A 102205-nucleotide genomic window follows, 5' to 3' on the forward strand; every position below is an offset into this window, starting at 1 on the left:
CGCCTGGTCGATGCGCCGGTCGATGAAGCTGAACCTCGTCACCGCCAGCCTGATGCGCGACTGGGGGCTGAGTTCGCCGGACCAGATCGCGACGCCGGACGACCATACGCTCGTCATCACCCTGACGAAGGATCTCGCGCCGTCGATTACGCCTTTCGCCTTTACCAATCACCGCCTGGGCGCGGCGCTCGACGCAGACACGGTGATGGCGCATGAGAAGGACGGCGATCTCGGCGCCGGCTGGCTGAACACCAATGTCGCCTGCTACGGCCCCTACCGCCTGAACACGCTGCGTGCTCAGGAAGTGGTGATCCTGGAAGGCTATCCGAAATTCTGGAGCGGGGCGCCGGCGATGAAGCGGATCATCGTGCGGCATGTGCCGGAGCCGGGCGCGCAGCGGCTGCTGCTCGAGAAGAACGACATCGACTACGCCAAGTCGGTCGAGGCCTCGTCCCTGGCGGCGATGGTCGCCAATCCGGATCTGCGCTTCCAGTTCAAGCCGCGGCTCGACAGCGTCTATCTCGCGCTCAACCAGAAGGACCCGGTCCTCACCAATCCGAAGGTGATCGAGGCCTTCCGCTACCTGATCGACTACCAGGGCCTGAGCGAGACGGTGCAGAAGGGGCGTGCCGAAATCCGTCAGAGCTTCGTGCCCGCCGGCGTGTTCGGGGCGCTGCCGAAAGGCGAGGACCCCTATCGGCTCGATATCGCCAAGGCGAAGGCCCTGCTGGCCGAGGCGGGCTATGGCGACGGGTTCAAGAAGACCATCCTGACGATGACGAACTACCCGTTCCCGGACCTGGCGCAGAACCTGCAGCAGAATGCGGCGAAGGCCGGCGTGACGCTGGAGGTCCGGACCATGGCGACGGCCCAGCTCTACACGCTGATGCGCAGCCGCGACTTCCAGATGCTGATGGCGGTCTATGACTACGACTATCCCGACGCCAACGACATGGCGCTGCGGATGGCCTACAACCCCGACAACAGCGACGCGGCGAAGGCCACCAATTTCCTCGCCTGGCGCGCCGCCTGGGCACCGGGCGCTTGGTTCAAGGAGCAGGTCGAGACCGCCCAGCGCGAGCGCGATCCGGCCAAGCGCACGGCGCTCTATGCCGAGCTGCAGCGCCGCCACATGCAGGAATCGCCGATCATCGGCATCTTCCAGCGGCTGGGCGCGATGGCCCTGCACAAGCGGGTCAAGCGCTTCGACTATAACGGCGCGGAAATCTTCTACGACACGATCCAGAAGGACTGAGTCGTGAGCTCCCTGACCGATCTCGCGCCGCGGCGGCCTGTCCGCGCGCGCCTGCCGCGCCGGGTGCTCCCCATCCTGCGCGGCAGCCTCTCCATCGCGCTCACCCTGCTCGGCCTGCTGGCCCTGACCTTCTTCATCGGCCGCGTGCTGCCCTTCGACCCGATCGCCGCCGTGGTCGGCGAGAAGGCCGATGCCAGCGTCTACGAGACCGTGCGCGCCAGACTGGGTCTCGACCAGCCGCTCTACGTCCAGTTCGGCCTGTTCCTGCGCGACATGCTGAGCGGGAATTTCGGACGAGCGATCTTCACCGGCAATGCCGTCGCCGATGATCTCAGGCACGTCATTCCCGCGACGGTCGAGCTCGCCACCGTCGCCATCATCATCGGCTGCGGGCTTGGCATTCCCTTCGGCGTCGCGGCTGCGGTCTATCGGGGGCGGCCGATCGACCATGCCGTGCGGCTTCTGTCGCTGATCGGGCATTCGGTCCCGATCTTCTGGCTCGGCCTGATGGGGCTGATCGTTTTCTACGCCTGGCTCGGCTGGGTCGGCGGCTCCGGACGGGTCGACATCTTCTATCTCGACGCGGTGCCGCGGCGGACAGGCATGCTGCTGGTCGATTCCCTGCTGGCCGGCGACTGGGACGTCTTCGTCAGCGCGCTCAGGCACATCATCCTGCCGGCGCTCCTGCTCGGCTATTCGTCGATGGCCTATATCAGCCGCATGACCCGCAGCTTCATGCTCGACCAGCTCGGGCAGGAATATGTGACCACGGCACGGGTCAAGGGGCTGTCGCGGCGGCGCGTGGTCTGGGGGCATGCCTTCCGCAACGTGCTGGTCCAGCTCGCGACCATCGTCGCGATCTCCTATGGCGGGTTGCTCGAAGGAGCGGTGCTCACCGAGACGGTCTTCGCCTGGCCCGGCTTCGGCCAGTACCTGACCACCGCGTTGATGATCGGCGACATGAACGCCGTGCTCGCCTGCACCCTGATCGTCGGGTTGGTCTTCATTTGCCTGAACCTGATCACCGATCTCCTCTATCGCTTCCTGGACCCGCGCACCCGATGACGGTTCAATCCTTCGAACGCGACGCCTCGTTGCGAACCTGGCTCCTCGCCGAGGCGCCGGAATCCGGCTTCCAGGCCTGGTCGCAGAGCTTCTACCTCGCCTGGCTGCGCCTGGCCGCGAACCCGCTCGCGGTGATCGGCCTCGTCGTCCTGCTGGCACTCGGGCTGGTCGCCCTGATGGCGCCCTGGATCGCCACCCACTCGCCCTTCGACCAGGTCCTGACTGAGCGGCTCCAGCGCCCGAGTGCGGCGCATTGGCTGGGAACCGACGAGCTCGGCCGGGACGTCTTCAGCCGCATCGTCTACGGCGCCCGGACCACGCTCTACATCGTCGGCCTCGTCGCCGTGATCGTCGGGCCGATCGGCCTGTGCATCGGCGCGACGGCCGGCTATCTCGGCGGCTGGGTCGAAGCGCTGCTGATGCGCATCACCGATATCTTCCTGTCCTTTCCGAGCCTGATCCTGGCGCTGGCGTTCGTCTCTGCGCTGGGGCCCAGCCTCGACAATGCGATCATTGCGATCGCGCTCTCGTCCTGGCCGGGCATCGCCCGCCTCGCACGGGCCGAGACGCTGACGATCCGCTCCAGCGACTATGTCGATGCCGTCCGCGTCATGGGCGCCTCGACGCCGCGGATCATCTTCAAGCATGTCATGCCGATGTGCCTGCCCTCGGTCGTCGTGCGGGTGACGCTGAGCATGGCCAGCGTCGCGCTGACGGCGGCTGGCCTCGGCTTCCTAGGCCTGGGTGCGCAGCCGCCGACGCCGGAATGGGGCGCCATGCTCTCGACCGCCCGGCAATACCTGCTCGAGCACTGGTATCTCGCCGCCATGCCCGGCCTTGCCATCCTGACCGTCAGCCTCGCCTTCAACCTGTTCGGCGACGGGCTGCGCGACATGCTGAACCCGCGCAGCTGAAGGAGATGGCGATGACTTCGAACAGCCCCATCCTCACCGTCGAGGATCTGCGCGTCGGCTTCCCGACGCCGCGCGGCACGGTGGAGGCCGTGCGCGGCATCAGCTTCGCGATCGGCCGCAACAAGGTCGGCATCGTCGGCGAATCCGGCTCCGGCAAGTCGATGACCGGCCGCGCGATCCTCAAGCTTCTGCCGGGCGGAGCGACCTCCAGCGTCAAGTCGATGAAGCTCGGGGACACCGATCTCGCGGGTCTCAGCGAAAGCGAGATGCTGGGCGTGCGCGGCAAGCGCATCTCGATGATCCTGCAGGACCCCAAATACTCGCTCAACCCGGTCATGCGGGTCGGGCATCAGATCGCCGAGGCCTTCCGCGTCCATCATCGTGCTTCCAAGGCTGAAGCGGAGGAGCGGGCACTGGAAATGCTTGCCGCGGTCCGCATCCGCGATCCCAGGCGCGTGTTCTCGCTCTACCCGCACGAGGTTTCCGGCGGCATGGGGCAGCGCATCATGATTGCGATGATGCTGATCCCCGAGCCCGAGCTCATCATCGCGGACGAGCCGACCTCGGCGCTCGACGTCACCGTCCGACTCCAGGTCCTGGCCATTCTGGACGAGCTCGTGACCACGCGCGGCATCGGCCTGATGTTCATCAGCCATGATCTCAACCTGGTTTCGACCTTCTGCGACGAGGTGCTGATCATGTATGCCGGGCGCATCGTCGAGCGCTGCCCCGCCGCGGAGCTGCACCAGGCGAAGCACCCCTATACGCGCGGGCTCCTGGCCTCGCTGCCCCGGCTCGAAGACGGCCATAAGCGCCTGCGGGTGCTGGAGCGCGACCCTTCCTGGCGCGACGAACCCATTCCGGCGGAAGCATGATCGAAGTCAGCCAGCTGCGCGTCGCCTTCGGCGCGGATGAAAACGAGACCATCGCCGTCGACGATGTCTCCTTCACGATCCCGGAGGCGACCGTCTACGGGCTGGTGGGGGAATCCGGCTGCGGCAAGACCACGATCCTGCGCTGCCTGTGCGGCCTCAACCGGCAGTGGTCGGGCTCGATCAGGATCGCCGGCAAGCCGGTCGGACCGGTGCGCGACCTCGCCTTCTACCGGATGGCCCAGATGGTGTTCCAGGACCCTTACGGTTCCCTGCATCCCCGGCACACCGTCAACACCATCCTGTCGGAGCCGCTGCTGGTGCACGGCATCGCCGATATCGGCGCGCGCGTCTCCCGCGTGCTCGCCCAGGTCGGGCTCGGCGAGAGCTTCCGCTTCCGCTATCCGCATCAGCTCTCGGGCGGCCAGCGCCAGCGCGTCGCGATCGCCCGGGCCTTGATCCTCGAGCCGCGCATCCTCTTCCTCGACGAGCCGACCTCGGCGCTCGACGTGTCGGTCCAGGCCGAGGTCCTCAACCTGCTCCGCGACATCCAGGTCGAGCAGGGGCTGACCTGCGTCCTCGTCAGCCATGATCTGGCGGTGGTCGCGAACCTGTGCAACCGGCTTGCCGTGATGAAACAGGGCAGGCTGGTCGAGGAGCTGGGCGTCGCCGATCTGATGTCGGGGCGTGCCCATGGCGGCTACACGCAAAGGCTCATCGCCGCCAGCGCGGGCTATGATCGCGCGCTGGTCAGTCTCGATTCGGACTAACCCGGTTCTGCGGGGGCAGAAGCCGTCCGGGCATCGCCTCCGGACGCAGTCGGGCGCTGCGATCCTGTCGCGCTAGGGGGGAGCCATGGAGGTCAAATGGTTGGAGGATTTCCTCAGCCTGGCGAACACGGCCAGCTTCTCCCGTTCCGCCGCCGAACGCCATGTCACCCAATCCGCCTTCAGCCGTCGCATCAGGCAATTGGAGGATTGGGTCGGGCTGCCCCTGATCGACCGCGCCACCTATCCGGTCCGGCTGACTGCGGCAGGGGAGAGTTTTCGCGGGACGGCGCAGGAGTTGCTGCAGGACCTGCTGCGCGCCAGGGATAATCTGCGGGAGAAGCAGGGCCTGCGCGCCAACACCCTGACTTTTGCAGCGCTCCACACCTTGTCGCTGACCTTCTTCCCGCAATGGCTGCGGCGCATCGAGCCTCGCTTCGGCGGGCTGCGGACGCGGGTGAGCGCCGACAATAACGGGATCGATTCCCTCGTGACCTCGCTGCGGGAAGGCGGCAGCGATTTCCTGTTGATGTATTCGCATAGCGCGGTGCCGGTCTTCATCGGCGACAGCGACATCACCCATCGGCGTCTGGGGGACGAGCGCGTGATCCCTGTTTCCGCCCCCGATGCCAGCGGCCGCCCGCTTCATCGGATCGCGCCGGGAGCAGCGCCGCCGCGGCACCTCGCCTATGGCGCTGGGGCGTTCTTCAGCCATGCGCTGGCCGACCTGTTCGCGAGGCGGCCGCTCGAGCGCATCACGATCCACGAGAACACGATGTCTGAAGGCCTGAAGGCGATGGCGCTGGCCGGTTGGGGACTGGCCTGGATCCCGGAAAGCATCGTACGGCTCGATCTCGCCGGCGGGCAGCTCGTGCGCGCGGCCGATCCCAGCTGGGACCTGACGGTCGACATCAGGCTTTACCGATCCTTGTCGAACTCCCGTCCGGTCGTGGAGCAGTTTTGGCGCATCATCAGCGAGGAGCAGGCCGAGCCGCTCGACGTGAAACCGCAAATGGCGTGCGGTTGAGTGCGTGGCCGGCCTCCTTCGAAAACCATCCTGACGCTTCGCCTTTGCAGAGAAGGCTCGTTGCGCTCGGAACGCGGCATTCCAAGGTGATATGTCCGTCGCCGCTTCCGGGTTTTTGATGCAGCCGCGGATGCCATTGTCGCTCGCAGGCTGCGTCGCCAGGCACCAGGTTTCGGCCAGCGGGATCAGCCCCGAGCGCTGTGGGATATTGGCAGCGAGCGCCTGTCAAAGAGACGCCTTCAGCTGTGCAATGACCGTTTCCAGTTCTCGTCGGTGCTCCCGGCAATCGAGAGCGGCCTCGATCGCCAGACCGCATTCCAGGACGCTTCGTTCGGCATATCTTGGCCCCGCGATCTGGAGGCCGACCGGCGGCCCGGAGCGAGCCAAGCCGTACGGCATCGTGAGGGCAGGCTGACCCGTCAGGTTGAACGGCAAGGTGAACGGCACGCCATCGCGCCAGCGGTCGTAATCGGGCGAGTGGTAGATTGTCTCCACCGGCGGCGCGACATGCGGCACGGTTGGCGTCAGCAGCAGGTCGTAGTCGCGGTGGAAGGCCGCAAACTCCCGGCGCGGCGGGGATCAGGACGGTCAATCCGTCCTCTTTCTTACCGCGTGGGTCAGACACTGATCTCCTTCTCGCCTCCAGAAACGAGCTTGTTCGCCTCATCCTGCAGTGCGCGCACAAAGTTGCGGGCCATTACAGGTATTGCCCGCGTCTTCGAGAACACCACATGGGGCCGTGTTTCGATCTGCGGCCGAAATCTCACGATCCGCAGTTCGGGAAAGCCGCCGGCGAGCTTCGGAAACGCATCGACGAAGGCCACTCCCGCGCCAGCCTGGACCAGCGTATAGGCCGTGCGCGTGTGGTTGACCGTGAAGCTCACCTGGAATGGCGTGCCGCTATCCTCGAATGCAGCGCGCATGTGCCGGCCGGTATAGGTCTCCTCGGAAAATCCGATGATCGGATGTGACACGAGGTCCGCGGGCTTGAGCTGCCGGCGTGCGGCAAGCGGATCGTCGGCACGGACAATGCAGCCGACCTCGGCGCGGCACAGCTCGCTCGCCTCGAGGTCCAGCCCGGTCGGCGCTACGTCGACAACCCCGAGATCGACCTGATGCGTCGCCACGGCATCGATGGCGTGGCGCGTGTTCATCGAGCGGATGTCGAAACGCAGGCCTGGATGCTGCCGGTGGAACTTCGCGACGGCATTGCCGACCAGCGTCGTCGACAAGGTCGTGACGGTGGCGATCGTGATCCTGCCGCTGAACCCGTCCCGGATCTCGTCGGCCAGGTCCTGGATCGCCTGCACATTGCTGAACAGGCGCTCGACCTCGGGCAGCAGGGACTCGGCCTCGGGCGTCAGCTGCAGGCGCCCGTTCGCGCGGAAGAACAGCGGCAGGTCGATACTCGCTTCGAGCAGGCGCACGGATTTGGTGACCGCCGGCTGGGACACATGAAGCATGCGTGCAGCCGCCGAAATCGAGCCTGTCTTCACGACCGCGCGGAAGACGGCGAGGTATCGGACATTGAGCACGGCGCTTCTCCCCATAACTTTGAGTTTCATGAAGCCTAATAGACGATATTGGACGTAATATTTTGTGCGTCATAGGCTCCACGGAGTTCGAGGCCCTGTGAACCTCGAGTTCGGCGGAAGGGACGCCCGTGTCGAGACGAGAAGACATCATCGCGCTGCCGGTGCCGACGGTGGAGGAGCGGATCCGGCAGATCGAGGCGGAACCGCTGCCTGCCAATATCGGTACATTGCTCGAGGAAGCGGCGGCGGAGGTGCCCGGCCGGCTCGCCTGGAACTTCTTCGAGAGCAACGAACGGGTCACTTACCGGGACCTGGTTCGGCGCGTGCACGCATTGGCCAACAGTCTTGCGCAGGTCGGCATAAGACAGGGCGATCATGTCGCGGTCATGCTCCCCAATGTCGAGGCGATGCCGCTCAGCTGGCTCGCACTCACCCTGATGGGCGCGACGATGGTGCCCTGCAACATCGCCTATACCGCGCGTGAAGTGGCCTATGTGGCGGATAACGGCGACGTCTCGTGGATCATCATCGACGCCGAATGCCTGCCGGTGCTGGAGAGCCTCTCGCCGCTGCCGGGCAAGCTGGCGAGCGAGCGCGTCATCGTCGTCGGCGACCGGTCCGCAAAATACCTGCGATGGGAGGAGATCGCGGCATCGGGCGAGGGACGTCACCAGCCGGCAAAGGCCGTGCAGCTCGATAACCTCGCCAACATCCAGTACACCTCGGGCACGACCGGCTTCCCGAAAGGGTGCATGCTGTCGCACCGCTATTGGTTGACGACCAGCAAGGTCAACGCGCGGCGCGACGGGCTGAAGTACCGCAACATCCTCTGCCCGACGCCGTTTTTCTACATGGACCCGCAATGGCTGCTGCTGATGGCGTTCCATCAGCGTGCGACGCTGCATGTCGCGCGGCGCCAGAGCCCGAGCCGGTTCATGCAGTGGGTGCGCGACTACGAGATCAATTTCTGCCTGCTGCCCTATCTGGTGCTGAAGCAGCCGCCGTCGCCCGACGACAAGAAGCACGCACTGATGCGCTGCAATGTCTACGGCATTCCGCAGAACATCCATGCCGAGCTGGAGGAGCGCTTCGATCTGATCGCGCGAGAAGCGTTCGGCATGACCGAGGCGGGGACCTGTCTGTTCATGCCGATCCAGGCGGCGGACATGACCGGCTCCGGCTCCTGCGGCAAGCCCGGGCCCTTCCGCCAGGCGCGCATCGTCGGCGAGGACGGCAAGCCCGTCGCGCAGGGCGAGATCGGCGAGCTGCAAATCCGCGGCCCCGGCATGCTGCAGGGCTATTACAAGAATCCCGAAGCGACCAACGCCGCATTCGACGGGGACTGGTTCCGCACCGGCGATCTGTTCCGCCAGGACGAGCGCGGATACTACTACATCGTCGGACGGGTGAAGGACATGGTGCGGCGCGCCGGCGAGAACATCGCCGCGCGCGAGGTCGAAGCGGTGATCACCGGCCTGCCGCAGGTCGTCGAAGTCGGCGTCATCCCCGTGCCGGACGAGACACGGGGCGAGGAGGTCAAGGCCTGCATCGTGCTGCAGCCGGGCCTGTCGGCCGGCGACGTGCCGCCGCATGTCATCTTCGAGCACTGCACGTCGCGCCTCGCCGCATTCAAGGTGCCGCGCTACCTCGCCTATGTCGACGAGCTGCCGAAGACGCCGTCCGGAAAGGTCGCGAAAGGCACCCTCAAGTCGATGAGCACCGATCCGACGGCCGGAAGCTACGACCGCGTGCAGGAGAAATGGCGATGAGCCGCCCCGCCTATATCGACTATGGCAGCACGCCGCCGGTCCCGACTCTGCGCAAAACGGCGCCGCATCTGTCCAATTATCGCCGGGTCTACCGCGCGAGCGAGCGCGCGGCGCAGCCGGCGGAAGCCGCCAAGCCCGAGACGCTCGAGGACTATCTGGCCGGCTATGAACGCAACAATGCGCGCCATGTCGTGATCAAGGCGCGCGACCTCGAATCCACCTTCGATTTCAAGGTGCGCAACGAGGACGTCGCGCAGTTCTGCAAGGATCACGGACCGCGCTTCATCGGTTTCGCGGGCGTCGATCCCCACAAGGGCATGGAGGCGGTGCGCGAACTCGAACATGCCGTGCGCGAGCTCGGCCTGCGTGGGCTCAATCTTCAGTGCTTCGAGAACAAGCTGCGCTGCAACGACGCCAAGATGTTCCCGCTATACGCCAAGTGTATCGAGCTGGACATTCCGGTGAACATCCATTGCAGCACCAATTTCTCGACAGCGACGCTGATGGACTATGGCCGGCCGATCTATCTCGACGAGGTCATGGTGCATTTCCCGGAGCTGCGCGTCGTGGCCTCGCCGCCGGGCTTTCCCTGGGTGGATGAGCTGATCGCGGTCGCGTGGCGGCATGCGAATGTCAGCATCGGGCTCGTCGCAATGCGCCACAAATACCTGAACGTGCCGAACTCCGGCTACGAGATGCTCCTGCAATACGGCAACAGCGTCCTGCAGGACCAGATCATCTACGGCTCGGCCTATCCGATGATGCCGATCGAGCGCAGCCTGGCCGAAATCGACGAGCTGCCGCTGAAGGACAGCGTGCGCCAGAAATGGCTGCACGACAACGCAGCCCGGCTACTGGGTGTTTAAAACGGCTCACAAGAGCCATTTTCGAGGGGAAACGCCGATGCTTAAACGAGTTCTGGCCGTGCTATGTGCCGCCGGCGCGATGTCCGGTCTGGCTTCCTTGCCCGCGCAGTCCCAGGCGTCGGCCAAGCCCTCCCAGATCGTCGTCAACGACTCAGGTGGCGCGACGCAGCAAGCCAATCGCAAGACGTTCTATAACGCCTTCGAGAAGCAGACGGGCGTGAAGATCGTCAACACCAGCCCCGTCGACCTCGGCAAGCTGAAGGCCATGGTCGCCAGCGGCAACATCGAATGGGCGGTCACCGAGATCGCAGGTCCGGATGCCGTGACTGCCGAGCGGATGGGCTTGCTCGAGCCGCTCGACCATTCCGTGATCGACCTCTCGAAATTCCCGGAGCATCTGCGCAACCGCAAATTCGTGTTTCCGAAGAGCGTCTATTCGACGGTGATCGGCTACCGGAGTGACACCTTCAAGAATGGCGGCCCCAAATCCTGGGCCGATTTCTTCGACGTGCAGAAGTTCCCGGGCCCGCGCACGATGCAGAACAGCCCGATCGAGCAGCTTGAATTCGCGCTGCTCGCCGACGGCGTGCCGATGGACAAGCTCTATCCGCTGGATGTCGACCGCGCGTTCAAGAAACTCGACACGATCAAGAAGCACGTAGCGGTCTGGTGGACGACGGGCGCGCAGTCGGCTCAGATCCTGATCGACAAGGAGGCCGTGATCGGCACCGCCTGGAACGGCCGCTACCATAGCCTGATCAAGGAGGGGGCTCCGATCCAGATCGAGTGGAATCAGGGCGCGATCAAGGAATCGGCCTTCGGCATTCCGAAGGGTGCGAAGGACGCCTATTGGGGCCAGCGCGTGCTCGCGGCCATGGCCGACGCCAAGCTGCAGGGCGAGTATGCGAGCATCATCGGCTATCCCGGCGTCAACCTCGAGGCCACGCAGCATACCGACCCGAAGATGGTGCCGTTCCTGCCGACCAATCCGGAGAATCTGAGCAAGCAGTTCTGGATTGACCTCAACTGGTGGGCCGACAACGGGCAGCAGGTCCAGGAGCGCTGGGCGCGCTGGATGCTCGAGCGGTGACGCCTGCCATGGCAACGCAGGACGCCGGCACATTGGAGGTCGTCGGCGCCACGCGGCGCTTCGGTGCGGTAACCGCGCTCGCCGGCGTCGACCTGACGGTCCGGCGAGGGGAGATGCTGACATTGCTCGGGCCGAGCGGCTCGGGCAAGACCACGCTGCTGAAGATCGTCGCCGGTTTCGAGACGCCCGATGAAGGCGCGGTTCGTGTCGACGGGCGGGACATCACGATGGCCCCGCCCGCCAAGCGCGACATCGGCATGGTGTTTCAGAACTATGCCCTGTTTCCGCACATGACCGTCGCGGAGAACGTGGCGTTCCCGCTCCTGATGCGCCGCATCCCGCGTGCCGAGCGGGAGCGGCGCGTGCAGGAAACGCTCAAGCTGGTCGACCTGCCGACGCATGGCGGTCGGTTGCCGAGGCAATTGTCGGGCGGGCAGCAGCAGCGCGTGGCCCTGGCGCGCGCAGTCGTATTCGATCCGCAGCTGCTTCTGCTCGACGAGCCGTTCGGCGCGCTCGATCGGCAATTGCGCGAGCAGATGCAGCTCGAGGTGCGGCGGTTGCAGCAGAGGCTGGAGCTGACGGCGCTGTTCGTCACCCATGACCAGGAAGAGGCGCTCGTCATGTCCGACCGCATCGCGGTGATGGGACAAGGGCAGATCGCGCAGCTCGGCACGCCAGAGGAGATCTATCGCGCACCCTCGAGCCGCTTCGTTGCCGGCTTCATCGGGGAATCGAACCTGTACCGCGCACGACCGCTGGACGATGCGACGGCCGAGCTCGAGGGCGGCATGCGGGTGCCGCTCCCGCACAAGTGGCCTGGCGGCACGGGGGATCTTGGCCTGATGCTCCGGCCCGAACGCGTGCGCTCGCTAGGCCCGGACGATGCGGCCGACATCGCCTTCGACGGCCTCATCGAGGAGGTGGTCTATCTTGGCGAGACCATCAAATATCGCATCAGGTCCGATGATGGGCGGCTGAGCGTTCTCGCGCGCTGGCCGCTGCACGAGGCCAATCGCATCCTGAGCAGCGGGCACCGCGTCCGCGTCGGCTGGCGCAGCGCGGACATGCATAGTTTCCCATGGTCATGAGCGCATCCGCCACGACCCCGAACGAGCTCCGCGCGGGCGCTCTACGTCGCCGGTGGTGGCGCCGGCACCGTGACGGTTTCGGCTCGCTGGCAGCGGCAGGGCCGGCGCTGCTCTTCCTGCTGGTCCTCTATCTGATCCCGATGGCGATGCTGCTTGCGCAGAGCTTCGAGGGGGCATCGCTCCCGCATTACCAGAAGGCGCTGACCGACGACCTCTATCTCCGTGTGCTGTTCGACACGCTTCTGATCGCGGCCTGCGTCAGCCTGCTTTGCCTGGTCCTGGCTTATCCCGTGGCCTATGCCCTCTCGATTCTGCCGTCGCCCTGGCCGGCCGTGGGGATCGCCTTCATCCTGCTGCCGTTCTGGACCAGCGTGCTGGTCCGGACCTATGGCTGGATGGTGCTGCTGGGCCGCAACGGGCTGATCAACCGCATGCTGTCCGATCTGGGGGTGATCGAGACGCCGCTGCCGCTCCTGAACAACATGACCGGCGTGCTGATCGGCATGACGCATGTTCTGCTGCCTTACATGGTGTTCCCGCTCTATGCCGTGATGCGGCGCATGGACCCGAACCTGGCGCAGGCCGCGCGGGGGCTGGGAGCGTCCGGCTGGGACGTGTTCCGGCGTATCTATCTGCCGTTGACCCTGCCCGGTGTGCTGGCGGGCATGACCCTCGTCTTCGTCCTGTCGATCGGCTTCTTCATAACGCCGGCGCTGCTCGGAGGCGGCAAGGTGCACATGATGGCTGTTCTGATCGAGCAGCAGGTGCGCATGTTCCTGAATTGGGGCTTCGCGGGCGCGCTGTCGGCGGTGCTGCTGGGAGCGACCCTGCTGGTCTACATCGTGCTTCGCCGCCTGCTCCGGGGGAACATGCAATGGAGCTGAGGAGGGGACGCAGGCGAGGCGCAGGGCGCTGGAGCGCGTGGCATTTCGGGCTGTTTGCCTTCACCGCATTGGTGCTGCTGTTCCTGATGGCACCGCTGGTGGTGGTGTTCCCGATGTCGCTCAGCTCCTCGTCCTACCTGCAGTTCCCGCCGCCGGGCTGGTCGCTGCGCTGGTACGAGCAGTACTTCACCGACTCGACCTGGATCGATGCCACGCTGCGCAGCATCAAGGTCGCGCTGGCGACGACGGTCCTGGCGACGGTGCTGGGCACCGCCCTGTCGTTCAGCCTGGTGAGGGGGCGCTACCCCGGCAAGGAGTTCGTGAACCAGATCTCCCTGATGCCGCTGATCGTGCCGGTGATCATCTATTCGATCGCCGTCTATGGCTGGTTCGGCCAGCTCAAGCTCATCGGCCTGTGGCAGGGGATCGTGCTGGGCCACACGGTGCACGCGATCCCATTCGTGGTGATCATCATGACGGCTGCGCTGCGCACCTTCGACATCGCGCAGGAGCATGCCGCCATGAGCCTGGGCGCCAATCGGGCTCAGGCGATCTGGCACGTGACGCTGCCGCCGCTCAGGCCCTCGCTGATCTCGGCAGCCTTCCTTGCCTTTATTTCCTCCTTCGACGAGCTCGTGGTGGCGATGTTCCTCGGCGGGTCGAACATGACGCTGCCGAAGAAGATGTTCGACAACATCGTCAACGAGATCGACCCGACGATCGCAGCGGTGTCGGTGATCCAGGTCGTCCTGGTGACGGTGATCCTGATCCTGGTCTCGAAGCTTGGCTCCGGGGCGGTGCCGACAGAGCGCTAGGGTCTGAAAAGCCGTGCCGGCCGGTCGCGCGCGCAGATTGAATGATCGCTCGAAAGCGGACGTCGGGGAGGGCGGGTCTTTGCGCCCCTAGCGTTCCGCGCGCGGCAGAACACAGGGGCGATCGGATAAATCGATCAAATCGAGAAGCCGCGGGCCACTCTGAAGAATTCCCTGATACTGCGCGTATTCATGCGGCTCTTCAGGCAGGCGACTTTTCCCCAAGGGGAGTCGCCTATCCGAAACCAGTCGGTCGCAGGGGGCGGCAGCGCAACCGGTGGGAGCGACGGGATTGGTCACCGGCCTGTCATGGATGGGACAGTCGGCGCACGTCGGCGGGGCCGATATTGGCAGTCATGAGCCGCTTCCTACGGAGCGGTGGTCTGCGCGTCATGGCTCAGTGCGGACTGCCTGACTTCCGCCGGCGTTTGGCCGTATCGCGCCCGGAACTGCCGATAGAACGTCGACGGCTCGGTAAAACCGGCTTCGAAGACGATGTCTGCGATCCGTCGCAGCACCTGCCTGCGGTCGCAGAGGCAGCCATGGACATAGTCCAACCGCCGCTCCGTGAGATAATCCGAAAAGCTCGTGCCGTCCTCGGCGAAGAGCTGGCGGATATAGCGATCGCTGATTCCGAAGGTTCGCGACAATTGCCCGACGCAGAGGGCCGGATCGAGGAGATTGTGATCGATGTGCTGCTTGAGGCCGGCCAGCCGCGCCGCCCGGATGCCGGGCGAGGGATGGCCGCCGCGCCCGGCCTTGAACGCCTCTGCCAGGATGTCGGCGATATGCCGTGATGCCAGCGGCGCGAGGGCGGCGGGCGTCTCCATCCGGAGCAGCGACGAGAGATAGTCGAAGAGCAGCTGATGCGCCGGCTGGGTCCGGCCGATATGGTCCGGCGCGATATCGTCGAGATGTCCGATCAGCGGCGCCAATAGCGAGCGCTTGAACTGCAGCGCCATGGTCCATTGCGAATCCTCGGCCTGGACCGACCAGCGCCGGTCGAGCGACAGGATCGCGGCCGTACCGGGCTTTGTCTCGAACTCGCCGCGCCCAGGCACGTTGAGCCGGTATCCCCCGCGGTTCCAGGACAGGATGATGTCGTCATTGCCGTCCGCCATCAGCTCCGAGGTGCGTTGCCAGCTCATCGGCGAGACCGCGCCCAGCGTGCACATCATCTCAGGCAGGATCAGCGTCCTGGCGTCGAAGGCGAGCTCGTGATCACGGGTCGGCCTGATCTGCAGGCGCATCTGGATGCGGCCGTAGAAGTCGCGGATGAACTCGTCGCGATGATGCTCCGGAATGTCGCTGGCTGAGAACGAGGCCGTCTGGACGACGCTTTCGGCGGACATGGTCGGCGATTTCCGTGGAGCTTTACGGAAGGTGAGCGAATTCCCGCGCCACCGCAAGCGGCGCAGCGGTGATCGAGTTCCGCCGCTGCGAGCTTCAGCTCCGCCAGCGCCACACATGATCCGGCCAGCTGTGCTAGCAGAAACGTCGACGCTGGCCGTGGTGCCGGTCGCGGAGGCGGCTCATGACGGAGGATGTCGAAGTGGCGACCTCGGCGGCGCCGAATGCCGCGAATCCGGTTCAGTACATTGCGATGGACACGGCCGGCCTCGCGCCCAAGGACGCAGTCGCGCTCTGGCAGGACAGCATCGGCGTCTTCTACGACGCGCGCCCCCATGGCGATCCCGACGGCCGCTTCCACTTCTTCGCCGATGCTTCGCATCTGGGCGAGGCCATCCTGACCCGGTATGCCTGCAAGGTCCATAATCACTACGACCGGTCGCCGGCCCGCATCAGCCGCGACGGGCTCGACCATGTTACGCTGCAGGTCGTGCTCGGCGGCCGGCATGGCCGTCGCGATGCCGCCTCGGGCGAGCATGCGCAGGCCGGAGACCTGATCGTGGCCGATCTCGCGCAGGCCCAGGCGACGGCTGCCTTCGATCTCGACAGCTTCAACCTGACGTTCCCGCGCCGCATGCTCAGCCCCCTCCTCAATGCCCCCGACGAGCACAATATGCGCGTCGTCCCGGGCAGGGCGCCGCTGACAGCACTGCTGCGAAGCCATCTCGAGAGCCTGCACCGGCAGGCGCCGCGCATGCGTCGTGACGAGGTCGAGGCGGTCATCCGCCCGACGCTTGAGCTGGCGGCGGCCGCGCTCAACATGTCGGTGAGCGAGGAGAACGCGGCCTCGGTCAGGCTGGCGCTGACCGGGCAGATCCGCCGTCATATCGACGAAAACATCGCCGACCCGGCGCTGTCCGCCGAGACCGTGGCGGCGGCCTTCGGCATCTCGCAGCGCAAGCTCTACTATCTCTTCGAGCCCTATGGCGGCGTCTTGTCCTACATCACCGCCGGGAGGCTGCGGCGAGCCCGGACGATGCTGGTCGAGTCGCCCTATCTTGCGATGAGCATCGCCGATATCGCCGAAGCGTGCGGGTTCGCCTACCGCACGAATTTCGTCCGCGCCTTTCGCAAGCTGTTCAGCGTGACGCCGCGTGAGGCGCGTGCCCATGCTGCGGAAGGGCGCAGAATCGTGAGCCAATATGCCAGCGGGCCCAATATGTGGCACTGGATTCGCAGGTTGCGCTGAAGCGCAGCTGCCGGCCGCGTCCGGCAGCCGGTTTTGCAGGGACGGATACGAACTCGGCAGCCTGAGATACAATTGAAACGGCGCGGCCCCATTTCCTTGCATGCCCGCCGAACCTCCCCCCAAAAGCGCGAGAGAGAGGCTGAGGGAGCGGTTTCCCGGCTCGGCGTCGTGCGCTCCGCATCAGCCGGGCGCAGGGCGCCCTGCCGGTTGCCCCGAAGCGACGAGATGGCGTTTCGAGGGGCGATTCATGCCGAAGGCGAATTCCGATACCTGGTCCGGCCGGGCTGCGAGGGCAGAGGCCGCTCTTGTCGCGAGGCCGGCGGTCAATCCGCCGTCAAGGGGCAAAGCGCATGGCCGCAGGATCGGTCTGCGCAGCCTGCTCCTGGCGACCACGACCTTCGTCACGCTCGCGCCGGCGCTGCCCTCCGGAGCGGCCGATTGGACCGGCGCCGTTTCCACCGACTGGTTCGATGACGGCAACTGGAATCCGTTTGCCCCGACGATCGGCACGGTCGCGAATATCAACACGGTCGTTCCCGGGCCGAATATCGTTGGCCTGGGCGCGATCGCCGATGAGCTCAATGTCGGCTTTACCGGAGCCGGGGCGCTCACGATCATGGGCGGTGGGTCGCTGCTCACCGCCAACACCTATATCGCCCGCACCACCGAGACCGGCGCGGTTCTCGTAACCGGCAACGGATCGAGCTGGACGAACACGGTCGATCTCAATGTCGGCTATCAGGACCAGGGCACGCTGACGATCGCGGCCGGGGGCTCCGTCATCGTCCATGGCAAGAGCGCCATCGGCTTTTCCGCCTCTGCCCAGGGGCTCGTCAGCGTCTCCGGCCCGGGCTCGAACTGGACGGTGAGCGGCCCCCTCTCCATCGGGAACTTCGGCAGGGGCACGCTCAATATCGGAGCCGGTGGCTCGGTAAGCAGTGCGGATGCCGCGCTCGCCGTCGAGGCTGGCTCGCAGGGCGGGGCAAAGGTCACGGGTGGCTCGTGGACGAGTACGGGCCAGATCGTCGTCGGCGGTGCCGGTGCGGGCACGTTAGAGGTAACGGCCGGCGGCGTGGTCGACAGCAGTTCGGGTGTCGTCGGCAGTGCCGCGTCGGGCACGGGCGAGGCCACCGTCTCGGGCGCCGGATCACAGTGGACGACCACCGGGAGCCTGCTCGTCGGGGCCCAGGGCAACGGCCGGCTCACCATCGCCAATGGCGGCGCCGTGCTCAACAACGATAGCGTCGTCGTCGGTGACGCCGGGATCGGACACGTCACCGTGACCGGGGCGAACTCCAGCTGGACGGTCACGGGCACCAACCTCCTCCTCGGCAATGGCGGCAGCGGCAGCGCGCGCATCGAAGCCGGCGGCGTGGTTCAGACGGGTAATGTGAGGCTCGGCCAGCTCAATGGCGGCGGCAGCGGCAATGTCGAGATCACCGGCGCGAACTCGCGCTGGGAGAGCAGCGGCGAGTTCTCGATCGGCCGCGCCGGCAGCGGCACGATGACCGTGCTCGACGGCGCTAAGGTCACATCCAACGCGCTCGAGATCGGCTACAACCCGACCGGAGCGGGGATGTTGACCGTCGCGGGCATTGGATCGAGCTGGACGAACGCCACGACGCTGAGGGTCGGCAACGCGGGCACGGGGACGATGAACATCACGTCCGGGGCCGTCGTCACCACGCTCGACAGCATGATCGGCCATTTCAACCAGGGCGTCCTCAACGTTGCCGGCAGCGGCTCGAGCCTGGTCAATACCGGGAACATGCTGGTCGGCGGCGAGAATACCGGGGCGCTGTCGATCTCCGGAGGCGGCAAGGCCGGCGCGCAGAGCACGATCGTCGGATACAAGGCCGGTTCGGGGGGGAGTATCTCCGTCAGCGGCGCCGGCTCGCAACTGCTCAGCCCGGCCAATCTCTTCGTCGGACTTGAAGGCAACGGCGTGATGTTCGTCGAGGCCGGCGGCATGGTGCAGTCCGGCACCTCGGCCCTGGGCACGCAGATCGGCAGCATCGGCGAGGCCACCGTCACCGGTTCGGGCTCGACCTGGGTCGGCAGCGCCGATCTCCATGTCGGTGCCGACGGCACCGGCGTCCTCACCGTCGCCGATGGCGGCAAGGTCGAGATCGCCGGCACGGCGCATATCGCCACGGCGGCCGCCTCGACGGGGACGCTGAACATCGGCCGGGCCAAGGGTCTGGCGGCCGCCGCCCCGGGCACGTTTGCGGCAAGCGCGGTCGTCTTCGGATCAGGTAACGGCAAGATCGTCTTCAATCACAGCTCGGACAGCTATCAGTTCGCCGCGGGCATGACCGGAACGGGGACGATCGAGGCGATTGCGGGCACGACCGTCCTGACCGGGAATTCGAGCGGGTTCGCCGGAGCCACGACCGTCAGCGGCGGCACGCTCGCTGTGAATGGCAGCCTCGGCGGCACCGTCGACGTCCTGGCGGGCGCACGCTTGCAGGGCAGCGGCACCGTCGGTGTCCTGACGATCGGGGCGGGAGCCGTCGTCGCCCCCGGAAACTCGATCGGCACGCTGAACGTCGCCGGCAACGCCACCTTCAGCGCCGGCAGCCGCTACGAAGTGGAGGTCGATCCGGCCGGAACCGGAAGCGACCGCGTCCATGCCACGGGCACGGTCACGATCAACGGTGGCGCGGTCAGGCATATCGGCCTGAACGGAGCGTACAGCCCCTCCCGCTCCTATACGATCGTCACGGCGGATGGCGGTGTGAATGGCACGTTCGCGAACGTGATCTCTGACTTCGCCTTCCTCGACCCGACGCTGAGCTACGATCCCAACAACGTCTATCTCAGGCTCGACCGCAACGACGTCTCCTTCTGTTCGGTCGGGCAGACGCCCAACCAGTGCGCGACCGGCGGCGGCGTGCAGAGCCTCGGCTTCGGCAATCCGGTCCATGACGCCGTCGTGACGCTTGGCGAGGCCGGCGCGCGCGCTGCCTTCGACGCGCTGTCCGGCGAGGTGCATGCCTCGGCTAAGAGCGTCCTGATCGACGAGAGCGGCCTGCTGCGCTCGGCGGCGACCGACCGGCTGCGCTCCGCCTTCGGATTGGTCGGCGCGCCGCAGATGCCGGTGCTGAGCTACGGCTTCACTGCGGACAAGGCACTGGCGGCCAAGGGACCGATGCCGGGGCTGGGCTCCGCCGAGCGCTTTGCCGTCTGGGGCCAGGGCTATGGCTCATGGGGGCATACGAACGGCGACGGCAATGCTGCCAGGCTCTCGCGCTCGACCGGTGGGCTGCTGGTCGGCGCCGATGTCGCGGCGTTCGATGCCCTGCGCTTCGGTGCCTTCGCGGGCTACAGCCGCACGCGCTTCGATGTCAGGGACCGCATCTCCTCGGGCGACAGCGACAACTACCATCTCGGCCTCTATGGCGGTGGCCAATGGGGCGCGCTCGGCTTGCGCGCGGGCGCGAGCTACAGCTGGCATGAGGTCTCGACCTCGCGCACCGTCGCGTTCACCGGCTTCAGCGACGCTCTGAAGGCTGACTACAGCGCCGCCACGGCCCAGGTCTTCGGCGAGCTCGGTTACCGCGTCGATCTCGGCCGGGTGGCGCTCGAGCCCTTTGCCGGGCTGGCCTATGTCAACCTGCGCGGCGACGGTTTCGGCGAATGGGGCGGGCCGGCGGCCCTTAGATCGCCGGGCTCGACCACCGCGGCCGGCTTCTCGACGCTGGGCGTGCGGGCCTCGACCAGCCTCGCATTGCAGGGCATGGAGCTGACCTTGCGCGGAACGCTCGCCTGGCGCCATGCCTTCGGTGAGGTGAACCCGCAGGCGATCCTCGCCTTCTCAGGCTCGAGCCCGTTCATCGTCGCCGGCGTTCCGATCGCCAGGGATGCCGCGCTGGTGGAAGCAGGGCTCGACCTCGCCATCGGCCGGAACGCCACGCTCGGAGTGTCCTATACCGGCCAGCTCGCCGAAGACGCTCAGGACCACGCCTTCAAGGGCGTGCTGGCGGTCAAGTTCTGAGGACTGGCGCGGGGGCTGCAAGCGGGCCTGCTCACGGTCCGGCATGGGGCGAGCGCGGCGCGTCACAGCCCGCTCCTCCATCGCAGTCAAGCGAGAGGCTTCTTCATGGAAGGGGCGGCATGGAATGCAAAATCAAGCCGCTCGTAGAACGGTATAGCCTCCTGTCTTGCATCGAGGAAAATGGCCCCCATCCCCCGGACCCGTCCCTCTTTGTCTGCGAAGTCGATCAATGCGCGCCCCGCACCCGTTTTCCGGCAGGTCTTGTCAACGACCAGATCATCAATATGCAGGTGGGGTCCGCGAGCCAGGGTATGGACGGGGCGCACGCCCATTACTCCCACAATGCGCTGTCCGTCGAAGGCGCCAACCAATTCATAACCAGAGAAGGTCTGGCGTTGGACACGCCGCAGGAACTCTTCCTCGGTAAGCTCACGAAGCTGGGAAATGATCGGAAAAGCCGAGCGCCACTCGGTGGGGGCCAGACGCCTGACAGTCAATGCAATCACCGGGTGGTCTCTCGATTTGTCAAAGGCGATGGAACAATAGCACCGGCAGCCTATGCTTCAACGGCGGCCCATGGTCGACCCTGGAAGTCGCGGCGACGCACCGTCAACGTCTGAGTTGGGTCGAGATCGGACCAAACGAAATGGGCTCGATCCACTTTCGGACCGTCGGATGGCTGAGGAGGGCTGATTGAAAGACAAGGGATTTTACGCGTGGATTGCCGGCTTCGCGGTGGTCGTGGGCGTTCTGGTTTGGAGCCTCAGCCCCGGCCCTTCGGAACATCCATCGATCGGAGGGGGCGGTTATGACCTCTCCGGCCCAGTCTACACCCTGGCGCTGCTGGCATTCACGGGCCTCTGGACACTTGCGACACTGCTAACCGGCTTGAATCACAGTGATGCAAGGATCCGTCGTCGCGCGTTCATCCTGGCGGTCATCGGCCTTATCACCTTCTCGCTGTCGGTCATGATCTGGGGCGACAACCTGAGTTGATGGGCACGCGGGCGCGAGGCGCGCTGGCCGGCGTGGTATCCGACCGACGAATTGAAGAGGGGGGCTCCGGAGATATTCCTGCGCTGGGTGACCGGCTTGGCGGACGAGGCAGTTTCAATGTCCGCCATGGGTCGAGAGCGGTCATCCGAACAGCGCCCGACAGATCACGATCGGCAAGGCAATTCAGCGGCTGGAGCCCGAGGTCGGCAACCTCGTACATATGACCCATCTCGCGACGAGCCGCGCCGAAGACATGCTCACCAACCGTGAAGGTAGGCGCATAGTCGTGGCCGAGGTGGACGCGGCCGCAATCCTCTTCGGGATCTGCGATCTCGAGCGACGGGCTTGCGAGTTCAGTACCGCCTAAGGCATTCGCGCAGGTGATCGAAGGCCAGCCCCTGCTGCCCATGTGCTACCCGGCGCAATGCGCTGGGAACAGCTTCCGCCTGGAAGCTCAACAAGTTGTTGAGTTGTAAGGAGAAAATGGCGCGCCCGAAAGGATTCGAACCTCTGACCCTCAGATTCGTAGTCTGATGCTCTATCCAGCTGAGCTACGGGCGCGTCTCAGAGCGTCATGACGCGTTGCGTCTGGCCTGATGAAGGCGGAGATAAAGGCTTCGCTCGGGCTTGGCAACCCAGAAAATCATCACGGCGTCGAATTCTCGCGATCTGTGGATGACGACCGTTTCGAGAGCCTCAGCGCGGCAGGGGAGCGAGCGTGAGTGCCGGTTGCCGTGCCTGCCTGCGCCGCCGCGCGCCGCCGCCCTTCGGCAGCTTCTCGGCGATCCCGTAGAGCCGCTCGCGGCGATCGAGCTCGCCCCAGACCTCGGTGGGCGCAATGTCGAGAGCAGCCCAGAGCACCGTGAGGTTGTAGATCAGGTCCGCGCTTTCGCGGATCGCGGCCTCGCGGTCGCGCTGCAGCGCTTCCAGGCTCAGCTCGATGGCCTCTTCCGCGACCTTCTTGGCTATCTTCGGCAGGCCATCGGCGAAGAGCTTCGCCGTGCGCGACCGGGCCGGGTCGCGGTGGCGCGCATCCAGGACTGCGGCGTGGAGCCGGTGCAGCGAATCGGACATCGCTGCAGGATTCGTCCGTCTGATGAGAGTTTGATGACAGGCGCCCGGCGCCGCCGCGGCAATCGCGCGACGGCGCCGTCAGAATCGTATCAGCGGGAAGCCCGGCGAACCGCGCGCGTGACGGAGGGGCCGCTGATCGCGCCGGCCGCGCCGCCGACCACGGCTCCGACCGGCCCGGCGACGACGGCGCCGGTGCCCGCGCCGACCGCGGCGCCGCCGATGCGCTGCTCGACGGTGTTGCCGCAGCCGGCGAGCGTCAGCGCGGCCGCGAAGAGAGTCAGGATCGATAGGCGCATGCGGTTATCCTCTGTATGGGTGGCCGCGCGATTCCCGGCCGAGCTGCCGTCAAGGCAGGCACAGTCGGGCTTTTGCGTGGCAAAGAGCGTGTTCGGACTTGCGGTCCGCGCAAAAATCCGTATACAGCGGCCATCGCATCAGTCGCGCCATGAAGATGGGCGGGGAGGACCTGTGGGTCCGCGTCGCAGACTGTGGGTTTTTGACCGGTCCGCCCTGTACGGACGGGCCGATGGAGTTGAGACGATGAAGATCCGCAATTCGCTGAAGTCGCTGCGCGCGCGCCATCGCGACAACCAGCTGGTGCGCCGCAAGGGCCGCATCTACATCATCAACAAGGTCCAGAAGCGCTTCAAGGCGCGTCAGGGCTGAGCCTTCGCGCGGCTTCGCCGCGCGAGCCTGTCCGGGACTTCGGGAAAAGCGGGGCGCCTTGCGGCGTGCCCGCTTTTTGCGTGAGCGGGATCGCCGGGCCGTGATTTGACCTCGGGCGCCCCGTGTCTACAGTTGCCGCCATGAACCGGTTCCCGATCGCGACCGCTGCCTTCGCCCTGGTGCTGGCCGCCACCGGCCCCGTCTGCGTGAGCGCGTGGTCGCAGGGCGCCTGGGCCCAGTCCGTCCCGCCGGCGCGCCCCGGCACTGTTCCGCCCTCGGACAAGTCCGACAATCCGGTCACGCCGAATGCCCCGCAGCGCGGGCCGGCAGCGACGCTGGAGCGGCTCTTCCAGCGGCTGCATGACGCGACCACGCAGGAGGAGGCGGAGGGCATCGCCCGGCTGATCCAGCGGCGCTGGGCGCGCTCGGGCTCGGACACGGCCGATCTGCTGATGAGCCGGGCCCAGGAGGCGCTGAAGGACAAGCAGGTCGAGATCGCGATCGAGCTGCTCGACCGTGTCATCAGCCTGCAGCCGGACTGGGCCGAGGCCTGGAACCAGCGCGCCAATGCGCTCTACCTCGCTGGCGATTCGATCCGCTCGATGGTCGACATCAGTGAGACGCTGAAGCGCGAGCCGCGCCATTACGGCGCGATGATGGGGCTCGGGATGATCCTGCGCCAGCAGGGCGACGACAAGGCCGCGATGGTCGCCTTCCGCAAGGCGCTCGAGATCTACCCGCAATTCGACGCGGTGAAGAAGGCCGTGGACGCCCTGAAGAGCGACGTCGACGGCCGCGACGCCTGAGCGTCGGACGTTGCTGCGTCATGCTCGGGCCCGACCCGGGCATCTCATGCGGGAAGGGGGCCTTCCCTTGAAGAGATATCTTTCCTGAAAGCGATTCTCGGGCGTGCGTTGCGCTTCGCCCGAGACTGACGCCCTGCTTTCACGCCTTCGCGACGTGCTCCTGCGCGACGAAGGCGATGCGGACCATGTTGGTCGCGCCGGGCGTCCCGAAGGGCACGCCGGCGACCACGATGATCCGGTCGCCGAGCTTGGCGTAATGCTCGCGGACCGCGAATTTGCAGGCCCGGAACGCCATGTCGTCGGCGTCGCTGGCATCCTTGGTCACGATGGCATGGACGCCCCAGACCAAGGTGAGGCGGCGCGCCGTGGCGCGGTTCGGCGTCAGCGCGATGACGGTCGAGTTCGGGCGCTCGCGGGCGATGCGGAAGGCGGTCGAGCCCGAGGAGGTCCAGGCGCAGATCGCCTTGAGGTTCAGCGTCTCGGCGATCTCGTGGGCAGCCTTGGCGATGGCGTCGGCGCCGGTGGCCTCGGGCTCGGCGCGCTGCGCCTCCAGGATCGAGCGGTAGACCGTCTCGCCCTCGACCTCCTCGGCGATGCGGTTCATCATCGCCACCGCCTCGACCGGATACTGGCCGGCGGCGCTCTCGGCCGATAGCATCACCGCGTCCGCCCCTTCGAACACCGCGGTGGCGACGTCCGAGACCTCGGCGCGGGTCGGCACCGGGCTGGTGATCATGCTCTCCAGCATCTGCGTCGCGACCACCACCGGCTTGCCCTTGCGCCGCGCCATGCGGATCATGCGCTTCTGGGTGCCCGGCACCTTCTCCAGCGGCATCTCGACGCCGAGATCGCCGCGCGCGACCATGATGGCGTCGGAGGCGTCGATGATCTCCTCCAGCCGCGCCACGGCCTGCGGCTTCTCGATCTTGGCCAGCGCCAGCGCCCGGCCGCGCACGATCTTGCGCAGTTCCGCCATGTCCTCCGGGCGCTGCACGAAGGAGAGGGCGATCCAGTCGACGCCGACCTCGGCCGCGACCTCGGCGTCGGCGCGGTCCTTCTCGGTCATGGCCGAGACGGCGATGGTGGTGTCGGGTAGGCTGACGCCCTTGCGCGAGGACAGGCGGCCGCCGACAATCACGCGCGTCACCGCTTCCTTGGGCGAGGCCTTCTCGACCACGAGGCGCAGCTTGCCGTCGTCGAGGATGAGGGTGTGGCCGGGCTCCAGTGCGCTCAGGATCTCGGGGTGAGGCAGGTGGACGCGCGTGGCGTCGCCGGGCGTCTGATCGGAATCGAGGGTGAAGCGCGCGCCCTTCTCCAGCATGACGCCGCCGTCGCCGCCGAACTGTCCGACACGCAGCTTGGGCCCCTGCAGGTCGGCGAGAATGCCGACCGGCCGCCGGAACCTGCTCTCGAGCCCGCGCAGCATCGCGATCTTCTCGGCCAGGGTCTCGCGCTGGGTGTGGCTCATATTGATGCGGAAGACGTCGACGCCGGCTTCGAAGAGCTTGGCGCACATCTCCTCGGTCGAGGAGGCCGGCCCGAGGGTGGCGATGATCTTGATCCGGCGTTCGCGCTTCATTGTCTTCCCCAAGCCGATCCGCGATCCGGTCTGCGCCGGCCGCGCTCGGGCCCCCTTTCATCCGCTGTGGCGACGCCGCCAGGGCGCCGTCGTCCCGTTCTCCGGCAGGCCCGGACGGGCCCGCCACATATATCTGCGCCCTCGGCGCCTGCCCCGGGGCAGGCCGGTCAGGGCGTTGGCGGCGCCGTGCCGCTGGTGTCGGTGAGCTGGATGGTCCAGCTCTTCTGCTCGCCGGTGTCGACTTCGAAGAAGCCGGCGCGGTCATAGCCGCGGGCCAGGCAATCCTCGATGCCGCGAATCGTGAATTCCTTGTTACGCACGCACATGACCGATTTCCCGGTCCATTCGCCGCCCTTGTCGTAGTCGACGGCGTGAACGTAGTAGAATCGAGCGGCAAGCGTGCCGCGCAGCAGAGTCTCGCAGCCGCGCGGGCTGATGTTCCACCAGCCCTCGGTCGTCCAGCCCTGCGCGTCGCGGTAGCCGATGGCGACGCCGATCCGGCTGGAGGTGGTGTTGCACATGCGCAGATCGGCCTTCGCCGGCAGCGCGCCCGCGACGAAGGCGGCGGCGGCGCAGGCGGCGAGGAGAGCGAGGCGCGGGGGAGCGGGAAGTCTCACGGTTCGATCAGGATCACGCGGCAGTCGTTGACATTGGTGAGCGTCGGCCCCGGCTGCAGCAAATCGCCCAGCGCTTCGAAGAAGCCGGTCGAATCGTTGTCGGCGAGGGATCGGGCGGGATCAAGGCCGATCGCGGCGGCGCGCGCCAAAGTTTGCGGGTCGATCAGCGCGCCGGCCGGGTCGGTCGCCTCGCCGCCGCCGCCATCGGTGCCGTCGGTGTCGCCCGCGAGCGCGACGATGCCGGGCTCGGCCTGCAGCGCGACCGCCAGCGCCAGCGCATATTCCTGGCTGGGGCCACCGCGCCCGGAACCGCGCAGCGTCACGGTGAGCTCGCCGCCTGAGAGGATGGCGGCCCGCCGGCCCTCGCGCTTCAGCCGCCGGGCGAGATCGGCATGGGCGGCCGCGACCGCGCGCGCTTCGCCCTCCAGATCGGGGCCGAGATCGTGGACCGTATAGCCCGCCGCCTCGGCAGCGGCGCGGGCGGCGGCCAGCGCATCGGCCGGGCGGGCGATGATGCGGAATTCGCTGTTCGCGAAGGCCGGGTGGCCGGGCTTCGGCGTCTCGTTGGCGGGGTCGTCGAGCAGGGTGCGGGCGGCCGGAGGCAGGTCGAGCCCGTAGCGGGCGACGATGGCGCGGGCTTCGGCCGTGGTCGAAGGATCGGCGACCGTCGGGCCCGAGGCGATTGCCGCCGGGTCGTCGCCGGGAACGTCCGAGATCGCTAGGGTGAGCAACCGCGACGGGGCAGCGGCCAGCGCGAGGCGGCCGCCCTTGATGCGGGAGAGCCGCTTGCGGACGATGTTCATCTCGCCGATCGGCGCGCCGGAGCGCAGCAGCGCCTTGTTGACCGCCTGCTTCTCCGCGAGGGTCAGCATTCCCGCCGGAGCGACCCAGTTGGCCGAGCCACCGCCGGAGAGCAGGACGAGGACGAGGTCCTCCGCTGTCGCGAAAGCGGCGAGGGCGAGCGCGCGTTCGGCGCTGTCGATGCTGCCCTGGTCCGGCACCGGGTGGCCGGCCGCCACCATCGGGATCTGGCGGGTCGCGGTCGTATAGCCGTGCCGGGCGACGGCATGGCCGAGGAGGCGCTCCGCCGGGAAGCCGCGATCGAGATAATGAGCCTCGGCGAGGGCGGTCATGCTGCCGGCGGCCTTGCCGGCTGCCAGCAGGATCAGGCGGCCGGATTGCGGGGCTGCAGGGAGATGCTGCGGCAGGCAGCCGGAAGGGTGGGCACGGGCGACGGCGGCGTCATAGATCGCCCGCGCCGTCGCGCGCAGCTTGGCTGTGTCGGTGGCTGGACTGTGCAGGCTGGCCATTTTCACCCGGCGTCGCCGCTGGCTGCGGCGCTTCTCCCGATTCTTCTTAGGTGGCGCGAAGGCCGACGTCATCTGTCTTATGGCGGATAAATCATACTTTTTGCCTTTGCTGCGAAAGAGGGCTCCAAGTCGCGCTCCGCGGCATCGGGACTGTTGAGGGCGGGCCGGTTACGGCTTGACGCCCAACCCCGATCCGGGCGAACGCTGCCGGCGAATTCCCGATCCCGGAAGGATATCAGATGGACGATCCGGTTCAGGGCGGCCAGGTCGAGGGCGTCGAGCGGCTCGCGCGAGCGAGGGCGAACACGGGCGACATGGCGATTTCGCTCACCCGTTCCGGCTGATCGAGCATCCCGATCATCGAGGGCTTCCTCGCCGCCGTGACGGGTCCGTCCTCGGCGAGGCTGCTGCCGCTTTCTCAGGCGGGAATCATGTGACTGACGACGGGCGCGGTGATATCGCGCTTGCACCTTCAGGCTCTCCGAGCCGCCGAACGACAACTCTCTCCATGGAGTGGATTTAGATGAGCCAAGTTGAAACCGATGCCGGAAGCGTTGCCGCCGACGAGCTGAAGCAGTTCATCGAGCGGATCGAGCGGCTCGAGGAGGAGAAGGCGTCGATCCAGGGCGACATCAAGGAGGTGTTCGCCGAGCTGAAGGGCCGTGGCTACGACGCCAAGGCGATCCGGACCATCGTCCGCATCCGCAAGCAGGATCATGCCGAGCGCCAGGAGCAGGAGGCCATCCTCGACTTGTACATGCAGGCCCTGGGCATGGTCGGCTGAGAGCCGCACTGGACGGAGCGCCCCGGGTCATCCGCCGGGGCGATCCTCCGCCCGGTTTTCCGCCGGGCCCATCATTGTTCCAAAAGCGACGCTTATTGTCGTGATTACGGCTTCGTAAAAAGCGGGTGGCGCGGCCGATCGCGGCCCCTTTCCGCCCTTGCCGCAGCGGCGGGCCATGCGGATCGCCAATCCGGCGCAGGCGGCCGAGACCGCCAGCCGGGCCTGTCGTTTTCTGCAGCCGGGAAACGCGCGAGATATCCCCGCGGTTGCCCTCGGCTAGGCCCGAAGGCCGCCGAGGATGAGGTCGCAATAGTCCTGGGCGAATGAGGACGCGCGGCGCCCCTTGCCTGGCTTGAACCAGCGGGCCATCCAGTTGAGCATCGACAGCACGGCGCGGCTGGTGAGCTGGACATCCACATCACGGAACTGCCCGGCCTCGGTTCCATCGGACAGGATGGTCCGGAGAAGATTTTCATAGTCGTCGCGAAGCTGCTGAGCCTCCGCGAGCATCACCACGTTCTGCATGCCGCCATAGCCGACGAGCATGGCGAGGAAGCCATTGTAGTGCTCCTCGAAATAGTCGGCATGGGCCGTCATGAACCGCCGCAGCGCGTCTTCCGGGGCCTTGGCCTCGGCGGTGGCGGCGGAGACTTCCCGCAGGAGACCGTCGAGTGTCCGCACGATGATGCCCTCGTAGATCTCCTTCTTGTTCGGGAAGTAGTGGTAGATCGCCGCCTTGGTGACGCCCACGGAAACGGCGAGGTCTCCGAGCGAGGTTCCGTCATAGCCCTCGCGCGCGAAGAGGTTGGCGGCGTCGTCCAGGATGCGCTCGCGGGCGTTCTCGAGGGTGGGCGGACGACCTTGGCGCTTCGGTTGCATCGGACCCGTCCGCGGTTTGAGATGCCGCGCTTCAATCGGCGTGTCGGCGCGACGTCAAGCGCGGCAGGTGAGGCGCATCCGCGGCGCCGCGCCGGCAGCCCGCGGCCTGTCGGCTGGCGACGGCATTTACTTACCGGCCGAACGGTATATAAATCATTCCAACTGTCAAGAAGGCCTGTCCGGGCCGAAGCGGAGGCGACGAGCGATGGCTTTGGACCGCGAGACCATGCGGGGCCTCCTGGATACGGTGGCCCGCTATGTCCGGGAGCGCTTGAAGCCTCTCGAACATCAGGTCGCCGCCGAGGATGCGATTCCGGCGGAGATCCGGCGGGAAATCGCCGAAATGGGCCTGTTCGGCCTGTCGATCCCGGAGGAGTATGGCGGGCTCGGCCTGAGCATGGAGGAGGAGGTCCTCGTCGCCTTCGAGCTGGGCAAGACCTCGCCGGCCTTCCGGTCGCTGATCGGAACAAATAACGGCATCGGCTCCCAGGGGCTGATCATCGACGGAACCCCGGAGCAGAAGGCGCGCTATCTGCCGCGGCTCGCCTCGGGAGAACTGATCAGCTCCTTCGCGCTGACCGAGCCCGAGGCGGGGTCGGACGCGGCGTCGCTCAAGACCACCGCCAGGCGCGTCGATGGCGGCTATGTGCTGAACGGCACCAAGCGCTTCATCACCAACGCCCCCCATGCCGGGGTCTTCACGGTCTTCGCCAGGACCGACCCCGATCAGCCCGGCGCCGGCGGCGTCTCGGCCTTCCTCGTCGAGGCCGGTACGCCCGGTCTGTCGCTGGGGCCGATCGACCAGAAGATGGGGCAGAAGGGCTCGCATACCTCGGATGTCATCTTCTCGGATTGCCGCGTGCCCGCCGCTTCGCTGCTCGGCGGCAAGGAAGGGCAGGGCTTCAAGACGGCGATGAAGGTGCTGGACCGGGGCAGGCTGCATATCTCGGCGATCTGCGTCGCGATGGCCGAGCGCCTGATCGATGACAGCCTGCGCTATGCCGTCGAGCGAAAGCAGTTCGGGCAGCCGATCGCGGAGTTCCAACTCGTCCAGGCGATGCTGGCGGACAGCCGGACCGAGGCCTTTGCAGCCCGTTGCATGGTCCTGGAGACCGCGCGCGGCAAGGATCGCGGCGAGACTGTCTCGACCGATGCGGCGTGCTGCAAGCTCTTCGCCAGCGAGATGGTCGGGCGTGTCGCCGATCGGGCCGTGCAGATCCATGGCGGCGTCGGCTACATGAGCGAATTCGGCATCGAGAGGTTCTATCGCGATGCCCGCCTGTTCCGGATCTACGAGGGCACCTCCCAGATCCAGCAGATCGTCATCGCCCGGAACATGATCAGGGAGCTGGCATAGGCGCCATTGCCGAGCGAGGGCTCGCGCCCTTTGCAAGGCCCGGCGGTGGCGTTAGCGTTCGGAATGCTTCCTACGTTCGAGACAGCTCGCCTATCTCTCCGGCCGCGAACGATGGCCGATTTCGATGCGTGCCTGGCGATGGATCGTGACCCGGATGTGGTCAAATACATCGCTGGTCCGTGGAACGATGCTTCGAAGCACGAGGCTTTTCTCCGCGAGCGAATCCAGGCCGATTTCGGGAAAGGGCTGGGCTACTGGTCGATCTTTGGGCGAGACGCCAAATCCCGCTTTCTGGGTTGGGTTCTGCTGATTCCTTATGATGGTCTGGGGCCCAGGGTGGAAATCGGCTGGCGCCTGAACCGGTCGGCCTGGGGGCAGGGATATGGAACGGAAGCCGCCCAGCCTTTCGTCGCCCATGCCTTCGAGGGGGTCGGCTTGCCGGAGATCGTGGCCGACATCGACGCCCGGAACGTGGCTTCGCATCGTATTGCCGAGAAGATCGGCATGAGATGCATGGGCGATATTATCCATGGCGGCGTGCCCATGAAGTCATATCGGCTCACGAAGCAGGACCATCGATAGGGCCCCACCTGCCGCCTTCGTCGCCGGCGGCTGTTCCTCACCGATCTCAGGCCGTCACGACGCAGGGCGCCCTGGTTTCTTTCGCTCAATAAAAAAGCCCCGCACCGGTTCCCGGCGCGGGGCTGTTCATGGCCGGAGGCGGTTCAGGCCACCAAAGCGAGCTCGGCGTTGGCGTTGCGGATCGCCTCCTCGCGCGCCTCGGGGCCGTAGCCCAGCTTTTCGGCACGGATGAAGGTCACGTCGGTGATGCCGGCGAAGCCGAGCATGGTGCGCAGATGCGGCTCCTGCGAATCCATCACCTGGGCCGGGCCGCTGCTGTAGAGGCCGCCGCGGCTCTCGACGACGATGGCGCGCTTGTTCTTGAGCAGGCCCTCGGGGCCAGCCTCGCTGTAGCTGAAGGTGATGCCGGCGCGCAGCACGTAGTCGAACCAGCTCTTCAGCGTCGAGGGGATGCCGAAATTGTACATCGGCGCGCCGATGACGATGGTGTCGGCGGCCTTCAGCTCCTCGACCAGCGCGTTGGAGAGGGCGAGCGCGTCGCGCTGTGCCGGCGTCCCGTTGATGCCGGCGCGGACGGCCGCGGTCGTCTCGGCGTTCAGATGCGGAACCGGAGCGGTGTCGAGATCGCGCTCGACGACGTGCAGGCCGGGATTCTGGCTGCGCAGCCGCGAGACCGTCGACTGCACCAGCTGCCTGGAGACCGAGTCGGCGCCCGAGGCGCTGCTGTTGAGGACGAGGACGGTGGCCATGGTGAAACTTCCTATCGGCAGGAGTGATTTCGATGGCCCGGAAGATAGTGGTTCACGGATCGCACCAGAATTCGCATAATCGGCACCAAGCTGTTGCACCTTGAGGAACACTCATGGCCGAGTTGGACGATATCCGGAGCTTCATTGCCGTGGTCGAGGCGGGCGGCTTCGGCCGGGCGGCGCAGAGCCTCGGCCTGGCGAAGTCGATCGTCAGCCGCCGGGTGAGCCGGCTCGAGGAGGAACTCGGCACGCGCCTGCTCAGCCGCACGACGCGCGGCGTCAGCGCCACCGAGGCCGGGCTCGAGTTCAAGGCGCGCAGCGAGCGCATCCTGGCCGAGCTCGAGGAGGCGCGCGAGGCCGTGGCGCAGCGGGCGGGCGGCGTCGCCGGGCGGTTGCGCCTCGCCATGCCGCTGACCTTCGGCAATCGCCATGTCGCGCCGTTGCTCGGCGAGCTGGCGGAGCTCTATCCGCGGCTCGAGATCGATGTGCAGGCGAGCGACCGCTATGTCGACCTGATCGGCGAACGCTTCGACGCCGCCATCCGGATCGGCTCGCTCAAGGATTCGAGCCTGATCGCCCGGCGCATCGCGCCGGTCCATGCCACCGTGGTCGGCAGCCCGGCCTATTTCGAGCGACGCGGGTGCCCGACCATTCCGGCCGACCTCAACGACCATGACTGCCTGCTCTATAGCGGCACCAATGACCAGGACTGGGTATTCCGGACCGGCAAGCGCTGGATCACGGTCCGGCCCCCGGGACGGATGCGCTCCGACAGCGGCGATACGCTCCTGTCCTGGGCCGTGGCGGGACTCGGGCTTGCCGTGCTGCCGACCTTCATCGCCTCCGACGCCATCCGGTCCGGTGCGGTCGAGCCGATCCTGCTCGACTATCCGATGCCGACGCGGGCACTCTATGTCGTGCGCCCGCCAGGGGCCTATGTCCCCGGCAAGGTCAGGGTGCTGATCGATCTCCTGGTCACGCGCTTCGGCGGGACGCCCTACTGGGATCCCTGCCAGATGGAGGCGCATCAGCGGGGCCTGAGGCTGGACGAGCCGATGAGCAGCCAGCTGACGCCCGTCGCCAGGCGCGCGCATCACGCCGCGTGATCTGCGGCATCACCCGAATTCGCGTGGTTCCCGGCGCGGTTTCCGACATTCTTCGCTAGCGCCCAGATGGAGGATGCGATGCTGCTCGTCGGAATGCTCGATAGCCCCTATGTCCGCCGGGCGGCCATTACGGGCACCCTGCTGGAGGTGCCGTTCGAGCACCGCTCCGTTTCTGTCTTCCGCCACATGGAAGAGTTCCGCGCGATCAATCCGCTGATCAAGGCGCCGACGCTGGTCACCGACGACGGCATCGCCATCAGCGAATCGCTGTTGATCATCCAGCATTTCGAGGATGTCGCCGGCCGTTCGCTGCGCCCGATCGAGGGCGTGGCCCGCCGTCGCGACCTGGCGCTCACCGGCATCGGCATCGTTGCCGCCGATAAAGCGGTCTCGATCGAATACGAGCGCAAGCGGCCTGAGGCGCAGCGTTATGCCCCCTGGCAGGAGCGCATCGCCGCTCAGCTGCATACGGCGCTCGACCTGCTCGATGCCGCCGCCAGAGAGGGCGAGCTGACTGCCGGGCCGGAGCTGCTGCCGAGCGACATCGCCGCGGCGATCGCCTGGGGCTTCTGCCGCTTCGTGATCCCGGAATTCGTGCCGGAGGAGCGCTGGCCGGCGCTGGCGGAGCAGGCGCGGGCCTGCGAGGCGCTGGACGTGTTCAAGGCCTGGCCGATCGACCGGGAATAGCGAGCCACCCTGAACGGCTTCCTATCCGACGGAAGCGTCATTGCGAGCGAAGTAATCCGGGGGTGGCAGAGCTCTACGTCCCCATGGATTGCTTCGTCGCTTCGCTCCTCGCAATGACGGTGAGAATCGCGAGTTGAAAGCAATGTTCAAGGCTCCACGCCACGTGATGGCCGGGTCGAGCCCGCGCGTGGCGTGCGCCTGACGGCTCAGTTCTGGACGAAGTTGGTCGGCAGCGGGCGCACGGCCGGGCCCGAGAAGGAGCCGGGCTTGGCGTCGACGGGCTCGGCATGGCTGAAGCCGAGCGCGGCGGCCGGGCTCGGGCCGGCGATCGGCGCGGCCGAGGGGCCCGTGGCCTTGGTCCGGGCCGTGGCGACATTAACGGGCTTGCCGGTGGTGACGCCGGTGCGCGAGACGGTGGCGAAGAGCGAGTTCAGGCCCGAGCGGTCCATCGGCAGGGCTTCTTCCGGCTCCGCGGCGACCGGCGTGGAGCGCTGGGTCGCGGTGGCGAAGCTGACGCCGCCCTCGCGCGGACGGGCGGGCGGCAGCGCCGCCGTGACGAGGCGCCCTTCGGCGGCCTGCGCGGCGGGGCTCTCGGCCGGATTGCTGCCGCGCAGCGAGGCGATGGCGGCATCGGCCAGCGCCGTCGGCCTGAGCGGCGGCAGCGGGGCGCTGACCGGCTGGCCGGCCAGGATGGTCTCGGACGGGGCACCCGCCATCTCGCCCGGGCGCCGCGGCGGCAGCGAGGCGAGGACGAGGCGGGCGTCGGAGCCCGGCTGCGGCGCGAAGGCGAGCGCGCCGGCGGCAGCGGGCAGAGCCGCGACCTGCACCGGCGCCTGGTCGTCGCCGGGCGCGGAGAGGCCGCGCGGACGCGCGAGCGGCAGCGGCGCATCGATCAATTGCGGCCGGATGTCCCGGGCTGCGGCCGGGGGCGGCGTCGGCTCGGCGGCGGGCGCCGGAACCGGGGCTGCCGGCTGCGGAGCCAGGCGCTCGGAACGCTCGCGCACCAGAGCGCTGGTGGTCGGCTCGGGGGCCGGTGCGAGGGCGACGGCGAAGCGCCCGCCATCGGCGGAGTTGCCGTCCCCGGCATAGGCCATGACAGGCGGCGGCGCCTTCGGCGCGCTGCGCCGGCCACGGGTCGGCCGCGCATCGGCTTCCTCGTCGTCGCCGCCGAACAGCGAGGCCCAGAGGCTCTTGCGGCCGGAGGCGATGACGGCGCCCTCGTCCAGATCGGCCGCGGCATAGCCGGCGACGGCGCCGCCGCCGGACAGGATCTCGGCCTTGGCGAGCTCGTAGCCGCCGAGCGGACGTCCGTCTGCCGGCAGGTGCACGGTCTTCTCGTCGGGGAAGAGGCGCACGAGCTGGTCGCGCGTCATGCGCGGCCAGGAGCGGACGGAGCCGACATCGAGATGGACGAAGGGAGTGTGGGCGTTCGGGTAGAAGCCGACGCCGCCGCGCTGCAGGCGCATGCCGATCTCGCGGATGCGGGCGGTCGGCACGTCGGGCAGGTAGAAATCCATCGCCTTGCCGAGCATGTGCTGGCTGTGCTTGGCGACGGCGCGGGAGCGGCGGCGCAGCATCGCGTTGGTGCCGGGCGCGCGGTAGGAGGAGACGACGTGGAAGGGCTGCTCGGAGCCGAGCAGGCGCTGCACCTCCCAGATCACGTCGAAGAGCCGCGGATCCATGCGGGTCGGCTCGTCGGTGCGCCAGTCGCGCAAGGCCCAGTTCAGCTTTTCCAGCCCGGCGGAATCGTAGCGGCCGTCACGCTTGAAGGTGACGGTCGTCTCTTCCTTCGTATGCATGTGCCGGATGGTGATGGTGCGGGTGTCACCGAAGGCGGCGGCCTTGTCCGTGCCGCGGACCGTCAGCACCAAGGCGAGGCAGGCCAGACCCAGGGTCACGACGTGTCGCATCGCAGGCTTCGAGCCGGACGGCACCCATCCCGCGAGCTTGGCGTTGATCCTGCCCAATCTGTCTGACCCGTCTCGGTGCCCCCGCCGAAGCGGCGCGATGAACGTGAACGAACAGTTGCGGAGAAGCGTTAACGACTCGTTAGCGCGCCGGCAATCGCCCCGCCAGAAATTCCTGGGACAAGCTGGCTAAAGACGGATCATGGCAAAAAGGAGCCCGCCTTACGACGGGCTCAATTCAGCCACGTTGTTCCAGGGCCTGCCGGACCAGCCTGTGGAAACCATAGACATCATCGAACCGGCTGACATGACCATCCGCGCCGACCACGATCGTGTTGTAGACGAGGTGGATCGACAGGGGCTGCGGCAGGTTGATCCGGCGCTCGCCCGAGCCGATCAGCCGCTTCAGCCGCTCATGCGTCCATTCCGGGCCGAGCACCTGGTCGGCCAGCGCGAAGGGGTTCTCGACGCGCACGCAGCCATGGCTCAGCGCCCGCCGCTCGCCGGTGAAGAGCCGGCGATTCGGCGTGTCGTGCAGATAGACCGCATGCTCGTTCGGGAACATGAACTTGATCCAGCCGAGCGCGTTGCGCTCGCCCGGCGGCTGGCGCACCGAGATGCCGCCGCTCTTGGTGCGGGTGACGACATAGCCGCGCTTGGCCGCGTAGTTCGGATCGGCCGCGAGCCCCGGCAGGAACTCCTTCTTGAGGATCGAAGGCGGCACGTACCAGGACGGGTTGACGACGACATGGTCCATCTTGTGCGAGAAGATGGGTGTCGCCGATTCCGGCTTGCCGATGATGGTGCGGGCCTCGTGCACCACCTTGCCCGAGCGGACCACGCGCACGCGCATCTCCGGCACGTTGACCATGATGTGGTCGGTGCCGAGATCCGGCGGCAGCCAGCGCCAGCGCTCCATCTGGGCGGCGATGTCCTCTTCGCCGCGGGCGGAAGCCGGCTTGCCCAGCGCCGCCAGCGTGCGCTCGCTCAGGATGCCGTTGGCCGGCAGCCCTGCCCGCTTCTGGAAGTCGGCCAGCGCCAGCGAGGTCGAGCGGTCGAAGACCGGCTCCTGGCTCGGGCCGAGGCCGAGGCGCGCACGGACCAGCGGCACGCGCTCGTCGCGCATGCCGAGCTTGAGCGGCGGGCCGGCCGGGATACGCACCAGCGGCGTATCGTCGAGATGCTCGCGCATCTCCGCGAGCTTGGCCTTGAGGCGCCGGTAGCCTTCATGCGGCGGGTTGTAGGCGGCGAGCACGGCGCCGGCGTCGCGCGCGCCCGCGAGCTCGGACAGTACCTCGGTCGCCGAGGGCAAATAGAGGGTCGGCGTGATCAGCTTCGAGAGCCGGCGCGGGTCGATGCGGCCGCCGCGGGCGTCGCGGGCATAGAGCACGGCGAGCGCCGAGAGGCGGATATCGGCCTCGGCGAGCCTGGCCTTGTCGCTCGCCTCGAAGGCGGGGAGGGGATAGTCGCCCGGGCGCAGCCCGTCCTCGCCGGCGCGGCCGAGCTGCGCGACGATGCGCTTGCCGGCCTCGTTCCAGCCCTTGCCGTCGATCCAGAAGGGCTTGTTCTCATTGGCCTGGTAGGCGGCGATGATCTCGTTGCGCTCGCGCTCGGGCAGGCGCTGCAGCGCGACCGCGTCCTGGAGCTGCTCGGCCACCGCGCCGGCGAATTCCAGGCCCGGCGGGACGGTGATGACGAGCTTCGGCATCTCCGGCAGGGGCACGAGAAGCTCGACGCTGCGCAGCGGGCCCTGCGGCTGGGTCGCCGGCGGTTCGGCCGGCTCGGGGGCCGTTTTGGCGGCCGGGGTCAGCGCCGGGTCGGGCGCCGGCATCTCGATCTCCGGGATGTCGAGCGTGACCGGCTCCTCCTCCGCCTCCAGCGGGGCGGTGGCGTCGAGCTTGGCGGGGTCGCGCAGGCGGTTGCCGGCAGAGACCGTGCCGGTGACGATCTCCGGCTCTTGAGCGGTCTGCGCCTGTGTCGCCTCGGCCTCGGCTTGCGGAGCAGCCGGCTGCGCGACGTCCGTCAGCCGCAGTTCGGGCTGCTGCGGCAGGGGAATGCCGAGCGTGGGGTCGGTCTGGACCGGGGTTTCGGCGCTGAGCGGAGCACATCCCAGAATCATGGCCAGGGCGGATGCCGAGGTCAGTTTCGCCCATTGGCGACGACGCATAGTCGCATTCCCGATCACTGCCGAATCGCGCCATTCCTGCGTGACTCGGTGGGTTGAGACAAGATGCGGCGGCGCAACAGGCCGACGCATTCGAAGCAGGACCCGCAGGCGAGAGCGAGTCCGAATCCTTGGTCGCGGCTCAGGCCGCGTCGGTTTCGTCGGCGTTCGCCTCGCTCTCGATCAGCCCGTAGTCCTTGAGCTTGCGATAGAGCGTCGAGCGGCCGATGCCGAGCTTGCGCGAGACCTCGGACATGTGGCCGCGATAATGCGCGAGCGCGAAGGTGATGATCTCGCGTTCGAGCTCGTCGAGCTTGCGCATGTCGGAGCCAGCGACGAGTTCGAGCGCGTTGGGGTCGCGCACCGGCATGTGGATGATCCGCGGCGGCGGCTCGCCGGAAACCTCGGAGCGGGCGAGCGGCGGCGGGGCTGGCGGGATGCGCACGTCGAAGCCCTCCATCTGGGCGGCGATCTGCGGGAACTCGGCGACGCCGAGCTCGTCGCCATCGGCGAGGACGACGGCGCGGAATACGGCGTTCTCGAGCTGGCGGACATTGCCCGGCCAGTCGTAGCTGCCGATCAGCGCGACGGCCTCGGCGCTGATGCCGCTCAGCTTGCGGCCTTCCTCGGCCGCGAAGCGGGCGAGGAAGCCGCGGGCGAGATCGGCGATGTCCTCGCGGCGCTGGCGCAGCGGCGGCAGCGTGATCGGGAAGACGTTGAGGCGGTAGTAGAGATCCTCGCGGAACTCGCCGCGCTTCACCTGGTCCAGCAGGCTCTTGTTGGTGGCGGAGATGATGCGGATGTCGACGCGCACCGATTTCTTGCCGCCGACGGGGTCGACCTCGCTCTCCTGAATGGCGCGCAAGAGCTTGACCTGGGCGTCGAGCGGCAGCTCGCCGCCCTCGTCGAGGAAGAGGGTGCCGCCATTGGCCTCGACGAACTTACCGAGATGACGCTCGGTGGCGCCGGTGAAGGCGCCCTTCTCATGGCCGAACAGGATCGATTCGACGAGGTTATGCGGGATCGCGCCGCAATTGACCGTGACGAAGGGCTTGCCCTTGCGGTCGCTGGAGCCCTGGATCGCGCGCGCCAGAACCTCTTTGCCGACGCCGGATTCGCCCTCGATCAGGATCGGGATGTTCGACTTCGCCGCCCGCTCGGAGAGGCGGACGACGCGCGCCATGTCGGGGCTCTTGGTGGCGAGGTCGCGGAAGCCGAGCGTGTTGGCGGCGCGGCGCTTGATGTGGCGCAGCTCGTGCTCGAGCGCGCCGAGCTTGAGGGCGTTTTTGAGCGAGACCTGCAGGCGCTCGGCGCCGACGGGCTTGACCACGAAGTCGGAGGCGCCGGCGCGCATCGCCGCCACGACGGTTTCGATCGAGCCATTGGCGGTCTGGACGATGACGGGGATCTCGATGCCGCGCTCGCGCAGATTGGCGAGCACGCCCATGCCGTCGAGGCCGGGCATGGTGAGGTCGAGCACGATCGCGTCGATGCGCTCGCCCTCCGGAGCGCCGACCAGGGCGACTGCCGCCCTGCCATCCTCGACCACGACCACATCGTAGCCGAAGCGCTTCAGCATCGCGTCCAGCAGGCGGCGCTGCACGGGATCGTCATCGACGACGAGGACGGTGGCGGTCATGGCACCTCGAGGACAAGACAATATGAAAGAATTGCGCTCTGCCGAGGGAATCGGCTGTTCCGTTCTGGGGCATCCTCGGCGAGAAGGGTTAAGCGGGGTTTAAGCCCTGCCGGCCGGCCCGGGACGCGCCGGCGTTGATCGCAGGCGGCCTGCCGGCCTATGGAAGGGTTCATGTCACGGCGGCGAGGGACCGAGCGAATGCGTTTCCACCAGACGATCCTGCGGTCCGGCTCCGTTGCGGCCGCCAAGCCCGCGCCGGCATTGGGCGACCTGCCGGAATGGGATCTGAGCCATCTCTATCCCGGCATGGACTCGCCGCAGTTCAAGGCCGATCTCGACGGAGTCCTCGAGCTGGCGCAGGCCCTGGCCGGCCGCTATCGCGGCAAGCTCGCTGCGCTCGCCGCTGCGCCCGACGGCAGCGAGACCCTGGCCGAGGCGATTCGGGCCTATGAGAGCCTGAGCGACCTGCTCGGGCGGATCGGCGCCTATGCCGGCCTGGTCTATTCCGGCGACACCACCGACCCGCAGCGCGCCAAGTTCTATGGCGACACGCAGGACAAGCTGAACGCCGCGATCACCGAGCTTCTGTTCTTCGAGCTGGAACTGAACCGGGTCGAGCCTGACGTGCTGGCGAAGGTCGCGAGCCAGGCGCCGCTCTCGCATTGGAAGCCCTGGCTCGACGATCTCGCCAAGGACAAGCCGCACCAGCTCGACGACCGGATCGAGGCCTTGTTCCACGAGAAGTCGATGACGGGCGCGGCCGCCTGGAACCGGCTCTTCGACGAGACCATCGCCTCGCTGCGCTTCATGGTCGACGGCGAGGAGCTGACGCTCGAACTCACGCTCAACAAGCTGCAGGACAGCGACGGCGAGGTGCGCCGCAAGGCGGCCGAGGCGCTGAGCGCGGTCTTCCGCAAGGAGCTGCGCACCTTCGCGCTGATCACCAATACGCTGGCCAAGGACAAGGAGATCTCCGACCGCTGGCGCAAGTTCGAGGACGTCGCGGATTCGCGCCATCTCGCCAACCGGGTCGAGCGCGAGGTCGTCGATGCGCTGGTGGCGGCGGTGCGCGAGGCCTATCCGCGCCTGTCGCACCGCTATTATCGCCTGAAGGCCAAGTGGTTCGGCCGCGATGCGCTCGATTTCTGGGACCGCAACGCGCCGCTGCCGCAGGTCGAGCAGCGCACCATCCCCTGGGCCGAGGCGCGCGAGACGGTGCTCTCGGCCTATGATGCCTTCTCGCCGAAGATGGCGGCGATCGCGCAGCGTTTCTTCGACGAACGCTGGATCGACGCCCCGCCGCGTCCCGGCAAGGCGCCGGGTGCCTTCGCGCATCCCACCGTGCCGTCAGCGCACCCCTATGTGCTGCTGAACTACCAGGGCAAGCCGCGCGACGTGATGACGCTGGCGCATGAGCTCGGCCATGGCGTGCATCAGGTGCTGGCGGCGCCGAACGGGGCGCTGATGGCGCCGACGCCGCTGACGCTGGCCGAGACGGCGAGTGTCTTCGGCGAGATGCTGACCTTCCGCAAGCTGCTCGATTCGACCTCCGACCCGAAGCAGCGCAAGGCGATGCTGGCCGCCAAGGTCGAGGACATGATCAACACGGTCGTGCGCCAGATCGCCTTCTACAGCTTCGAGCGCCGGGTGCATGAGGCCCGCCGCGAGGGCGAACTGACTCCGGAGGCGCTCTGCGAGCTCTGGATGGGTGTGCAGGAGGAGAGCCTCGGGCCGGCGATCCGGCTGACGGCGGGATACGAGCCCTATTGGTGCTATATCCCGCACTTCATCCACTCGCCCTTCTATGTCTATGCCTATGCCTTCGGCGACTGCCTGGTGAACTCGCTCTACGGCGTCTACCAGAACGCGGCCGAGGGCTTCCAGGAGCGCTATTTCGCGCTGCTCTCGGCCGGCGGCAGCAAGCCCTATTCCGAATTGCTCGCCCCCTTCGGCCTCGATGCCAAGGACCCCGGCTTCTGGCAGATCGGCCTTCGGATGATCGAGGGCATGATCGTCGAGCTCGAAGGGATGGAGTGAGGCGGGGCGACGCTTCCGACCCTCTTTTCCAGCAAAGCGGAGGTCATCCCGGGCAAGCCGCGTGAGCGGCGCCGATCCGGGGTCCATGCCGGAACTCCTTCCGATGAAGGTTCAGGCATGGATCCCGGGTCTTCGTTTCGCTGCGCCCGGGATGACCATGTGGCACGGCTGAAGCCCTAGAACTGCACCCTCAGGCCCACCTGCGCGACATTGGCGGTGTAGTCGTCGCCGATCTGCGTCGAGGTCAGGCGCTCATGGGTGAAGCTGGCGCGGATCGCGAAGGTCCGCGTCAGCCGGTATTCGAGCCGCGCGCCGATATTCATCAGGTCCTCGCGCAGGTTCTGGCCCTCATAGTCGGTGCGGCCGAAGGTGGTGAAGCCGGTCACGGTGAGGTTGCGGCGCAGGGCATGCGCGACCTCCAGCGTCGCCCGGCGCACCGTGGTGCCGGAGGAACCGGCGATCGTCGTGTCGCCGAGCTCGGCCGTGCCACGCAGGGTCACGGTGGTCAGTGGCGTCGGCGTCCAGAGCACGGCTGCATCGCCGACGAAGCCGCGCAGATTCTTCAGGCGGTTGTCCTCGTAGTTGCGGTTCTGGTAGCCGCCCGAGACCTCGCCGGTGAGCAGGCGGCTGATCTCGAAGGTCGAGCCGATGCGCCCGCTGAGGCCGTTTGAGGAGCGCATATAGCCGCTCGAATCGACTTTCTCATCGAATTCGCGCTGGTCGATGTCGGCCTGGACGAAGGGCTTGAAGCCGGGCGTGACCTCGTAGGCGGCGCGCAGGCGCAGGCCGTACTGCGTCTGGTTGCGGTCCTTCTGCGAGAGGATGGCGCCGTTGGAGAGGCGGGCATCTTCGTAGTCGCTGCGGTCGACCGAGCCGCGCAGGGTCAGCTGCAGCCGGTTGAGGTCATGGGTGACCCCGGCCGAGCCGCCATATTGCCAGATCTGCGGGCGCCCCTGGACGGCGGAGGTCAGGTCGGGCGAGCCGGGGCGCTGCGTGTCGAGCCGCAGGCGCGATTCGAGCAGGATGCGCGTGTCGCGCGTCGCATCGAGGCGCAGGTCGAGATTGCCTTCGCCATCCGGCCGCGAGGCCTCGCTCTCCCTGAAATACTGGGAATAGCCGCCGCGCAGCCGGCCGCTGAGCTGATGCACGTTCCAGTCGGACTGGATGTCGAGATCGCCCTCGTAGCGGGCGAAGGGCGAGCCTTTCACGCCCGCCGCCGAACTGCGCTGCGGATTGGTGTCGTAGCCGATCGAGTTGGTGAAGCCCGGGCGAAGCGTCACCGAGCCGACGCGCACGCCGAGCGCAGCGTAAGGGTCTTCTTCCGCGGCCGCACGGCGGCGGGGCGGAGGCGGTGGGGGCGGAGGCGGAGGCGGAGGTGGCAGTGTCGCCACGGCCGGCGGCGGCTGCCGGAACTGGCGCTGGGTCACGCCGCGCAGGGCGGGGGCCTGCACCGGCTGGCTCGCGCGCGGCGGCGTGCGGGCGGAAATGGCGGATGGCTGGCCTTGCACCAGGGAGCTGGGGTCGCGAAGGGCCTGCGGCTCCGGGGTGGCCGGGGTCAGCGGTGGCGCGGGTGGCTCTGGCGGCTGCGCGATATAGGCCGGCGTGCCGGTCCTCAAGGCGCGTTCCTGCTGCGCCGCAGCCGTCGAGCAGCCGAGCGCGAATCCGGCCAGGGCGGTGCCGGACAGAAGCAGGATGGTCGTACGACCGGACACGAGGCTAGCAAGGCTCCAGGCGAATGCGCGCGAAGGGCGCGCATGGTTAACGGAGTTAGAACGAACAGGGTTAAGGAGGCGTCAACGCGGGCCGGGCCTCTCGGCCGGTGGTGGAAATGGCCCGAGGCGCCGTGCTACAGCGCCCGCCATGACCGACGACATCCGCGCTTCCGCCCTTCGCACCATCGCCACCGAGCGCGCCGGGCTCGACGCGCTCCACGCCGCGCTCGCCGATGGCCTGGGCCAACCTTTCGCCGACGCCGTCGCCATGATCCGCGGCGCGAGCGGGCGGGTGATCGTCTCGGGGATGGGCAAGTCCGGCCATGTCGGGCGCAAGCTCACGGCGACCCTGGCCTCGACCGGCACGCCCGCCCATTTCGTCCACCCGGCCGAGGCGAGCCATGGCGATCTCGGCATGGTGCAGCCGGAGGATGTGGTGATCGCGCTGTCCTGGTCGGGCGAGGCGGCCGAGCTCGCCGCGCTCGTCGGCTATACCCGCCGCTTCCGCGTCGGGCTGATCGCCATCACCGCCAATGCCGAGAGCACGCTCGGCCGGGAGGCGGACATCGCGCTCGTCCTGCCCAAGGCGACGGAAGCCTGCCCCAACGGGCTCGCGCCGACGACCTCGACGACGATGCAGATCGCGCTCGGCGACGCGCTCGCTGTGGCGCTGCTCGAGGCGCGCGGCTTCTCGCGACAGGACTTCTTCGTCTATCACCCGGGCGGCAAGCTCGGCGCGCAGCTGAAGACGGTCGAGAGCATCATGCATCGCGGTGCCGAGCTGCCGCTGATCGGGCTCGACACGCTGCTACCGGACGTGGTCGCGATGATCTCGGCCAGGGGCTTCGGCTGCGCCGTCGTGATGGATCTCGACGGCAAGCTCGCCGGGGTCGTCACCGATGGCGATCTGCGCCGCAAGGCGACGATGGGCGGCGGCGCCTCGCTCAGGGCGCGGGACCTGATGACGGCCGATCCGCGCCGGGTCGGCCTCGACACGCTCGCGGTCGAGGCGCTGGAGCTGGTCAATCGCAGCCGGATCACGGCGCTGATCGTGGTCGATGGCAAGGAGCGGCCGGTGGGGCTGGTCCATGTCCACGACCTGCTGTCGCTGGGCGTGGCGTAACTCCGGCCGTCACGCTCGGGATCTGCTTCGCTCCGCCCGGAAACGACGCCCTCGACGTCCTGCTCGCCCTTGTGGCGAGCATCCACGTCTCGAACACCGCTCTCGATAAGGCAAGACGTGGATGGTCGGGACAAGCCCGACCATGACGGGAATCCCGTGTTCGTGGCTCCTGCGATGGGCTGCCCCGGAGCGATGGTGTGGGACCGCTCTTGTCAGTGGCGTCTGTCGACCTATCTGAAGCTTTAGTCACTACAGCTTTGGAGGCCAGTTATGGCTGCGACGACGCGACTTGAGCGCGTGATGCCGATCGGGGCGCTCGCCGAGCGCACCGGCGTCAAGGTCGAGACGATCCGCTATTACGAGCAGGTCGGGCTTCTGCCGCCGCCGGAGCGCTCCGAGGGCAACCAGCGCCGCTACAGCCGGCGCCATGCGGAGCGGCTCGCCTTCATCAAGCATGCGCGCGATCTCGGCTTCGCCGTCGATGCCATCCGCGCGCTTCTGAGGTTGTCGGACACGCCCGGCATCGCCTGCGACGAGGCGCATGCGATCTCGGTCGCGCATCTCGACGAGGTCCGCGACAAGATCGCCCGGCTGCGCTCGCTGGAGAAGGAGCTGGAACGGATCGCCACGACCTGCTCGGGCGGCGTCGCGGCCTGCGATTGCGCGATCATCGAGGCGCTCGCCGACCACGGCAGTGCGACCATGCCCATCACTGAGGTGTTCCGGCCGATTTGAACCTCCGATCAGCCGCGAAAGGGCGTTGTCATCCCGGGCTTGACCCGGGATCCATGCCGGAGCCTCCGTCGGAAACGCTCCGGCATGGATCCCGGATCGGCGCGGCTTTGCCGCTTGTCCGGTGACCACGCACCTCCTATCGAGAGGAGCTCATGTCGATTGCCTCTCGTTTCCGCGCCGGAAAGGCTTAAATAGGGTCTGTGCCGGACGGCTTCGCACCGTCCAGTTTTCGGGTTGGCAAGAGGGCGGTCGATGCCGGTATTGCGTGTGTCGGCAGGCTCCATGGCCGGCGAGGGGAACAAACCCCGATTCTCCCTGAGTCAGCGATTCGGCCTCGCTTCGTTCCAGACTCGTTCTCGCCAGACCCGTCCCTGATTCCAGTCCACGCTCCCGCCCGCCTCGGGCGGGCGAGATGATCGGCTCCATCGCCTTGCAGCTCTTTCGCTCGTTGCCCCCCGCCGCCCGCGCCAACGGCGTCACCGCGGTGCTCGGCCCGACCAACACCGGCAAGACCCATCTCGCCATCGAGCGCATGGTCGCCCATCCGACCGGGATGATCGGCCTGCCGCTCCGGCTGCTCGCGCGCGAGGTCTATCAGCGCGTGGTCGACAAGGTCGGGCCGGAGGCCGTCGCCCTCGTCACAGGCGAGGAGAAGATCAAGCCGGAGCGGCCGCGCTTCTGGGTCTGCACGGTCGAGGCGATGCCGCGCGACCTCGCGGTGGATTTCGTCGCGATCGACGAGATCCAGCTCGCCGCCGATCTCGATCGCGGCCATGTCTTCACCGACCGGCTGCTCAACCGGCGCGGCCGGGCCGAGACGATGCTGATCGGCGCGGCGACGATACGGCCGCTGGTCGAGCAGCTGATGCCGGGCGTGAACATCGTCACCCGTCCGCGGCTCTCGAACCTGACCTTCGCCGGCGACCGCAAGATCACCAGGCTGCCGCCGCGCTCGGCCATCGTCGCCTTCTCGGTGGAGGAGGTCTACGCCATCGCCGAGCTGATCCGCCGCCAGAAGGGCGGGGCGGCGGTGGTACTGGGGGCGCTTTCGCCACGCACGCGCAACGCCCAGGTCGAGATCTATCAGTCCGGCGATGTCGACTACCTCGTCGCCACCGACGCGATCGGCATGGGGCTCAATCTCGACGTCAATCACATCGCCTTCGCGGCCGACAAGAAGTTCGACGGGCATCACTACCGCCAGCTCAGCCCGGCCGAGTTCGGCCAGATTGCCGGCCGCGCCGGCCGGCATCTGCGCGACGGCACCTTCGGCACCAGCGGGCGCTGCCCGCCCTTCGATGCCGAACTGGTCGAGGCGATCGAGAATCACCGCTTCGAGCCGATCAGGCAGATGCAGTGGCGCAATTCCGATCTCGATCTGCGCTCGATCGCCGGCCTCCTTGATACGCTCAACATCCAGCCTTCCGAGCAGGGGCTGACGCGGGCGCTGATCGCCGAGGACATGACGACGCTGGAGGTGCTGGCGCGGGACCCCGACGTCGCGGCGCTGGCCAAGGGCCGCACGGCAGTGGAGCGGCTCTGGGAGGTCTGCGGCCTGCCCGATTACCGCAAGATCTCGCCGATGCAGCATGCCGATCTGGCGACGACGCTCTATCTCAGGCTGATGCGCCATGACCGGCTCGATGCCGACTGGTATGCGACCCAGTTGGCCTCGCTCGACCGGACCGATGGCGAGATCGATACGCTCTCGGCCCGGATCGCGCAGGTCAGGACCTGGACCTATGTTGCGAACAGACCTGACTGGTTGCCTGATCCTGAGCATTGGCAGGGCATGGCTCGTCTTGTAGAGGACAAGCTGTCGGATGCTTTGCACGAACGTCTGGCCCACCGATTTGTCGATCGGCGCACCAGCGTGCTGATGCGCCGCTTGCGGGAGAATGCGATGTTGGAGGCTGAGGTCACCGCGACGGGCGACGTGCTCGTCGAGGGCCAGCATGTAGGGATGCTGCAGGGCTTCCGCTTCACGGCGGACCCCAAGGCGGGCGGGTCAGAGGTCAAGGCCCTCAACCTGGCGGCGATGAAGGCGCTCGGCTCCGAGATCGAGTCGCGGGCGGCGCGCGTCGTGCTGGCGGGCGACGATGCCTTCGTGCTGTCCCATGACGGGCTGGTGCGCTGGACCGGCGAGCCGGTGGCGCGCCTGACGGCCGGCGAGAAGGTGCTGGAGCCGCGGCTGCGTCTGCTGGTCGAGGAGCATCTGGCCGGCCCGGCGCGGGAGCAGGTCGAGGCCCGCCTCAATCTCTGGCTCAAGAACCACGTCACGCGCCTGCTCGGCGCGATCCAGATTCTGGAAGCGGCCGAGAACGTCACCGGCATCGCGCGCGGCATCGCCTATCAGGCGGCCGAGGCGCTCGGCGTGCTCGAGCGCGCCAAGGTCGGCGAGGAGATGAAGGCGCTCGACCAGGAGGGCCGCGCCGCGCTGCGCCAGCTCGGGATCCGCTTCGGTGCCTTCCACATCTACATGCCGGCGCTGCTGAAGCCGGCGCCGCGTGCGCTCGCCGCCCAGCTCTGGGCGCTGAAGCATGGCGGGCCGGAGACGGCCGGGCTCGACGACATCGCCCATCTCGCGGCTTCCGGCCGGACCTCCTTCCCGGTCGACAAGGCCGTGCCGAAGGGGCTCTACCGGGCGGCAGGCTACCGCGTCTGCGGCGAGCGGGCCGTGCGCGTCGACATCCTCGAGCGCCTCGCCGATCTGATTCGCCCGGCCATCGCCTATCGCCCCGGCGTGACGCAGGGCGTGCCGCCTGCGGGCGCCGCCGACCAGGACGGCTTCGTCGCCACTGGCGCGATGACCTCGCTCGTCGGTTGCGCCGGCGAGGATTTCGCCTCGATCCTGCGCTCGCTCGGCTATGTCTCGGTGAAGCGTCCCGGCCCTGCGATCACCGTGCCGCTGGCGCCGCCGCCAGCCGCGACCGAACCGGCGCAGCCCGTTGCGGCCGAGGCCGCCGCGGAGCAGGGAACGGAGATCGCCGCCGCTGGCGAGACGGCTGCCGCGCCGGCCGAAGGCGAAGCCGTCGAGGCTCCCGCCGGCAGCGAGGGGGCAAGCGAGCCCGCCGCTGTGCTGAACGAGGATGCGCTGGCGGAAGGCGAGACCCCGGCCGTCGAGGCGGCTGCCGTCGAGACCGCCGATACCCCGATCCTGACCGAAACCGAGCTGGACCAGGCGCGCGAGCCGGTTCCTGCCGATGCGCTCGTTGCCCTGCCGGCGACGGCCGAGACGGTGGAGCCGAGCGAGGCGCCTGCGGAAGCCGCACCGGCCGAGCCGGAACTGATCGAGGTCTGGCGGCCGCATCGCCATCAGGGCGGGCGTCGGCCGGAGCATGGCCAGCGCGGCCGCCGCGACGGCGACCAGCGCCGCGGCGAACGGCCGCAGCGCGACGGCCGCCCCGGCGGCGAGCGCCGCGATCAGCGTCCCGGCCAGCAGCGCCCGGCGGCTGCGCGCGCCGAAGGCGAGGGCGCCCAGGGCCAGCGGCAAGAGCGGCCGCGCCATGACGAGCGGCCGCGCCGTGATGACCAGCAGCCGCGACAGGGGCGCCCGGAGGGCGGCCGCGGCCCGCGGCCCGACTTCAAGCGCGACGGCCGCCCAGGCGGCCCGCGGCGCGAGGAGCGTGGGGGCGAGCGTTTCCAGCAACCGCAGCGCCCGCGCCCGGCCAATCGCGAGCCGGATCCGGATTCGCCCTTCGCCAAGCTCGCCGCGCTCAAGGCGCAGCTCGAAGGCGGCAAGAACTGAACGGCCGCAGGAGGCGCTGACCGCTTGCAGGAGCATCGCCAACGCCTCGACAAATGGCTCTGGTTCGCGCGCTTCGCGCGGACGCGGCCTGCCGCCGTGCGCCTGGTGGAGGACGGTCATGTCCGAATCGAGGGGCGCCGCGCCGAGAACCCGGCGCAGGGCATTCGGGTCGGGGCCGTGCTGACGCTCGCCCTGCCGCACGCCACCATGGTCGTCAGGGTCCTGGGCTTTGCCGAGCGGCGGGGGCCTTTCGAAAGCGCGCGGCAGCTCTATGAGCGGCTCGACGAGGGCGGCAGCGGCGATGCGTCGCTTGCGAAGCCGGAGAGCGCGGATTAAATCCGCGCCGTCATCGAGGGGCACCGAAAGCGGGCTGGGGCGGAATCGTCTCCACGGTGCCTCCCGAATGAAAAATCGTTCTGCCGAAGATCACGAAAACGGCCTTGAAACCTGCGCGGGGCAAGGGTTTATGGGGCTGTTTAGAAGCGTTGGAAGGGCCGACCCATGACCTATGTGGTCACCGAGAACTGCATCAAGTGCAAGTACATGGATTGCGTCGAGGTCTGCCCGGTCGACTGCTTCTATGAAGGCGAGAACATGCTCGTCATCCACCCCGACGAGTGCATCGACTGCGGCGTCTGCGAGCCGGAGTGCCCGGCCGAGGCGATCAAGCCGGATACCGAGCCCGGCCTCGAGAGCTGGCTGCAGCTCAACGGCAAGTACGCGGCGAGCTGGCCCAACATCACCCAGAAGAAGGAGCCGCCGGCGGACGCAAAGGAGTTCGACGGCACGCCTGGCAAGCTCGAGATGTTCTCGCCGGAGCCGGGTGAGGGAGACTGATCTTACCCCGCTCATACCCTTCGCGCTGCATTTACCACGACTTCGCCATGCCGGGGCGGGGGGACGCCTTTGGGCGTTTACCTTTGATTCGGCGTGTTTTTTGTGTTACAAGCTAGCCCTAGTCGAATTCGTTCCGCATGCTCCTGCGCGATTCCTACAAATGGAGCGCCCCCAGAGACCCAGCACAACGAAATGGCCGGCGCGAATTGCCGGGTTTCGATTGTCGTCTCGTTAGCGGGCCAATGAAACAATCGACTGCGGGAGCGTGAAGCGGTGCCTCTTCGAAGCGTCGCGTCAGGCGGAAAGTCTCCGGCCACCCGGACGGAGACGGATCATTTCGCGCTCGCGTCGAGCGGGCCGGTCAGGAGTCGTAACGGCATGTCCACTGCGAAGAAAGCTGTTGTGCGCCAGGGTTTCAAGACGGGCGAGTACGTCGTCTACCCGTCCCATGGCGTCGGCCAGATCACGGCGATCGAGGAACAGGAAGTCGCAGGCTTCAAGCTCGAACTGTTCGTGGTCAGCTTCTCCAAGGACAAGATGACGCTGCGCGTCCCCACCGCGAAGGCCGCCAGCGTCGGCCTGCGCAAGCTTGCGGACGGCGAATCCGTCGCCAAGGCGCTGACCACGCTCACCGGTCGCGCCCGCATCAAGCGCACCATGTGGTCGCGCCGCGCGCAGGAATACGAAGCGAAGATCAATTCGGGCGATCTCGTCGCCATCGCCGAGGTGGTGCGCGACCTCTACCGCTCCGAGGCGCAGCCCGAGCAGTCCTATTCCGAGCGCCAGCTCTACGAGGCCGCGCTCGACCGGATGACCCGTGAGATCGCGGTGGTCGACGACATCACCGAGACCGAGGCGCTCAAGAAGATCGAGGGCCAGCTCGCCAAGTCGCCGCGCCGCGCCGGCAAGGCCGAAGCGGCCGATGCCGACGCGGATATCGAGAACGACAACGAGGATCTGCAGGAAGAGGCCGCCTGAGCGGCGCCTTCCATCCAGCTTTGCGAAACCCGGCGGGCGACCGCCGGGTTTTTTGTTGGCCAGGGCAGGGCTCCGAGGCCCTTGACGGGGCATGAGGATCATCCCGGCCGGAGCGAAGCGGAGAGCCGGGATCCCTGGCCGAACCTGCTTCGAAAGAGCCCCGGCATGGATCACCTTTATTGCGTCCGACAGGACGCGCGGCGATCTGGATTCCGCTGATTTTGCGCGGAACCACCGCGTCATTCCGGGGATTCGCGCAGCGAAGAGCCCGGAACCCAGAATCGACGCCGCTGATCGAAAAAGCCAAAGGCCGTGGCTCGCCCGTCGAAGGACATCGGTTCTGGGTTCCGGGCTCGGACCTTCGGTCCGCCCCGGAATGACGCAGGCGGTTCCGTGAAAGCACTGCGTGCTCTAAGCCGTGCCGGTTCCGGCCTTGAGGAAGGCGACCGTCCGCGCCCAGGCCTGCTTTGCGGCGGCGGCGTTGTAGCGCTCGGCGCTGGTGTCGTTCATGAAGGCATGGTCGACATCGGGGTAGACGATCGCCTCGTACTGGGCGCCGGCGGCCTTCAGCGCCTTCTCGTAGTCCGGCAGCATCTGGACGAGGCGCGCATCGCGCGAGGCCTGCTGGATCAGGAGCCGCGCCTTGATCTGCGGCACCTTGGCGAGATCGGGCGAGCGTCCGTAGAACACGACGCCGGCGGCGAGCTCGGGGGCGGAGACGGCGAGGTCGTTGACGGCGCCGCCGCCCCAGCAGAAGCCGACGGCGCCGACCTTGCCGTTCGCATCCGGCCGGGAGGCGAGATATTTCAGGGCGGCGCGGCCCTGCGCCACCACGGTCTCGGTCGAAAGCTTCGGGAAGAGGGCGCGGGCCGCGTCGGGATCGTTCGGCGTGCCGCCGAGCGGATTGAGGAAATCGAGGCCGAGCGCCGTGAAGCCCTCCAGCGCCATGCGGCGGGTGATGTCCTCGATATGCGGGTTGAGGCCGCGGTTCTCGTGGATGACGAGGACGCCGCCGCGTTTTGCCCCGGCCTTCGGCGTGACGAGATAGCCCTTGAGCGCGACACCATCGATCGTGGTGTCGAGCCGCGAGGCCGCGATGCGGGCATCGTCCGGCGCGATCTGCTGGGCGCTGGCATAGTTCGGCTCGAGCAGCGCGAGCGCCGCCTCCGCTGCCGCCGCGGAGCCCGCGATCGCGAGCAGGCGGTTCATGAAGATCCGCCGGTCGAGCGGCTTATGCGTGTATTCGTCGTAGAGTTCGACGATCCTGCGATCGAGCGCCATTCCTGCCTCCCCTGTGATTGGGGCGGATCATAGCGGGCTATTCGCCGAACGCAGGGGAGCAGGGCCCGGTCTCGCAGCCTTGTGAAGGCTATTCGGCGACGACCTTGTAGCGCTGGCCGGGCGTCAGCGCAGCGTTGCGGTCGAGCCCGTTCAGCAGCTGGAAGAGCTCGCCCGGCCGGTCCTGCTCCGGCATGCGCTCGGCCATGCTCGCGATCGTGTCGTCGGCCTGGGCGGCCACCAGCCGGATCTGCATCGGCCGGACAGACTGCGCTTCCGCCGGGGAGAGGGTGCGGAAGCTGTCCACGATGCTGCGCATCGGCCGCTCCGGATCGCTGGTGCCGCGGGCGGCGAGGATGAAGCGATAGACGCGCTCGCCGACCTGCACGGCGGCGAGGCGGAAGGTCCAGTCGGTGCCCTTGCCGTGGGCGATCACCGCCGGCTGACCGCCGATCTCGACCTTCTCGATCCCGGTGGTCTCGACCCCTTCGATCCAGCCCGCCGCGACATAGGATTCGAGCGTCTGCCCGGCCTTGAGCGTGACGGAATCGAAGCGCAGCGCCTGGGCGCCGTTGGCGCTGACGCCGATGACCATGTCCTGCGCGGCCTCGAGGCTGAAGCCCTCGGGCGCGGCGAAGGCGATGCGCAGCGTGCTGTTGAGATAGCGCCGGCCGCGCACGACGCCGTCGCGCGGGTCCTCGCCATAGGGCAGTCCCTCGATGGCGTTGAGCCAGCGGCCGGAATCGCGCTCGCCAATGCCGGGGGCGGCGATCTGGCGGGCGGCGGCGGTGACGGCGGCGATGCGCTCCGGCGTCTGCGGATGGCTGGAGAGAATGTCGAGGCGCTTGTCGTCGGCGCTCTGGTTCTGGCCGCTGTTGCGGAAGGCGGTGTTGCGGCCGAGGGTGGCGAGGAAGCGGCTGGCGCCATAGGGGTCGTAGCCGGCGCGGGCGATGTTGCGCACGCTGATCTGGTCGGCCGTGAGCTCCTGCTGGCGCGAGAAGCGGGCCAGCGAGAGCTTCGAGCCGGCGCGCACCGCCGCGCCCCGCGAGGGGTCCTTCAGGACCTGCGAGACGACCTGGGAGACCAGGGCGGATTCGGCCTCCTTCTCGGCGCGCTCGACCGCGTGCCGGGCGGTGACATGGGCGATCTCATGCGCCAGCACCGATGCGATCTCGGAGGTGTCGTTGGCGAGGACGAGCAGGCCGCGCGTGACATAGAGCCGGCCGTTGGGCAGGGCGAAGGCATTGACCACGGGCGAGTTCAGGATGGTGATCTCGTAATGGCCGATCTGGCCGTCCCCGGCCTTCGCCAGGCGCTGCACCACCTCGTCCAGCGCGGCGCGGGCGCGGGGCGCCCGGTACTCGCCGCCGAAAGCGGCGAGGAGGCGCTGATGCTCCTGATCGGTCGCGCGCTGGGCCGTGCCGATGCGGGGCGCGATCTCGTCGCTGGTGCCGGCGGGCAGCAGCGGGCTCTGCTCGCCGAGACAACCGACGAGCAGGAGGCCCGGCAACAGCACCGCCGCCAGCCGCTTCGAATGTCGCGAAAGCGATCCTCGCCAGGATTCCAGCATGTCCTCAGTCGATCAGTTCCAGCGCCGCCCGTGATCCGGCCTCCAGCAGGAGGCCATCGCGCCCGGAAAGAATACCATAGGCGCGCAGGCGTTTACCGCCCAGGCTGCCCGCGGTCCAGCCGGCGCTCTGCAATTCCCGCCACAAGCGGCGCGGGATGACGATCGAAGCGGCCTCCTTCGGGCGGCGCGAGAAGTTCAGATAGGTCCGCTGGGCGCGCTCGCCGACCGAGGCGATCCGACCTTCCAGCATGACGTAGCGCCCCTCCTGCGCCTTGACGGCGGCGAGATCATGGCCGTCGACGGCCGACGGCGGGACAGCTTGACGGCGGTTCGTTACCGATGTGTGAACGGCGGCTGCGCCGGGCGGGCAGGGCTGCAAGCCCGGTTCCGGCAGCGGCAGGGCAGCGCCGCTGCGACCGAGCAACTGGGCCAGCTCCCGCCGATCTCCGCCGGAAGCCTCGGGTGGGATGAAGAGACGCGCCGGAAAGCGACCCCAGCGGTCCTGCTCGCCGCGCAGCTCCAGTTCCAGCGCACTGCCGAGAAACGGTTGCAGCCCGGCGGCGAAGCGCGCGGCTTCCTCGGCGTCCTGGCGTGGGGCGAGGCCGAGCAGGCGGATAGTCCGCCCGTCGGCGAGGACGAGATCGCCGGCAGCGTCGATGCGTGCGAGCCTGGCAGGGGTAGTTTCCACGGCGGGGCCGGGACAGTCCGCACCGGCCCGCCCGGGCAGGGCGGGAAGGATCGCGAAGGCGACGAGGACAAGAAGGGACTTCACCCGCATCGCGATTATGCTACACGGGTTTGCGTGCGTCCCGGTAGCTCAGCAGGATAGAGCAACGGTTTCCTAAACCGTAGGTCAGGGGTTCGAATCCCTTCCGGGACGCCATTGCCCACTCCAGCCCGCATTCGATAACGCCGCCGCGAGCGGCCTCGATTGTCGCGGCGGACGGATTCCCCTTTCCGATCCGATGTTCTAAGCACGGGGCATGGAGACCGCCTCGGCGCACGAACTCTTCACCCATGTCCGGATCGTGATGGGCATGGTCATCGGCCTCGGCATCACCCGGATGCTGACCGGGCTCGCTGGCTTCATCCAGCATCCCGGCCGCCAGCGCGTCTCGCTGCTCCACATGCTCTGGGTCGGCTCGATCCTGCTGGAGCTCGTGCTGTTCTGGTGGTGGGAGTTCGGGCTCTCGCGGATGCCGGCCTGGAGCTTCGGCATCTACCTGTTCCTGATCGGCTACGCGGTCGTGCTCTACCTGCTGTCAGCGCTGCTGTTCCCCGAGAGCATCTCAGAATATGCCGGCTACGAGGATTTCTTCATCCGGCGGCGGCGCTGGTTCTTCGGGCTGATGGCGGCGGCCTTCGTGCTCGACGTGGTCGACACGCTGATCAAAGGCGAAGCGCACTGGAACCAGCTCAGCGCGGATTACCTGGTCCAGGTGCCGCTGGGGCTGACGCTCTGCCTGATCGCCTCGATCTTTGCCGGCCGTGGCGTCCAGATCGCCATGGCGGCCGTGCATCTGGCCTACCAGCTCTACTGGATCGGGCGCGTCGTCTACACCATGCAGTGACGACAGCAGCCGGCCGGTCAGCCCCGCGTCGCGAAGGGGGCGAAATGCCGGACGACCTGGTGGTAGACGCCTTGCTTGAAGGGGATGATCAGGCCGGGGGTCTCGTCGAGCGGCGCCCAGCGCCAGGCGTCGAACTCGGCCTTGTGCCCGCCCGCCGGGGTCAGAATGTTGATCTCGTCCTCGGCGCCGACGAACCGGAAGGCGAACCATTTCTGTGCCTGGCCGCGCCAGCGGCCCTTCCAGGCTTCCTTGCCGATGTCGGCAGGCAGGTCGTAGCTCAGCCAGCCCGGCGCCTCGGCGAGGAGCTCGACCGAGGTGACGTTGGTTTCCTCGGCGAGCTCGCGACGGGCGGCCTCGAGCGGCGTCTCGCCCTTGTCGATTCCGCCTTGCGGCATCTGCCAGGCATAGCCCGGCGCGACATGCTCGCGCTGGCTCTTATTGGCGCGCCGGCCGACAAAGACGAGCCCTTGCGCATTGAACAGGGCGAGCCCGACGCAGGGCCGGTAGCCTTCGGGTGCGGTCTCGGTCATCGCTGCGATCCGGCGGATAGGGATCCGGTGGAAACGGATCCGGTCGTCTTGGGGTTCCGGAAGCCGCGGGCGGCGCTGACCGGAACCAGCGCGATCTTCCTGGCCTCGAGCGACTGGGCCCAGCGGCTGATCCGCTCGATCGAGACCGGCAGGGCGCTGGCCGCCGCGACCACGACGCCCTGGTCGCGCGCCAGGGTCTCCAGTGCGGCCAGCTCCTTGTCGATCGCATCGGCGCGGGCGACGGCGTCGATGACGCGGTCGACCTTCACTGCGGGGATCTGGGCGCGCGTGGCGGCGCCGGCAAGCAGGCTGCGCGGCGAGGAGCCGTCATCGACCACCATCAGGCCGCGGCCGGCGAATTCGCGCAGGATCGGAGAGAGGGCGACTTCATCGGAGGTAAGCCTTCCGCCCAGGAAATTGACGATGCCGACATAGCCGGTGAAGCGGCCGAGCGACCAATGCAGCTTGTCGATATTGTCCTGCGCCTTCGGGCCGGTAAGCAGGGTGTGCGGGCCGGGGTCGTTGTCGGGATAGTCGAACGGCTCCATCGGGAGCTGCAGGAAGACCTCGTGGCCTTCGCCGCGAGCCCGCTGGACGGTGCGCTCGAGCTCGTTGCCATAGGGGGCGAAAGCCAGCGAGACCGGCCCAGGCAGCTTTGCGATGGCGTCGGCCGTGCCGCTCTGGCTGATGCCGAGCCCACCGATCAGCAAGGCGATGCGGCCGGCCGGCTTCGTCGCCGGCTCCGCCCCGAGCGGGCGGGCATAGATCTTGGCCGGGGCCGCACCGTCCGGCCCGAGCTTGGGCAGCAGGCCGTAGCGGCTGCGCTCGACTAGGCGGTTGTCGGGGGCCGGCGCCAGCCGGATCGCGCCCGCAGCATCGGGAACAGTGATGACGATGGCACCCGGCGCGTCCTCGCCCGCGCGCACGACGGTGACACCCGCGCTGTCTTCGAGCTGGGCGGCGCTGGCCGGGCCATGCGCGGTCGGGGAGGGATCGGGGCCGGACAGGGTGGTGGAGGCCGGCGCCACGCGTTTCTCAATGGAGGCGATGGCGACCGGCTCGCCGCCATGGGGGTCGCGATGAATAGCCACCATCAGGAGGAGCCCGAGGATCACGGTGCCGACGCAAGCGGCGGCGCCCGTCGCGAGCCAGCGACTCCACGGCTTGCCGGATGGCCCGGCCCGATCCTGGCCGAGCGGCCGATTGAGCTCCGTCAGCGGCGTTCCGGCCAAGGTCAGCCGTCCTCGAGGTTGCGACGCGGACCCGAATCAGCGGCCCGCGCGCTAGTCTTGTCGCCTAAGAGGCCCGGCGTCGAGCCCGGCGTCAGTTCGGCTGCTTCGGCGCCTCGGGCGCCGGGGCCGGCGCGGCGGCGGGCTTGTCGGCCGGAACGGCGGCGTCCTTCTTGACGCCGCGCAGCTGGTTGAAGGCGGCGATCAGCTGGGTGTCCTTCGCCGGATCGTTCGGAACGTAGGAGGCGGAGCCGGACTGCTCCTCGCCTTCGCCGGCCTTGAGATGGCCCTTCAGCGAGGCTTCGCCCTTGTTCTCGACGAGCTTGTCCTTGATCTCCTGCGGGATGTCCTGCTGGACCTCGATGTCCGGCGTGATGCCCTTGGCCTGGATCGAGTTGCCCGACGGCGTGTAGTAGCGCGCCGTGGTCAGGCGCAGGCCGCCATTGGAGCCGAGCGGGATCACGGTCTGGACCGAGCCCTTGCCGAAGGAGCGCGTGCCCATCACGACGGCGCGCTTGTGGTCCTGCAGTGCGCCGGCGACGATCTCGGCCGCCGAGGCGGAGGAGCCGTTGATCAGCACGACGACCGGCTTGCCCTTGGTGAGATCGCCCGACTTGGCGTTGAAGACCTGGGTCTCCTCGGCGTTGCGGCCGCGGGTCGAGACGATCTTGCCGCGCTCGAGGAAGGCGTCGGAAACCAGCACGGACTGGTCGAGACGCCCGCCGCGGTTGTTGCGCAGGTCGATGACGTAGCCCTTGAGCTTGTCGGCGCCGATCTCGTTGGTGAGCTTGTCGATCGCCTTGCGCAGGCCGTCATAGGTCTGCTCGGAGAAGGTGCCGATGCGGATATAGCCGATGTCGCCTTCGGCCCGCTCCTCGACCGCGGGCACGACGATGGTCGAGCGGGTCAGGGTGAATTCGAGCGGTTCGGCCTTGCCCGGGCGCTCGATCTTGAGCGTGACCTGGGTGTTGATGAGCCCGCGCATCTTCTCGACCGCCTGGGTGAGGGACAGGCCCTTCACCTCGGTACCGTCGATCTGGCGAATGATGTCGTTGGCCAGGATGCCGGCCTTGGAGGCGGGCGTGTCCCGGATCGGCTTGGCGACCTTGAGGACGCCGTCCTCCATCGTCACCTCGATGCCGAGGCCACCGAACTGGCCGCGCATGTCGGTATCCATGTCGCGGAAGGCCTTGGAGTCGAGATAGCTCGAATGCGGGTCGAGCGACGAGACCATGCCGTTGATGGCGGCCTCGATCAGCTTCTGCTCGTCCGGCTTGTCGACATAGTCGGTCCGGATCTTCTCGAAGATGTCGCCGAACAGATTCAGGCTGCGGTAGACCTCGGCCGAGGCGGCCACGGCGCTGGTCGAGCTGAGCAACCGCGTCTGGGTGGCCAGTCCGGTCAGGCCCGCGCCCATGATGGCGCCGGCGAGAACGAGGGAAACCTTGCGCATCATCCGCGAACCTTTTCGCCTTGCGATTTCGTCCACCACGGCGTCGGATCGATCGAGACGCCGTCTTTCCTGAATTCGATATAGAGGACCGGCTGCCCGGTTCCCACTCCTACTGTCGTCGCGGCAGCTTCCGATGTTTCGCCCATCGTCGCAACCGGCTCCCCCGCCAGGACGAACTGATTGAGCGCGACATCGATCCGCTGCATGCCGGCAAGCAATATGTAGTATCCCCCGCCTGCGTTCAGGATCAAGAGTTGCCCGAAGGAGCGGAAGGGACCTGCATAGACCACCCAACCGTCCGAAGGCGCCGAAACTAGGGCGTTGGGGCGGGTCTCGAGTGAAATTCCGCGAATCGTGCCCCCGGCGCCGTCCGGAGCCCCGAAACCACGCAATCGTGATCCCGCGACGGGCAGGGAAAGCAGGCCCTTGGCGTCGGCGAAGGCAATCTTCGGGGCGAGCCGGGCCGGATCCCTGAAGGCCAGGGCGGTCATGCGCTCGCGCTGCTCGCGCGTCTCCTGCTCGATCGCCTGGCGCGCGGCCTCGGCCGCCTTGTTGGCGACCGAGATCTCCTTCTCGATCTTCTCGACGAAGTCGCGCATCGAGCGGGCCTGGCCGGCGAGCTCGCTGCCGAGCGCGCGCTGGGCTTCGACGTCCTTTGCGGCGCTGGCTTCGCGCCCGCGTCGCGCCTCGATCAGCGAGGCAAGCCGTTGACGCTCGCCCGCCAGCTGCTCCATCTCCTCGCCGATGCGGCTCTTCTCGACCCCGATGCCGTCGCGCAGGCGCACCAGCTCGGCGAGGTCGGTGGCGAGAATCTCGATCTCCTGGCGCAGATCCGGGACGACGGCGCCCAGCAGCATGGAGGCGCGCACGGCTTCGAGGATGTCCTCCGGGCGCACCAGCACCGCCGGCGGCGGCCGGCGGCCGATGCGCTGCAGTGCGGCGAGCACCTCCGCGATCAGGCCGCGCCGGCCTTCGAGCGAACGGCGGATCGCGGTCTCGCTTGATTGCAGCAGCGCGAGACGCTTCTCCAGCGCGCCGAGCCGTTCCTCGCCGGCCTGGGTCCGCGCGGTGGTGTCGAGCAGGGCCTTGTTGAGCGCGGCGCGGTCGGCGCGGATGGAGGCGATCTCTTTTTCAAGGCTGGCGCGGGCGTCGGCGTTTCCGGCGAGGCGCTGCTCGATCGCCTTGAGCTCGGCCTCGCGCGCCTGCTTCTCGACCAGCTTCTGCATCGCCTCGCGGGCGAGCGCCTCGGGATCGGGCTGGCTCGTCTGGGCGGATGAGGGAGCCGTTGCGAAGCACACCGTCATCGCAAGGAGCATCGCGACGAAGCAATCCAGCGGCGGCCGCGCCCTGCGTCCTCCTGGATTGCTTCGCTGCGCTGGCAATGACGGCCTGTGCAGCCGCGCAGCCGAAGCCTCCAAGACAGCGCGAATCAGGGGCCGGAACGGGCTCATGCGCGATGATAGGGGTGGCCGGCGATGATCGTCATCGCGCGATACAGCTGTTCGAGCACGAGCGCACGCACGATCTGGTGCGGGATGGTCAGGGCGCCGAAGGCCAGCGTGATATCCGCCTTGTCGCGGATCTCCTCGCTCAGGCCGTCGGCGCCGCCGACGATGAGGCTGGCATGGCCGGTCCCGGAGTCGCGGGCGGCGGCGATGCGTGCGGCGAAGGCTTCGCTGCCGAGCTGGCGGCCGCGCTCGTCGAGCGCGATCAGCAGGCCGGGTTGCGCCTTCGCAAGAATTGCCTGGGCTTCCTCGCGCTTGCGCTCTTCGGGCCGCCGACCCCGGCTCTCGGCGATCTCGACGATCTCGGGGCCGCCCAGCCCGATGCCGCGGCCGAGCGCGAGGCCCCGCTCACGATAACGCTCGCAGAGCTCCCGTTCCGGCCCGTCCTTGAGCCGGCCGACGGCGATGACCGCGAGCCGCATGCGCAAGCCTCGTGCTAAGTCGTCAGTTCGCGAGGCGCTCGTTCGGCCTGTCGGTGCCCCACATCTTCTCGAGATTGTAGAACTGGCGCACTTCCGGCCGGAAGACGTGGATGATGATGTCGCCCGTGTCGAGCAGCACCCAGTCGCAAGCCGGCATTCCCTCGACCTGCGGCGAAGGCTTCCCGGCGTTCTTGAGGGCTTCGATCAAGGCCTCGCTGATGGCGGCGACGTGGCGATTGACGGTGCCGGACGCGATGATCATCGCATCGGCCAGCGACGTCTTGCCAACGAGGTCGATCACCGTGATGTCCTCGGCCTTCATGTCCTCGAGAACATGTTGCGCGAGGGCGATGCTATCGGCGGAGGGATTGTCCGCGATAGCGGCCTGGGGAAGCGGCTTCGGCTCGGCTTCACCAAGGTTTTGACGGTTCAGTGACGTATCCTCTCGATCACGACGCGCTCTTGGCGCGACACAGCCAAAATAAGCCGGGAAGCCTCGGAATTCAATCGCGGCCCGCCTTCTGGCGCAGCATCGTGGAGGATAACGCCGAGCGCTTGCCATGCAGGAAAACCCAGGCCGGCGGCCGAGTGTGCGGCAGAACCGCCGCCCGGTTCTCGGAGAGGCGCCAGCGCGAGAGCCAGCTGGCGGCCGGCGAGGCCATGGCGCCGTGGGTCGAGCCCGGCCGGTCGATCACCGCGATCGGCATCATCCGGGCAATGGTCCGCCACTCGGCCCAGCGATGGAAGCCGGCGAGATTGTCCGAGCCCATGATCCAGACGAAATTGACACCGGGGCAACGCCGTTTCAGCGCGCGCAGCGTGTCGGCGGTGTAGCGGGTGCGCAGCGTCGCCTCGATGCCGGTGACCTTGATGCGGGCATGGCCGGCGACGCCGCGCGCCTGGCGGACGCGCTCGGCGAGCGAGGGCAGCCTCGCATTGTCCTTCAGCGGGTTGCCGGGCGTGACCAGCCACCAGATGCTGTCGAGCTGGAGGCGGCGCAGCGCGGTGAGGCTCGCCAGCCTATGGCCGTCATGGGCAGGATTGAAGCTGCCGCCGAACAGGCCAATGCACAGGCCCGGCGGATGGGGCGGCAGGCGCAGATGCGAGTTCGACATGCCGCGAGCTTCGCCTCAGGGCCTGGTCTGGCCGGCGCCGTGGACGCGATATTTGAACGCGCAGAGCTGCTCGACGCCGACCGGGCCGCGCGCATGCATCCGGCCGGTGGCGATGCCGATCTCGGCGCCGAAGCCGAATTCGCCGCCATCGGCGAACTGGGTCGAGGCGTTGTGGATGACGATCGCCGAATCGACCTCCGCCAGGAAGCGGGCGGCGGCGGCCTCATCGGCCGTGACGATCGCATCGGTGTGATGCGAGCCATAGCGCTCGACATGGTCGATCGCGGCGTCCAGCCCGGCGACGCTCCTCACCGCGATGATGCGGTCGAGATATTCGGTCGACCAGTCTTCTTCGCTCGCGGGCGTCACGCGCGCGTCGACCGCCTGGGTGGCGGCGTCGCCGCGCACGGCGCAGCCGGCATCGAGCAGGGCGGTGACGAGCGGGGCCAGATGGGTCGCGGCCGCAGCCTCGTCGACGAGCAGGGTCTCGGCCGCGCCGCAGACGCCGGTGCGGCGCAGCTTGGCGTTGAGCAGGATCTCGCGCGCCATGGCGAGGTCGGCCGCGGCATCGACATAGACATGGCAGTTGCCGTCGAGATGGGCGAAGACCGGCACACGCGCCTCGCTCTGGACGCGGGCGACGAGGCTCTTCCCGCCGCGGGGCACCACGACGTCGACATTGCCGTCGAGCCCGGCGAGGATCGCGCCGACGGCAGCGCGGTCGCGCGTCGGTACGAGCTGGATCGCGTCGGCCGGCAGGCCGGCGGCTTCCAGCCCCGCGCGCATGGCGGCGGCGATCTCGGACGAGGAGCGGAAGGAATCCGAACCCGCGCGCAGGATCGCGGCGTTGCCGCTCTTCAGGCAGAGCGCCCCGGCATCGGCGGTGACGTTCGGCCGGCTCTCGAAGATCACGGCGATGACGCCGAGCGGCGTGGCGACGCGCTCGAAGCGCAGGCCGTTCGGCCGTGTCCATTCCGCCAGCACGCGCCCGAGCGGATCGGGCAGGGTCGCGACCTCGGCGACGGCGTCGGCGATGGCGGCGAGACGCTTCTCGTCGAGGGCGAGGCGATCGATGAAGGAGGCGCTCAAGCCCGCCGCCTTGCCGTCGGCAAGGTCCTGCGCATTGGCAGCGAGGATCTGCGCCTTGCGGGCGCGCAACGCATCGGCCATGGCGAGGAGGGCGGCGTTGCGCTGCGCGGCCGGGCTGAGCGCGACCTTGCGCGCGGCGGCGCGCGCCTTCCTGCCGAACTCCCGCATCACGAGCCCGACATCGCCGGCCTCGTTCGTCGCGATGATGCGCAATGCGCTGTCGCCCGTCATGTCACCCAGCCCAGAAGCCATCGGTAAAAGCCAATCCGGCACAAAGCTTAGCCCAGGCCGAGCGCCATGTCGTCCCGGTGGATCATCTCGGCGCGTCCGGGATAGCCGAGCACCGTCTCGATATCGCGCGAAGCCTTGCCGAGGACGAGCGCGGCCTCGCCTGCATCATAGGCGACGAGGCCGCGGCCAAGCAGCTGCCCGTCGGGATCGCGGATCAGCACGGCGTCGCCGCGCGCGAACTCGCCCTCGATGCGGGCAACGCCGACCGGCAGCAGGCTCGCGCCGCCGCGCAAGGCGCGGGCTGCGCCGGCATCGACATGCAGCGTGCCGCGCGGCTCCAGCGTGCCGGCGATCCAGGTCTTGCGCGCGGTGGCCGGCGTCGAAGCGGTGAGGAACCAGGTGCAGCGTCCGCCGCCGGCGATGCTCGCCAGCGGGTTCTTGGCCCGCCCGTCGGCGATCAGCATGTGGGTGCCGCCGGCGATCGCGATCTTGCCGGCCTCGATCTTGGTGCGCATGCCGCCGCGCGAGAGCTCGGAAGCGGCTCCGCCGGCCATGGCGTCGATCTCGGGCGTGATGCGCTCGACGACCGGGATGTGCCGGGCGGACGGGTCCTTGGCGGGCGGGGCGGTGTAGAGCCCGTCGATGTCGGAGAACAGCACCAGCAGGTCGGCGCCGGCCATGGTCGCGACGCGGGCGGCGAGCCGGTCGTTGTCGCCATAGCGGATCTCGGTGGTGGCGACGGTGTCGTTCTCATTGATGACGGGGATGGCGCGCAGGTCGAGCAGGCGGCCGAGCGTCGCGCGCGCGTTAAGATAACGGCGGCGCTGCTCGGTATCGGCCAGCGTCAGCAGGATCTGCCCGGCGGTGAGGCCATGGGCGGCGAGCGCCTCGGCCCAGTTGCGGGCGAGCGCGATCTGGCCGACGGCGGCAGCGGCCTGGCTCTCCTCCAGCCTCAAGGGGCCGGAGGGCAGGTTGAGGACCGTGCGCCCGAGCGCGATCGCGCCGGAGGAAACGACGAGCACGTCGGCGCCGCGCTGACGCAGCTCGGCGAGGTCTTCGGCGAGGGCGGCAAGCCAGGCATGGCGCAGCCGGCCGCGAGCCCGGTCGACCAGCAGGCTGGAGCCGACCTTGACGACGATGCGGCGGAACTCGGAGAGCGAAGGCGTCTTCACGGGGCAGATGATCCGTTGCGGCAGCTCTCTGCCTGTTGGGGAAAACCGGGCGATTGTAAAGCTGTCGGGGCGCCGGGCCGGGGCGCCCGGCATGCATCCGGGGCCGCTTCGGTTGAAGATCGGGGCCCTCGCACCCATATCCGGGCTCTGCCGGCCGCGCATTTTTCGTCCCGAGCCCTCGCGGGAGCCCGCCGAGGCCGAGCGCGGCCCTTCGCCACGTCAGAACCGCCCGCCGCTACGGCCTGCATGGCCGGCGCGGGCTTTCGGCCATGAAAGGAGACTCGATGCAGGTTCTCGTTCGCGACAACAATGTCGACCAAGCCTTGCGTGTTCTGAAGCGGAAGCTCCAGCGCGAGGGCGTCATGCGCGAGATGAGGCAGCGGAGGGCCTATGAAAAGCCGTCCGAACGTCGTATTCGCGAAAAGGCCAGCGCGATCCGCCGGGCCCGCAAGGCGGCGCTCAAGCAGGCGCGCAAGGAAGGGCTCATCGCCGGACCACGACCGAAAAACCGCTCGCTGCGCGCTGGAAGCGGGGCCGCCGCGCGTTGATTTTGATACCAATCCGGCTCGATCTGGACTATTCCGCCCGCGCGGGCCGAAAGACAACCCGTAACAACCCGAGAGAAGATCACCCTTGAAGAACCCGAACGACCGCAGCTTCACCGACCGCCAGTCCAATTCCGCCAACGCCAAGAAGGCTCTGCTGGAGCGTTTCAAGGCCCGGCCGAAGGCCGACGACCCGGTCATGGTGCAGCGACGCGCGGAGCGGGAAGCCATCGCCCAGGCCCGCGCCGAGCGCGAAGCCGAGAAGGCGAAGATCCGGGCCGAGAAGGAGCGCCTGGAGGCGATCGAGCGTGCGCGCATCGAGGAAGAGAAGCGCCAGGAAGAGCTCGCCCGCGAGGCGGCCCGCAAGGCGGAGCAGGCCAAGCGCGATGCAGAGCGTCCGCGCAAGGTGCTGCTGGAAGCCGTGCAGTACATGCAGATGCGCACGGCCGGTAAACGCCGCTAGAGCCTGCGCCGATCGGCTTGCCCGGCAAGCGGAGCGGCAATCCGTATCTGGAAGATCTGGGGCGCCGCGGCGCCCCTTTTCATATCCGCTTAACCGTGATCGCCGCTGCCGCGCCGGGCGGTCGTCGCTTTTTCGGGCAAACAAGCCCGTTTTCCCCCTCCTGACCTATCGGCAAAACCGTCGGTGCGGATTAATGTGCGCGCCGGTTGAACCTTTTCCCCGCTCGCCGCGACGAATGGGTGCGAGCCGGGATGCCTGGCCTTCGAGGGGCGATGCATACGGAATCGGACGAGGATCTGGTCAAGCGGATCGCCTCGGGCGACAGGCTCGCGATGAAGGTGCTGTTTTCGCGGCACCAGGTGCGGGTCTATCGTTTCGTGCTGCGGCTCGTCCGCGACGAGACGCTTGCCGAGGATGTGATCAGTGACGTGTTCATGGATCTGTGGCGACAGGCGGATCGCTTCGAGGCGCGTGCCTCGGTGTCGACCTGGCTGCTCGCCATCGCCCGGAACAAGGCCTGGTCGCTCCTGCGCAAGCGTCGCGACGCCGAGCTCGACGAGGATTACGCCGAAAGCCTCGAGGACGAATCCGATGGTCCCGAAATCGTGCTGCAGAAGCAGGACAAGGGTCTCGCCATCCGCGCCTGCCTGCAGCGCCTCTCGGCCGAGCATCGCGAGGTCATCGACCTCGTCTATTACCACGAGACCTCGGTCGAGGAGGTCGCGCGGATCGTCGGTATCCCCGAGAACACCGTCAAGACCCGGCTTTTCCACGCCCGCAAGAAGCTGGGCGAGATGCTCAAGGCCGCTGGCATCGATCGTGGCTGGCCCTGAGACTTTCGGTTCCATGAGGCGCGGCGCGACCGCCCAAGGAGTGGCGTGATGAGCGACAGCATCGCAAGCGACCCGAAGCGCCGCGAGCTCGAGGAGCTGCTGCCCTTCTACGCCAACGGGCGCATCGCCGACGCCGACAAGCGCCGCGTCGAGGCCGCGCTCGCGGCGGATGCCGAACTCGCCGCCCGGCTCGACCTCATCCGCGACGACATGGCCGAGACCGTACTGCTCAACGAAAGCCTGGGAGCGCCGTCGCACCGCGCCCTCGAGAAGCTGATGGCCGAGATCGAGACCGCCGCCGGCCCGGCGCCGCTGCTGGCGCGGGCGACGGACGGGATGGGGCGAGGCTTCCTGGGCTGGCTCGGCTCGCTGCTGGCAGGCCAGCCGCCGCGCCGGCTCGCCTATGCCGGCGTGGCCGCGGCCGCGCTGATCGCCTTCCAGGGCGTCGCGATCACCAGCCTCGCCTTGCGCGAGGGCGGCGGTTACCAGACGGCCTCGGCGCCCGGCGCGCGGGCCTCGGAGCGCTATGTCCTGCTCAGCTTCGCGCCGGATGCCAAGGCCGGGGACATCGCCTCCTTCTTCAAGCGTTTCGATGCCTCGGTCGTCGACGGTCCGCGGGCCAACGGCTTCTTCAAGGTGCGTGTCGGCGACGCCTCGCTCTCCGCCGCCCAGGTCGATGCGATCGCGGCGCGGATGAAGAGCGAGACCGCCATCGTCAGCTTCGTCGCGCCGTCGCCGTGATCGCGCTGGCGCCAGTCGCGGGCCCCATGGCATGATGCGCCCGTCACAGGAGGGCCAGGCGATGCTGTCGTCCGGATCGGCTCGCAGTGATTCAGCGATGCGCCGCCTCGTCGGTGCCGGGCTCCTGGCCTGCGGCCTCGTGCTGATGCCGGGTTTCGTCGTGGCGCAGACGCCCGCGGCGACCGGCGCCGCCGGCCATGACCGGCGCTCCGTCCCTGCGACGACCCCGCAGCAGCCCTCGACCGGCGGCTCGACCAACCGCTCGATAAACGTGCCGCCGGGCCTGTGGATGCAGCCGCGCCAGCAGCGCAGCATCGTGCCGGCGCTCGACGAGACCCGGTTCGTGCCCGACGAGGTGCTGTTCGAGCTGGCGCCGGACGCGGAGGCCGATGTCGTGCTGCGCCGCTATGGCGCGACGCTGATTGCCCGCCAGCGCTTCGAGCTCGCCGGGGTCACGATCATCCGCGCCAAGCTCGAAGCCGGACGGGACCTGCGTGCCGTGCTGACCCAGATGGGCGACGACAGCAGCATCGCCGGTGCGCAGCCGAACTTCCTGTTCGAGCTTCAGCAGGGCTCGGCGCTCAAGCCCGGCGGGGCGAGCGGCGCTACCGATCCGGCGACCGCCTCCTCGGATGCCGGCGACCGCCAGGTGCCCGGCCTGCGGCTGGGCGAGCCGACCACGGCCGCGCGCAGCGGCACCGTGGTGCGCCGGGTGCTGCCGCCGCAATATGTCGTCGACAAGCTGCGCCTTGGCGAGGCGCGCAAATTCGCGCTGGGGCGTGGCATCCGGGTCGGGATGATCGATTCCGGCGTGGACATGGAGCATCCGGAGATCAGCGGCTCGGTCCTCGCCTATCTCGACGCCGTGGACGGTCAGGCGACCCCGCATGCGCATGGTACCGCGATGGCGACCGCCATCGTCGCGCATGGCGAGTTGCAGGGCGTCGCCCCGGCCGCCCGGCTGATCGTCGCCCGCGCCTTCGGCGGCACGCAGGCGACCACCGCCAACGGCAAGTCCTTCCAGATCCTGACGGCGCTGGAATGGGTCGTCCAGCAGCGCGCCAAGGTGGTCAATCTCAGCTTCGCCGGTCCGCAGGACCGCCTGCTGTCCAAGGCACTCTCCGGGGCGAAGGAGCGCGGGGTGATCGCAGTCGCCGCGGCCGGCAATGGCGGCAGCCGCGCCGCGCCGCTCTATCCGGGGGCCGATCCCAGCGTCATCGCGGTGACGGCGACCGATGCCGATGACCGCGTCTTCGCCGACGCCAATCGCGGCAGCTACATCGCCGTCGCGGCGCCGGGCGTCGACGTGCTGACGGCGGAGCCGGCCGGCCGCTATGCCTTCACCTCGGGCACATCGATCGCAGCCGCACATGTCTCCGGGCTGGTCGCCTTGCTGGTCGAGAAGCAGCCCGAACTCGATGCGAACGGCGCCCGCCGGGTCCTCAGCGAAAGCGCGGTCGATCTCGGCTCGAAGGGGCGCGACCCGACCTATGGTGCCGGGCGGGTCGACCCCGCAGCGGCCCTGGCGCGGGTCTTGCCGGTCGCGACCGCGCGCCCCTGAGCAAGCGACGGGCTTGACCTGCGGCCCAGCATCGGCCTGATGGCGCCATGCCGCGCCCGAAACTCCTTTTCGTCGCCACCGAGGACTGGTTCTTCGCCTCGCATTTCCTGCCGATGGCGCGGGCGGCGCGGGAGCTCGGCCTCGACGTCGCGGTGATCGCGCGGGAGCGCAGCCACCGGCGCGTGATCGAGGCGACGGGCGCGCGCCTGATCGCGCTCGAGGCCGAGCGGCGCAGCCTCGATCCGCGCGCGCTGTTCAGGCAGGTCGCGACGCTCCGGCGCCTGATCGCGGCCGAGCAGCCCGACATCCTGCACTGCATCGCGCTGAAGCCGATCGCGCTCGCCGGTTTGGCCGGCAAGCTCGCCGGCGTCGACCGGCGGGTCTATGCGCTGACCGGGCTCGGTTTCCTCGGCGCCCGGCAGGGCATGCTGGCCGCCGCCGCCCGCTTCGCCGCGATCAGCTGGCTGCGCGGCGCGATCGACGGCCGGCACGTGCGCTTCCTCTTCGAGAATCCGGACGATCCGGTGACGCTGGGCTTCGATCCGCAGGACGCCGGCAAGGTCGCGATCGTCGGCGGGGCAGGCGTCGATCCGTTGATCCTGATGCCCGCGCCGATGCCGCCCGCCCCGCCGCTCAAGGTCGCTCTGGTGGCGCGCTTGCTCTGGTCGAAGGGTGTCGATCTCGCCGTCGAGGCGGTCAGGCTCGCCCGCGCCAACGGAGCGCAGGTCGCGCTCACCATCCATGGCGCGCCCGATCCGTCCAATCCGAAGGCTATCCCCGAGGCGACGCTGAAGGAGTGGACGGCGCGGCCGGGCATCACCTGGGCCGGCCCGACGCGGGACATCGAAGCGGTCTGGAAGGCGCATCATCTCTGCATCCTGCCCTCGCGCGGCGGCGAGGGCCTGCCGCGCACGATCCTGGAAGCCGCCTCCTGCGGCCGGCCGATCCTGACGACGGACGTTCCCGGCTGCCGGAGTTTCGTCCGCGAGGGGCAGGACGGGATGGTCGTGCCGGTCGACGATCCCGCCGCGCTGGCCAAGGCACTCGTCGTCTTCGCGCGCGCGCCGGGGCTGGCGGAGCGGATGGGCGCGAATGCCCGCGCGCGCCTGCTCGACGGCCATACCGAGCGCGACGTGATGAACGCGGTGAAGGCGCTCTATCAGGGGCTGCTCGCCGCACCCGCGACGGAGAAGGTCGCATGAGCGAGACGAGCTCGCCGCTCGATCGCGAGGGCTTCATCCGCACGCATACGCGGCTGCTGCCGGTGCCGCATGCGCCGGAGATCGCATTGCATGTCGCCGAGGAGGCGACCGAACTCTGGCAGAAGACCGAGGAGGAGCTGGCGGTGATCGGTCTGCCGCCGCCGTTCTGGGCCTTCGCCTGGGCCGGCGGGCAGGCGCTGGCGCGCTATCTGCTCGACCATCCGCAGATCGCCGCGAGCCGGCATGTCCTCGACTTCGCTTCCGGCTCCGGGCTGGTGGCGATCGCCGCCGCCAAGGCGGGCGCGGCGCGGGTCGAGGCCTGCGACATCGATGCCTTCGCCGTCGCCGCGATCGGGATCAATGCCGAGGCCAATGGCGTCGCGGTGGCGGCCACGGCGGAGGACCTCATCGGTCGCGACGAGGGCTGGGAGGTCGTCTGCGCCGGCGACGTCTGCTACGAACGCGGCATGGCCGAGCGCGCGATCGCCTGGCTCTCGGCCCTGTCGGCGCGCGGTGCGATCGTGCTGATCGGCGATCCCGGCCGCAGCTATCTGCCGAAAGAGCGGCTGGAAGCACTGGTGACCTACGAGGTGCCGGTGACGCGCGCCCTCGAAGATGCCGAAATCAAGCGCAGCTCGGTCTGGCGTCTCGCGCGATAACCGAGCATAGCGCCGCTCGACATTTCGAGCCCTCATGCCGAGGAGCGCCGCAGGCGCGTCTCGAAGGATGCTCCAGGAGGTTCGGGAGCCTTCCGAAGCGCCCTTCGAGACGCCATTCCTTTCGGAATGGCTCCTCAGGACGAGGGCTTGCTCAAGATTGGATACTCACGACGCGCGCCGCCGGACCGCGCCAGTACCGCCAGCCGCGGCCGGCTGTTCCGTCCGGAAGGCGGCGACGAGGCGATTCAGCTGCTCGATCTGGTCGAGCAGCGTGCGCGCCGAGGCGGCGCTCTGCTCGGCCAGCGCTGCGTTCTGCTGCGTGATCTCGTCCATGTGGCTGACGGTCTGGCTCATCTCGTCGATGCCGTTGGCCTGCTCGCCGGAGGCCGAGGCGATCTCGTCGACCGTGCTCGACACCCTGGCCGAGGCGGCGACGATGCGGTCCAGCGTCTGGCCGGCCTGTTGCACCAGCTTGACGCCCTCGGCAACCTCGGCGTCCGAGGAGGCGATCAGTCCGGTGATGTCCTTGGCGGCCTCGGCCGAGCGCTGGGCCAGTGTCCGCACCTCGGCGGCGACCACGGCGAAGCCGCGGCCGGCATCACCGGCGCGCGCGGCCTCGACCGCTGCATTGAGCGCGAGAAGGTTGGTCTGGAAGGCGATGCCGTCGATCACGTCGGTGATTTCGGAGATCCGCTTCGACGCGCCCTCGATCCGGGCCATCGCCTCGACCGCTTCCTTGACGATGTTGCCGCCGGTGCGCGCGACATCGGCGGCCTCGTCGGCCAGCGCGACGGATTCGCGCGAGGCCTGCGAGGCGGTCTTGACGGAAGCCGCGAGCTGCTCGGTGGTCGCGGCGCTCTGCTCCAGCGCCGAAGCCTGCTGCTCGGTGCGCATGGAGAGGTCCTGGGCGCCGCTGTTGATCTCCTGCGAGGAGGCGGTGATCGCAGCGGAGGTCGCCTTGATCGTCGCCGCCATCTCCTGCAGGCGCCCCATCGCCGCATTGAAATGCTCGCGGATCTGGGCGTAGGCGTCCGGGATATCGGCGCTCATGCGATGGGTGAGATCGCCCTCGGCCAGGGCCGCCATGCTCGCGGCAACGCAGGCGATGGCCTTGTCGCGCTCGGCCGCCTTGGCCAGATCGCGGGCCTGTGCTTCGGCTTCGGCCTTCAGCCGGGCCTCCTCCGACGCCTCGATATAGACGGCGATCGCATAGTCCATGTCGAGCAGGGCCGCCTTGACGACCGCCCCGATCTCGGCGGCGCGCTCGCTCGCTCCGGCCATGCGCTTGCCCAGCGCGTTCCGCGGCCAGCGCGCTTCCAGCACGCCCGCCAGCATCTTCTCGATGAGCAGTGCATAGCCGCCGATATACCAGCGCGGCTCGAGCCCGATCCGGGCATGGACCTTGCCGATCCGGGAGACGGCATCGACGTAATCCGTGTCGAACCGGCCCGCTGCGATCGCGCCCCAATGCTGCTGCTGGCGCTGCTTGGCCTTGTCGATGTGCTGCTCGCTGTCGAAGAATCGCCGCGTCTCGGGGAAGGCGCGCAGCTGGTCGTAGAAGGTATCGAGCGCGCCCGGAATCGCCGCCTCCAGGGCTTCGCGGACATTGCCGATGCGACCATGCGCTGCTTCGTCGAGGCCGATGAACGCCAGGCGCCTGGCGAGATGTTCCTGTGCGGACATGAACCCGAATTCCCAATCAAGGCCATGACTGCTCCGGCCCCCGCAGCCTGTCTCGCCGATCACGGGTTAACGGCTGATGAGGAGGCGGAGCGATCCCGCTCGGCCCGCTGCGGCCGAGTGCCTCAGGCTTCGGCCGCTTCGTATCTGTCGAGGAAGGCCTCGACCGGCAGATGGCGGAAGTCCTCCAGCGCGGCGCGCAGCCGGGCGTGGTCCCAGTCCCACCAGGCCAGGGCCTGCAGCCGCTCGGCGGCCACTTCGGGAAAACGCCGCCTGATCGGCCGGGCCGGGTTGCCGGCGACGACGGTATAGGGCGCGACGTCCCTGGTGACGACGGCGCCGCCGGCGACCACGGCTCCGGTGCCGATGCTGCGGCCGGCCAGCACGATCGCGCCATGGCCGATCCAGACATCGTGGCCGATCGTCACCGCATGCGCCCGGCGCCAGTCGAAGAAGGCCTCGTCATCCTCGGCATCATCGAAATAGGCGGCGGCGCGATTGGTGAAATGCGACTGGCTCGCCCGGTGCATCGGATGGTTGCCGGGGTTGATCCGGGTCATCGCGGCGATGGAACAGAACTTGCCGATCGTCGTGTAAATGACATTCGCGTCGTTCACGACATAGGAGTAGTCACCCATCGTCGACTCGGCGAAGACGGTGCGCGCGCCGATCGCGGTGTAGCGGCCGAGCGTCGCCTGCCTCACCTGGGCAGTCGGGTCGATCACCGGTTCGAGTCCAAGCTTCTTCGGTGCCATGTCCTTGCAGTCTCCTGATCTCGTCGCATCCGTTTCAGCAGCGGGCGCGCTCGTGCTCGTGGTCGGGCCTTCGGGGGCGGGGAAGGATACGCTGATGGAAGCCGGCCGGGCCGGGCTCGCCGGCGATGCGCGCTTCCGCTTCGCCCGCCGGCTGATCACCCGCCCGGCCATGGCCGGCGCCGAGGATCACGATTCCTGCGACGAGGCGGCCTTCCGGACGGCAGAGGCGCAGGGCGAGCTGGCGCTGAGCTGGCGGGCGCACGGGCTGAGCTACGGCATTCCGGCAACGGAGCTTTCCGGCATCGCCATGGGCGCGGTGGTGATCGTGAATATCTCGCGGCGCGCCATCGCGGCGGCCGAGGAGCTGGCGGAGCGCGTGGTCGTGCTCAACATCACCGCCCCGGTGCCGGTGCTGGCCCAGCGGCTCGCGGCGCGCGGGCGCGAGAGCGAGGCCGAAATCGCGGCACGCCTGGCGCGCGAGGCTCCGCTGACGGCCGAGCGCGCCGAGGTCGTCACGATCATGAACGACCGCAGCGTCGCCGAGGCTGCCGAGGAGCTGGTTACCGTTTTGCGCGGGCTCGGGCGGTCGCCAGTTTAACGGGCGATCCTGGTCATTCCGGTGCAAGCGCGAAGCGCTTGAGCCCGGAACCCAGAACCGAGTTGGCTGCTCGACAAGGTACGGGTGGTTCGGAGCTCGTCTTGCACAAGGCATCGGCTCTGGGTTCCGGGCTCGATCCTGCGGATCGCCCCGGAATGACGGCGAGTTTCCGCCGGAAAGCCGCACGCCTCAGCCGAACAGGTAGTAATCGATCAGGCGGAAGCGGGCGGCGCGGCCGTCCTGCTTGAACAGGGCGAAGCGGTCGAGCCGGACCGGACCTGCCGGGAGCGCCGCCGCATAGGCGGTCTCGAGTGCCTGCTTCACCGGCGTCGCGTGCTCGCCGGGCAGCGAACCCGTCAGCGTCATGTGGAAGCGGAAGGCGTCGCCGACATAAGGATAGCCATAGGCTTCGAGATAGGCGTGCTGGGCCGGGGTGAGGGGGCTCTTCAGCCGCCGCGCCTTGTCCGTCTCGGCCAGCGGCGCGCGGAAGGGCTCGAAGGCCTGCACCAGGGCGAAGGCGAAGCGCTGCAGCTCCTCGCTCGGCTGCGACGGGGTCAGCGCGACGAAGGAGCCGAGTGCGGTCACGCTCAAACCCGCCAGCGGCACGCTCTCCAGCCCGGCGGCGTAGTTGCGGGCGAAGGCGCGCAGCTGTTCCTCGCTGCGGCCATCGGCCAGCTCGAAGGGCGCCTTGAGCGTGGCATGGAAGCCGTAGCGGCGTGGCTCCTCGGTGAGGGCGGGCCATCCGGCCGGTTCGCAGCCGGGCGGAACTGCGAAGGAGGTGTCCTCGCCGGTCAGGGCGTCATAGCCGAGCGTCGCGCTGCCGAAGCGCCAGAGGGCGCTGTCGGCCGCCGGAGCGTAATAGAGAGCGTAGCGTGGCCTGCTCAAAATGCGCGCTCGCCCTTCGACCAGACTGCTCCGATGACCGGCGTGCTGCCCAGCACCTTGAAGCGTACCAGGTCGGCGCGCAGCCCGGTCCTGAGATGGCCGCGATCCGTCAGGCCGAGGATGTCGGCGACCTTCCAGGTCACCATGCCCATGGCCTGGGGCAACGCGATGCCGTGGCCGGCATTGAGCTTGACGACGGCCTGCAGCAGGCTCGCCGGCACGTAATCCGAAGAGAGCCCGTCGAGCAGCCCCTTCTCCGCCAGCTCCGAAACCGAGACGCCGCCGGAATGCGAGCCGCCCCGTACGACGTTCGGCGCACCGGCGACGGTGGCGAGCCCATGCTGCTTGGCCGCCGCCGCCGCCTCGACCGTGGTCGGGAATTCCGAGATCACCGCGCCCGAGGCGACACCTTCCTCGACATGCTCGGGAATCGTGTCGTCATGGGTCGCGAGCGGGATGCCGCGCGCGCGGAAGATGTCGACCACGGCCTGCCAGTTCTTCGCGACATTGGCGGCGCCTTCGCGCTGGCGCACCGCGACATCCTCCTCGAATTCCTGGACCGTCTTGCCGTTGCCCACGGCATAGGTCTTGAGGTGCTGGAGGTCGCGCCATTGCCGCTGGCCGGGGGTGTGGTCCATCAGCGAGACGAGCTGGACGAGCGCGTCGTCCTGATAGGGCGCGATGTCCTCCAGCAGCTGCGGGCTCGTCAGCTCGCAGCGCATATGGATGCGGTGGTCGATGCGGAAGACGTTCTCGCTCTTGCCGTAGGCCAGCGACTTCATCACGTCGGCGAAGATGTCCTTGCGGTAGTCCTTGGCCGAGAAGGGCGTGCCGGCGCAGACCGCGTCGTAGACGGTGGTCACGCCGGCGGCGGCCATCTGGGCGTCATGGACCAGCGCAGCCGCGAGCCCGTTCGGCCAGAAGACCTTCGGGCGGGGCATGAAATGCTTTTCCATGTTGTCGGTGTGCATCTCGACGAGGCCGGGAGCGACATAGTCGCCGCCCACGTCGATGGCGCCGGGCAGGGAGGACCTGCCCTGGTCGACCGATGCGATGCCGCCTTCGTCGAAGGCGATGGTGCCGGTGACGACCTCGTCTTCGAGGATCAGTCTGGCGTTGGTGAGGACGGTCTGCATCGTCAGGCTTTCCGGAAAGCGGTGATATCGAGATAGCGTGTCGCGACCCTTTCGCGAACCGCCTCGTCATGGAAAATGCCGACGATGGCGGAGCCGGCGGCGCGCGCTTCCGCGATGAGGTCGACGACGACGTCGCGATTGGCGGCGTCGAGCGAGGCGGTCGGTTCGTCGATGAGCATGATCGCGGAGGGATCGACGAAGGAGCGCGCGATGTTGACGCGCTGCTGCTCGCCGCCGGAGAAGGTGGCGGGCGCGAGGTTCCAGAGCCGTTCCGGCAGGTTGAGGCGAGCGAGCATGGCCTTGGCGCGCTCGGTCGCTGTTTCGGGCATAGCGCCGCGGGCCAGCAGCGGGTCGCGCACGATGTCGAGCGTCGAGACGCGCGGGATCACGCGCAAGAACTGAGAGACGAAGCCGAGCGTGCGGCGGCGGATGTCGAGCACGGTGCGCGGCACGGCGGCGACGATGTCGACGGGGCGGCCGGCATGGGTGATGCGGATCGCGCCGGCGGTCGGCCTGTAGTTGCCGTAGAGGATGCGCAGCAGGCTCGACTTGCCGGCGCCGGACGCGCCGGCGAGCACCAGCGCCTCGCCGGCCTCGACGCTGAAATTGACGTTGTCGAAGACGGGCAGACGCGCTCCGCCCTGGTTGTGCAGGGTGAAGGTCTTGGCGACGTTCTCGACCTGAATCATCGTGGTCATGGGGTCAGTGCCTTGTGCCGGCGAGGTGACGAGGGTGTGACAGGGTAATTGCTGCCGTCATGCTCGCCCCTGTGGCGAGCATCCACGTCTTGAACACCGCAGGCGGCGAGGAAGACGTGGATGGTCGGGACAAGCCCGACCATGACGAATTGCGGATCACCTCACACACTCAGCACCGCCGAGGTGAGAAGCTGCGTATAGGCGTGGTGCGGGTCGTCCAGCACCTGGTCGGTCAGGCCCTGCTCGACGACGCGGCCATCCTTCATCACCATCAACCGGTCGGTCAGGAGACGCGCGACGGCGAGGTCGTGGGTGACGATGATCGCGGCGAGGCCGAGATCGCGGACCAGCACGCGCAGCAGGTCGAGCAGGCGGGCCTGCACGGAGACGTCGAGGCCGCCGGTCGGCTCGTCCATGAAGACGAGGCGGGGTTCCGAGACCAGCACGCGGGCGATCTGCAGACGCTGCTGCATGCCGCCGGAGAACTGGCGCGGCCGATCGTCGATGCGCGTGCCGGCGATCTCGACGCGCTGGAGCCAGTCGAGAGCCCGCTCGCGGATCTGGCCGTAGTGCCGGTCGCCGCGATCCATCAGCCGCTCGCCGACATTGCCGCCGGCGGTGACATCCATGCGCAGGCCGTCGCGCGGGTTCTGGTGGACGATCCCCCAGGCGGTGCGCATCAGGCGGCGGCGCTCCTGCTCGGAGACCGAATAGATGTTAAGCGGCTCGGTGCCGCCCCTGAACAGCACCTCGCCCTCGTCGGGCTTGTCGATGCCGGCGAGGCAGCGCAGCAGGGTCGACTTACCCGAGCCGGATTCGCCGACGATGCCAAGCACCTCGCCCGGCCAGAGATCGAAGGAGACATCGGCGCAGCCGATGCGCTCGCCATAGAAGCGGCTGACGCCGGCGACGGAAAGCAAGGGGGCGGGTTCGAGGTTGGCGTCTGGGAAGGTGGGGTGGGCGGTCATGGGCGCATCTCCGGGGTGGAGGGCTCTGTCGTCATGCTCGCCCTTGTGGCGAGCATCCACGTCTTGAACACGGCGCTCGGCCGGCGAAGACGTGGATGGTCGGGACAAGCCCGACCATGACGGGCGGCGGCGGTGGCGAGGTGACGCGTCATTGCGCCGCCTCCTCGACCAGGCCGCTCGCGGCCGCGTCGCCCAGCATCGTGCCGCGATGGCCTTCAGCCCGGCGGGTCTCGCAATAATGGCTGTCGGAACAGACGAACATGCGCCCGCCCTGGTCGTCGATCACGACCTCGTCGAGATAGCTGTCGCCCGCGCCGCAGAGCCCGCAGGGCTGCGTCCAGCTCTGGATGCGGAAGGGGTGATCCTCGAAATCGAGGCTGCGCACGCTGGTATGAGGTGGCAGCGCGTAGATGCGCTTCTCACGGCCGGCGCCGAAGAGCTGGAGCGCCGGCGACATGTGCATCTTCGGATTGTCGAATTTCGGGATCGGCGAGGGCGCCATCACGTAGCGGCCATTGACCATGACCGGATAGTCATAGGTCTTGGTGATCTCGCCATAGCGGGCGATGTCCTCATAGAGCTTGACCTGCATCAGCCCGTATTCGGCCCAGGCATGCATCTTGCGGGTCTCGGCCTCGCGCGGCTCGAGACGGCGTAAGGGTTCGGGCATCGGCACCTGATAGACCATGACCTGCCCGCTCTTCAGCGGCGCCTCCGGGATGCGGTGGCGGGTCTGGATGATCGTCGCCTCGTCGGTCGCCTCGCAGGTGCGGGCATCGGCGGTGCGCTCGAAGAATTTCCGGATCGAGACGGCATTGGTGGTGTCGTCGGCGCCCTGATCGATCACCTTGAGCGTATCGGCTGGGCCGATGATCGCGGCGGTGATCTGGATGCCGCCGGTGCCCCAGCCGCGGGCCAGCGGCATCTCGCGGGAGCCGAAGGGCACCTGATAGCCGGGCACCGCGACCGCCTTGAGCAAAGCGCGGCGGATCATCCGCTTGGTCTGCTCGTCGAGATAGGCGTAGTTGTAAGCCGGCTTCGTATCGTCCGCCGGCATCTGATGGATGGTCATTCCGCAGCCTCCGGCATGGCGTTCTGCTCTTGAGCCAGCCGCTCCTCGCGCTCCCTGCGGATGCGGCGGATCAGTTCGAGCTCGCCCTGGAAATCGACATAATGCGGCAGCTTCAGATGCTCGACGAAGCCGGCCGCCTCGACATTGTCGGCGTGGTAGAGGACGAATTCGTCCTGTTGCGCCGGGTAGTTGGTCGCCTCGCCGAAATCGCGCGCCTTGAGGGCGCGGTCGACCAGCGACATCGACATCGCCTTGCGCTCGCTATGGCCGAAGACGAGGCCATAGCCGCGGGTGAATTGCGGCGGGACGTCCTTCGAGCCCTGGAACTGGTTGACCATCTGGCACTCGGTCAGGGTGACGTCGCCGAGATCGACGGCAAAGCCGAGCTCTTCCGGCACGAACTCGACCGCAACCTCGCCGACGCGGACTTCGCCGACAAAGGGGTGGGTGCCGCCAAAACCGCGCTGCACGGAATAGCCGAGGCCGAGCAGGAAGCCCTCGTCGCCACGCGCCATCGATTGCAGGCGCACGTCGCGATCGGCCGGGAAGGAGACGGGATCGCGCGTCAGGTCGAAGGGACGCGGATCGCCCTCCGGCGGCTCTTCCGCTTCCATCAGCCCTTCGGCGCCGAGGATGTCGGGCACGCGCGGCATGGTGGCGTCGAGGGGAGCCCTTTCCTTCTCCCCTTGGGGGAGAAGGTGGCCCGGCGAAGCCGGGTCGGATGAGGGAACGCTTGGCGATCCGGCATTTTGCGCATCGCGCGGCATGCCCTCACCCCACCCGAGGGGAGAGGGGGCCTGTTGAGGTTCCATCAGCGCGAAATCGAACAGGCGATGCGTGTAGTCATAGGTCGGGCCGAGCACCTGCCCGCCGGGCAGATCCTTGTAGGTGGCGGATACGCGGCGGCGGATCGCCATCGCGGCGGTGTCGAGCGGTTCGGAGGAACCGAAGCGCGGCAGCGTGGTGCGATAGGCGCGCATCAGGAAGGCGGCCTCGATCACGTCGCCCTGCGATTGCTTCAGCGCGAGCGCGGCGAGGTCCTGATCATAGAGCGAGCCCTCGTTCATCACGCGCGCACAGGCCAGCGCCTGCTGCTCGCGGATCTGGGCGACGCTGATCTCCGGCACGGCTGGGTCGCCGCGACGAGCCTCGGCGACGAGATCATGCGTGGCGAGGATGGCGGCTTCGCCGCCTTTCACTGCAACGTACATCAGCGGGCCTCCTCGATCTGTGTCGAGCGCGGCAGGCCAATCAGACCGTCGCCCTGAGCGAGCAGGACATCGATGCCGAGCGGATAGAGCGCGCCGTTCTCGCGCAGCCCTTCTACGAAGCCGGAGCGCAGGCCCTGCGGTGTGATCGCCCGGGTTCCGGGAATGCCCGGGCCGGCCAGGGTGAGGGCCGTGCCGCCTTCCAGCGCCGTGATCTGCACGATCACGGTGGTCGAACGGTCCGGAAACTGGTCCGTGCCGAGGTTGAAGGCGGAAAGCTTCGGCTCGCCGGCCGCACCGTCGAGCACCGCGAAGGCGGCCTCAGTGGGATCGTCGACGAGCGCGGCGGCGCAATGGAAGCGCAGCCAGGCGCCGGCCGGGCCGTTACGTAGGGCTTCCGGCAGCCAGACCGGGGTCTCGTAATCGGCGAGTGTCAGCAGTGCGATGGCCGTCGCGGTCGCGAGGCCTTCCGGCGGCGCGATTTCGCCGGTGACCCGCTGCAAGGTTCCGGGCTCGGAGAGCGCGGCGAGCAAGGCGCGGAAGGCGGCCTGCGACTGGAAGACCGGATCGGAGAAGCCGGGGGCGATCATGGCTTGAGCGGACATCATGCCCCCCTGACCAGCGTGAAGAAATCGACCTTGGTCGCGGCTGCCTTTCGGGAGGCGAGGTCGCGGGCCGAAGCCTGCTGCGCAGCGAGCGTCGCGACGCCCTGATGCAGGCCGCTGCCCTCGGCCTCGTCCTGGAGGCGGGCATCGAGCAGGGCGGCGAGCCGCGCCTTCCGGCCGTCGCGGCCGAGCGCGTAGGAGAAACCCATGCGTCCGTTGGAGAGGCGCACGACGCAGCGGGTCACCGTGGCTTCGCCGAGATTGAAGCGGCGGCCGGCGCCGCCGGCGCGACCCTCGACCATGACGGTGCCGGTCTCCGGCGCCTTCAGCAGGTCATGCTCCGGCGGATCGCCGAGCAGGCTTTCGATCTCGGCGCGGGAGGCGCGCGCCAGCGTCGCCATCCAGCTTTGTCTCGGGGTCTTCTGGCTCATCGGCGCAGGCTCGCTGGTCAGGTCTGAATGTCTAGACTATGCTAGGTCGGTCGATGGCAAAGGTCTATACTTTTTGAAAGACGTTTTGATGACGGATGCGGCATTGGCGGAACGGGACGGGGGGACGGCCTGGCGACGCATCGCCGACGAGCTGGCGGAGGCGATCGCCCGGGGCGAGTACCATCCGGGTGACACGCTGCCGGCCTCGGTCGCGCTGGCGGAGCGCTACGGCGTGCATCGCCATACGGTGCGACAGGCCTTCCGCCACCTCGCCGATCAGGGGCTGGTGACGGTGGCGCGTGGACGCGGCACGCAGGTGACGGCGCCGCGCGTGCCCTATCCGATCGGCCGGCGCGTCAGCATGCGCGCCAATTTCGGCAAGCTCGGCATCGTCGGGACGAGTCGCGTGCTGTCCGCCGCCATGGAGGAGGGCGCGGCGGAAGCCTGCGTGGCGCTCGGCTTGAAGACCGGGACGCCGCTCTGGCGCGTCGAAGGCTTGAGCCTCGGCGACGGCGTGCCGATGGGCACCGGCGTCCACTGGCTCTCGGTCGAGCGCTTCCCCGATTTCGACCGGGCCTTTCGCGAGGCGGGGGCCTCGATGACCGCCGCCTTCAGGGCCTATGGCATCGAGGATTATGTGCGCTTGTCGACGCGGCTGACGGCGCGGCTCGCCGACGAGCGCGAGGCCGAATTGCTACAGATCGCGCCCGAGGCGGCGGTGATGGTCTCGACGGCGGTCGACGCCCTGCCGGATCTGACGCCGATCCACCTCGTCTCGAGCGTCTTCGCCGGCGAGCGCATGGAGATGGTGATCGAGCCGTTCAGGGATTGAGAACCGCCCTCATGCTCGGGCCTGACCCGAGCATCTCTGGACGGAAAGGCGTCTCTTCCTGCGGGAGATTCTCGGGCTTCGCATCGCTGCGCCCGAGAATGACGGCGAGGGCCTCAACTCGCCCGCTTGCCGATGATCGCGAAGCGCAGCTTCCCCGAGAGGAAGTCGATGGCCGAGACGGCGGCGAGGATCAGCAGGATCAGGAAGGAGACCTGCTGCCATTCCAGCGTGCGGATCGTCTCGGCGAGATAGAGGCCGATGCCGCCGGCGCCGACGATGCCGATGATGGTCGAGGAGCGGGTGTTCGACTCGATGAAGTAGAGCACCTGGCTCGCGATCACCGGCAGCACCTGCGGCAGCAGGCCGAAGCGGATCTCATGGGCCTTGCCGCCGCCGACCGAAGCCACGCCGTCGACCGCCTTGCGGTCGGTCGCCTCGATCGCCTCGGAATAGAGCTTGCCGAAGGCGCCGAGATCGCTGGTCATGATCGCGAGCATGCCGGCGAAGGGGCCGAGACCCACGACGTTGACCCAGATCAGCGCCCAGATCAGGGCATCGACGCCGCGCACGGTGTCGAGCGAGCGGCGGGCGAGGAAATGCACGACGCGGTTGGCGACGACGTTGCGCGCCGCGATGAAGCCGAGCGGCAGTGCGAGAATGGCGGCAAGCACGGTGCCGAGGAAGGCGATCGCGATGGTCTCGAACAGGGCCTGTAGGAAGATCAGGGCGCGCGTCCAGGAGCCCGGGTCGGGCGGCAGCATCAGCACCACGAAGGAACCGAGATTGCCGAGGCCGGCGATGATCTTCCAGATCGAGGTCTCGAGCGTCGTCAGCCCGTAGAGGAAGAGACCGGCGAGCGCCGCGATTGTGCCGATGGTGACGAGCTTCGTCCGGAGCGAGCCGCGGATCGCCGCCTCGTGGCGGCGCAGAATGTCGGCGCGCTCGGTTGCGGTGAGGGCGAGGCTCATCGGCCGTGCTCCAGGCTGAGGAGGGCGTGGCGCAGCCGCTCGGTGCCGTAGTCGATCAGCATCACCGCGACGATGATGAGCAGCAGGATGGCGCTGACATCGGTGAAGTAGAATTTGCGGATCGCCTCGATCAGGTCCTGGCCGATGCCGCCGGCGCCGACGAAGCCCATGATCGAGGCGCCGCGGACATTGATCTCGAAGCGCAGCAGCGCGTAGCTGGCAAAGTTGGAGAGCACCTGCGGCACCACCGCGAAGCGCACGATCTGCCACCAGCTGCCGCCGGATGCGGTGACGCCGTCGACCGGTTTCAGGTCGATATTCTCGACCACCTCGGAGAAGAGCTTGCCGAGCGCGCCCATGGTGTGGATCGCGATGGCGAGCACGCCGGGCAGCGGGCCGAGGCCGAAGGCGATGACGAAGATCAGCGCGAAGACGATCTCGGGGACGGTGCGGCAGAATTCGAGGAAGCGGCGGACCGCGAAGCGCAGCCAGGGCGCGCGGCCGAGATTGGCGGCGGCGGCGAAGCAGAACAGGAAGGCGCCGGCAGCGCCGAGGATGGTGCCGACATAGGCGATCAGGACCGTCTGCCAGAGCAGCTTGAGCCAGCCCTTCAGGCCCCAGTACCATTCGCCGAGATCGGCGCCGAGGCTGGCGAGCCTGAGCGTCGGCAGCGTCTCGTAGATGTATTTCGGGAAGCGGTGGATGTTCTCGAAGAACTTGGCGAGATCGACCTCGGCGCCGCGTGCCGACAGCAGAACGCAGGCGATGAAGACGAGGATGCCGATCAGGGCCTGCCGGCGCTTGGCCGCTGCGGCCTGCCGGTAGGTCTCGGCATGGGCCCGGATGGCCGGGTCGTTGCGGTCGATCGCGAGGGTCATGGATCTTGCGTCCGTTGCCGGAGAGGGCGCCTGGCAGCGCCGCAGCCGTCATCCTCGCCCTTGTGGCGAGCATCCACGTCTTGAGCCCCGCATTCGATCAGCGAAGCGAAGACGTGGATGGTCGGGACAAGCCCGACCATGACGGCGAGAGCAGGCGTGCTGCTTACGACGACTTCTTCTTGCGCAGGTCGTCGACGAACTTGTTCAGCTCGATGATCGGGTCGTAGGCCTTGTTGTCGACGGCGACGAGCGGGCCCTGCTTGCCTTCATAGATCTTGTCGAAGGCGGCCTTGTCCTTGGTGGCGAGGTTGAGGACCGCGTCGCGGATCTTGGCCTTGAGATCTTCCGGCAGCTCGGTGAGATAGGCCATCGGCGAGTTCACGATCTGGTCGGACTTGTAGATGATCCGGAAATCGTCGGCCTTGACCATGTTCTTGCGCGACATGCGCTGCAGGTTCGACTCCTGCTCGTCGTTCCACCAGTTGGCGGCGACGTCGACCGTGCCCTGCTGCAGGGCGATGATCGCGTTCTCGTGGCTGCCGGTGTAGACGACCTTGGAGAAGAAGGTTTCCGGCTCGATCTTCATGCCGTTGAGCGCGAAGCGCGGCACGTTGTTGCCGGAGGTCGAATTCGGGTCGACGAGGCCGAGATTCTTGCCCTTGAGGTCCTCGACCTTCTGATAGGGCGAGTCCTTCTTCACGTAGAAGACCGAGTGATAGCCCTTGGTGCCGTCGAGATTGGTCTCGATCGCGAAGGCGTCGACCTTGGCGCCGGTCATGCGGGCGCGGGCGAAAGAGGCCGGGCCGTACATGCCGATATGGATGTTGCCGGCGCGCTGGCCCTCGATGATCGCGGCGTAGTCGTTGGCGATGCGCAGCGTGACCTTGGTGCCGAGTTCCTTCGCGAGATAGTTCACGAAGGGGGTGTAACGCTCGACCACGCCCGAGGCGTTCTCGGAGGGGATGATCGCGAAGACGAGCTCGGGATATTTCGCCTTCCAGTCCTGGGCGAAGGCAGGCGCCGCGGCGAGCGCGAGGCCGGCGACGGCGAGCCTGAGGGTATGACGACGGGTCAGCATCGATGTGCTCCTGGTTTCAAGGCGTGATGGTCTTCTCGCGGCGACGGCCCCTGGCCGGTCCGGCGATCTCTGAAGGTCAGGCGATCTTCTGGCGGGCGCGCTTGGCTTCCGAAGCGGCGATGGCGTCGAGCGCATCCAGCGCCTCGGCGCCGGCATCCTTGGCCTCGATGCCGTAGAGTTCGGCGGCGACCTCGCGGGTCAGCGCCTGGGGCACGTCGTCGAAGACGACCTTGCCGGCCGACATGCCGATCAGCCGGTCGCAATACTTCGCGGCGATGTCGAGATCGTGCAGGTTGCAGATCACAGTGATGCCGTCCTCGCGGTTGATGCGGAACAGCGCGTCCATCACGACCTGGGTGTTGCGCGGGTCGAGCGAGGCGATCGGCTCGTCGGCGAGGATGATCTGCGGTTCCTGGACGAGGGCGCGGGCGATGGCGACGCGCTGCTGCTGGCCGCCGGAGAGGGTCTCGGCGCGCTGTGCCAGCAGATGCCCCATATCGAGACGTTCGAGTGCCGCGATGGCGCGGATCTTGTCGTCCTCGGAGAAGCTCTTGACCAGGGTCAGCGCGGCGGAGCGGTGGTTCAGCCGGCCGAGCAGGACATTGGTCAGCACGTCCAGGCGGCCGACGAGGTTGAACTGCTGGAAGATCATCGCCGTGTCGCGGCGCCAGCGCCTGAGCGAGGCGCCCTTCAGCCCGGTGACGTCCTGTTCCGCGCAGACAATGCGGCCGGAGGTCGGCTCGGCGAGCCGGTTCAGCATGCGCAGCAGCGTCGATTTGCCGGCGCCGGAACGGCCGATCACGCCCACCATCTCCCCTTTCGGGATCGACAGCGAGACGGTGTCGACGGCGTTCTTGTCGCCAAAGCGCTTGGTCAGAGCTTCGATACGCAGCATGGACGGGTTCTCGGGCTCGATGCGGGCACGGGCGCAGCCCCATGCGGCTCGGGCCGAGGGGCAGCGCGTCTCCATGGCGGCGAGAGCTAGCGGCCGCGGATGACAGCGGCGTGACAGCAGATCGAGAGGCTGTGGACGCGATCCGCGGCCGTCTTCAGGCCGAACCGAGCAGCAGCTCGACGCAGGACGCGACATAGGTCCGCCGCTTCGCTGCGGGCATCGGCTTCACGCCGAGGAGGCCGCGGGCCTGGTGGAAGCCGCGCAGCATGCCGACGAACTGTTCGGCCAGTAACTCGGCCCGGGCCGGGCCGACCGGGCGCGCGAGGCCGTCGCCGACGCGCGAGCGTTCGACCAGTAGCGCCGAGAGATCGGCGAGCATGCGCCCGGCGCCGGCATCGTAGGCGACCTGGCCGAGCTCGGGGAAACGCGGTGCCGCGCTCGCCACCAGGCGGTGCAGGTCGAGCGCGGCGGGGCGCAGCATGAGCGCGAGGGCGTCCTCGCCGAGACGGATCAGGATACTGCGCAGATCGGAGGCAACCGGCCCCTGACGCAACGGAATCGTCAACGTTTCCGTGAGCTCGGTGCAAATCGCCTTGAAGAGCGCCTCCTTATCAGCGAAATGGCTGTAGATCGTCTGTTTCGAGACACCGGCTCGATGGGCGATCTGGTCGAGGCTCGCACGCTCGAAGCCTTCCGCCAGGAAGGTTTCCGCCGCGGCGCGGGTAATCGCGTCGTGCTTGCAGGAGCGCAGGCGCTCGCCGGAAGGGGATTTGGCCGGGCTGGTTTCGGTTTGAGCAGAGTCGAGCAGGCGGGCCTTGGCGCCGTTTCGCCGCAGGGTTTTCGGCACAGGTTTTGCCTCTGTGTTCGCCGGTTCGGCGAGAGGGGCTGCCCGGTGCCGGCGGAGGGGGGTGTCAGCCATGCTTCCGCCCACTTGGCCTCTTATCAAACTGGACCGTCCAGTCTAAGATAGTCGCGCGGTATCGGAGCGTCCAGTCTTATGAAGCGGTTTGTCCTCCTCGTCATAGTCGCGGCCCTGGCCGGCGGCGGCTATTACGCCTACCGCAACCAGCGTTCCGCCGGGCAGACCGCGCAGGCCAGCGCCGTCTCGGCGCCGCGCGCCGTGCCGGTCGAAGTGGCCGATGTCGAGCTGATGACGGTCAATGAGGAGGTCGAGGCGCTCGGCACCCTGGCTGCCGACGAATCCGTGATCATCGCTCCCGAAATCGCCGGCCGCGTCGTCGCGCTCGGCTTCAAGGAGGGCGAGCGCGTCAAGGTGGGCCAGGATCTGGTCAAGCTCGATACCGCGATCCTGGACGCCGAGCTGAAGCAGGCGCTCGCCGATCTCGGCCTGGCGCGTGACACCAGCGAGCGCCTGCGCGCCCTGGTGCAGCGCGGTTCGGGCACGCAGGTCGCGCTCGACGAAGCCACGGCCAAGCTCGCCTCCAGCGAGGCGCGCGTCCAACTCGCCAAGGCGAAGCTCGCCCAGTCGACCATCGTCGCCCCGTTCAGCGGCGTCGTCGGCCTGCGCGCGGTCGGCGTCGGCGACTTCGTCTCGGTCGGCAAGCCGCTGATCACGCTCACCAATGTCGACCCGATCAAGATCGATTTCCGGGTGCCCGAGCTCTACATGAGCCGCATCAAGGTCGGTCAGCCCGTGCAGATGCGTGTCGATGCCGTCCCGGACCGCCCCTTCACCGGCAAGATCTTCGCGATCGATCCGGTGGTCGACATCAACGGCCGGGCGATGCGGCTGCGGGCCAGCATTCCCAATCCCGATCTCATCCTGAAACCGGGCTTGTTCGCGCGACTGGCGATTACCGTCGACCAGCGCCAGAACGCCATGGTCGTCCCGGAGATGGCCGTGGTGCCGGACGGCATCGGCAAGATGGTCTATGTCGCCGAGAACGGGAAGGCGAAGCGCGTTCCCGTCGAGCTCGGCAAGCGCCTTCCGGGCAAGGTCGAGATCGTCAGCGGGCTGACGCCCAAGATGAAGATCATCACCGCCGGCCAGATGCGGCTGCGCGACGGCAGCCCGATCGCCGTCAAGGACAAGCCGGTCCAGACGAGCCAGCTCTGATGAGCCTCTTCGAACTCTTCGTCCGCAGGCCCGTCCTCTCGACGGTCATGAGCCTGCTCGTGATGCTGATCGGCATCGTCTCCTATGGCCGCCTGACGGTTCGCGAATATCCGAACATCGACGAGCCGGTCGTCTCGGTCCGCACCGACTATCGCGGTGCCTCGGCCGAGATCATCGAGACGCAGGTCACCCAGATCCTGGAGAACTCGATCGCCGGCATCGAGGGCATCGAGATCATCTCCTCGTCGAGCCGGCAGGAGCGCAGCTTCATCTCCGTGCGCTTCCGCCCCGACGTCGACCCCGACGTCGCGGCCTCCGACGTGCGCGACCGCGTCAGCCGCGTGCGCGGCCGCATGCCGGACGAGATCGACGAGCCGGTCATCGCCAAGGTCGAGGCCGACGCCCAGCCGATCCTGTACCTGTCGCTGACCAGCACGCGCCACGGCCCGCTCGAGCTCACCGATTTCGCCGACCGCTTCATCGCCGACCGCGTCCAGAACGTGACCGGCGTCGCCGAAGTCCGCATCCTCGGGCAGCGGCAGTACGCGATGCGCATCTGGCTCGATCGCGCCCGCATGTCGGCCTACAATATCTCCGTGCAGGAGGTGGAGGCGGCGGTCCGCGCGCAGAACGTCGAGATCCCGTCCGGCCGTATCGAGAGCAACGACCGCGAATTCACCGTGCTCTCGCAGACGAGCCTGAGCCGGCCCGAGGAATTCCAGGAGATCGTCGTCAAGGATGCGAACGGCTTCTCCGTCCGCCTGAAGGACATCGCCCGCGTCGAACTCGGCGCCCGCGAGGAGCGCAACGCCGCCTGGTTCCGTGGCACGCCCTCGGTGACGATCGGCATCGTCAAGCAGGCGACGGCCAATCCGCTCGACGTCTCGGCCGGCGTCCGCGAGGCGCTCCCGAGCATCATCGAGGACCTGCCGGAAGGCATGTCGATCGCGAATTCCTACGACACCTCGATCTTCATCGACCGCTCGATCAAGGCGGTGTTCCAGACGATCATCGAGGCGATCGCGCTCGTCGTGCTGATCATCTTCATCTTCCTGCGCTCGCTCAGGGCGACGCTGATCCCGCTGGTGACGATCCCGGTCTCGCTGATCGGCTCCTTCGCGCTGATGTATGCGCTCGGCTTCACCGTCAACACGCTGACGCTGCTCTCGATGGTGCTCGCCATCGGCCTGGTGGTCGACGACGCCATCGTCGTGCTGGAGAACGTCCATCGCCATATCGAGGACGGCATGCAGCCGACCAAGGCGGCGATCCGCGGCATCAACGAGATCGCCTTCGCGGTCGTGGCGATGACGCTGACGCTGGTCGCGGTCTATGCGCCGATGGCCTTCTCGACCGGGCGCACCGGCAAGCTCTTCATCGAGTTCGCGCTGACGCTCGCCGGCGCGGTGCTGGTCTCCGGCTTCGTCGCGCTGACGCTGACGCCGATGATGTGCGCCAAGCTGCTGCGCCACCACGAGAAGCACAACTGGCTGTACAACGTGCTGGAGCGCGGCTTCGACGCGCTGTCGCGCGGCTACAAGGCGTCGCTGCGCGCCGCGCTCGGCATGCGCCCGCTCGTCGTGCTGCTGGCGGTGGGCGTCGCCGGGGCGGGCTACTACTTCTTCACCCATCTGCGCGCCGAGCTGGCGCCGGTCGAGGACCGCGGCACCATCACCGCCATCGGCGTCGCGCCGGAGGGGGCGACGATGTCCTTCACGGCGGACTACGCCCGCCGCGTCGAGGATTATTTCAAGAATATCCAGGAGGTCGAGACCTATCTGGTCATCGTCGGCTTCCCCGACGTGACGCGTGCCATCGCCTTCGCCCGGCTGAAGCCCTGGGAGGAGCGCGAGCGCAAGCAGCAGGACCTGGTCGCCGAGATCAACAAGGGGCTGTCGCAGATCCCGGGCATCCGGCTGTTCGCGACCAACCCGCCCTCGCTCGGTCAGGGCGGCGCCAACAGCAAGCCGGTCGAATTCGTGCTGCGCTCCTCCGAGCCCTATGTCCAGATCAAGGACTATGTCGACCAGCTGCTGGCCGAGGTCGGTAATTCGCCGGTCCTGACCAATATCGAAACCAACCTCATCCTCGACAAGCCGCAGATCAAGGTCTCGATCGACCGTCAGCGCGCCGCCGATCTCGGCGTCGGCGTGGACATCATCGGCCGGACCATGGAGACGCTGCTCGGCGGCCGCCAGGTCACCCGTTTCAACATGAACGGCGAGCAGTACGACGTCGTGCTCCAGGTCGCGGGTTCGGAGCGCAACACGCCCCAGGCGCTGCAGTCGATCTATCTGATCGGCCGCGGCGGGGCGGTGGTGCAGCTCTCGAGCCTCGTCAAGGTGGAGGAGAGCGTGGCTCCGAAGGAGCTGATCCGCTTCAACCAGCTGCGCTCGGCGACGATCACGGCGATTCCCGCGCCCGGCTATTCGCTCGGCGACGCACTCAAGGTGCTCGAGGATGCGACGGCGCGTGTGCTGCCGCCGACGGTGCAGGTCGACTATTCCGGCCAGAGCCGCGAGTTCAAGCAATCGGGCGCGAGCATCGTCGTCGTCTTCCTGCTGGCGCTCGGCTTCATCTATCTGGTGCTGGCGGCGCAGTTCGAGAGCTTCGTCGACCCGGTCGTGATCATGGTCTCGGTGCCGCTGTCGCTGGCCGGCGCGCTGGCCGCGCTCTACTACACGGGCGGGACGATGAACGTGTACAGCCAGATCGGCCTGATCACGCTGGTTGGCCTGATCACCAAGCATGGCATCCTGATCCTGGAGTTCACCAACCAGCTGCGCGAGGAGGGCAAGGAGATGATCGACGCCCTCGTCGAGGCGGCGGAGCTGCGCCTGCGGCCGATCCTGATGACCACGGGCGCGATGGTGCTCGGCGCGGTGCCGCTGGCGCTCGCCCATGGCGCAGGTGCGGAGAGCCGCTCGCAGATCGGTTGGGTCATCGTCGGCGGCATGACCTTCGGCACGCTGCTGACGCTCTATGTGGTGCCGGTCGCCTACAGCTATCTGGCGCGCACCGTCCATGGCTCGCGCCATGGCGCGCATGAAGAGGCGCCGGACGCGCATCCGCACCCGGCGGAGTAAGGGGAATCCCGTGCGCGCTGCGGCATGTAATGCCGCTGCGCAGACCACGGGACCGCGTGACGAGAGGGCGCCCTTTCCGAGAACGGTCCCGCATGCATCTGCGCCGCAGCACGGCGTGCCGCAGCGTGTGCGGGATGACGCCGCGGGATGCTACTGCAGCCTGACCGAGACGCTTTCGCTGGCCCCGGTGGCGTCGATCACCGAAATCCGCATGAAGCCCTTCCCGGGCGGCAGCCATTGCGTCTCGCGCCGGCGCTGTGGCTCGGTGACCGGCGCGCCGTCGACCAGCCAGGTATAGGGCGGAGAGCCGCCGGCGGCCTTGAGGTTGAGCTGGCCCCTGCCGTCGAGGGCGGCGGCGGAGAGGTCGATGCGGGCGCCATCGGGCGGGAAGGCGAGCTTGAGCGCCGGCGTCGTCATCGCCATCACGGTTTTCGGTACGTCCTGCCTGAGGTGCCGGAGCGGCGGCGGCAGATGGCCGGTGCTGGCGACGATCGCATCCGCCGGCTGCGGGAAGGGGCGCGGATCGATGCCGAGCCGGGCGAAGGCGTCGAACAGGATCGGCGCCGCCACGGCACGCCCGACGAGGCCGGGGACCGCACCGTTATCGGCCCGGCCGACCCAGACGCCGACCGTGTGCCTGCGATCGAAGCCGACGGCCCAAGCGTCGCGATAGCCATAGGAGGTGCCGGTCTTGTAGGCGATGCGCCCGGGCACGGCATTGAGCGGCGGCGGTGCGCCCAGCAGGGTGTCGGCGACATACCAGGCTGCCACGGGGTCGACGAGCCGGGGATATCCATGCGAGCCCTCATCCTGAGGAGCGCTCGCAGAGCGCGTCTCGAAGGATGCTTGAGGGCGCTCTGGAGCATCCTTCGAGACGCCGCTTCGCGGCTTCTCGGGATGAGGGCTGAGGACAGGGACGGGGGTTGGCCGGAAGCGCAGCGGCAGCATCTCGCCGCCGCGTGCCAGCCCGACATAGGCGCGCGTCAGGTCCTGGAGGGTGATGCCGAGCCCGCCCAGGCCGACGGCGAGGCCGGGCGCGCCGCCTTCCTTCGGCAGGGCGATGGCGACGCCGGCATCGCGCAGCCGCGAGACGAAGCGCTGGGGTCCGAGCGCCGAGAGCAACTCCACCGCCGGCACGTTGAGCGAGAGCTGGAGCGCTTTTCGCGCGCTGACCATACCCTGGAAGGTCATGTCGAAGTTTTCGGGAATGTAGATGCCGTAGCGGGCAGGCCGGTCCTCCAGCATCGTCTCGGGATGGGCGATGCCGTTGTCGAAGGCGAGGGCATAGATGAACGGTTTCAGCGCCGAGCCCGGCGAGCGCAGCGCCCGCGTCAGATCGAGCGAGCCCGCCCGCTCGGCCGCGAAATAATCGACGCCGCCGACCGAGGCGCGGACCTCGCCGGTCTCGTTGTCGACGGCGAGGATCGCGATCGAGACTTGGGGTGCGAGGCCGAGGCTGCGTTCGCGCGCGAGGCTTTCGAGTGCGGCCTGCAGGCGCGCATCGAGCGCGAGCTTCTGCACGCGCTCGGCCGGTGCCTCCGCCACCGCCTGCTCGGCGACATGGGGGCTGAGACTCGGGAAGGGGCGCCGCGTGGTCGGGATCGGTTCGTTGCGGGCGGCGGCGACTTCGTCTGATGTGGCCAAGCCCGCCTGCTCGACCCGCGCCAGCACGCGCTCGCGCGCCTTGCGGGCGGCTTCGGCGAAGCGGTCCGGCCGGCGCGTCTCCGGCGATTGCGGGAGGGCAACGAGGAGCGCGGCCTCGGCGGTCGAGAGGCGCTTCGGTTCCTTGCCGAAATAGGCGAAGCTCGCGGCGCGGACACCTTCGAGATTGCCGCCGAACGGGGCGAGCGTGAGATAGAGGTCGAGAAGGCGGGCCTTGTCGAAGCGTCGTTCCAGCTCGACTGCGCGCACCGCCTGCCTGAGTTTGGCGGCAAGCGTGCGCTCCTCGCGCGGCTCCAGCAGGCGGGCGACCTGCATGGTCAGCGTCGAGCCGCCGGAGACGATGCGGCCATTGATGAGCATCTGGCCGGCGGCGCGCAGCATGCCGAGCGGGTCGATGCCGGGGTGGTCGTCGAAGCGCTTGTCCTCGAAGGCCTTGAGCATCGCGAGGTAGCGCGGATCGACATCGTCATGCGTGACCGGCAGCTTCCAGCGCCCATCGGCGGTGAGGAAGGGGCGCAGCAACTTGCCCTCGCGGTCGAGCACCACGGTCGAGCGGTCGGCCGCGGCGGAGAGGTCGAGCGGGGGGAGGGAGCGGACGTAGAGGGCGAGGGCGGTGGTTGCCGCAATTGCCGAGACTGCCAGAACGCTGGCCGCCGTCTTCAGCTTGCGGAAGCGTCGGGGCGTCTTCCCTTCTCCCCTCGGGGGAGAAGGTGGCAGCGCGAAGCGCTGACGGATGAGGGAATGCAGGCGGGCGGGCAAACGACCAGGTGTCGCGCCGGCCCTCACCCCATCCCTCTCCCCCGAGGGGAGAGGGGGCTCGGCGGCGCTCGATCTTCCATCCTGTGTCATGGCGTCACTGCCTACCGCGCCGACGTAATCTCCACCGCGCCGAAGCCGGTCCGGCCGAAACGATCCGGCCGGTACATATCCTCGATCACGGCGGCAGGGGAGACGTAGCGGCCGGGCGAGACGGCGCGCGCGATATAGGCGACCGTGTAGGAGAGCTTGTCGTTCTTCGAACCCGAGCGCTCGAAGGCGGCGACGAAGCGGTCGTCGCGCGACTCGGTATGGACCGGGAAGACCTCCTGTTTCAGCCAGTCGAGGCCGGCGACCGAGGCGCCCTCGGTCAGCTTGGCGTTCTCGATCTCGAGCCCTGCGGGAACCGGATCGACCAGCAGCAGCCGGCCATAGCGCGGCGCGCCTTCCGTCACCGTCAGCGCCACGACATAGCGCTCGTTCTGGCGCAGGCGCGCGGGATCGGCGCGCTCGCCCTTCATCGTGTAGATGACGCGCTCCAGTCCGAAGCCCTGATTGAGCGCCGGCTCGGGCGTGGTCGGAATGCCGGCGACGGTGATCACCGCCTGCGCGTTGCCCGCGCCGGGGTTGGCGATGGTCAGCGGCTTGCCTTCCAGCGCCTCGGCCGAGAGCGTGCGGTAGAAGGCGCCCTTGCGCGCGGCGCCGTCGACCGTCAGCGTCATGCCTTCGGCTTCCTTCGACATGGCCTGCGCCGCCAACACCATCCACATCTGTTCCTGCGTCGAGGTGTAGCTGTAGCGGGCGCTGTTGCGGGTGGCGTCGACGATCGAGACGGCGCGGCTGATATCGGCGCGCTCGCCGTTGGACTCGGCGATCAGGGCGAGCACGCCGGCACCGTCGCGCAGGCGCGAGCCGTAGTCCGGCCGCGAGAACCCGTCGTCGCTCGCCTGCTGCAGCAGCCCGAGCGCACTCGTGAAGGCGGCGCGGCCGCGGCCGCGGTCGCCCAGCGCCGAGAGCGCGGCGCCGATCTGGGCGCGGGCCAGCGCCGTGCCGAAATCGCCGAGCTTGTTGTCGGCGAGATAGCGCAGATCGCCCATCACAGGACGGCCGTTGCGGGCCAGCACATAAAGCGCATAGGCGATGCCGGCGGCCTCCTCCTTGTTGATCTCGCTGGTGTTGACGACCTGGTTGCGCAGGCGGTCGAGCGCGAGGTTGAAGGCGACCTGCGGCACTGCGAACTGCTTCTCGCGGGCCCGTGTCAGGAAGTCGGCGACGAAGGCGTCGAGCCAGAGATCCTCACCGCCGACGCTCCACAGGCCGAAGGAGCCGTTGCCGCCCTGGCGGGCGAGCACGCGCTCGATCGCATTGGCGATGCGCTCGTCGGCCTTGTCGTCGAGTGCGAGCTGTTCCAGCGAGGCGAGCTGGTTGACCGCGAGCAGCGGCAGGGCGCGCGAGACGGTCTGCTCGGTGCAGCCATAGGGGTAGCGGTCGAGCGCCTTGAGCAGGGCGGGCACGTCGAGCGAGCCGAAGGGCGAGACCGTCACCGAGACCTGGCCGGAGTTCGGCACGAGATCGGCCAGCAGGTCGGAGGAGACGGTGATCGCCCCGCCATTGCCGGGGATGGCGCGGACGATGCGGCGCGCGATCGTCGAAGCCGAGGGCTGCACCCGCACGGCGAGGTTCTGCACCGTACTGAGCCCGTTCGGACCGGAGACGCGCACGTCGAATTCGGCGCGGCCGAGGCCTGCGGCGGTGACGGGGATCGTCATCTGCGTCTTGGCGCCGGCGCCGAGCTGCATGGTGCGGCGGGTGGCGTCGGCCGCGACCAGCACCGGGCCCTTCACGTCGAGATCGACGGTATAGGCGCCAGCCGGTCCCTCGACGTTGTCGACCTGGAGATGGAAGCGGGACTGGTCGCCGATAGCGAGGAAGCGCGGCAGCGTCGCCTGGGCGACGATCTGGTCGCGCACGATCACGTCGGCGCTGGCCTGGCCGGTGCGGCCGGCCGACCAGGCGACGCCCATGACGCGCACCGAGCCGTTGAAGGCCGGCAGGTCGAAATCGACCTTGGCGGTGCCGTCCGGCCCGACCTTGATCACGCCGGAATAGCGGGCGAGCGGCTCCTGCGTCGGCTTCTCGCCGTCCATCTGGGGGGCGGCGTCGCCACCGGTGCGGATCGCGCCGCGCGTGCCCTGCATGCCGTCGATCAGATAACCGTAGAGGTCGCGCAGTTCATGGCCGAGCTGGCGCTGGCCGAAGAAGAACCTGCTGGGATCCGGGCTCTCATAGCGGGTGAGGTTGAGGATGCCGATATCGACGGCGGCGAGCGTGACATAGGCGTCCTCGCCCGGCTTCATGCCGGTGACCTTGACCGGCAGAGACAGCGTCGAGAGCGGGCGCACCAGCTGCGGGGCGCCGAGATCGAGCGCGAGCGTGCGCTGTTCCTTGCCGATCTGGAACCAGGAGAGGCCGATGGCGCGGCCGGGCAGGCGCTTGGCGGCGGCGTCCATGGGCCTGTGCGCGAGCACGACGAGATAGGCGCTGGCACCCCATTCGGCCTTCACCGGGATCGTGGCGGTCGTGCCGCCTTCGGCGATGTCGATGGTGCGCAGATCGGCGACCTTGTCGGTGACGACGGCCAGCGTCGCCTTGCCGGCGAAGCGCGGCGAGAGGCGCAGTTGCAGGCTCTCGCCATCGGCGTAGGCAGCCTTGTCGAGTGCGACATCGAGCACATCCGGGGTATCGGCCGTCTTGTCGCTCTCGTAGCCGACGCTGAACGAGACCGAGGTCTCGGCCGCCTCGTTGCCGTCCGAGGTGACGTCGAGGCGGTAATTGCCCCATTCGACCGGCGCGGCGATCTTCGCGCCGGCGGCTTCCGCCACGGCGATCTCGCCATCGGCGACGCGGCGGGTGGTCTTCACGCCCTCATAGTTCCAGCGGCCGTCCTGGAAGAACCACTGATAGTTGCGGCGCACCTTCGACAGCACCCATTTCACGCCGGGCCGTGAGAGGCGCCTGCCGTCGCCGGTCGCCATGATGACCTCGAAAGTCGCGGTCTGGCCATTGCCAAGATCGCCGTCCCTGAACAGCTTCCTGACGCCGATGGCGGCGCCCTTGGGCACGATCGGCAGGGTGACGGAGCGGGCGATGGCGCGCCCGCCGGGCTCGCCGACGCGCACGGTCACCTCGACCTCGAGCGGGCGGTTGGTGTCGGGCTGCTGCACCGGGTTGGAGATCGTCGCCTTGCCGGCGGCGTCGGTCGTGGTGCTCTCCTCGAACTCGTTCTGGACCGCTTCGAATTCCTCGTCGGTGAGACCGACCTGGTAGTCCTTGAAGCCGGGGATGGCGCTTGCCGCCGCGGCGCGGATCGTCATCGAGCCGGTGACGTCGAGCTCGGAGCCCGGCGCGCCGTAGAGATAGCGGGCATTCACGTCGAGCTCGGCCGGCTCGCCGGCCTGCAGCACGGGCGCCTTGGGCGAGAGCGTCAGCTCCAACCGCTCGGGCACGTAGTCCTCGACGAGGAAGGAGGTCTCGCCGATCGCCTGGCCCTTCGGGTCGGAATAGGCGAGGACGCGCCAGGTGCCGGTGACTGCGCCCGAGACGAGCGGGATCGAATGGGCGCGCCCGCCCGCACCCTGATCCTCGACCTGGCGGCGGCGATACTCGACGCCATCCGGGCGCTTGACGACGATGGTGAGCGGCAGGCCCGTGACGGCCGCGCCCTTGGCGTCGCGCAGCAACGAGGTGAGGTAGACCGTTTCGCCTGAGCGATAGACGCCGCGCTCGGTATAGAGATAGGCGTCGAGTCCGCTGGGGGCGACGCGACCCTTCACGCCGCGGTCGGAGAGATCGAAGGCGGTCGGCTTCAGGTCGAGGAAGCCGTAATCCTCGGCGAGCGCGGCGGTGACGAGGCCAGGCGCATTGCCGCCCTGGCCACGGCTGAGGCCGGCATCGAAGCGAGCGTAGCCGTTGGTGTCGGTCTTCGCCGTGCCGAGCACCTCGTTGTTGCGGGCGATCAGCCTGAGCTCGGCATTTGCGACGGGCCTGGCATCGGCGAGGGAACGGGCGAGCACATGCACGCCGTCGGGCCCGGTGAAGGAGGTCAGCCCGAGATCGGAGACGACGAACCACTGCGTCGCCCGCGTCGAGCCGTCATCATAGGAATCGCCGTCGTCGCTGGGCTGCGCGGCGGCGGGCCCGCCAGAGGGCTTGGCGAACATCACATAGACGCCGGGCTTGAGAATGCCGACCGCCTCCGTCACCGGGAAGGCGGTGATCACGTCCTGGTTGAGCTCGGACTTCACGTCCATCGTGCCGGTCCAGACGCTCTGGCCCTTGTCGCTGGAAATCTGCCGGGCGGACCAGGAGCCGAGCTGGCCGAGGAAGTCCTCGGAATGGACGGAGTTGATCAGGTTGCGGTCGCCGATCCGCATGACCTCGAGGTCGAGCTTGCCCGAATTGACCGAGACGACTGGAATGCCCTGCTGGCCGGTGCGCGGCAGCACGTAGTTCTTGCCGGTGAAGCGCACGGAAGGGGTGCGGTCGCGGACATAGATCTCGTAATCGGCCGATTTCAGCAGCGTCTCGTCGGGGATGGCGGAGGGCACGCCCTGTCGGATCACGATGGCATAGCGTTCGCCATGCTTGAGTCCGTCGACGCAGATCTGGCGGTCCTCGGCGCTGACGGCGAAATCGCCCTTGCCGCCTGAGATCGCCACGTAAGGCGCGAAATCGACGCGGCCGCGTGCCAGCGCTTCCGAGAATTCGAAGCAGGCGCGGGGCGATGCGGCGTCGGAATCGGTCTTGTTGGAGACTAGGCGGAAGCCGCGCTTTTCGCGCAGGCTCTCATAGGAACTCTGCAAGGCGGAATTGGCGGCGAGGTCGAGGCTGAGCCGATAGGTGGTCAGCGCCGGGCGCCACAATTCGTTCTTCTCGAAGGTGCGGGCAAGCACGCCGAGGGACGCCGCCTCGTCATTGGGATTGGTCGAGCGCTGATAGGCGAGATAGGCGGCGGCGACGGCGCGCTCGCGCAATTCCCAGCGCTCGCGATAGTCGCGCGGCTCGATCGCGTTGGCGGCGCGCGCCATCAGGCGCCAGCCGGCGGCGTTGGACGAATCGGCGACGATTGCGGCGTTGGCCTGGGGCAGGGCGGAGCGAGCATCGCCACGGCCGAGCGCGATCTCGCCGGCGCGGATGGCATCGGCCGCGGAGCGGTTACCGGCCGCGACCTCGCGCTTCAGCCGCTCTTCCAGCCGCTGCCCGTCGGCGAGCAGGTCGTTACGAACATAGGCCTTCTGGGCGAAGGCGGGCGCGGCGGTCAGGGCGAGGCAGAGGGTGAGCGCGAGACGGGAAAGCAGGGTCATCGTCGATCCTCTTGGGCAGGCAGCCGGTCCCGTCCCTCTAGCGCGGCGAAGGCCACGCGCCGATGACGGCGCGAGACGGGGCCGGCAGGCTATCACCGCGCCAACGACGTTCAAGTCATGCGCATGCAGGATGCGCCGATCGGGCAATCGGGTTCGAATCGACCCGCGTGTCATCCCGGTGGGAATGATGCTGAGATCCGAGACGGTGTCGGAGCCTCGTCCGGAGGCGCTTCGGCAACGATCCCGGGCGGGTCAGGGGGCCTGTCCGGGGTGGCACGCACCTCCTTGCTCGTCACCCCATGGTTGCGGCGCGGCGCGTTCTGACGCTCAATGCAGCCGCTTCGGCTGCCTTCTAGGACGAGACCCATGCTGCGCGCCCGTTTCCATCGACCGCGAATGAAGCAGGCCCGCGCCGCCATGCTGCTGCTGGCGCTGCTGTCGCCGCTGGCGGGTGCGCAGGCCCAGGCCCCCAATCCGCAGATGGCCGCGGCGCAGGCGCGTTTCGAGGAGCTGCCCGAGGCCGAGCGCAAGGCGATCCAGAACGACCTGATCTGGGCCGGCCAATTCAACGGTGCGGTCTCGGGCTCCTATGGCCCGCTGACCTTCCGCGCCATCAACGCCTTCAAGGGCGGGCGCGGGCCGGCGGACGGCGTGCTCGTGCCCGCCGAGCGGGCTGCCCTCGCCAAGGCCGCGCAGGGCGCCCGCGACGCCGCCGGCTTCCGGCTGCTGGTCGACGACAAGACCGGCATACGGATCGGCATCCCGGCGAAGCTGTTGCCGAAGCGCAGCGAGACGCCTTCGGGCGGCAGCCGCTGGCAAAGCGTCGACGACAAGGTCACCCTCGACACCTCGGCCTCGCCGCCGGGCGAGGATCTCGCCGCGCTGTTCGAGAAGGCCGTCGCCGTCAACCCGAACAGCCCGCGCAAGATCACTTACAAGCTGCTCCGGCCGGATTTCTTCGTGGTCACCGGCGAGACGCCGGGCGGGCGCTTCTATCGCCGGCTTTCGGCCGGGCCGCAGGGTCTGCGCGGATTCTCGATCGGCTACGACAAGGTGCTGGCGCCGACCGTCGACAAGCTGGTCATCGCGATCGCGGCGAGCTTCGAGCCCTTCCCGACCGGGCCGGCCCCGGCCGCGCCCTCCGCCGTCGCGGGTACGGCGAGTCCGTCATCCGGGCTGTCGTCGCTGCTACAGCCGGCGGCGCGCAGCAACGAGCGCTACGGCGTCGCGCTGGCACTCAACGAGCGAACGGCGCTGAGCACCGCCTCCGCCAGCGAGGGCTGCCGCAGCCTGCGCGTCGGCGACCGCACCGCCAGGCTGAAGCTGAAGGACGATGCGAGTGGGCTCGCGCTGCTCGACCTCGACGGCACGGGCGCCGCCAAGCCGCCGGGCCTGCGCGCCGAGGCGCCGGCGGCCGGGGAGGCGCTGGTCCTGGTCGCCTTCGGCCACGATGCCGGCAAGAGGGCGGCGGTCGCGCTGCCGGGCCAGAGCGTGTCTGCCGGCGGCAAGCCGGCGCTCAGCGCGCCGCTGCAGCCCGGCCAGGCGGGCGCGCCGGCCTTCGACCGGCAGGGGCGACTGGTCGGGATCGTGACCGAGAATCCCTCCGACAAGATCCTGATCGCCGGCGTCGCGCCGCAGCGCAGCTACGCTTTCGCGGACAGCGCCACGATCCAGGCGCTGCTGGCCAAGGCCGGCGTCTCGCTGCCCCAGCCGGCCGCGGTTTCGGAGCTCAGCACGGGCGCAGTGGTCGAGCGCGTGTCGGGCGGCATCCTGCCCGTCATCTGCGGGTTGTAGCGCGTCCGATCGGTCCGCCTTTCACGCCGTCATTGCGAGGAGCGTGAGCTCCGAAGCAATCCGGGAGGACGGAGCGAGACGCTCAGCCCGGTCTCCCTGGATTGCTTCGCTATGCTCGCAATGACGAATGGGCCCCGTCGGAAGAAAGGCGCCCCCGCTGCCAAAATCAGATGTTGTCACCTGCCGCGCGATCGGCTCAGATATCCAAGTCGGATCAAGGGCGCCCCGTCAGCGACGAGGAGCGCCCATAGACTAAATCGATTTAGCGGAGGAACTGGGGAATGACCGATTTCATCGACAGGCGCAGTGTGCTCAAAGGCGCGGCCGCGGCGGGCGCCGCGAGCCTGATCGCCGCGCCCGCCGTCGCGCAGGCCAACTGGCCGAGCCGGCCGCTCACCATGATCTGCCCCTGGGGGGCGGGCGGCGGCACGGACGCCACCGCGCGCATCGTGGCCCAGCTGCTGGAGAAGGATCTCGGCCAGCCGGTCAACGTCGTCAACCGCACCGGCGGCTCCGGCGTGGTCGGGCATTCGGCGATCGCGACCGCGGCGCCGGACGGCTACAATATCGGCATGCTGACCGTCGAGATCGCCATGATGCACCATCAGGGCCTGACCGATCTGACGCCGTCGAGCTACATGCCGCTCGGCCTGATGAACGAGGATCCGCCGGGCGTACAGGTCTCGACTTCAGGGCCCTACAAGGACATCAAGGCGCTGGCCGAGGCGATCAAGGCGGCTCCGGCCGGCAAGCTCAAGGCCTCCGGTACGGGACAGGGCGGCATCTGGCATCTCGCGCTGATCGGCTGGCTCGTCGCCATGGGGCTGAAGCCGGACCATGTCGCCTGGGTGCCCTCGAACGGCGCCGCTCCGGGCATGCAGGACCTCGCCGCCGGCGGCATCGACATCGTCACCTGTTCGGTGCCCGAGGCCCGGGCGATGATCGACGCCGGCAAGGCGAAGTCGCTGGCCATCATGGCGAGCGAGCGCAACCCGCAGTTCAAGGACGTGCCGACGCTCAACGAGACGCTCGGCATCAATTACTCGATCGGCGCCTGGCGCGGCATCGGCGCGCCGAAGGGCCTGCCGCCCGAGATCGCGGCCAAGTTGACGGCGGCGCTCAAGAAGGCGTTCGACTCGAAGGACTACAAGGACTTCATGAATTCCCGCGGCTTCGGCATGAAGTTCGCCGACGGGAAGGGCTTCGCCGACTTCATGGCCGCAAGCGACAAGTCGATGGCCTCCGCCATGAAGGCGGCGGGACTCGCCAAGGGCTGAACCGAGCCGGACCTGCAGCGCCGGGAGCAAGAAGCTCCCGGCGTTTTCGTCTCTTCATGATCCGCACGTCCGAGGAGGTTGCCCCTTGCAACTGTCCGACCGCATTTCCGGCTCCGCCATTGCCGCGCTGGGAGCCATCGCCTTCTTCTACGGCTCGAAGCTGCCGCCCGTTCCCGGCCAGCAGGTCGGCCCCTCCGCCTTTCCGATGGTCGTCGGCGCCGGGCTCACCCTCTGCGGCGGGCTGATCGTCTTCGGCGTCGGCCGTCATTTCGAAGAGGTCGCCGAGGCCGATGTCGCGAGCCATGCGACGCCGGAGGAACTCGCGCCAGTGCCGGCTTGGCGCAACTGGCTGGCTTTGCTGCCGCCAGCTCTGCTCGCCTTCTACGCGCTGGCCTCGGAGACGCTCGGCTTCCTGCCGACGACGGCGATCATGGTGCTGATCTGCAGCCTCGCCTTCGGGGCGAAACCCAGGCTGGCGGTGCCGCTCGCGATCATCGCGCCCTTCGCGATCAACCTGATCTTCCTGAAGCTGCTGCGCGTGCCGCTGCCCGGCGGCATCCTGCCCTTCCCCTGGTGAGCGAGGCCTGACGATGGATACCGTCATCAAGGCCTTCGGGCTGGTTTTCCAATTCGACGTGATGATCGCGGTCGTCGCGTCGGCCTTCTACGGGCTGACCGTCGGGGCGCTGCCGGGGCTCTCCGCCACCATGGCGACGGCGCTGCTCGTGCCGGTCACCTTCTACCTCTCGCCGATCGCGGCGATCGCGACGATCATCACCGCCTCGGCGATGGCGATCTTCTCCGGCGACATTCCGGGCTGCCTGCTGCGCATCCCGGGCACGCCGGCCTCGGCCGCCTATACCGACGAAGCCTATGCGATGACACGCAAGGGCCAGGCCGAGACGGCGCTCGGCATCTGCCTGTGGTTCTCGGCGCTCGGCGGCATCGCCGGCACGCTCTCGCTGATGCTGATCGCGCCGCTGCTCGCCGAGATGGCGCTGTCCTTCTCGACCTATGAGAACTTCTGGCTCGCCATGCTCGGCCTGATGTGCTCGACGCTGGTCGCGCGCTCCTCGCCGATCAAGGCGATCGCGGCGATGCTGCTCGGGCTCCTGATCACCTGCATCGGCATCGACAACCCCGGCGGCGTGCCGCGCTTCACCTTCGGCTCGACCGATCTGCTCGGCGGCATCGAGGTGATCCCGGCGCTGGTCGGCGTCTTCGCGCTGGCCGAGGTGATGCGCTCGCTGACCGAGCGAGACCCACCGAAGATCGAGAACCGCAGGCTCGGCTCGATCCTCAAGGGCCAGTGGCAGCTGACCAAGGAATATCCGAAACAACAGACGCGCGGGAACATCGTCGGCATCATCATCGGCGTGCTGCCGGGCGCCGGCGCCGATATGGCGGCCTGGGTCAGCTACGCCATGGCCAAGCGCTTCTCGAAGACGCCGGAGAAGTTCGGCACCGGTCATCCGGAAGGGCTGATCGAGGCCGGCGCCTCCAACAACGCCTCGCTCGCCTCCGGCTGGGTGCCGGCGCTGCTCTTCGGCATCCCCGGCGACACCATCACCGCGATCGCCATCGGCGTGCTCTACATGAAGGGGCTGAACCCCGGGCCGACGCTGTTCACCAGCCAGGCCGAGAGCATGTACGCGCTCTACATCATCTTCATCCTCGGCAACATCATCATGATCCCCTTCGGCATTGTGATGATCCGGCTGG

88 protein-coding genes, 2 tRNA genes and 1 pseudogene (1 of these 91 cut by a window edge) are annotated in these 102205 nt (G+C 68.2%); 46 read left to right on the plus strand and 45 right to left on the minus strand.

From position 1 onward, the window contains the following. The 6 genes from B5Y19_RS05485 to B5Y19_RS05510 form a co-directional block, all read left to right on the plus strand. On the plus strand, positions 1-1255 hold the 3' portion of the coding sequence (locus B5Y19_RS05485) for an ABC transporter substrate-binding protein (RefSeq protein WP_055726778.1). It extends 341 nt beyond the left edge of the window; the window shows 1255 of its 1596 coding nt (coding positions 342-1596); its start codon lies off the left edge, out of view; its stop codon occupies positions 1253-1255. A 51-nt stretch (positions 1256-1306) separates the two neighbouring features. Continuing rightward, positions 1307-2320 (plus strand): ABC transporter permease, encoded by a 1014-nt coding sequence (locus B5Y19_RS05490; protein WP_055726811.1) that lies wholly within the window; start codon positions 1307-1309, stop codon positions 2318-2320. Beyond that, positions 2317-3234, plus strand: coding sequence for a nickel transporter permease (gene nikC / locus B5Y19_RS05495; protein WP_055726779.1), 918 nt, complete (start codon positions 2317-2319; stop codon positions 3232-3234). Before B5Y19_RS05490 ends, nikC begins: the two co-directional genes overlap by 4 nt. A gap of 11 nt (positions 3235-3245) precedes the next feature. Beyond that, complete coding sequence (locus B5Y19_RS05500; protein WP_055726780.1) at positions 3246-4109, plus strand: ABC transporter ATP-binding protein; 864 nt, start codon at positions 3246-3248, stop codon at positions 4107-4109. Beyond that, the gene (locus B5Y19_RS05505) at positions 4106-4876 is read left to right on the plus strand and encodes an ABC transporter ATP-binding protein (RefSeq protein ID WP_055726781.1); all 771 of its coding nucleotides are present in this window, start codon (positions 4106-4108) and stop codon (positions 4874-4876) included. Before B5Y19_RS05500 ends, B5Y19_RS05505 begins: the two co-directional genes overlap by 4 nt. An 85-nt stretch (positions 4877-4961) precedes the next feature. After that, on the plus strand, positions 4962-5900 hold the full coding sequence (locus tag B5Y19_RS05510) for a LysR substrate-binding domain-containing protein (protein WP_055726782.1): 939 nt from the start codon (positions 4962-4964) through the stop codon (positions 5898-5900). A 225-nt stretch (positions 5901-6125) separates the two neighbouring features. On the opposite strand, the pseudogene B5Y19_RS05515 reads toward B5Y19_RS05510, so the two are convergent. Next, a pseudogene (locus B5Y19_RS05515) lies at positions 6126-6458 on the minus strand (amidase family protein); the annotation flags it as partial. A 59-nt stretch (positions 6459-6517) separates the two neighbouring features. Next, positions 6518-7465 (minus strand): LysR substrate-binding domain-containing protein, encoded by a 948-nt coding sequence (locus B5Y19_RS05520; protein ID WP_079591194.1) that lies wholly within the window; start codon positions 7463-7465, stop codon positions 6518-6520. A 98-nt stretch (positions 7466-7563) separates the two neighbouring features. Between B5Y19_RS05520 and B5Y19_RS05525 the strand changes: the two genes are divergently transcribed. Genes B5Y19_RS05525 through B5Y19_RS05550 form a run of 6 tightly spaced genes read left to right on the plus strand, consistent with a single transcriptional unit; the run spans position 7564 to position 13947 of the window. Continuing rightward, positions 7564-9204 (plus strand): class I adenylate-forming enzyme family protein, encoded by a 1641-nt coding sequence (locus tag B5Y19_RS05525; RefSeq protein ID WP_055726785.1) that lies wholly within the window; start codon positions 7564-7566, stop codon positions 9202-9204. Further along, the gene (locus tag B5Y19_RS05530; protein ID WP_055726812.1) at positions 9201-10070 is read left to right on the plus strand and encodes an amidohydrolase family protein; all 870 of its coding nucleotides are present in this window, start codon (positions 9201-9203) and stop codon (positions 10068-10070) included. The genes B5Y19_RS05525 and B5Y19_RS05530 overlap by 4 nt, the downstream gene beginning before the upstream one ends. A gap of 37 nt (positions 10071-10107) precedes the next feature. Further along, positions 10108-11160, plus strand: coding sequence for an ABC transporter substrate-binding protein (locus B5Y19_RS05535; protein ID WP_197282394.1), 1053 nt, complete (start codon positions 10108-10110; stop codon positions 11158-11160). 8 nt (positions 11161-11168) lie between these two features. Further along, a complete protein-coding gene (locus B5Y19_RS05540; RefSeq protein ID WP_055726787.1) occupies positions 11169-12248 on the plus strand; it encodes an ABC transporter ATP-binding protein in 1080 nt (359 codons plus the stop codon). After that, a complete protein-coding gene (locus B5Y19_RS05545) occupies positions 12245-13132 on the plus strand; it encodes an ABC transporter permease (RefSeq protein WP_055726813.1) in 888 nt (295 codons plus the stop codon). The genes B5Y19_RS05540 and B5Y19_RS05545 overlap by 4 nt, the downstream gene beginning before the upstream one ends. Beyond that, positions 13123-13947 (plus strand): ABC transporter permease, encoded by an 825-nt coding sequence (locus tag B5Y19_RS05550; RefSeq protein WP_079591195.1) that lies wholly within the window; start codon positions 13123-13125, stop codon positions 13945-13947. The genes B5Y19_RS05545 and B5Y19_RS05550 overlap by 10 nt, the downstream gene beginning before the upstream one ends. Before the next feature lie 365 nt (positions 13948-14312). Here the strand turns inward: B5Y19_RS05550 and B5Y19_RS05555 are convergent, their stop codons facing one another. Next, on the minus strand, positions 14313-15296 hold the full coding sequence (locus B5Y19_RS05555) for a helix-turn-helix transcriptional regulator (RefSeq protein ID WP_055726788.1): 984 nt from the start codon (positions 15294-15296) through the stop codon (positions 14313-14315). A gap of 182 nt (positions 15297-15478) precedes the next feature. On the opposite strand from B5Y19_RS05555, the gene B5Y19_RS05560 reads away from it, so the two are divergent. Continuing rightward, positions 15479-16543: a helix-turn-helix transcriptional regulator gene (locus tag B5Y19_RS05560; protein ID WP_055726789.1), complete on the plus strand. Its 1065-nt coding sequence runs from the start codon at positions 15479-15481 to the stop codon at positions 16541-16543. Between the two features lie 247 nt (positions 16544-16790). Further along, positions 16791-20540 carry an autotransporter domain-containing protein gene (locus B5Y19_RS05565; RefSeq protein WP_055726790.1) on the plus strand — a complete coding sequence of 1250 codons (3750 nt, stop codon included), beginning with the start codon at positions 16791-16793 and terminating at the stop codon, positions 20538-20540. An 86-nt stretch (positions 20541-20626) separates the two neighbouring features. On the opposite strand, the gene B5Y19_RS05570 is transcribed toward B5Y19_RS05565, so the two are convergent. After that, positions 20627-21046: a GNAT family N-acetyltransferase gene (locus tag B5Y19_RS05570; protein WP_197282395.1), complete on the minus strand. Its 420-nt coding sequence runs from the start codon at positions 21044-21046 to the stop codon at positions 20627-20629. A gap of 187 nt (positions 21047-21233) precedes the next feature. On the opposite strand from B5Y19_RS05570, the gene B5Y19_RS05575 reads away from it, so the two are divergent. Further along, complete coding sequence (locus B5Y19_RS05575; protein WP_055726791.1) at positions 21234-21536, plus strand: hypothetical protein; 303 nt, start codon at positions 21234-21236, stop codon at positions 21534-21536. 484 nt (positions 21537-22020) lie between these two features. Here the strand turns inward: B5Y19_RS05575 and B5Y19_RS05580 are convergent. From B5Y19_RS05580 to B5Y19_RS05590, 3 genes are all read right to left on the minus strand, one after another. Continuing rightward, positions 22021-22097 (minus strand) — tRNA-Arg (locus B5Y19_RS05580). 135 nt (positions 22098-22232) lie between these two features. Next, positions 22233-22610, minus strand: a complete 378-nt coding sequence (hisE, locus tag B5Y19_RS05585) for a phosphoribosyl-ATP diphosphatase (protein ID WP_055726792.1) — start codon at positions 22608-22610, stop codon at positions 22233-22235. Between the two features lie 89 nt (positions 22611-22699). Beyond that, positions 22700-22906 (minus strand): hypothetical protein, encoded by a 207-nt coding sequence (locus B5Y19_RS05590; protein WP_055726793.1) that lies wholly within the window; start codon positions 22904-22906, stop codon positions 22700-22702. A 244-nt stretch (positions 22907-23150) separates the two neighbouring features. On the opposite strand from B5Y19_RS05590, the gene ykgO reads away from it, so the two are divergent. Together ykgO and B5Y19_RS05600 are read left to right on the plus strand one after the other, a co-directional pair. Further along, positions 23151-23276 (plus strand): type B 50S ribosomal protein L36, encoded by a 126-nt coding sequence (gene ykgO / locus B5Y19_RS05595; protein WP_055726794.1) that lies wholly within the window; start codon positions 23151-23153, stop codon positions 23274-23276. Between the two features lie 140 nt (positions 23277-23416). Next, entirely contained in the window at positions 23417-24082 is a 666-nt protein-coding gene (locus tag B5Y19_RS05600) for a tetratricopeptide repeat protein (protein WP_055726795.1), read from the plus strand. A 139-nt stretch (positions 24083-24221) separates the two neighbouring features. Here the strand turns inward: B5Y19_RS05600 and pyk are convergent, their stop codons facing one another. From pyk to B5Y19_RS05615, 3 genes are all read right to left on the minus strand, one after another. After that, a complete protein-coding gene (pyk, locus tag B5Y19_RS05605) occupies positions 24222-25661 on the minus strand; it encodes a pyruvate kinase (RefSeq protein WP_055726796.1) in 1440 nt (479 codons plus the stop codon). Between the two features lie 167 nt (positions 25662-25828). Beyond that, entirely contained in the window at positions 25829-26278 is a 450-nt protein-coding gene (locus B5Y19_RS05610) for a DUF1036 domain-containing protein (protein WP_411914138.1), read from the minus strand. Further along, positions 26275-27588: a glycerate kinase type-2 family protein gene (locus B5Y19_RS05615; protein WP_055726798.1), complete on the minus strand. Its 1314-nt coding sequence runs from the start codon at positions 27586-27588 to the stop codon at positions 26275-26277. The genes B5Y19_RS05610 and B5Y19_RS05615 overlap by 4 nt, the downstream gene beginning before the upstream one ends. A 523-nt stretch (positions 27589-28111) precedes the next feature. Between B5Y19_RS05615 and B5Y19_RS05620 the strand changes: the two genes are divergently transcribed. After that, complete coding sequence (locus tag B5Y19_RS05620) at positions 28112-28372, plus strand: DUF2312 domain-containing protein (protein WP_055726799.1); 261 nt, start codon at positions 28112-28114, stop codon at positions 28370-28372. Positions 28373-28648: 276 nt separating this feature from the next. Here the strand turns inward: B5Y19_RS05620 and B5Y19_RS05625 are convergent, their stop codons facing one another. Next, on the minus strand, positions 28649-29251 hold the full coding sequence (locus B5Y19_RS05625) for a TetR/AcrR family transcriptional regulator (protein WP_055726800.1): 603 nt from the start codon (positions 29249-29251) through the stop codon (positions 28649-28651). A 205-nt stretch (positions 29252-29456) separates the two neighbouring features. Between B5Y19_RS05625 and B5Y19_RS05630 the strand changes: the two genes are divergently transcribed. Together B5Y19_RS05630 and B5Y19_RS05635 are read left to right on the plus strand one after the other, a co-directional pair. Next, entirely contained in the window at positions 29457-30608 is a 1152-nt protein-coding gene (locus B5Y19_RS05630; RefSeq protein ID WP_055726801.1) for an acyl-CoA dehydrogenase family protein, read from the plus strand. A gap of 63 nt (positions 30609-30671) precedes the next feature. Further along, positions 30672-31190 (plus strand): GNAT family N-acetyltransferase, encoded by a 519-nt coding sequence (locus B5Y19_RS05635; protein ID WP_055726816.1) that lies wholly within the window; start codon positions 30672-30674, stop codon positions 31188-31190. 143 nt (positions 31191-31333) lie between these two features. Here B5Y19_RS05635 and B5Y19_RS05640 read toward each other — a convergent pair whose 3' ends face one another. Further along, entirely contained in the window at positions 31334-31939 is a 606-nt protein-coding gene (locus tag B5Y19_RS05640) for an FMN-dependent NADH-azoreductase (protein ID WP_055726802.1), read from the minus strand. A gap of 113 nt (positions 31940-32052) precedes the next feature. On the opposite strand from B5Y19_RS05640, the gene B5Y19_RS05645 reads away from it, so the two are divergent. Beyond that, positions 32053-33045, plus strand: coding sequence for a LysR family transcriptional regulator (locus B5Y19_RS05645; protein ID WP_079591199.1), 993 nt, complete (start codon positions 32053-32055; stop codon positions 33043-33045). Between the two features lie 78 nt (positions 33046-33123). Then, positions 33124-33732 (plus strand): glutathione S-transferase family protein, encoded by a 609-nt coding sequence (locus B5Y19_RS05650; protein WP_176168571.1) that lies wholly within the window; start codon positions 33124-33126, stop codon positions 33730-33732. Positions 33733-33938: 206 nt separating this feature from the next. Here the strand turns inward: B5Y19_RS05650 and B5Y19_RS05655 are convergent, their stop codons facing one another. The 3 genes from B5Y19_RS05655 to B5Y19_RS05665 form a co-directional block, all read right to left on the minus strand. Continuing rightward, on the minus strand, positions 33939-35642 hold the full coding sequence (locus B5Y19_RS05655) for a peptidoglycan L,D-endopeptidase MepK (protein ID WP_079591235.1): 1704 nt from the start codon (positions 35640-35642) through the stop codon (positions 33939-33941). Between the two features lie 235 nt (positions 35643-35877). Next, positions 35878-37758 carry a L,D-transpeptidase family protein gene (locus B5Y19_RS05660; RefSeq protein ID WP_139384270.1) on the minus strand — a complete coding sequence of 627 codons (1881 nt, stop codon included), beginning with the start codon at positions 37756-37758 and terminating at the stop codon, positions 35878-35880. 187 nt (positions 37759-37945) lie between these two features. Continuing rightward, positions 37946-39442 carry a sigma-54-dependent transcriptional regulator gene (locus tag B5Y19_RS05665; protein ID WP_079591201.1) on the minus strand — a complete coding sequence of 499 codons (1497 nt, stop codon included), beginning with the start codon at positions 39440-39442 and terminating at the stop codon, positions 37946-37948. 198 nt (positions 39443-39640) lie between these two features. Between B5Y19_RS05665 and B5Y19_RS05670 the strand changes: the two genes are divergently transcribed. Then, complete coding sequence (locus tag B5Y19_RS05670; RefSeq protein ID WP_079591202.1) at positions 39641-41479, plus strand: M3 family oligoendopeptidase; 1839 nt, start codon at positions 39641-39643, stop codon at positions 41477-41479. Between the two features lie 176 nt (positions 41480-41655). Here the strand turns inward: B5Y19_RS05670 and B5Y19_RS05675 are convergent, their stop codons facing one another. Then, positions 41656-43191, minus strand: coding sequence for an outer membrane beta-barrel protein (locus B5Y19_RS05675; protein ID WP_055730791.1), 1536 nt, complete (start codon positions 43189-43191; stop codon positions 41656-41658). 148 nt (positions 43192-43339) lie between these two features. On the opposite strand from B5Y19_RS05675, the gene B5Y19_RS05680 reads away from it, so the two are divergent. From B5Y19_RS05680 to B5Y19_RS05705, 6 genes are all read left to right on the plus strand, one after another. Further along, on the plus strand, positions 43340-44314 hold the full coding sequence (locus B5Y19_RS05680; protein WP_055730790.1) for a KpsF/GutQ family sugar-phosphate isomerase: 975 nt from the start codon (positions 43340-43342) through the stop codon (positions 44312-44314). A 297-nt stretch (positions 44315-44611) separates the two neighbouring features. Beyond that, the gene (locus tag B5Y19_RS05685; protein WP_176168576.1) at positions 44612-45049 is read left to right on the plus strand and encodes a MerR family transcriptional regulator; all 438 of its coding nucleotides are present in this window, start codon (positions 44612-44614) and stop codon (positions 45047-45049) included. Positions 45050-45461: 412 nt separating this feature from the next. Further along, positions 45462-48797 carry a helicase-related protein gene (locus B5Y19_RS05690; protein ID WP_079591203.1) on the plus strand — a complete coding sequence of 1112 codons (3336 nt, stop codon included), beginning with the start codon at positions 45462-45464 and terminating at the stop codon, positions 48795-48797. 24 nt (positions 48798-48821) lie between these two features. Beyond that, complete coding sequence (locus B5Y19_RS05695; RefSeq protein WP_055730864.1) at positions 48822-49133, plus strand: RNA-binding S4 domain-containing protein; 312 nt, start codon at positions 48822-48824, stop codon at positions 49131-49133. 165 nt (positions 49134-49298) lie between these two features. Beyond that, on the plus strand, positions 49299-49634 hold the full coding sequence (gene fdxA, locus B5Y19_RS05700) for a ferredoxin FdxA (RefSeq protein ID WP_055730863.1): 336 nt from the start codon (positions 49299-49301) through the stop codon (positions 49632-49634). A gap of 378 nt (positions 49635-50012) precedes the next feature. Further along, positions 50013-50612, plus strand: coding sequence for a CarD family transcriptional regulator (locus B5Y19_RS05705; RefSeq protein WP_055730862.1), 600 nt, complete (start codon positions 50013-50015; stop codon positions 50610-50612). 411 nt (positions 50613-51023) lie between these two features. Here B5Y19_RS05705 and B5Y19_RS05710 read toward each other — a convergent pair whose 3' ends face one another. The 3 genes from B5Y19_RS05710 to B5Y19_RS05720 all read right to left on the minus strand — a co-directional run bounded on the left by B5Y19_RS05710 (position 51024) and on the right by B5Y19_RS05720 (position 54238). Continuing rightward, a complete protein-coding gene (locus B5Y19_RS05710; protein ID WP_055730861.1) occupies positions 51024-51893 on the minus strand; it encodes a dienelactone hydrolase family protein in 870 nt (289 codons plus the stop codon). An 88-nt stretch (positions 51894-51981) separates the two neighbouring features. Next, a complete protein-coding gene (locus B5Y19_RS05715; RefSeq protein WP_411914139.1) occupies positions 51982-53406 on the minus strand; it encodes a M48 family metalloprotease in 1425 nt (474 codons plus the stop codon). Between the two features lie 58 nt (positions 53407-53464). Then, positions 53465-54238, minus strand: a complete 774-nt coding sequence (locus B5Y19_RS05720; RefSeq protein WP_055730860.1) for a hypothetical protein — start codon at positions 54236-54238, stop codon at positions 53465-53467. A gap of 28 nt (positions 54239-54266) precedes the next feature. Between B5Y19_RS05720 and B5Y19_RS05725 the strand changes: the two genes are divergently transcribed. Together B5Y19_RS05725 and B5Y19_RS05730 are read left to right on the plus strand one after the other, a co-directional pair. After that, positions 54267-54343, plus strand: a tRNA-Arg gene (locus tag B5Y19_RS05725). Between the two features lie 100 nt (positions 54344-54443). After that, the gene (locus B5Y19_RS05730) at positions 54444-55031 is read left to right on the plus strand and encodes a hypothetical protein (protein WP_055730859.1); all 588 of its coding nucleotides are present in this window, start codon (positions 54444-54446) and stop codon (positions 55029-55031) included. A 17-nt stretch (positions 55032-55048) separates the two neighbouring features. On the opposite strand, the gene B5Y19_RS05735 is transcribed toward B5Y19_RS05730, so the two are convergent. From B5Y19_RS05735 to proB, 9 genes are all read right to left on the minus strand, one after another. Continuing rightward, on the minus strand, positions 55049-55561 hold the full coding sequence (locus tag B5Y19_RS05735; RefSeq protein ID WP_055730858.1) for an RNA pyrophosphohydrolase: 513 nt from the start codon (positions 55559-55561) through the stop codon (positions 55049-55051). Next, a complete protein-coding gene (locus B5Y19_RS05740; protein WP_055730857.1) occupies positions 55558-56793 on the minus strand; it encodes a divergent polysaccharide deacetylase family protein in 1236 nt (411 codons plus the stop codon). Before B5Y19_RS05740 ends, B5Y19_RS05735 begins: the two co-directional genes overlap by 4 nt. Positions 56794-56884: 91 nt before the next feature. Next, positions 56885-58243 carry a S41 family peptidase gene (locus B5Y19_RS05745; RefSeq protein ID WP_055730867.1) on the minus strand — a complete coding sequence of 453 codons (1359 nt, stop codon included), beginning with the start codon at positions 58241-58243 and terminating at the stop codon, positions 56885-56887. After that, positions 58243-59559, minus strand: coding sequence for a murein hydrolase activator EnvC family protein (locus tag B5Y19_RS05750; RefSeq protein WP_055730856.1), 1317 nt, complete (start codon positions 59557-59559; stop codon positions 58243-58245). The genes B5Y19_RS05745 and B5Y19_RS05750 overlap by 1 nt, the downstream gene beginning before the upstream one ends. Positions 59560-59690: 131 nt before the next feature. Further along, entirely contained in the window at positions 59691-60170 is a 480-nt protein-coding gene (rlmH, locus tag B5Y19_RS05755) for a 23S rRNA (pseudouridine(1915)-N(3))-methyltransferase RlmH (protein ID WP_055730855.1), read from the minus strand. 22 nt (positions 60171-60192) lie between these two features. Continuing rightward, positions 60193-60492: a ribosome silencing factor gene (rsfS, locus tag B5Y19_RS26405; RefSeq protein WP_055730854.1), complete on the minus strand. Its 300-nt coding sequence runs from the start codon at positions 60490-60492 to the stop codon at positions 60193-60195. Positions 60493-60673: 181 nt separating this feature from the next. After that, a complete protein-coding gene (locus tag B5Y19_RS05765; RefSeq protein WP_055730853.1) occupies positions 60674-61285 on the minus strand; it encodes a nicotinate-nucleotide adenylyltransferase in 612 nt (203 codons plus the stop codon). Between the two features lie 15 nt (positions 61286-61300). Further along, complete coding sequence (locus B5Y19_RS05770) at positions 61301-62542, minus strand: glutamate-5-semialdehyde dehydrogenase (RefSeq protein WP_055730866.1); 1242 nt, start codon at positions 62540-62542, stop codon at positions 61301-61303. A 110-nt stretch (positions 62543-62652) separates the two neighbouring features. Further along, positions 62653-63786 carry a glutamate 5-kinase gene (gene proB / locus B5Y19_RS05775; RefSeq protein WP_411914142.1) on the minus strand — a complete coding sequence of 378 codons (1134 nt, stop codon included), beginning with the start codon at positions 63784-63786 and terminating at the stop codon, positions 62653-62655. Between the two features lie 275 nt (positions 63787-64061). Here proB and rpsU point away from each other — a divergent pair, with 275 nt between their 5' ends. The 7 genes from rpsU (at position 64062) to B5Y19_RS05810 (ending at position 69781) form a co-directional block, all read left to right on the plus strand. After that, the gene (gene rpsU, locus B5Y19_RS05780) at positions 64062-64325 is read left to right on the plus strand and encodes a 30S ribosomal protein S21 (RefSeq protein WP_055730851.1); all 264 of its coding nucleotides are present in this window, start codon (positions 64062-64064) and stop codon (positions 64323-64325) included. Between the two features lie 85 nt (positions 64326-64410). Continuing rightward, entirely contained in the window at positions 64411-64785 is a 375-nt protein-coding gene (locus tag B5Y19_RS05785; protein ID WP_055730850.1) for a DUF6481 family protein, read from the plus strand. Positions 64786-65057: 272 nt separating this feature from the next. Further along, positions 65058-65618 carry a sigma-70 family RNA polymerase sigma factor gene (locus B5Y19_RS05790; RefSeq protein WP_055730849.1) on the plus strand — a complete coding sequence of 187 codons (561 nt, stop codon included), beginning with the start codon at positions 65058-65060 and terminating at the stop codon, positions 65616-65618. Positions 65619-65666: 48 nt separating this feature from the next. Beyond that, the gene (locus tag B5Y19_RS05795; protein ID WP_055730848.1) at positions 65667-66359 is read left to right on the plus strand and encodes a hypothetical protein; all 693 of its coding nucleotides are present in this window, start codon (positions 65667-65669) and stop codon (positions 66357-66359) included. A 97-nt stretch (positions 66360-66456) separates the two neighbouring features. Next, positions 66457-67920 (plus strand): S8 family serine peptidase, encoded by a 1464-nt coding sequence (locus B5Y19_RS05800; RefSeq protein WP_055730847.1) that lies wholly within the window; start codon positions 66457-66459, stop codon positions 67918-67920. 47 nt (positions 67921-67967) lie between these two features. Then, positions 67968-69122 carry a glycosyltransferase family 4 protein gene (locus tag B5Y19_RS05805; RefSeq protein WP_055730846.1) on the plus strand — a complete coding sequence of 385 codons (1155 nt, stop codon included), beginning with the start codon at positions 67968-67970 and terminating at the stop codon, positions 69120-69122. After that, positions 69119-69781: a class I SAM-dependent methyltransferase gene (locus B5Y19_RS05810; RefSeq protein WP_055730845.1), complete on the plus strand. Its 663-nt coding sequence runs from the start codon at positions 69119-69121 to the stop codon at positions 69779-69781. The genes B5Y19_RS05805 and B5Y19_RS05810 overlap by 4 nt, the downstream gene beginning before the upstream one ends. A 165-nt stretch (positions 69782-69946) precedes the next feature. Here the strand turns inward: B5Y19_RS05810 and B5Y19_RS05815 are convergent, their stop codons facing one another. Both B5Y19_RS05815 and B5Y19_RS05820 read right to left on the minus strand, forming a co-directional pair. Then, the gene (locus B5Y19_RS05815; protein ID WP_055730844.1) at positions 69947-71464 is read right to left on the minus strand and encodes a globin-coupled sensor protein; all 1518 of its coding nucleotides are present in this window, start codon (positions 71462-71464) and stop codon (positions 69947-69949) included. Positions 71465-71586: 122 nt separating this feature from the next. Beyond that, positions 71587-72216: an LbetaH domain-containing protein gene (locus B5Y19_RS05820; RefSeq protein ID WP_079591211.1), complete on the minus strand. Its 630-nt coding sequence runs from the start codon at positions 72214-72216 to the stop codon at positions 71587-71589. Between B5Y19_RS05820 and phnN the strand changes: the two genes are divergently transcribed. Next, positions 72215-72814, plus strand: coding sequence for a phosphonate metabolism protein/1,5-bisphosphokinase (PRPP-forming) PhnN (gene phnN / locus B5Y19_RS05825; protein WP_079591212.1), 600 nt, complete (start codon positions 72215-72217; stop codon positions 72812-72814). The two genes, B5Y19_RS05820 and phnN, sit on opposite strands and share 2 nt — an antisense overlap. 189 nt (positions 72815-73003) lie before the next feature. Here phnN and B5Y19_RS05830 read toward each other — a convergent pair whose 3' ends face one another. The 8 genes from B5Y19_RS05830 to phnG form a co-directional block, all read right to left on the minus strand. Next, positions 73004-73699 (minus strand): DUF1045 domain-containing protein, encoded by a 696-nt coding sequence (locus tag B5Y19_RS05830; protein ID WP_055730841.1) that lies wholly within the window; start codon positions 73697-73699, stop codon positions 73004-73006. Continuing rightward, a complete protein-coding gene (locus tag B5Y19_RS05835) occupies positions 73696-74835 on the minus strand; it encodes an alpha-D-ribose 1-methylphosphonate 5-triphosphate diphosphatase (protein WP_055730840.1) in 1140 nt (379 codons plus the stop codon). Before B5Y19_RS05835 ends, B5Y19_RS05830 begins: the two co-directional genes overlap by 4 nt. 2 nt (positions 74836-74837) lie before the next feature. After that, positions 74838-75533, minus strand: coding sequence for a phosphonate C-P lyase system protein PhnL (phnL, locus tag B5Y19_RS05840; protein WP_055730839.1), 696 nt, complete (start codon positions 75531-75533; stop codon positions 74838-74840). Between the two features lie 161 nt (positions 75534-75694). Continuing rightward, positions 75695-76501 (minus strand): phosphonate C-P lyase system protein PhnK, encoded by an 807-nt coding sequence (gene phnK / locus B5Y19_RS05845; protein WP_055730838.1) that lies wholly within the window; start codon positions 76499-76501, stop codon positions 75695-75697. Between the two features lie 148 nt (positions 76502-76649). Further along, complete coding sequence (locus tag B5Y19_RS05850) at positions 76650-77573, minus strand: alpha-D-ribose 1-methylphosphonate 5-phosphate C-P-lyase PhnJ (RefSeq protein WP_055730837.1); 924 nt, start codon at positions 77571-77573, stop codon at positions 76650-76652. Further along, entirely contained in the window at positions 77570-78784 is a 1215-nt protein-coding gene (locus B5Y19_RS05855; protein ID WP_055730836.1) for a carbon-phosphorus lyase complex subunit, read from the minus strand. The genes B5Y19_RS05850 and B5Y19_RS05855 overlap by 4 nt, the downstream gene beginning before the upstream one ends. Then, entirely contained in the window at positions 78784-79386 is a 603-nt protein-coding gene (gene phnH, locus B5Y19_RS05860) for a phosphonate C-P lyase system protein PhnH (protein WP_176168572.1), read from the minus strand. Before phnH ends, B5Y19_RS05855 begins: the two co-directional genes overlap by 1 nt. Beyond that, a complete protein-coding gene (gene phnG, locus B5Y19_RS05865; protein WP_055730834.1) occupies positions 79386-79817 on the minus strand; it encodes a phosphonate C-P lyase system protein PhnG in 432 nt (143 codons plus the stop codon). Before phnG ends, phnH begins: the two co-directional genes overlap by 1 nt. 88 nt (positions 79818-79905) lie before the next feature. Between phnG and phnF the strand changes: the two genes are divergently transcribed. After that, the gene (gene phnF / locus B5Y19_RS05870) at positions 79906-80649 is read left to right on the plus strand and encodes a phosphonate metabolism transcriptional regulator PhnF (RefSeq protein ID WP_055730833.1); all 744 of its coding nucleotides are present in this window, start codon (positions 79906-79908) and stop codon (positions 80647-80649) included. Positions 80650-80762: 113 nt separating this feature from the next. Here the strand turns inward: phnF and phnE (B5Y19_RS05875) are convergent, their stop codons facing one another. The 5 genes from phnE (B5Y19_RS05875) to B5Y19_RS05895 all read right to left on the minus strand — a co-directional run bounded on the left by phnE (B5Y19_RS05875) (position 80763) and on the right by B5Y19_RS05895 (position 85315). After that, positions 80763-81617 carry a phosphonate ABC transporter, permease protein PhnE gene (gene phnE / locus B5Y19_RS05875; RefSeq protein WP_055730832.1) on the minus strand — a complete coding sequence of 285 codons (855 nt, stop codon included), beginning with the start codon at positions 81615-81617 and terminating at the stop codon, positions 80763-80765. Next, positions 81614-82495, minus strand: coding sequence for a phosphonate ABC transporter, permease protein PhnE (gene phnE, locus B5Y19_RS05880; RefSeq protein ID WP_055730831.1), 882 nt, complete (start codon positions 82493-82495; stop codon positions 81614-81616). Before phnE (B5Y19_RS05880) ends, phnE (B5Y19_RS05875) begins: the two co-directional genes overlap by 4 nt. A gap of 163 nt (positions 82496-82658) precedes the next feature. Continuing rightward, positions 82659-83573 carry a phosphonate ABC transporter substrate-binding protein gene (phnD, locus tag B5Y19_RS05885; protein ID WP_055730830.1) on the minus strand — a complete coding sequence of 305 codons (915 nt, stop codon included), beginning with the start codon at positions 83571-83573 and terminating at the stop codon, positions 82659-82661. A gap of 76 nt (positions 83574-83649) precedes the next feature. Then, complete coding sequence (gene phnC / locus B5Y19_RS05890; protein ID WP_055730829.1) at positions 83650-84468, minus strand: phosphonate ABC transporter ATP-binding protein; 819 nt, start codon at positions 84466-84468, stop codon at positions 83650-83652. A gap of 154 nt (positions 84469-84622) precedes the next feature. Then, the gene (locus B5Y19_RS05895; RefSeq protein ID WP_055730828.1) at positions 84623-85315 is read right to left on the minus strand and encodes a TetR/AcrR family transcriptional regulator; all 693 of its coding nucleotides are present in this window, start codon (positions 85313-85315) and stop codon (positions 84623-84625) included. A 150-nt stretch (positions 85316-85465) separates the two neighbouring features. Between B5Y19_RS05895 and B5Y19_RS05900 the strand changes: the two genes are divergently transcribed. Together B5Y19_RS05900 and B5Y19_RS05905 are read left to right on the plus strand one after the other, a co-directional pair. Then, complete coding sequence (locus tag B5Y19_RS05900; RefSeq protein ID WP_055730827.1) at positions 85466-86545, plus strand: efflux RND transporter periplasmic adaptor subunit; 1080 nt, start codon at positions 85466-85468, stop codon at positions 86543-86545. Further along, positions 86545-89631 carry an efflux RND transporter permease subunit gene (locus tag B5Y19_RS05905; RefSeq protein WP_055730826.1) on the plus strand — a complete coding sequence of 1029 codons (3087 nt, stop codon included), beginning with the start codon at positions 86545-86547 and terminating at the stop codon, positions 89629-89631. Before B5Y19_RS05900 ends, B5Y19_RS05905 begins: the two co-directional genes overlap by 1 nt. A 150-nt stretch (positions 89632-89781) precedes the next feature. Here the strand turns inward: B5Y19_RS05905 and pbpC are convergent, their stop codons facing one another. Next, positions 89782-92142 (minus strand): penicillin-binding protein 1C, encoded by a 2361-nt coding sequence (gene pbpC / locus B5Y19_RS05910; protein ID WP_079591216.1) that lies wholly within the window; start codon positions 92140-92142, stop codon positions 89782-89784. Between the two features lie 11 nt (positions 92143-92153). Continuing rightward, positions 92154-97412: an alpha-2-macroglobulin family protein gene (locus tag B5Y19_RS05915; RefSeq protein WP_079591217.1), complete on the minus strand. Its 5259-nt coding sequence runs from the start codon at positions 97410-97412 to the stop codon at positions 92154-92156. Positions 97413-97778: 366 nt separating this feature from the next. On the opposite strand from B5Y19_RS05915, the gene B5Y19_RS05920 reads away from it, so the two are divergent. The 4 genes from B5Y19_RS05920 to B5Y19_RS05935 form a co-directional block, all read left to right on the plus strand. Continuing rightward, a complete protein-coding gene (locus B5Y19_RS05920; protein WP_139384272.1) occupies positions 97779-99206 on the plus strand; it encodes a S1 family peptidase in 1428 nt (475 codons plus the stop codon). 281 nt (positions 99207-99487) lie between these two features. Beyond that, positions 99488-100483 (plus strand): tripartite tricarboxylate transporter substrate binding protein, encoded by a 996-nt coding sequence (locus tag B5Y19_RS05925; RefSeq protein ID WP_055730431.1) that lies wholly within the window; start codon positions 99488-99490, stop codon positions 100481-100483. An 85-nt stretch (positions 100484-100568) separates the two neighbouring features. Next, a complete protein-coding gene (locus B5Y19_RS05930; RefSeq protein WP_079591219.1) occupies positions 100569-101060 on the plus strand; it encodes a tripartite tricarboxylate transporter TctB family protein in 492 nt (163 codons plus the stop codon). A gap of 13 nt (positions 101061-101073) precedes the next feature. Beyond that, on the plus strand, positions 101074-102205 hold a 1132-nt coding region (locus tag B5Y19_RS05935), incomplete at its 3' end, for a tripartite tricarboxylate transporter permease (RefSeq protein ID WP_079591220.1).

Origin of the sequence: Allobosea thiooxidans (assembly GCF_900168195.1) — a bacterium.
GTDB lineage: Bacteria > Pseudomonadota > Alphaproteobacteria > Rhizobiales > Beijerinckiaceae > Allobosea > Allobosea thiooxidans.

What these genes read in the sequence shown, in the direction of transcription:
- nikC (WP_055726779.1), top strand. Translation starts at nt 2,317, where the DNA reads ATGACGGTTCAATCCTTCGAACGCGACGCCTCGTTGCGAACCTGGCTC.
- B5Y19_RS05500 (WP_055726780.1), top strand. Translation starts at nt 3,246, where the DNA reads ATGACTTCGAACAGCCCCATCCTCACCGTCGAGGATCTGCGCGTCGGC.
- B5Y19_RS05505 (WP_055726781.1), top strand. Translation starts at nt 4,106, where the DNA reads ATGATCGAAGTCAGCCAGCTGCGCGTCGCCTTCGGCGCGGATGAAAAC.
- B5Y19_RS05510 (WP_055726782.1), top strand. Translation starts at nt 4,962, where the DNA reads ATGGAGGTCAAATGGTTGGAGGATTTCCTCAGCCTGGCGAACACGGCC.
- B5Y19_RS05520 (WP_079591194.1), bottom strand. Translation starts at nt 7,465, where the DNA reads ATGAAACTCAAAGTTATGGGGAGAAGCGCCGTGCTCAATGTCCGATAC.
- B5Y19_RS05530 (WP_055726812.1), top strand. Translation starts at nt 9,201, where the DNA reads ATGAGCCGCCCCGCCTATATCGACTATGGCAGCACGCCGCCGGTCCCG.
- B5Y19_RS05535 (WP_197282394.1), top strand. Translation starts at nt 10,108, where the DNA reads ATGCTTAAACGAGTTCTGGCCGTGCTATGTGCCGCCGGCGCGATGTCC.
- B5Y19_RS05540 (WP_055726787.1), top strand. Translation starts at nt 11,169, where the DNA reads ATGGCAACGCAGGACGCCGGCACATTGGAGGTCGTCGGCGCCACGCGG.
- B5Y19_RS05545 (WP_055726813.1), top strand. Translation starts at nt 12,245, where the DNA reads ATGAGCGCATCCGCCACGACCCCGAACGAGCTCCGCGCGGGCGCTCTA.
- B5Y19_RS05550 (WP_079591195.1), top strand. Translation starts at nt 13,123, where the DNA reads ATGGAGCTGAGGAGGGGACGCAGGCGAGGCGCAGGGCGCTGGAGCGCG.
- B5Y19_RS05555 (WP_055726788.1), bottom strand. Translation starts at nt 15,296, where the DNA reads ATGTCCGCCGAAAGCGTCGTCCAGACGGCCTCGTTCTCAGCCAGCGAC.
- B5Y19_RS05560 (WP_055726789.1), top strand. Translation starts at nt 15,479, where the DNA reads ATGACGGAGGATGTCGAAGTGGCGACCTCGGCGGCGCCGAATGCCGCG.
- B5Y19_RS05565 (WP_055726790.1), top strand. Translation starts at nt 16,791, where the DNA reads ATGCCGAAGGCGAATTCCGATACCTGGTCCGGCCGGGCTGCGAGGGCA.
- hisE (WP_055726792.1), bottom strand. Translation starts at nt 22,610, where the DNA reads ATGTCCGATTCGCTGCACCGGCTCCACGCCGCAGTCCTGGATGCGCGC.
- B5Y19_RS05590 (WP_055726793.1), bottom strand. Translation starts at nt 22,906, where the DNA reads ATGCGCCTATCGATCCTGACTCTCTTCGCGGCCGCGCTGACGCTCGCC.
- ykgO (WP_055726794.1), top strand. Translation starts at nt 23,151, where the DNA reads ATGAAGATCCGCAATTCGCTGAAGTCGCTGCGCGCGCGCCATCGCGAC.
- B5Y19_RS05600 (WP_055726795.1), top strand. Translation starts at nt 23,417, where the DNA reads ATGAACCGGTTCCCGATCGCGACCGCTGCCTTCGCCCTGGTGCTGGCC.
- pyk (WP_055726796.1), bottom strand. Translation starts at nt 25,661, where the DNA reads ATGAAGCGCGAACGCCGGATCAAGATCATCGCCACCCTCGGGCCGGCC.
- B5Y19_RS05615 (WP_055726798.1), bottom strand. Translation starts at nt 27,588, where the DNA reads ATGGCCAGCCTGCACAGTCCAGCCACCGACACAGCCAAGCTGCGCGCG.
- B5Y19_RS05620 (WP_055726799.1), top strand. Translation starts at nt 28,112, where the DNA reads ATGAGCCAAGTTGAAACCGATGCCGGAAGCGTTGCCGCCGACGAGCTG.
- B5Y19_RS05625 (WP_055726800.1), bottom strand. Translation starts at nt 29,251, where the DNA reads ATGCAACCGAAGCGCCAAGGTCGTCCGCCCACCCTCGAGAACGCCCGC.
- B5Y19_RS05630 (WP_055726801.1), top strand. Translation starts at nt 29,457, where the DNA reads ATGGCTTTGGACCGCGAGACCATGCGGGGCCTCCTGGATACGGTGGCC.
- B5Y19_RS05635 (WP_055726816.1), top strand. Translation starts at nt 30,672, where the DNA reads ATGCTTCCTACGTTCGAGACAGCTCGCCTATCTCTCCGGCCGCGAACG.
- B5Y19_RS05640 (WP_055726802.1), bottom strand. Translation starts at nt 31,939, where the DNA reads ATGGCCACCGTCCTCGTCCTCAACAGCAGCGCCTCGGGCGCCGACTCG.
- B5Y19_RS05645 (WP_079591199.1), top strand. Translation starts at nt 32,053, where the DNA reads ATGGCCGAGTTGGACGATATCCGGAGCTTCATTGCCGTGGTCGAGGCG.
- B5Y19_RS05650 (WP_176168571.1), top strand. Translation starts at nt 33,124, where the DNA reads ATGCTGCTCGTCGGAATGCTCGATAGCCCCTATGTCCGCCGGGCGGCC.
- B5Y19_RS05655 (WP_079591235.1), bottom strand. Translation starts at nt 35,642, where the DNA reads ATGCGACACGTCGTGACCCTGGGTCTGGCCTGCCTCGCCTTGGTGCTG.
- B5Y19_RS05660 (WP_139384270.1), bottom strand. Translation starts at nt 37,758, where the DNA reads ATGATTCTGGGATGTGCTCCGCTCAGCGCCGAAACCCCGGTCCAGACC.
- B5Y19_RS05665 (WP_079591201.1), bottom strand. Translation starts at nt 39,442, where the DNA reads ATGACCGCCACCGTCCTCGTCGTCGATGACGATCCCGTGCAGCGCCGC.
- B5Y19_RS05670 (WP_079591202.1), top strand. Translation starts at nt 39,641, where the DNA reads ATGCGTTTCCACCAGACGATCCTGCGGTCCGGCTCCGTTGCGGCCGCC.
- B5Y19_RS05680 (WP_055730790.1), top strand. Translation starts at nt 43,340, where the DNA reads ATGACCGACGACATCCGCGCTTCCGCCCTTCGCACCATCGCCACCGAG.
- B5Y19_RS05690 (WP_079591203.1), top strand. Translation starts at nt 45,462, where the DNA reads ATGATCGGCTCCATCGCCTTGCAGCTCTTTCGCTCGTTGCCCCCCGCC.
- fdxA (WP_055730863.1), top strand. Translation starts at nt 49,299, where the DNA reads ATGACCTATGTGGTCACCGAGAACTGCATCAAGTGCAAGTACATGGAT.
- B5Y19_RS05705 (WP_055730862.1), top strand. Translation starts at nt 50,013, where the DNA reads ATGTCCACTGCGAAGAAAGCTGTTGTGCGCCAGGGTTTCAAGACGGGC.
- B5Y19_RS05710 (WP_055730861.1), bottom strand. Translation starts at nt 51,893, where the DNA reads ATGGCGCTCGATCGCAGGATCGTCGAACTCTACGACGAATACACGCAT.
- B5Y19_RS05720 (WP_055730860.1), bottom strand. Translation starts at nt 54,238, where the DNA reads ATGCGGGTGAAGTCCCTTCTTGTCCTCGTCGCCTTCGCGATCCTTCCC.
- B5Y19_RS05730 (WP_055730859.1), top strand. Translation starts at nt 54,444, where the DNA reads ATGGAGACCGCCTCGGCGCACGAACTCTTCACCCATGTCCGGATCGTG.
- B5Y19_RS05735 (WP_055730858.1), bottom strand. Translation starts at nt 55,561, where the DNA reads ATGACCGAGACCGCACCCGAAGGCTACCGGCCCTGCGTCGGGCTCGCC.
- B5Y19_RS05745 (WP_055730867.1), bottom strand. Translation starts at nt 58,243, where the DNA reads ATGCGCAAGGTTTCCCTCGTTCTCGCCGGCGCCATCATGGGCGCGGGC.
- B5Y19_RS05750 (WP_055730856.1), bottom strand. Translation starts at nt 59,559, where the DNA reads ATGCTCCTTGCGATGACGGTGTGCTTCGCAACGGCTCCCTCATCCGCC.
- rlmH (WP_055730855.1), bottom strand. Translation starts at nt 60,170, where the DNA reads ATGCGGCTCGCGGTCATCGCCGTCGGCCGGCTCAAGGACGGGCCGGAA.
- rsfS (WP_055730854.1), bottom strand. Translation starts at nt 60,492, where the DNA reads ATGAAGGCCGAGGACATCACGGTGATCGACCTCGTTGGCAAGACGTCG.
- B5Y19_RS05765 (WP_055730853.1), bottom strand. Translation starts at nt 61,285, where the DNA reads ATGTCGAACTCGCATCTGCGCCTGCCGCCCCATCCGCCGGGCCTGTGC.
- B5Y19_RS05770 (WP_055730866.1), bottom strand. Translation starts at nt 62,542, where the DNA reads ATGCGGGAGTTCGGCAGGAAGGCGCGCGCCGCCGCGCGCAAGGTCGCG.
- rpsU (WP_055730851.1), top strand. Translation starts at nt 64,062, where the DNA reads ATGCAGGTTCTCGTTCGCGACAACAATGTCGACCAAGCCTTGCGTGTT.
- B5Y19_RS05790 (WP_055730849.1), top strand. Translation starts at nt 65,058, where the DNA reads ATGCATACGGAATCGGACGAGGATCTGGTCAAGCGGATCGCCTCGGGC.
- B5Y19_RS05795 (WP_055730848.1), top strand. Translation starts at nt 65,667, where the DNA reads ATGAGCGACAGCATCGCAAGCGACCCGAAGCGCCGCGAGCTCGAGGAG.
- B5Y19_RS05800 (WP_055730847.1), top strand. Translation starts at nt 66,457, where the DNA reads ATGCGCCGCCTCGTCGGTGCCGGGCTCCTGGCCTGCGGCCTCGTGCTG.
- B5Y19_RS05805 (WP_055730846.1), top strand. Translation starts at nt 67,968, where the DNA reads ATGCCGCGCCCGAAACTCCTTTTCGTCGCCACCGAGGACTGGTTCTTC.
- B5Y19_RS05810 (WP_055730845.1), top strand. Translation starts at nt 69,119, where the DNA reads ATGAGCGAGACGAGCTCGCCGCTCGATCGCGAGGGCTTCATCCGCACG.
- B5Y19_RS05815 (WP_055730844.1), bottom strand. Translation starts at nt 71,464, where the DNA reads ATGTCCGCACAGGAACATCTCGCCAGGCGCCTGGCGTTCATCGGCCTC.
- phnN (WP_079591212.1), top strand. Translation starts at nt 72,215, where the DNA reads ATGTCCTTGCAGTCTCCTGATCTCGTCGCATCCGTTTCAGCAGCGGGC.
- B5Y19_RS05820 (WP_079591211.1), bottom strand. Translation starts at nt 72,216, where the DNA reads ATGGCACCGAAGAAGCTTGGACTCGAACCGGTGATCGACCCGACTGCC.
- B5Y19_RS05835 (WP_055730840.1), bottom strand. Translation starts at nt 74,835, where the DNA reads ATGCAGACCGTCCTCACCAACGCCAGACTGATCCTCGAAGACGAGGTC.
- phnL (WP_055730839.1), bottom strand. Translation starts at nt 75,533, where the DNA reads ATGACCACGATGATTCAGGTCGAGAACGTCGCCAAGACCTTCACCCTG.
- phnK (WP_055730838.1), bottom strand. Translation starts at nt 76,501, where the DNA reads ATGACCGCCCACCCCACCTTCCCAGACGCCAACCTCGAACCCGCCCCC.
- B5Y19_RS05850 (WP_055730837.1), bottom strand. Translation starts at nt 77,573, where the DNA reads ATGACCATCCATCAGATGCCGGCGGACGATACGAAGCCGGCTTACAAC.
- B5Y19_RS05855 (WP_055730836.1), bottom strand. Translation starts at nt 78,784, where the DNA reads ATGTACGTTGCAGTGAAAGGCGGCGAAGCCGCCATCCTCGCCACGCAT.
- phnH (WP_176168572.1), bottom strand. Translation starts at nt 79,386, where the DNA reads ATGTCCGCTCAAGCCATGATCGCCCCCGGCTTCTCCGATCCGGTCTTC.
- phnG (WP_055730834.1), bottom strand. Translation starts at nt 79,817, where the DNA reads ATGAGCCAGAAGACCCCGAGACAAAGCTGGATGGCGACGCTGGCGCGC.
- phnF (WP_055730833.1), top strand. Translation starts at nt 79,906, where the DNA reads ATGACGGATGCGGCATTGGCGGAACGGGACGGGGGGACGGCCTGGCGA.
- phnE (WP_055730832.1), bottom strand. Translation starts at nt 81,617, where the DNA reads ATGAGCCTCGCCCTCACCGCAACCGAGCGCGCCGACATTCTGCGCCGC.
- phnE (WP_055730831.1), bottom strand. Translation starts at nt 82,495, where the DNA reads ATGACCCTCGCGATCGACCGCAACGACCCGGCCATCCGGGCCCATGCC.
- phnD (WP_055730830.1), bottom strand. Translation starts at nt 83,573, where the DNA reads ATGCTGACCCGTCGTCATACCCTCAGGCTCGCCGTCGCCGGCCTCGCG.
- phnC (WP_055730829.1), bottom strand. Translation starts at nt 84,468, where the DNA reads ATGCTGCGTATCGAAGCTCTGACCAAGCGCTTTGGCGACAAGAACGCC.
- B5Y19_RS05900 (WP_055730827.1), top strand. Translation starts at nt 85,466, where the DNA reads ATGAAGCGGTTTGTCCTCCTCGTCATAGTCGCGGCCCTGGCCGGCGGC.
- B5Y19_RS05905 (WP_055730826.1), top strand. Translation starts at nt 86,545, where the DNA reads ATGAGCCTCTTCGAACTCTTCGTCCGCAGGCCCGTCCTCTCGACGGTC.
- pbpC (WP_079591216.1), bottom strand. Translation starts at nt 92,142, where the DNA reads ATGACACAGGATGGAAGATCGAGCGCCGCCGAGCCCCCTCTCCCCTCG.
- B5Y19_RS05915 (WP_079591217.1), bottom strand. Translation starts at nt 97,412, where the DNA reads ATGACCCTGCTTTCCCGTCTCGCGCTCACCCTCTGCCTCGCCCTGACC.
- B5Y19_RS05920 (WP_139384272.1), top strand. Translation starts at nt 97,779, where the DNA reads ATGCTGCGCGCCCGTTTCCATCGACCGCGAATGAAGCAGGCCCGCGCC.
- B5Y19_RS05925 (WP_055730431.1), top strand. Translation starts at nt 99,488, where the DNA reads ATGACCGATTTCATCGACAGGCGCAGTGTGCTCAAAGGCGCGGCCGCG.